The sequence below is a fragment of the Thermaerobacter subterraneus DSM 13965 genome (assembly GCF_000183545.2).
Classification (GTDB): domain Bacteria; phylum Bacillota; class Sulfobacillia; order Thermaerobacterales; family Thermaerobacteraceae; genus Thermaerobacter; species Thermaerobacter subterraneus.
Genome location: NZ_JH976535.1, coordinates 591,556 through 706,898, shown reverse-complemented (window position 1 = coordinate 706,898; position 115,343 = coordinate 591,556). Strand labels below are relative to the sequence as shown.

Below are 115,343 nucleotides of genomic sequence, written 5' to 3'. Positions count from 1 at the left end.
ACCCACGGACGAACCCGGCTGGCCGATGGCAGGACCGCGTCGGGATGGCCCCGAGCGGGTGCCGGAGGATCGGCCGGCCATAAACGGCGGGTCCCCGGCCGCACCGATGGGCGTCATCGACCGGGAGAAGGTACGGGACAAGCTCGAGTTCATTCGGAGGAACCTGGTGCACCTCGAGGCCCTCGCCCGGCGCGGACCCGCTGCCTTGCGCGACGACAAGATCGCCGAGGGCGCGGCCGTCCACATGCTACAGACCTCCATCGAGGCGATGATCGACGTGGCCAACCACGTGGTGGCCCGCCTGGGGCTTGGCGTTCCCAAGTCGTACCGCGAAGCCTTCGACCCGCCGGTGGAGGCCGGGCGCCTCCCCGCGGAGCACCGGTCCACCTTCCACCGGATGGTCCGCTTCCGCAATCGCGCGGTGCACCTGTACGACACGATCTCGCCCGAAGAGGTTCATGCGATCCTGGCCTGTCCCATGGGGGACTTCGACCTGTGTATCGGAGCCGTGGTCCGACGGTTCTTCTAATCCGGTTTCGCCGGTGCCGTCACCCGGGAACAGGACCGCCTGTAGCGAGCGGCTCCAATCGACCGGCTCAAGAAAGGGATCGGTAGGCCGGCGGGCGGCGTCCCGAGGCGGGTTCGCAATTCGATGGGGAAGCGGTCGATGGGCGTGAAGCCATGCAAGCCGAGGCAGGTCACCGCCAGGAGCCCCCCTCCGGCGCCGGTTCTTCCGCATCCCCCCGGACCGGCACCGCCTTCCCCTTTACCGGTTCTACGTCTACGGGCTCTTGGAAGCGGTGCAGTTCGACCAGCTCGTGTAGATGCTCTACCTCCTGGGCCGTGGGTTCACCCTGACGCAGGTATCCCTGGTGTACGTGGTCTAACTAGAAAGACCTCCGGACCGGGCGCTGCGGCAAGGCGGAGGCAGGGGCAGGAGGGACAGGCTGTTGCGGAGAGCGCGGGAGAACTGGTTCGACCGGAAGTGGAAGAACCGCCGGGCGCTGAGAGCGAGGGAGAGGCGCTCAGCGAAGTACCGAGCGCGCCTGGAACGAGAGGAGGGGGGTACGCCGGAGCCAGGTGGAGATGATGCGCCGTTGGCGGTTTCAGATGATGCGTCGATAGGCGTTGTTTGCGAGGTGCGCAGCGACATCCGTGTTGTGATGGCGGGTGAGCGGTGCTACGCGAACCTGACCCGCGTGCCGCTCGTGGTCGGCGACCGGGTTCGGTTTGTTGTCGAGGGGAACCATGCCGTCATACTCGAGGTGCTGCCCCGCAAGAGCAAACTGGTCCGGATGCGGGGGGATGCCACACGCCGCTCGGCCTTCAGCAAAGAGGAACACGTCCTGGCCGCGAACGTGGACGTGGCCGTGATCGTCGCCTCAGCTGCCGCGCCGCCCTTTCATCCGCGGCTGATCGACCGGTACCTCATCATGTGCCAGTATGGTGGCATCCGCCCCCTCATCTGCGTTAACAAGATCGATCTGGTGACTACCCGTCCGGATTTGAGCCTGTACACCGACATGGACATCCCCGTGGTCTACGTATCGGCGCTCACCGGGGCCGGCATGGAGAGGCTGAAGCAACACCTGCGCGGCAGGTGTTCGGTGCTCACGGGAAAGAGCGGCGTCGGCAAGTCCAGCATCTTCAATGCCTTGCTTCGTGAAAGCATCCAACGCGTGGGCGAGCTGACCCGCACGGGCCGGGGCAGGCACACGACTACCAGTTCATTGATGTACCGGTTGGATCACGACACCTTCATCATCGATACGCCGGGGATTCGCTCGCTGGGGCTGTGGGACATCGACCCGGATTCATTGCGGTTATATTTCCCCGACTTCTTGCCTTTCGCCACGGCGTGCAGGTACCGGGACTGCAGTCACACCCATGAGCCGGATTGTGCGGTTAAGGAGGCCGTCAGCCGTGGCGAGGTGGCCCCGGGACGTTACGAGAGTTACCGTCGCCTGATGAACGAGCTGGTAGGGAAGTGACTGGCGGTGAGGCAGCTTCCACCCCAGGCAACTCAGGCAAGCCGGATCCGTTACCGTTTGGCTCGTGACCTTGCGGCGCAATGCCCGGCGGAGCTGGCGCAGGAGATCGCCGCCACGGGCTCGACGTCCCGCGGCGTCGCCGGCGCGCGCTCAGATCTCGAGATCAACTTTTGGACCGACACGATTCCGGATGCGTTCCACGAGCGGCCTGCGTGGCTTGCCGGGCAGTTGACTTAGCTCCGCCGTCTTGATGGGGTTTCCGATGTCTACGTCGACGATACTCCAATCGCTGACGGGTCGGTGTCGGTCACGTTCGGGTTTCACGGTGTGTGGGTTGCGGCTGCGTGGCAAGGCATCCAGACCCAGAGTCAACTCGTGGCGGAGACGTTGCGCGGGGATGTCTTGGACCATGAGCGCTTGGTCGTCGCAGATGCCGTCTTTCATGCGCTTCCCTTGTGCACTGCCGGTGCGCTTGCGCGGTGGCAGCAGTCCCTCTCCGTTTACCCGAATGGGCTGCAGTCGCGGCTGATCCGTACAGCCGTCGAGGGCTGGGTGTATCCCCTCCACATAATCAGGCGCAGCCTGGACGAGATCCAGCAGCTGCGCGAATGTATCGCCATGGTTGCTGCGGAAGCCCGGGCCGACGGGGAGCGGAAACCCCTGTTCCTGCGGTTCTTCTGAATTCAGCCGCTCGGCTCGAGGGCGAAGGTCACCTCGACCTCGGCGCCGATCTCCCGCTGGCCGGGGCTGATGGGAGCGGCAGGTTCCTCTGCGGGTCCTGCCGAGTACACCACGAAAGAATCGCGGTAGTCATAGCGGGACGCGCGGCCACTCAGGCGCAAGTTCATCCGGAGTGGTGGACCGACCCGGACTCCCGCCGCCCGGGCGGCCGCCTCAGCCCGCTCCCGCGCGTGCCGGACGGCATGTTCAACGGCCTGCAGCTCCAGTTCCCGCACGTCGGAAATCTCAAACCCCCACAAGGTCGCCTCGCTGGCCCCCGCAGCCAGAGCCCGCCCGACCAGCTTGCCCGCCAGCTCGAAGTCCCGCACTCGGGCTTCCAGGACGTACCGGACCTCGTGTTCGATCAGGTGCCGGCGACCTTGGCGATCGGTGTGGTGACGGGTGTTGGTTTCGATGTCCACGGTCCGCAGGGCGTCGTCGGCGAGTCCCTCTTCCCGCAGGGCGGCGATGACCTGCTGCGCGGCATCGACCGCCGCCCGGTAGGCAGCCATGTGGTTCGTGGGATGCGTCCTGTAGACGTAGAACCGCAACACCGCCACGTCGGGCGTGACCGAGACCGTTCCGTATCCGGTGGCGAAGAGGGTGGGTTGGCGGGGTTCGGCATCCGGCGACACGACGGCTCCTCCTTGCACCCTGTGGTATGAACTGCCACGGAGAACCGGTTCGCCACGGGAACAGGACCGCCTGCAGCGACCGGATCTACCGGAAGTGATCGGCAGGCCGGCGGGCGGCGTCCAGAGATGGGCAGGCCCGGAAACCTGCACGCCTGCAATCGCCGCCGGAGCCAACCCTCGGAGCCAACCCTCCACGTTATCGAGGAGGCTTGCCATGTCCGTTCCTTGGAAGCAATCACTTCGTGGCACCCAGTACCGGGCGATGGCGCGGCAGGTTCCCGCAGGTCTGCGGCCAATTCCAATGTTGTTTGACGTTCGGCGTTGTTCGTATTCGGGTGGTGCGTAGATTCGCATTCGGCCGGTTCGTGATTCGAAGGGGAAGCGGTCGATGGACGTGGAGCCCTACCATCCGGGGCAGGTCACTGCCAAGGGCCCCCACCGGCGCCGGTTCTTCCGCATCCGCCCGGACCGGCACCGGCTCCCCCTTTACCGATTCTACGTCTACGGGCTCTTGGAAGCCGTGCAGTTCGACCAGTTCGTGTGGATGCTCTACCTGCTGGGCCACGGGTTCTCCCTGGCGCAGGTATCCCTGGTGTACGTGGTCTACCAGGCGACCATTTTCACCACCGAGGTGCCGTCGGGGTACCTGGCCGACCGCCTGGGACGCCGCACCTTCCTGGTGGCCGGGATGGCCTGCAAGGCGACAGCCGCCCTGCTCTTGCTCTATCCGGTGAACCTGGGGGTCGTGCTGGCGTCGGCAGCCCTGACGGGCCTGGCGCGGACCCTTCCTTCCGGGACGAACCTGGCCTATTTCCGGGAGGTGGCCGAGAAGGTGGCTGGGGCGGCGGCCGAGGCGGCTCAAAACCGGGACCCGGCCGAGTCGCCATCCCCGCCCGGAAGAACCGGCCCTGACGGCCATCCGCGCGAGGTTGCCGCCTTCGACCGGCTGCTGGCCACCTACGTCACCCTGACTGCCACGGGCACGCTGCTGGCCGGATGGGTCGGCGGCCTGGTCGCCGGTCGGTCCTTCCAATGGCTCTACGCCCTGGAAGCGGCGGTGGCGGCGACGGGGATGATCGTGGCGGCAGGACTCCCCCGCACGGGTGGGGGTTCCGGTCCCGTTCTCCACGGGGCGGGCGGGGCCGGGGTGAGGCGCGGCGACTTGCTGGCATCGCTCGCATCGCGATGGTCCCTGGCCCGGTCCACATGGACCGTCGCGAGCCGGCATTGGCAAACCTTGGCCCTGGTTGTCGTGGTCGCCCTGACCTGGGCGGGATCGGCCGCGGCCACCGAATATACCCAGCCCTTGCTCCTGGCCCTCGGCGCCAGTCCGGGTGCCGTCTCGACCCTTCTGGCCGGTGCCTCGCTGGTCACCATGGCCGGGGCCCGGCTGGCCGGGGCGTGGCGCGGGCCGCGGCGGGCCGTGTTCGTCCTGATTCCGTGGCTTTTGGCAGCCGGGGCCCTGCTGCGGGCCCTGGCTGCGGTGCCGAGCGTCGGTGCGCATCGCGTCGTCACGGGCCCCGCAGAACCGGACGGCGGATTGGCGCTCTTGAACCCAGCTCTGGCGTTGGCCGTGGGGGGCCTCGTGCTGCACCGCCTGGCGGGTGGAGCCAGCCAGGTGACCTTCAACGCGCGGTTACTGGAGGCGGCACCCGCCCACCTTCGGGGCACGGTGCTGTCCGCCGCCAACACGCTCTGGGCGGCGTTGTCGCTGACCTCCTTCCCCGTGTTGGGCTATGCAGGGGAGCGGTGGGGGCTGGGAGTCCTGTTCGGGATCCTGGCGGTGGTCCATGCCGTCACGGCGCTGGCGGCCGTCCGGGTTCGCACCCGATCGGACCGCGGAGTCAGTAGCTAGGCTGCCGGGCAAGGCCTGACCTGTGACGGTGACCGCCACCTTGCCCCCATCACGAGATTGGACGGGAGGAAGTTCGTCACCCAAGCCCCGGCGAAACCGACATCAAACCGATGTCGCACCGACCGTGACCGGTTCAAGCCCGCCCCTCCCGAGGCCGAGCAGTGCTCTCCTCATGGGCAGCCTCACCCATCATTCCGCGCTGTCAGATCCCGAGCCATGATCACGTACGGAGTGGTTCCGCTCGGGAAGCGGAAGTCCTTCAGCAAAGTTGTCCAGTTCATGCGCTCGTACAATCGACGGGCGGGGGTATCCGCATCCAGGGTGGAGAGTACCGCCTTTCGGTGCGGGATGCCGTCGAGAAGGGCGTTGTGCAGCAGTGTCCCGATTCCTTTCCTCTGGTATGCCGGCATGACGGCCAACTCGACAAACTCGAAGCAGCCTTCCAACCAGCGTACGACGCTCTCCTTGTCCAGGGCGCAAGCTACTGTGTCCCACCACCAGCCACCGGGGAGTCCACTGTACCCGTAGGCGAACCCCACTACCTTGTCACCGTCGGGTTCCAAAGCAACATAGCAGTGAAACCCCGGGCGTTCCAGGTGCGAAGCCAGTGAGGTGTTGAACCGCTCGAAGTGCTCCGGTCCTTCACAATAGGGCGGGGCAGAGAATGCCTCCCGATAGACCTTTAGGATGCCATCGCGGTAACGAGTGATCTTCGCCCGTTCAACCCGAACAATCTTCAAAGCGGTCGCCCCTTTCCTCCCCCATTCCGACCGACACGTAGTCGAATAAGTAAGTCAAAGAAAGTAAGTAAGCAGTGAGATGAGTGGAACGGCAGACTGGGGGCGACGTCGCGGGAGTGGGGGTCGCAGTCTCATCCGCGTTTCGTTGGAACCTGCAACTCGCCTTGAAGCAGCTCGAGCGCCTTCTCCGCATGACGGTTGGGCGGGATCCCCCGAAGCACCCCAAGGATCCGCCCGTCGGGCCCGATCACGAAGGTCACCCGGTCCACCAGGGGGACGAACCGGCCGATGACGGGTAGGTCCCGCCGCACCCCGTACGCGGCGGCCAGGCTCCGGTCGGGGTCCGCAAGGAGGCGGAACGGCAGGCGGTGCCGCTGGCGGAAGCCCTGGTGGGTTTGGGGCGGGTCCGGACTGACGCCCAGCACCACGGCCCCCAGGGCTTCCAGGTCGGCATGGCGGTCCCGGAAGTGGCAGGCTTCCGCCGTGCAGCCGGGTGTGTAGTCCTTGGGATAGAAGTACAAGACGACGGGCCTTCCGCGGAAGTCCGAGAGGCGAACCGAGCGGCCTGCATCGTCGACGGCGGTGAAGTCGGGGGCAGGGTCACCGGGACCGAGCATGGGGGCTCATCTCCTGGGATCCATCAGCGCTGAAGGACGCGTACTACGGCGGGGCACACCCTGGCCAGGTCCGATGACGGGCTCAGGCTCCGCCAGCCCGCGACCGCACCCCGTCCGGGCTCAGGACGTCCCGGTCGATCCAGCGGCCCACGAACCGGCGGCCACCGGCTCGCATGGCCAAGGGGCAGGCCTTATTCGACCTCGATTCGCCCCAGCTCGTGGTCCGACGCACCAATGCCCTCCTGGGCCTCATCGCGTCACGACATCGTCAGCACCGCGATGACGGCGTTCACCAGGACAAGGACGACGGCCGCGGCGACAAGCGCCAGGGGCGTCGCCACCACCCACCACAGGACGCCCCGGCCGCCGCGGTTCCCACCGGCCGAAAGCCGGGCGGCCGCGACCAGCCCAAGGACGGCCACCGCGAGCCAAAGGGTCACCCACAAGAGCGGTCCGCCCGGCGCGGCATACGATACAGACATCCATCCCCCACCGCCTTCGTTCGTGATCCGTACAACGCCCCTTGTCTTCTACGGCTCGCTGCTGCTTGCCCGTTTGCCAGTGGTCGGGTGAATCCGATCCCACCCATTTCCGCCGTCGGACCACGGCCCATCATGGCGTAAGGTCTCACCCCAGTGGCTGCGCCGACCTCCTCAGGAGCCCTGTCCCTCCAGCCTTCGCAACAACCCCTCGAGGTTCGCCCATCCGTACCCCCACTCCTCCAGGTCCACCCCGCCGATCGCAATGGTCCGGGTACGGACGCGAGTGCCACCCAGGGTCTCGTAGAAACGCCGGTAAGGGTTTTGGGCCAGCACCCACACCAGCATCGACCGATGACCGCGGGCCAGCAGTTCCCGGACGGCCGCCGCCACCAGCCGCCGGCCTACGCCGCGCCCCTGGTACTCCTCGAGCACGTAGATGGCGCCCAGCTCCCCGCGGAACTCGGGGTCCCCCGACCGCTCCGGGCCCGCGGCGGCGAAGCCCACCACCCGCTCCGCCGTTGCCACCGGGTCGTCTCCCTTCCGCGCCAAGGTCCGGGCCGCTCCCGCCGGGTGCTTCGCCACCGGCCGGCGCTCCACATCCAGCGGGACCCCTACTTGGTGCGCACCCGTCCTGCCCGCCCGGAATTCGTCGCCGGAGGCACCACTACCGGCCTCCCGGCCCGAGCCGCCCCCGTCGGCGGCCCCAGCATCGCCGCCAAGGGTTACCCCATCCACCGCCACCACCACGAAGGACGAACCGGCATCTCCCGCGTCGCGGGCGATGACGTCCTGCCACCACCGGGCCCGGGGTTCCTCCTCCATGGCATCCAGGTACGCGTCGGGGATCACCCCCCGGTAGGTGCTGCGCCACGTGGCCACCTGCACCCGGGCGATGCCGGCCGCATCGGCCGGCATCGCCCGGCGAATCTCGATGCCCATGATGTTGCCTGCCCCCGCGATGTTCCTGCCCCCGTGGTCCGGACCGCACCACGCCGAGGGTCTGTGGTGCAAACACCGTCGGCACTCGGTCCGTTACCGCGTCCCGTACTACCCTCTGCTTTCGCGCTTACGGACCGGGCTACGACCGGATCCGTAGATGACGTCGCACTGGTCGACCCTTATCGGCCTAGATCTGGCCCGTGATCACGGCCGAAACCAGCATCCACGCCAGGATAGCGACCAGCGGTACCGTCGCCAGGGCCGCGGCGGCCCGCACGTCCCCTTTCCTGCGGAGCACCAGCACCGCCACGATGGCCAGCACGATGCCCACCGGTGCCACGTACTGAAAGCGCGGCGTGGCGGCAAAGTAGACAAGGGGTCCGATGGCGAACAGCGCTGCCGCATAGACCCACCCTGCCCGACGGGTAACCAGCGCCGCCAGCCCGCACCCGATGGTCAGCACCCAGCCGGGAATCCCCAGCAGGGCGCCAAGCAGCAGAGTGTCCAACGCCTCCAGCGGCACCGGCCTCACCCCCTCCCGGCTGCCAGCATGCCTCATCCAGATCATACCTCCGCTGTGTCCGGCGGGCAACGCGCACGGCTACCTGCTCCGGCAGGGAGACGACGTTGCCCGCATTCTCCAGTGGGGCAACGAAAGCGGCGCGGGCGGCCGGATTCCGGCCCCGCCGGAATCCGGCCGCCCGCGCTCGAGCGTCCCGGTCGCGCCGCAGCCACCCTGACTTGCAAGGCCGGCGTGCCGGTTGTGCCGCCTTAGCCTTGACTCGTCTCGGCCCTTTTTGTCCCGCCTCGTCCGTTCCTCTTGTCCGCTTCCTTACGACCCGCGCGGATCGTAACCCACCACCGTCCAGATCCCCGACTCGTCCGGGCGGACCAGCCGCTCCAGGTACACCCGCGCCACCGGACCCACCCCGACCTCGACAATGGCCCGCCGGCCGTCGTTGTGCACGACGCGGATGTGCTCATCCACCAGGGCCGCGGGATCGCCCATCTGCTCGCCGAACTGGCCCAGCAGGAAGGCCCCCGCCACCTGCACGGGATCCAGCATCCACGGAAAATGGCCGCCGTCGACCTGTTGCTGGGAGTTGCGCTCGACCTCCATGTCGACGGAGACCTCGACCTGGGGGTCGAAGTTGCCACTGGCGGACCCACTGCCGGACGGCTGCCCGCCGGGATCGGGCAGCCGCAGGTCCGGCGCCAGGGCGCGGGCCAGTTCCACCCGCCGCGGCCCCTCGACGGTGATCTCGAGTGCCTGCTGGCGCCAGCGCAGCCGCTCGCCGAAGACCTCGAGCACGCCGTCCTGGCCGGCGGAGCCGAGGGCGGCGTTCGGCTGGGGCTCGAACGGGCCCTGGGCCGGTTCTTCCACGATCACCGTCTCACCGTAGTCCAGGACCACCCGGTCCCGAGCCGCCAGGATCCGACGGGGCGCCTCGTCCGGCAGCAGCGGCGTGAAGCCGGCGATGGCCGCCGCCTCCGCGGGCGTGTCCACCAGCTGCCCGGGGTTCTCCTCCTCCACGCGGTAGCCCGCCGGCACCTCGAAACGGAACCGGGACGGGTCGACGGGCGCGTTGGCCTCGAACCGGACGAAGGTGGTCTCGGTCTGGAGGCCGTTCTGCATCGCCGTCCGCAGGCGCAGGGGCAGGTGGGCCTCGGCGTCGACCCAGAGGTCGTAGGGCAGCCCGCCCGGCGGTTCGATGCGCAGCCGGATCGCCTCGCGCCCCGCAACCTGCTCGCGGCCCACCACCCGGTGGGGGTAGCGTAGGGCGGCGCGCGCCTCGTCCTCCAGGTCGAAGGGCCGCACGTCGGGCAGCGGGGGCAGCAGCGCCACCACCCGATCGGCGGGACGAACCTGCCACTTGCGCCGGCCGTCGTGCACCGTGACCACGCCCGTGTCGTCGCGCGTCACGTAGCGGTCGCCGTCGACCCAGATCTCGATCCGCCGCACCAGCCACGTCTCCCCGCCGGCGTTGGTCGCGCGCTTCTCAAGGACCCCGTGGTAGCTTTGGAGCTGTGCGATGGCCCGCTCCATGGCATGGACCACGTCGGTCTCCGCCGCTGGTCCGAGCCCCAGCTGCGCCCCGAGCCACCCGCCGAGACCGGCTGTCCCGGGCCAGGGGGCCAGCACCGTCGCCAGCGCGATCCCGGCTACCAGGGCCGCCGCGGCTATCCCCACCCGCCGCCGGTGGCTGCGCGTCCCACCGGCCTCCCGCCGTCGGACACGGGCGTGATCCCGTTGCCGGGCGTCCCAGGCGTGGCCGGCGCTGCCGGCCGCTTCCGGACGTCCTCCTGCGGACGAACCCGGCCACCCGGCGACGACCCGCGGCCTCCACCCCTCCGCCGGCTCCGGCACACCGCGGAGGCTCTTGAGCATGCGGGCCACCGCCAGCAGCTCCGCCTCCTCGGGCTCCGCGGGCGCCGGGGGACGCCGCTCCTCGTTCAGGGCGTCGATCATCCGGTCCAGCCGCTCCTCGCGGAGGGCCCGCAACCGACGCCGGTTCCAGTCGCGCCAGGAGGCCATCGGGCCCTTCCCTCCCATCAGCGGTCCACCTCCCGCAAAAGGTCCCGCAACGCCTTGAGAGCCCGGAACTGCAGACCGCGTACGGCGGCCTCGCTGCGCCGCATCTGGCGGGCGGTCTCGGCCCTCGACAGCCCCACGACGATGCGCCAGTGCAGCACCTCGCGATATGCGGGCGGCAGCCGCCGCAGCCGCTCCTCCAGCCAGAGGCGATCGACCACGGCCGCCGTATCCACGTCCGCGGTCCCGCCGCCGCGGCTTGGGACCCGGCCTTGCAGCAGGGCCTCCTCGAGGGGTACGGCCGCCCCGTCCCGCCGCTGCCGCCGCCAACGGTCGCGGATCAGATTGAGGGCGATGGTGCGGACCAGGGCGTCGGGCGGCGGGAACCCGCTCCGCGTCGCCTCCGCCGGCGTGGCTCCCTGAGCGCCGGAACCGGGCGCGGGGGCACCGAACGCGGTATCGGTATCACCGTGGGCACCGGAGCCGCCGGGGCCCGCGGCCCGGCCGCCCCCGAGCACGCGCAGCACGGTCTCCTGGGTCACGTCCTCGGCCTCCTCGCGGTTCTGGACCCGGGCACAGACGAACCGGTAGAGCCAGGGCCACGTCGCGTCATACCACCGCCGGATCGCGTCCTCGCCGGCGGGGGACGGCGACCCGGCGTTCGCTCCTTCGGCCATCGCGACACCCGCTTTCCCAACCGTGGCTCGGAGAGGCGCCTCCATCGGGGAAGAACGCAGCAGGGCGGGGGACGTCACGCGGCGGGGATGGGGGTCCTTCGCGGAAAGCGGCGTATGCCCAGGGTGCGCGTCGGGTCGCGATCGGGTCGCGCGCCGAGCGGCCGGTCTAGGGCTGGTAGAGACCGTCGCGGACCAGCTCGAGATAGCGTTCCCACTTCGCGACCCATCGGTCCAGATCCGCGTAGCCGAGGTCGGGACGCTGGCGGATGGCGGCGAAGATGCGCGGCATGAGGCCGTCGCCGAGCAGCATGAGCAGCTCGACTGCCTCTTGCACCGTCACCCCCGGCCGCAGGCGTCCCGTGTCGACGTCGTGGTAGAGCAGGTCCTGACTACGGGCCGCCGCCTCGGCCAGCCGCTGGCGGAACTCGGCGGACACGGCGGGGTCGACCATCGATCTTACGATCAGCCGGTAGGCGTCCGGGCGGTCCCGGTACACCTGGAGCTTGATCGCGCCCAGCCGGCGGAGCCGCTCGAACAGATCCCGGGGAAGGTCGGGCGCCGCCTCCTCGAGGGCGGCTTCGATGGGCTGGAGCGCGCGGTCCACGGCCGCCCGGTAGAGGTCGTCTTTGCTGCCGAAGTAGTAGAGCACCAGGCTCTTGGCCACGCCGGCGCGACGGGCGATGCGGCTGAGGGAGGCGCGCAGGTAGCCCCGGTCCGCGAACTCGGCCACCGCCGCGTCGAGGATGCGCTCGCGGGGGCTGCCATCGGCCGTCCTCCTCGGGCTAGCGCCCCTCGGGCCGGCGCCCCCCGCGCCCCCTTGGGCAGATGGGGCCGCCGTACCCCGGCGGCCCCTGCTTCCGAAACCATCAGGCCCCGCGCGGTGGTCGCCCGCGGGGGTGCCGCTGCTGGGCGTCCCGTCGTCGGCCATGGCTCGCCTCCATCCCCCTCGATCACGCGAAGTCCTTCCGCTCGAGGATCATCGTACCGGCCAGCGTGCCCGCCAGGAAGACCGCCACCAGGACGAGCAGGCCCGCCGCGTCGGGGTCGCCCGCCGCCGCCCGGTCGAGGGCGGCGTGGCGCTGCAGGCTGAGGTACCCGATGGGGTGCAGCCGGTCCGCCACCTGGCTCAGGGCGTGGAGGACGAAGGAGGCCAGTCCGACGCCGACGCCGGCGGAGATGGCCGTCTGGGCCCGGGGGAAGAAGGGCCCCAGGAGGAATCCGACGCCGCCACCGGCCAGCGTGGCGGCCAGACCCGCCAGGTGCGTCCACCGCTGGCGTCCGAGGTCGTAGGCGTCGCCCGCCACCGCCCAGCCCACCAGCGTGCTGACGGTAAAGATCGCCACCCACAGGATCACCACGCCCACGACGAAGGCGGCGATCTTGGCGACCGCCACCTGGCGGCGGGTCACGGGACGCGTGTAGAGGAACTCCACCGCCCCGAGGTCGGGCTCCCGGGCGACGCTGCCGCCCGCCTGCATCAGGCCGTAGATGGTGGCCAGCAGCACCAGGTAGCCCATGATGTACACGCCGTAGTAGCTGTTGACGTCGGCGATCATCGCCGGGGTGAAGCTGAACGCCTTCAGCAGGCTCTCGGGCATGGCCTTGAGCGCTTCCACCATCGCCGGGTCCTGGATGGAATCGAACAGTCCCAGGTAGAGGGCCACCACGCCAACCAGCACGGTGGTCCAGATCAGCAATCCCCCGCGTGCCAGCCGCAGTTCCATACGCGTCATGTGGATTGCGAGGCGCAGCCCGTCTCGGACGTTCATCGCCCCTGCCCTCCCACTTTGGGTCCCGTCCAGGGTCCCGCCAAGGATCCCGCCCGAAATCCCGCACAAAAAGCCCGTGCTGCGAGCAGGCTGCCACCCCATCGCAGCGCCCCTCCCAGCGCCCGCTCACGGCGCGCTATCATGGCGCCCCCTTACGGTTGGCCTCCCGACTCTCCCGGGACCCGGTACAGGGTGAGGAACACGTCCTCGATGCCGGGTTCGCCGATGGTCAGATCTTCAAGCTGCAGCGGGGCCAGGGCAGCCACCAGCTCCTGCACCGGCGCCCGAACCACCAGGCGGTACGTGCCGGGCTTGCCGGGCACCGGCTCGGGCCGCGGGTCGCCCAAGCGGGCCAGCAGCGCCTCCGGCAGCGGCGCACCCCCTGCCAGGCGCAGGGTCACGATCTTCATGTGCCGCCCGGGCAGATCGTCGACGGGCGCCACTTGCAGCAGGCGCCCGTCGCGGATCATCGCCACCCGGTGGCAGAGCCGGTCGACCTCGTCGAGGACGTGGGTGGAGAAGAAGATGGTCGTACCGGCCGCGTTCACCTCGCGCAGGATCTCGAACAGCTCCGCCCGGATCAGCGGGTCCAGGCCACTGGAGGGTTCGTCCAGGATGAGCAGCCGCGGCCGGTGCAGGAGGGCCTGGACGATGCCCAGCTTCTTGCGGTTGCCCAGGGAGTAGGTGCGGACGGGGCGGGAGAGATCGAGCTGCAGGCGCTCCACCAGCCGGGCCACCCACCGCCGGTCGACCCTCGGGTAGAACCCGGCGGCGTAGTCCAGCAGCTCCTGGCCCGTCATGTCGGGGTAGTAGGCGACCTCGCTGGGCAGGTAGCCCACCTCGGCCAGCCAGGCGCCGCCGCCCGGCGGCACCGGCCGCCCGAACACCCTCACGCTGCCTGACGTGGGACGAACCAGCCCGAGCAGCGTGCGGATGGTGGTCGTCTTCCCGGCGCCGTTGGGGCCGATGAAGCCGAAGATCTCGCCCTCTTCCACCTGCAGGTCCAGGTCCTCGACGCCGCGCGTCCTGCCGTAGTACTTGGTCAGCCCGCGGATGGCGATGGCGGCGGGCATGGGAAACCCTCCCTGCACCGGCGGGTTGGGCCACGGTTCTGGGGCACGTGGGGCCGGACTCCTGCGGCCTGTTTGACCGTACGGTCAATCCGGTGCGCCTCGACGATAGCACCACTTTGACCGCTTGGTCAATACGGTGGACTCAGCGTGGACTCAGCCGAGGTTCGTGCGATGGTGTCCGCATGACCTGGTCGTGGGCTCATTGGCGCCCGCTGGCTGAGGCCTCGCCGTGGTTGTCCCGCAACGGACCACCGGTCCCCGACGGTTTGGCGGTAGCGGCTCGCTGCAGTCCAATCACCATCGCTGCCTCGACAGCGGACCGGATAACGCATATGATGGGGGAACTCGCACCGGCCACCTACATTGGTCAGGCCGGCTCGGAGCGAGGGAGACGCGGTGCGGGAAGCACGCCGGGAGTCGAGCCCGCCAGGCCTGCGCTGCAGACGAAAGGACGCCGAGACATGCTGACGACGCCGGAACCACGGCGCCGCCCCTACCGATCCCCCGAGGGCATCCCGTCCTCTGCCGGATCCCACCCCGACGACGGAGATCCTCTCGCACCCGACGCAACGGCCGCGACTTCGCCCGAACCAACCCTCCAACCCCTGGGCGAGTACACGCGTACCTTGAAGCGGGTCTTGCCCCGGCACATCTTCCAGCCCGAGCCGTGGCGGATCCTCTGGTTGCTCCCGCTGCTGGCCGTCGCGGTGGCGGGCATCGTCGCGGTCGCCCGGTTCGACCTGCACTGGGGCATTGATCTCGCCCTGGCGGTGGTCATCGGCCAGGCTTTCGCGAGCCTAGGCCTGTTCGGCCACGAGGTGCTGCACGGCAGCGTGGTGCGCACGCCCTGGCTGCGCAACCTGGCCGGCCAGATCTGCCTCTGGCCCTTCGCCATCGGCCCGCGGCTCTGGCGGCGCTGGCACAACGTCGAGCATCACGGCCATACCCAGGAGCACGGCGAGGACCCCGACGCCATGCACACCCTGGAGGAGTTCCACGCCCGCCCGGCCCTGCAGTACGTCTACCGCATCGCGCCGCCGGTGCGGGCGGTGCTGACGCTGCTCTCCCTGAGCGTGTGGTTCTCGCTCCACTCCGTCCAGATGTTGCGGCGCTTCCTGCCCGAGATGCCCCGCCGGGAGCGGCCGGTGGTGGTGGCCCAGTTCCTCCTGCCGGTGGCGAGCTGGGTCGCCCTGGGCGCCTGGATGGGGTTCGGTGACTGGGTGTTCGCCTACCTGGTGCCGCTGCTGGTCGCCAACTTCACCGTCATGAGCTACATCGTGACCAATCACCTGCTGAGCCCGCTGACGCCGGTCAACGATCCCCTGGCCAACAGCCTTTCGGTCACGGTCCCAAGGTGGGTCGACGTCCTGCACTTCAACTTCTCGCACCACACGGAGCACCACGTGTTCCCCGGCCTCAGCAGCAAGTACGCGCCGCTGGTCAAGCAGTGGTGCAAGACCCTGTGGCCGGATCGCTACCACGAGATGCCGCACTGGCGCGCCCTGTGGCTGGTGTGCACGACGCCCCGGGTCTACGAGCGGCCGACGGCCCTGATCGACCCGGTGCGGCAGCAGGTATACCCGGTGCTCGGCCACGGGCTCGAGCGGTTGGCCGGGGCCGGAACAGGGAACCGCGCGCACTCCGTGCCCGCCCCACTGCCCGTGTTCGCCGGCTTGACGGATGGCACGCAGCTCTCTCCGCCCGCCGCCCCTGCGTCCGACACCGCTCCTCCGCAATCACCGGGGCCGTCTGCGGAACGGCCTGCGACGCGCACCGCAGATCGCCGCAACCGCCGTCGTGGCGGCGTGGCGCCCAGGACAACCACGCCGTGACCGTTACGGCCGCGGAGGGCGGGCGAAGGCTATGTGAACATTTGGACGGCATTCCTCCATGCCGGCGACCGGCATGGCAAGGCGAGGCGGGCCCGGGTTCCCGCGCACCGGTCCGCCGGCCGTGCGCGAGGCGTCGGCCCAGCGACGCGGAACCCGCCCGGGATCAATCGGGCAGCCGCAGGAGCCGCCGGGCTAGCTTCCGGGAATCGGTGAGCTCGCCCGGCAGGCGCAAGTAAAGGGCGACGTCCAGCACGACGAGAGCCAGCGCGAGGGCGAGGTAGCCCCACCCGACGCGGTCGCGGATCAGGAGGGGCTTGAGCAGGACGAAGGCGATGGCCAGCTGCAGCCTCACGACGAGGCCCAAGGCCGCCCACTGGACGAGGGCGAGCATCACCGTAAGCGGCATCAAGAGCCGTTGTCTCAAGGTCGTCCCAGGCACCTCCCGGGCCGCGCCTGCGACGGGTTGCGGCCCGCTTCCGTTGGTAGCAGGCGCTGAGGGTGGTGGCAGGGGAGGAACCGGCAACCGCTTGGCGACCGCCCTGCGCACGGGGCCGACCGCGCTACCCAGCGCAGCGCACCCGGGCGTAGGAGGCCATGGCCCCGCTCATGGGCCCATGGGCCATGGCAGGGCGGCCATGGGCCACCAGGACCCAAAGCGGGGAAGAGCACCAAGCTCCCCCACCCGGCTCCAGGGCGTGAACGCCCCCGAGGCAGGCGACCTTCCGCACCTTCGTCCCTGCGGGCCCCACCTTCACGCCCCTGGGGAACCCGCACCCGGTTCCTGGCGGGCGAGGCGGCTGGCGACTCCCCCTGCCGGCGCCTGCAGCCGCTCCCCGGCCTCCCGCAAGGCCGCAGCGGCCTCGTCCACCATGCGCCGCAGCAGCTCGGCCACCGTGGGGATGTCGCGGATCAGGCCCACCCCCTGGCCCGCCCAGACGAAGCCCTCGTCCAGCTTGCCCTCCAGGGCTGCCCGGGTGTTGGCCTTGCCGGAGATCAGGGGCAAGAGCTCGTCGAGCCCGGCCCCCCGGGCCTCGGCTTCGAGAATTCGCTCCGGCCATGGACCCCGCAGCACCCGGCCCGGCCGGCCCAGGCTGCGCTCGATAACCACCGTGTCGGTCTCCCGCGCCTCCACCAGCGCCTGTTTGTAGGCGGGATGGGCCGGGCACTCCACCGTGGCCACGAAGCGGGTTCCCATCTCGATGCCGTCGGCCCCCAGCACCAGGGCCGCCGCCAGCCCCCGGCCGTCGACGATCCCGCCGCTGGCCAGCACGGGGATCTGGACGCTCTCCACCACCCGCCGCACCAGCACCAGGGTGCCGATGTCGTCCCGGCCGATGTGGCCGCCCCCCTCGACCCCCACGGCGATCACGGCGTCGGCGCCAAGAGCCTCGGCCTTCTGGGCCTGCCGGACACCGGCCACCAGCACCATCTTGAGCACGGGGTGGCCCTCGAAGGCCTTGAACAGGGGTTCCGGGTTGCCGCCCGTCACGCTGATGACGGGAACCTGTTCCTCAATGGTGACCCGGACGAACTCCGACAGATCCCGGTGTCCGATGGCGAAGTTGACGCCAAAGGGCCGGTCGGTCCGCTCCCGGACGCGCCGGATCTCCTGGCGCAACACCTCGGGCGATTCCATGGTGGCGGCGGTAAGCTGGCCCAGGCCCCCTGCTGCGGAGACGGCGGCGCAGAGCTCGCTGCGGGCCAGATAGGCCAGTCCTCCCTGGACGATGGGCAACTCCACTCCAAAACGCTCGGTAAAGCGCGTCCGCAACGCTTTCACCCCTCCGGGCTGCCGATCCAGGGCCGGTGCGGGACCGGAGATCGGGTATCATGGCAATGGTTTCGTGGGCTGGCCCGGGACTCCTTGCCATGTCGGCATCGGCCCGCAGGGCTCGCAGCGGTATAACCGGTTGATAGTGTTGACTGCAAGGATTGTGGCAACAGGCCGCCCGCATCACCCCCAACGGCGCCATCGTGGGCGGCCCAATGGGTTCGGCACCGTCGTGGGCATGGCAACGGTGCGCACGAGAACCGGATGGTGCGGTGCAGCCTCGCCGCAACGGGTTCGACACAGGTGTGGCATCGCAACGGGCGCGCGCAGCGGGTTGCCCGTAGCAGGCTGCCGGCGGTCGTTGCCCGGTGGTCGTTGGCGGCGGGTTATCCGCAACGGGCCGCCGGCGGTCGTCGCCCGGCGGTTGCTGGCGGCGGGTTTTCCGCGAACGGTACGCCGCCGGTCGTTGACCGGCAGCCCTGGGCGGCGGGTTGCTCCCCGCCGGCTCAGCCCGGGCCAGGGAAGGAGGACTCCAAGGTGCAGGGCAACCCCGCATTGATCCGGCTGCTGCTAAACGAGATCCGGCGCCAGGGGGCGATTCCCTTCGCCCGCTACATGGACCTGGCCCTGCACCACCCGGAACACGGCTATTACGCCCAGGGCCGCCCGCTCATCGGCCGGGAAGGGGACTTCCTCACCGCCCCCTCCTTCCACCCGGCCTTCGGCCGCACCATCTGGCGCCAGGTCCGGGAGATGCTCCACATCCTTGGCTTTTCGCCCCGGCGGGGCCTGCCGGCCCGCCCCGCCCGCATCCTGGAGATCGGTGCCGGAGGCGGCCACCTGGCCCGCGACCTGCTGCTGGCGGCCCGGTCCGACGGCTACGGCCCCGGCCACTTGGAGTACGTGATCGTCGACGAGAGCAGCCCGCTGCAGGAGCGGCAGAGGGATCTCATCACCGCGGCCTGGCCCGAGGCGCCGGTCCGCTGGGTCCCCCGGGTCGAACAGGCCGGCCCGGTCCACGTGGTGCTGATGAACGAGCTGATGAGCGCCTTTCCCGTCCACCGCCTGGTGCGCAGGCCGGCGAGGCAGGCTGCCCCGGCCGCCTCTTCGCCTGCAGATACCGTGCTCCCAGCCGGCCGCCAAGCCGCGGCGGGCGCCACCGGCGGCCCAGCGGCCTCCAGCGGCGGCAACGGTGGTGCCAACGGCAGCTCACCGTTCGGGTCCGGTGCCGGAAGCGACCAGGCGCCGGACCGGTGGGGACCGGAACGCAGTGGTGATCACCGGCAGCCTTTCGAGTGGCGGGAGCTGTACGTCACGGTGCAGGGCGGCCGGTTCGTCCAGGTGGAAGGGCCGGTCAGCGAGCCCAGGGCCGTGGCCATCCTGCGGGAAGAGGGGATCGAGCCGCAGCCGGGCCAGATCGTCGACGTCAACGTGGGGGCGGGGGACATGCTGCGGGCCATTGCGGGCGTCCTGGCCCGGCGGGCTTTCGTCATCACCATCGACTACGGCGGCCCGGCGGAGGTGGTCTACAGCCCCCAGCGCCCCCGGGGCACCGTCCGTGGCTACTACCGCCAGCGACTGCTGGACGACCCTTTCGCCCGGCCTGGCGAGCAGGACATCACCGCCGACCTGGACTTCACCTACCTGCAGCGGTTGGGCCGGCGGCTGGGGCTGCGGGATCTGGGGCTGCTGCCCCAGGGGGCCTTCCTCCTGAACCTTGGCATTGAGGAAGAGGAGGCCCTGCCCCTGGCCCGGCGGGCCTGGCAGGGGGATCTGGAGGCCGACCAGGCGCTGCAGCGGGTCTACGCCCTGTACGCCCCGGAAGGACTGGGCGAGTCCTTCTGGGTGCTGGTCCAGGCCCGGGGCTTCCGCTGGCGGGCGCCCCGCCTGCAGGGGGTGCGGGTGCCGTGGCCGGAGCCGAAATCGCTGGCGGAACTGCTGGCTCTGGCGCGGGACCAGCGATAGTAACGGCCGCCAGAATGGCGGCCCTTAACGCCTAGCTGCGACGACCTCTTCGTGGCTTAAAGTCCACACAGATTGTACGCTCCAGTTACCGCTATGTCTCGTCAGGGCCGGAAGAGGTCCTCCTTAGCCCCCCTCCCTCCTCCCCGTGCTACAGCCTGTGTGGAACTGCCCCCTCTGGCAAGTGTGGGATCCGCTGCTTAGCCGGCGTTAGGGCGGCGCCATGCTAAGGCATAAGCACTCGGTGTCGGCCTTGCCTGCGCCGAGGCCCTACGCGCAACGGTGAAGTCCATGCCTCCGCAGTAAGTGTGGCGGAAGTACGCCTGCAGCTTCCGCCCTCTCGTCGGCGGGGGTGTGTTCGGTAAGACGCGCGGCCACCAGACCGACTCGCCGCAAATGGCGCACCGGAGCGTTTCGAAAGCATTGTCCTTCCGGAACGTGTCTCAACCTGCAATAGACATGGCGAACATTGTCGACCTGCGATTATCTCAGCTTCTTTCGTAATTTACACAGCTAATGTACACTCCTCTCGTTGCTATTCCGAGCATTTTTGCGATATATCGCGTAATTAAGCGAAACACTTAATATATTCCCAGTAAACCATACATGGACATCCTTAACGGGCGTTGATAATCGATGTCTGGCATATATAGGCAGTGGGTCGGGGCGGTAGAATGGTGGAGTGAGGTGAAGAGGATGGATATACGGATCGAACGGGTCGCCCTTGAGTTCCCTAATAAGCACGCACGTCGGTTGGACATGATTGAGGGAGTTCAAGTCCCTATTGGCGCATGCAGTAACAGTGGCAATGGTTGCACGGGTTCGTGCAGCCATTGCAGTAACGGGGGGTTCATGGAAACTAGCGACAACCTTATGCAAGCCTGAGAGTGGAGCCTGGACGAGCATCCAGGAAATACGTCCGCCCCGACGTGCCGGGAAGGGATTGGCTTGCCCATCCGCTCCCGGCCCTTCTTCTGTGGTGCCGGGAATCAGGGCTGCGGAATTGGGATGATTTCCTGTGGTATGAAGCCGTAGGACATGGTTGGTGCTTCTCCGGATGCAGGGGTACCACATTGCGGACCACCATAAAGGGGCGAGCACTTGGATTGGACTGGGCGCAGAAAGCACCAGTTCTTATCGCAATCGGAAGTATATTTTGGCGCTCGACGATAAAGTATGGTGAAAATGGATACCGTTTCGCTATCCTTGAAGTCGGTCATGTAAGTCAATTGATACACTTGGCCGCGGTATCTTTTGGGCTAGGAACCTGCCCCATTGGAGGATACAAAGAGCACGCGCTGAATTACTATCTTGGCCTCGACAGTGAGACAGAGTCGATTATTGCGGTAATCGCGATTGGTTATCCAGTTAGTAACCGCTAACCAAATTGGGTGGTGTCAAGGTGTTGATACGCCTAAACTCTGTTTCGAAATCATTTCGTTCTCGCAAGGTTCCGACGTCCCCACGCGAATGGGTGCGCTACCATATTCTCGGCCGCCACCTTCGAGTCACTGCCCTTGATAATGTTACATTTAATGTAAATCCAGGAGAGATTGTCATCTTGCTAGGGCCAAACGGAGCTGGGAAGACGACGACACTACGGCTAATTGCGGGGATTCTGGCCCCGGATTCCGGTGCGGTCAACGTGCTCGGTCACGTTCCGCATAAACGCGAGAGGACGCTACTCAAAAAAATTGGTTTTGTCATGGCCCACTGCAGTCAGTTAATATGGGACCTTCGACCGCTGGACTCATATGAACTGCATGCTGCAATGTATGATATCGACCGGCAAGCCTTTAAACGGCGCCTCGCTTTGTATTCAGACCTTCTCCAATTAGATGCCAGCATTTTGGACAGGCGTGTTCGGGAGCTATCTCTCGGTCAACGTATGCGCTGTGAATTGGTAATGCAGTTGCTTCACGAACCCAAAGCGTTGTTATTAGATGAACCAACTCAGGGGATCGACGTCTACGCCCAGAGGATTGTACGTGATGCATTTGTCCGGTATGCAAGGGAAACCTCGGCAGCCTTGCTGATTACAAGCCATGCCGTTGAAGACATAACCATTGCGGACAGGGTAGTTGTCCTATCCAAGGGTAAAGTTGTGTTTGATGGAAAGTTCAGCTCTTTGCTGGAATGGATTGATGATTCAACGGTGATTCGATTCCGCTTTGACGGGGAGATCCCGAACCTTCCACGCGTGATCCGCGGACATGCAGTGGAATACGATGAAAAGGACAGATGCATCATCCGGGTCCAAAAGCATCAGGTTCCCGAAGTTGTTGGTCATCTCTTAACGGTCGCTCGCATCAAGGAATTAAGCATTGAGAGACCCTCGGTAGCCGATGTTGTGAGTAAGTTATACAAACAATTATGACGTGATGCTGCCCTGTTGGCCGCTGTGGCTTGGTCCATGTAACACTTCGGTAGGTGAGGGTCGAGGCAAGTCGAAGAGGCCTCCCCCGGAGGCTGTCCCTGGATCGGGACGGCTTCCCCAGCGGTAGTCGGAGGGTGAGGCCTCATGATCAGCATACACGCTGTGCGGGAACTTTTCCTTCAGACGTTGGAGGAACTGGCGGAGCTCATCACCCAGGAACAGTCGTTTGGGGAACTGGAGGAAGCCGTGCAACGGCTCACGGGCCAGGTCACGCTTCGTGTCTTGGAGTTGGTGTTGGCGGGCATCGATGAGCGGCTGATGCGAGAGCGGGTCCTGGACACACCGCTGGGCGAGTTACGGGTGAAGCGACGCGACTACCGGGACCGGGCGACGGGTCAGGGTGTGTTCTTGCTGGATGAAGCCCTGGGCTTGGAATCCGGCGGCAGGCCACGGAGATGCCGTATCACCGGGCGGCGGCGGTGCTGGGGGAGCTGACGGCGGGGCAGGCGCCGGCGCGGGCGATGACGGTGTGGCGGGCGGCGCAGCGGGCGGGGCGCCGGCTGGAGGAGGCGGCGGAGCGGTTGCGCCGGTCCGTGTTCGTGGGGGGTCAGGTTCCTGAAGGCGGGCGCCGGAGCGCGCAGCTGCATGCCGAAGCGGACGAGGTCTATCTACGGGGCCGGGAGCAAGCGGAGCAGGCCTGTTACCTCGGAGGCGATGGGGCGCATTGGGTCAAGCAGGGGCTGCAGTATTTCCCCCGCGCGTGTTACCGGCTGGCTCCGTTCCATCGGCGGCGAGCGTTCCGGGAGGCGTTATCGCCCTCCGAGGAGGTTTACGGCCGGGTTTGCCGGGCCATCAAGGCGGGGGATTGGGCGGGCGTGGAGTCGGCGCTTCGCCAGGCGCTACGGGGGCGGCGCGGTCCGGCTCGGCAACGCTTGTTGCGGCTACGGGGCTACTTGCGGGAGAACTGGGACGGGATTGTGGCTTCTGGGGAAGCTCCGCGGCTGGGGACGATCGAAGCGGAAGTCTTTCACGTCCTTGCGCGACGGATGAAACGGCATGGTGCGCGTTGGAGTGATCGAGGCGCCGACCACCTGGCGCGGCTCTTGAGCGAGCGTTTTGATCCTCAATGCCGCGCGGTCCTTAGCGGCCGGCTCTTGCAGGTATCGCCCTCCGTACGGCGGGGGACACGCCAGGCCGTCCAGCGAGTGATTGGCCAGCTTGAGGAGGACCCAACCCGCTGGTTACGTGCCCGGATCCCGGCGCTCACCGGGCCACAGGCGGATAAACCCTGGGTTCAGGTGCTGCGTCACGTTACTCACGCCCGCGCACCGGTGGCTTGACAGCATATTCACCGCTGGGGACACCCACCGAAACGTGACAGGGATGGTGGCTTGCCACCGCGTAGAATTGGGGAGGCTAAAAGTGTTAAAGTATTGGATTTGTTATTCCCGAACGTCTGTGTCTGTCTTTTTACGTCTCCAATGGGCGTTTCGCGAGTCGGTCGTGTTCTGGCTCTTAAGCGACTTTCTTTCACCCGTGATCTACTTTCTTGTTTGGAGTCAAGTTGTTTCAGTTCCACACCAGCAACTGGCAACTTACTACGTAAGCGTCATTTTAACAAGGCAATTCGTGGAGGAATGGATAGTTTGGGCGATGGCACCCGAGATTGAGGCAGAGCGGTTTGATCCACAGATGATTAAGCCCGTGTCTCCTCTTATTCACTACTTTACGTCCAACGTGGCTCATAAGGTATTTAAGGCTCCTCTATTCATTCTATTGTTGTTGACGTTGGTGTGGATGCGCGGCCCGTCATCGCAGGCCCTAGTCGAGGCGGTCATATATGTATGGACGTGCGTTGTTGGTCTTGTGATTCTGCACCTACTGGGGTATACAATAGCAATACTTGGTTTTGTGGTGCGGCGGGTTACGCATATCTATACCGTCGTCGACGGGTTGCGTGTCCTATTTTCGGGCGAGTTTGCGCCAGTTATCTTTTTTCCGGATTTTCTTCAATCAGCTGCCCTTTTTTCACCGCATTGGTGGGCAATTGGGCTCCCGATCCAAATCATATCGGGCTCGACACCTTCGGCAGCACTACCGCTAGCCTTGGTCGTGCAGTTTGGCGTCGCGGTCATCATGGCGGTTGTCCAGACATGGGTTTCACGCTGGGCCCTGAATCGGTGGGCAGGATGAAGGAAGCTAGCGGGAATTACGCCTTGTAGGTTAGGGCTTGCAATGATGCGGGAGGTGTAGTGAGCCGTGAAAGTGATCGCGCACGCGATTAGAATTGGATTGTCACGTAGTATGGATGTGCCATCCGAAGTCTTGGTTGAGGTTGTCATGAGTGTTTTTTGGCTCATTTGGGGTGCAGCATTGGTTCGCATTATCTTCATCGACCGACATTATGTCGCGGGATGGACGTTGGACGAGGCCATGGTTATCTATGGCGTGTTCTATGCCTTGTTTGGGTGGTTTTTCTTTGCCCTGCGCTCGAGTATCGTTCAGTTGCCCGCTATTCTTCAACGCGACGAGTTCGACCAATATTTGCTTAAGCCGGTAGGCGCCCTTGTATATTTGATCGTTCATGGTTTGGAGGTCGTACGCGTCGTCGACATAGCGTTGGGCCTGGGTGTCGTAGCATATTGCTGGCTCCGGATCGGGGCGCCCAGCCCGTGGTACAGTTTGGTAATGTTTGTTGTGTCATTCTGCCTTAGCATTATAGTTTTGACCGCTGTGGTTGTGCTGTTTGCGTTGATTGGCTTTTGGGCCAGGAAGGCCGATCAGTTGATGCCTCTTGCCATTGGATTCATGCAGGCAGGGCGTTACCCTTCGGATGTCTATGGGGGACCGCCACATCTTTTGGTTGGAGCATTTCTTGCCTCCGCGTCACTGAGCAGTATACCTGCCCGAATGATTGTGGGAAGGGGAAGCTGGCTTTTAATAGGCGAATACGCCGCTATCGTGGCCACCATTGTTGCAGGCGTTGTCATCCTTTGGAGGCTGGGTATTGCCAGGTATTGTTCTGGACGATGACCGGCGGATCCCGTCTTTTTAGCCAGCCCCCAGCTCCCGCCGCAGCCCCTCCCAGTCCAAGAGGGGCAGGGAGCAGGTGAAGTTGCGGCAGACGTAGGCCACGGGGCGCCCGCCCACCGGGTCACGGCCTTGCCACACCGCCCGGCGCTCGGTGCCGGCACCGGGCGGCCGGACCGTCAAGAGGAGCCCCGGCAGGTAGAACCCGGCCAGCCGCCGGCGCCACTCCGCCAGCACGGGGGCGTCAGGATCACCCACCAGGGTCACCTCCGTATACCCCTCCAGCCGGTCGGCCTCGACCCACACCGTACGGGCCATGGCCAGGGGCTGCTCCGCCGCCAGGGCCCTTACCCGGTCGAGAAACCGGCCGGCCACGCGGCGGTAGCGCTCGTCACCGGTGATCACCGCCAGCCGCGCCAGGACCCCGGCCGCTGCGGCAGGGCCGGCCGGCACCGCCTGGTCGAAGAGCTCCACGGGCCGGGCCAGGGGGGTCTCGGCCTCCAGGGGCGCGTCGTAGAAGAGGCCGCTGTCCTCGTCCCAGAAGGTCTCGATCATGACCCCCGCCAGCCGGTCCGCCTCGTCCAGCCAGCGGGGGGCGCCGCCGGCGGCGTGCAGCGCCAGAAGCCCTTCGATGAGGAAGGCGTAATCCTGCAGGAACCCGGGCACCTCCAGGGCCCGGCCCCGGTAGGCGTGGAGCAGCCGCCCGTCGGGCCGGCGCAGGGCCCCCAGGACGAACTCGGCCGCCCGGCGGGCCGCCTCCGCGTAGCCGGGTTCGTCCAGCACCGGTGCGGCCTGGGCGAAGGCGGCGATCATCAGGCCGTTCCAACCGGCCAGGATCTTGTCGTCCCGGGCCGGCGGGGTACGGCGGCGCCGGGCTTCCAGCAGCCGCCGGCGGATGGACTCCAGCCGGCGGTCCAGCTCGGCAGGATCCAGGCCCAGGCTGCGGGCCAGGGCCGGGCGTTCCTCGTCGGCCACCGCCCGGTAGAGCACCGTGGTGCCGTCCTCGAAGTTGCCCTCCTCGGTCACGCCGAACCAGCGGGCCGCCAGGGCGACGTCGACCGAGGCGGCAGCGGCGGGCGCCGCCTCGGCGGGTTCCACCGGTCCCGTGGGGCTGTTCGCGAGCCCCGTGGCGGCGAGGGTGCTCCTGGCAGGCTCCCCTCCGGCGGGCCCCCTACGGGTCCCGGACGCGGCTGAACCCTCCAGGGCCTCCCGGAGCTGGGCGGGCGTCCAGACGTAGTAGGCTCCCTCGCGGCCGTCGCTGTCGGCATCCAGGGTGCTGATGAACCCGCCCTCGGGGGCCGTCATCTCCTCGCGGACGAAATCCAGGGTGCGCCGCGCCACCCCGGCGTAGAAGGGATCCCCCGTGATCCGGTAGGCGTCGAGGTACAGGGGGACCAGCTGGGCCTGGTCGTAGAGCATCTTCTCGAAGTGGGGGATCAGCCACGCCCGGTCCGTGGCGTAACGGTGGAACCCGCCCGCCAGGTGGTCGAACAGGCCCCCCAGGGCCATGGCCTGCAGGGTGTGCAGGGCCATGTCGAGGTAGCGCCGGGAGCCCGGGCCTGGCCCTTGGCCTCCCCCGGCCGGATCCCGGGCTGCCGGGGCGGCCGCCGGGCTCGCGCCGGAGCCAGCCTCTCGGCCCGCCCCGGCTGCACCCGCCTCGGCCGCCGGCGCCCGGCTGTCCCCGGTTCCCTCCTCAGTATGCCGTCCGGTCCCCGTCCCGGATCCGCCGGGTTGGTTCAAGCCGCTCCCGGCGCCGGCCCGCAGCAGCACCGCCACCGCCGTGGCATGGGGGAACTTGGGGGCCCGGCCGAAGCCACCGTACTGCGGGTCGTAGCTGCGGGCGATGCGGGCGGCGGCCTGCTCCAGCCACCGCCGTGCCGCCTCCCGGCCTGCAGCACCCTCAGGCGCCAGACCCAAGGCCACGCCGCCCGCCCCGGGCGCCCGAGTCCCGGCCCCGCCGCGCCCAGGGGCCACGCCCGCCTCCCAGGCCTCTTCCCCTTGCCCGGAGGCCTCGCCGGGCCCCGGGGCCGGAACCCCGCCGGCCTCCCCGGCGTCACCGGCGTCACCGGCGGCGGTCCCCTCCGGTCCCGGACCCCCGGGACGGCGGGCCGGCTCGGCCGTCCCCCGGTCCAGCAGGCCGGCACCGCTCACCGAACGGCGCAGCACCTCCGCCACCTGGCCGGCCACCCGCTCCACTTCGTCCCGGCGGTGGCGGTAAGCGTCCAGCACCGCCTCCAGCACCTTGGGGAACCCCGGCAGGCCGTGGCGGTCTTCCGGCGGGAAGTAGGTGCCGGCGAAGAAGGGCTTGAGGTCCGGCGTCAGGAACACCGTCAGCGGCCAGCCGCCCCCGGAACCCAGGATCTGCGCCGCCGTCTGGTAGACCTGGTCAAGGTCCGGCCGCTCCTCCCGGTCGACCTTCACGTTGACGAACCCGGCGTTCATCCGGGCCGCGATGGCCGGGTCTTCGAAGCATTCCCGCTCCATCACGTGGCACCAGTGGCAGGCCGCGTAGCCGATGCTGAGCAGGATGGGCCGGTCTTCCCGCCGCGCCCGCTCCAGCGCCTCCGGCCCCCAGGGGTACCAGTCGACGGGGTTGTAGGCGTGCTGCTGCAGGTAGGGTGAAGCCTGGTGGATCAGCCGATTGGGCCGGCGGCCGCTGCTCGCCATAAGGGGTGCCTCCCTTCGCCGGGTACCTCCCGGACGGCCGGTACCGGGGCGGGCCGTCACCGCCGTGGAGGTGGGCCGTCACGACCATACCGGTACCGTCATGCCGGCGCCTTGGTGCCGGCTACCGTCATACCGGGTGCCTGGGTGCCGGCGCCTTCATGCCCAGCCTTCATGCGATCCCTTCGGGCCGGTCCCTCAGCCCTTCATGCCGGGGCCTGAAACCCGCCGGCCTGCAACCCGCTGCGTTCATCCCGCAACGGATCCTGCCGCGACCGCCGCGACCTTCGTATTCCCATCCTAACATGCCGGCGGATGGGCGTCCTGGCACATGCCGGCGGATGGGGGATCGGAAGGGCCGGTCGGCCGCGCGGGACCTGCTCCTTTCCCTCACCTTCCCTGCACCGCACCCCCAGGGTCCCGGTCCTGGCACCGGTCTGGGCTTCCATGCCCCCTTGCCCCCGGCCACCGCCGCCCAGGGGCCGCACCCGATCTCCACCGGATGATCCCCCGATTCCCCTCCGGATACAGATGGGGCAGACCCCGGCGATATACTGGGACCGGAACCGGGTGCGGGGGACCGGCCGAGGGTGCGGGGACCCGTGCCGGACCACGGGGACCGGAGCCAGAACACGGGTGCCGCCACCCGCATGGCGCCCCGGCCGCGCCGGTACCGGCGCACCGGCCGCAGGTCCGGCGGGGACGAACCGGCCGCTCGGGCAGCTCCCGCGCCTGCACGCCGGGGCAAAGGGGGACCACCATGGACAGCCGCCGCCGTATCGCGCTCGTCGCCGGGTTGTTGCTCGTTGTGGCGGGTCTGGCCGCCGGTATCGCCGTCCTGAACCGGGACGAACCGGCCGCGCCGGGCCCGGGCGGAAGCCCGCCCAGTGGGCAGGCATCGCCGCCCGGCACCCCGGGCGCGGGCGCTCCGGGCGCCGGCACCCCGGGAGCCGGGCAGAACCCGCCGGGTTCGTCCGGGCAGGTACCGGCTCCCCCCGAAGAGCCTGTGGTAGCCCCCGGCACCCCGGCCCCCGACTTCACCCTGCGGGACCTGGAGGGCCGGCCGGTCAGCCTGTCGAATTTTCGGGGAAAGGTGGTCTTCCTCAATTTCTGGGCCAGCTGGTGCTACCCGTGCCGGCAGGAGATGCCGGAAATCCGCAAGCTGGTCGACCGGATGCCCGGCGACGTGGTAGTGCTGGGTGTCACCACCAGTGACCGGGCCAGCCCGCAGGAGATCAAGGCCTACGTGGAAGAGAACGGGTACGACTGGATCTTCGTCTACGACGAGGGCAGCCGGGTGGGGCGGCAATACCGCATCGTCTACCTGCCGACCAGCTACTTCATCGACCCGGATGGGGTGGTGCGGGCGCGGCACATCGGGCCTATGACGGCCGAGCAGATGGAACGGTACATCCAGCATGCCCGGGCGGGCGGCGATTCGTAGGCCCCCGGCCAAGACTGGGAACCCGCCCCAGGGCTCGCCCCAGAGCCTGGCCCCGGCCCACCGGCCTGCCCACCGGCCTGCCCGGCGGCCGGCACGGCGGCCCTGGCGGGAGCGGTTGGGCCGGCCTGCCCGGCGGTCGTGCGGATGCCGGCCCATGCGTTCACAGCATCCGGTGTGGGGACCCGCCCGTGGGCCGGCAGGCCGGATCACGAGGGTACCCGTGCAGGCGCCCGGGCAGGCTCCTGGTGCACAGGGGGAGAGGAGGAGGGGGGCCCATGGTCAACGGAGGCAGTGAATCCCGGAGCTGGGCGGTGGCCTGCCACCTGGCGGCCCTGGCCGGCATCTGGATTCCCCTAGGCAACCTGCTGGGCCCGCTGGTGGTCTGGCTGGTCAAGCGGAACGACGACCCCTTTGTCGACCAGCAGGGCAAGGAAGCCGTCAACTTTCAGCTCAGCGTCACCCTGTACTTCATCGCCCTGATTGCCCTGGGCATTCTAGCCCTGGTGCCCATGGGCATGGCCGACATCCTGGTGGGCCCCATGGGCGGCCCGGGCCCGCGGGCCCTCACCTTCCTCCTCTTCGTGCTGCTGGCTTTGCTGGCGGCGGCCGTGTCCCTGGGGTGGCTCGTGCTGGTGATCGTGGCCGCCGTCCGGGCCAGCAAGGGCGAGGCCTACCGCTATCCGCTGACCTTGCGGCTGGTAAGATAAGGGCCCGCCTCCGCCAGAGCCCGGGCGGGCTGGCCGGGGTCGGGCGCAGGGGGCATGTACCGCTCCAGCGCTTGCCGCCAGGATGCAGGAAGGGGTTCGGGACGACCCTCGCGCCCCACGTGGACGGCCACCACCCGGCCGCGCACCAGCTCCTCCCGGCCAGGCAGCCGCACCACCCGGTGGCCGAAGGTGAGGCTGGTCCGGCCCAGGGCTTCGATCCAGGTCTCCACCTCCAGCCGGTCGTCGAACCGGGCGGAGGCCCGGTAATCGCACTCGGCGTGGACCACCATCAGGGCGTGGACGCCGCCGCCGGGCTCCACCGCCGCTTCCTGCCCGCCTTCCGACTCGCTGGCGCTCCCCGCTCCCTGGGCCGTCGCTCCCTGCAACCCGGCCCCTTGCGCCTCCTGCAGCGCCTCCCGCAGCAGGTCGACCCGCCCGACCTCGAAGTAGACGAAGTAGTTCCCGTAATAGACCACCCCCTGCGCGTCCGTCTCCGCGAAACGGACCCGCAGGGGGGAACGCACCACGCGCCCGGCCTCCCCGGACGCAGGCCGGTCCAAAGGCCGATCGCCCAAGTCGATCCCTCGCCTCCGCCTCGCGTATAGCCACCAGCCTGGCACATCCCGCGCTGGTGCCGCACCGCCTTGCCCGGTCCCCCCGCCCCGCGAGGCACCAGGACCCCCAGGACGACCCCCGTTCTCCCCCGGGGCCATGGCACGACGGGTCTCCCGCTCCCCGCGGCGCACCCCGCCCCGAAGGTGCGGGCCGCCGGGGCGGGATCAGAACCCCAGCAGCATCCGCGCCCGCTCCGACATCATCTCGGGCCGCCAGGGCGGGCTCCAGACCAGCCGGACCCGGGCTTCCTTCACGCCCTCCAGCCGCTCGATGGCCTGCTTGGCCTGGCTGACGATCTGGTCGCCCAGGGGGCAGCCGATGGCCGTCAGGGTCATGTCGACCTCGACCACGCCGTCGTCGTCCACCTCGCACCGGTAGACCAGGCCCAGGTCGACCACGTTGAGCCCGATCTCCGGATCGATGACGTCGGTCAGAGCCTCGCGGACCTGTTCTTCCGTCACCTTCGCCATGGGATCACCTCCCGCTGCCGGGGGCCGAACCGGCTCCAGCGGAGGTAACCGGCCCAACCCCAGGCTCAACCTTAAGGATACCGCATCGCCTCACGGGCGGTCCCGTTCGTGTATCCTAGGGGAAGGTTGTAGGGGAAGTTTGCGGCATCCACCGTAGATTCCCGTACCGGCCGGCGCTCCGCGGCGCGCGGCCGCAGGAGGCGATGCACGTGCCTGCACCGACCGTTCCGGCAGAGACGCTGGCGTCGCTGGAAGAACGGGCGCGCCAGCTGCGCCGCCACGTCATCCGCATGATCGCCCGGGCGGGCTCGGGTCACCCGGGCGGCTCCTTGTCCGCTGCGGAGATCGTCACCGCGCTGTACTTCCATGTGATGCGCCATGACCCGGCCCGCCCCAGCTGGGACGATCGGGACCGGTTCGTCCTGAGCAAGGGGCACGGCGTGCCCATCGTGTACGCCGCCCTGGCGGAGGCGGGCTATTTCCCCGAGGCCTGGCTGGAGCGGCTGCGCCAGCTGGACAGCCCGCTGCAGGGACACCCTTCCCGGCGGGACTGCCCGGGGATCGAGGCCTCGACCGGTTCCCTGGGCCAGGGCCTCTCCATCGCCGCGGGAATGGCCCTGGCGGGCAAGCTGGACGGCAAGGACTACCGCGTGTTCGTGCTCCTGGGCGACGGGGAGATCCAGGAGGGCCAGGTCTGGGAGGCGGCCATGTTCGCGGCCCATCACCGCCTGGACAACCTGATCGCCATCCTCGACTACAACCGCTACCAGCTGGACGACGCGGTGGACGCCATCGTGCGCGTGGAGCCGCTGGCCGACAAGTGGCGCGCCTTCGGCTGGGACGTGGAGGAGATCGACGGCCACGACCTCGGCCAGGTGGTGCCGGCGCTGGAGCGAGCCCGGGCCGGCACCGGGCGCCCGGTGATGATCATCGCCCACACCGTCAAGGGTAAGGGCGTGTCCTTCATGGAGAACAACAACGAGTTCCACGGCCGGGCGCCGACCCCTGAGGAGACCGAAAAGGCTCTGGCGGAGCTGGGGGACGAACCGGCCGCGGCCCGTTGACGGCGCGAGCCCGCTGACGAGCGCGAGCCCGCGCCCCGCTGACGAGCGCGAGGAGGATCCTGCCATGTTCGGGCTTCCCACAGGCAAGCCAACCCGCCAGGCCTTCGGCGAGGCACTGGTGGAGCTGGGCCGCCGGCATCCCGAGCTGGTGGTGCTGGACGGCGACCTGTCCAAGTCGACCTACACCCGTTACTTCGCCCAGGAGTTTCCCGAGCGGTTCTTCAACGCCGGCATCGCTGAGGCCAACATGGTCGGCCTGGCGGCGGGGCTGGCGTCGTGCGGAAAGGTTCCCGTCTGTGCCAGCTTTGCGGCCTTTCTAATGTGCAAGGCCTTCGACCAGATGCGCATCGGCGTGAACTACGCGGGCCTCAACGTGAAGTTCGTCGGCAGCCACGGCGGCATCAGCATCGGCGAAGACGGCGTGTCCCAGATGGCCGTGGAGGACGTGGCCCTGGCCCAGGCGCTACCCGGCTTCGTGGTGCTGGTGCCCGCGGACGAGCACGCCACCCGCCGGGCGGTGGAAGCGGCCGTGGCGCACCCGGGCCCGGTGTACATCCGGGTGGGCCGGCCCAAGGCTCCCCTGGTCTACGACACCCGCCCCTGCGACTTCGCCATCGGGCGGGCCATCCGGGTGCGGGACGGCGGCGACCTGACCATCGCCGCCAACGGGCTGATGGTGGCGGCGGCCCTGGCCGCGGCCGAGCAGCTGGCCGCGGAGGGCATCGAAGCCCGGGTGCTGGACTTTGCCTCTGTCAAGCCGCTGGACCGGGACGCCGTGCGGGCGGCAGCGGAAGAGACAGGCGCCCTGGTGGTGGCGGAAGAGCACCTCAAGGCCGGCGGCCTGGGCAGCGCCATCGCCATGGCCCTGGCGGAGACGGTGCCGGTGCCGGCGGAGTTCGTCGCCCTGCAGGACACCTATGCCGAATCGGGCGCCCCGGAGGAGCTGATGCGCAAGTACGGGCTGACCCCGGAGGCCATCGCCGCCGCGGCCCGCCGGGTGCTGGAGCGCAAGCGGGCGGGGGTGGCGGGTGCGGCCCGCCGCTGAAGAGGGCACCCCTGCCGGTGAAGCGGGGACTCCGGCGCGGCAGCGCGTGCCGCCCGGCGCCGGTTGCGGATACCGCCTGTCGCTGGGGCGGGTGGCGCCCACCGCTGAAGCAGGTGCCACGCGCCACGGAGAGGAGCACCGGCCACCGCGGAGGGGAACCTCGCCCGCCGGGGTCGTCCCTGGGTGCACGGGGCCGGGACCGGCCGAAGGGCCTTGCCGCCTGCCGGTGCCCACCGGGACCCGGTCCCCTCCGCCGCGCCGGCCCCCTGCTCCCCAACCCCCTACTCCCCGGCCCCCGTTCCCTGGCCCGCTTCCCGGCCCGACTCCCCGGCGGCAGCTCCCAGCACCTCGGCCGCCAGGGAGCCGTCCCCTTCCAGCGTCAGGGTGGCCCCCCAGTAGTCCCGGCTGCCCCCGGGCACCGTCTGGTGGTTGAACACGAAGTAGTCCAGGTCGTGGATGATCCGGTGGGCCGTGCGGACCCGGCCGGGGTCCCGCCGGCGGTAGCCCTCCTCCAGCGCCAGGATGAAGGCCTGGAGGTCCTGGCCGGCGGTGGGCGGTTGCAACCGCGCTGCCACGTCCCGCAAGAGCTGCAGGCTCGCGCTTTCCAGCACCTGCTGGACGTCGTTCCACGCGGGGCTGTGGGCGTCCCGCAGCGCCGCCAGGTGCCCCCAGCCGGCGATCTGGTTCATCCGCTCGTGGACCCCGTGCACGTTGCCCTTCGCCCGCTCCAGTTCCTCGCCCGTCGACGCCGCCAGGTGGCGGCCGACCTGCTCCAGTTGCTGGGGATCGGGGGCTTCGGGTCGTCCCAGCCCCTCCAGGGTGGCCTGCCACCACTGGCTTCCTGCCGGCGTCAGGGACCAGGCCACCACACCCGCCGCCACCACCGCCACGGCCACGCCGGCCGCCAGCCGGCGCCACCCCTGCCGCACCTTTCCCCTCCTCCCGCATGGGACGCCGCCCCTGCCGGGAACCCCGGCAGGCATAAGTTACCAGTTCCATGGTACCCGGAAGGACGCGCCGGGGGAAGACCCGGCCACGCCCTACCCGGTTCGCCCTCACCGGGGCTGGGGCGGCCTCGGCGCCCCGGTGCGCAACCCCTTCGTCCGCCGCGGCGTGCAGCCCGCCCGGCCCCGGCTCAACGGGGCGGAGGGCCGGAAGGGTCCTGAGGCCGCGGCGCCTCCCGCAGCGCCCCGGTGATGACCCGCACGTTGTGGCGCATCATGTCCAGGTAGGTTTCGGCCCCGCTGCCCGGAGGGCCCACAGAGTCGGCGTAGAGCTGGCCGCCGATGGGCACGCCCGCCTGGGCGGCCAGTTCCTCCATGAGCTTGGGATTGATGGTCGACTCCACGAAGGCCGGCACGCCGTAACGCCGCAGGTGCCCCAGCAGGCGGGCCAGCTCGGCGGCCGCCGGTTCTTCCTCGGTGCTTATGCCCCACACGCTGTCCACGACCCGGACGCCGTAGCGGCGACCGAAGTAGCGGTAGGCGTCGTGGGTGGTCACCAGCAGGCGGCGATCCGGCGGGACGGCGGCCACTTGGCGGGCGATCCAGGCATCCAGCGCCCTCAGCTCTTCCTGGAGGGAGGCCGCTCGCTGCCGGTAGAACCCGGCCCCCGCCGGATCGGCAGCGCTCAGGGCCGCGCCAATGGCGTCCACGTAGCCCATGACCAGCACGGGATCCATCCAGAGGTGCGGATCGACCTTCGCCGGATCGCCCGGCCAGGGCAGCAGGACGGCGGGGGGAAGGGTTTCCGCCACCCGCACCACCAGAGGGCCGCCCGTCGGCGGGGCAGGGGCCACCGGGTCCGGGGATGCCGCCCGCGGGGCACCGGGCCAGGCCGACGCGGAGCCGGGCGCCACCGGGTCCGGGGGTCCCTCTGGGTCCGGAAGCCGGGTCGCCGGTGCAGGCCCGTCAAGGCCGGGCGGGGCGGGCGGCAGGCCGGAGCCTGTAGCCGTCCCTGGCGCCGAGCCGGTGGCGGGAGCCTGGGGCATCCCCTCCAGCAGCCGCTCGGCCCACAGGTCGATCCCGTGGCCGTTGAGCAGCACCACCCGGGCCCGGGCCAGGGCCAGGGCGTCCCGCGGCAAGGGCTCGTAGCTGTGGGGATCCTGGCCCGGGGCCAGCAGGCTATGGACCCGCACCCGCGGGCCGCCGATGCGGGCCGCCAGGTCGGCCAGGATGGTGGTGCTGGCCACCACCAGGGGCCGCGGGTCGCCGGGGCCCATCAGCTGGCGCCACCAGTACCGGCCGGCCGCCAGCACCGAGCCGGCGCTCAGGAGGAGCACCAGCACCACCACCAGGATCGCGGCCGGTAGGGGTTGGGAACGCCTCATGCCGGCTCCTCCTCACGCGGGCCGGGCCGCGTCAGGGTCCCGTCCGGTTCCAGGGGATGAACCCGCAGGGCTGCCGCGGCGGCGGCGTCCAGCCACTGCCCGTCGGGGCCGGAAGCCTCCCCCGGCGCTTCGCTCCGCCCCGCCCCTTGCTCCGCAGCCACCGGTGCGGCCGGCTCTGGCCGTGGGCCCCGGCGCCCGGCCGGTTCCTCCGCCGGTGGCCCCGGAACCCGAACCTGGGAGGCTTCTTCGCGGCGCACCCAGAGACCGTCCCGGGCGCGGCCGAGCACCTCCAGGCGGGTGCCCGGCACCAGTCCCGCCCGGCGCAGCCGGCCGAGGAGGTCCGGGTCCTCGTCGTCGACCCGGGCGACCACCGCCCGGGTCCCTGCCGGCAACTGGTCCAGGGCCACCGGCGGCGGGCCGGGCTCCGCCGGCACGTCGCCGGCGGGGGTGGGAATGGGTGCGCCGTGGGGGTCGCGGGCGGGATGGCCCAGAGCTTCGGCCATCTCTTCCGCCAGGTGGGGCGGAGTGGCGTGCTCGAGCTCGTGGGCCACCTGGTGAACGTCTTCCCAGGCCATGCCGGCCACGTCGGTCAGGTACCGCTCCCACAGCCGGTGGGTCCGGATCAGCCGGCGGGCTTCCCGCACCCCGGCTGCGGTGAGGCGCGCACCCAGGGCCGGTCCTTGCGCCCGGGGCCCACGGCGCTCCCGGAAGCCGGCCCCCGCAGGCTGCGGGCCGCCGCCTGCGCCGTCACCGGCCGGCTGCGGTGCCTGGGGTCCGGGGTCCCCGGCCTCGGGTTCCGGATCCCAGGCCGCCAGGCCCCGGGCCACCAGCCGGGCCAGGGCCGCCCGTACCTCCCGGCGGGTCAAGCCGGTCCAACCGGCCAGAACGTCCAGCGGCACGCCCCGCGGGGACGCGGCCGCGGCTGCAGCGGGTCCTGCCGCGGGTCCTGCCCCCCGGGCGACCGCCTCGCCGCCTTCCACCCCCAGCTCGTGCAGGGCCTTGAGAACGTCCTCGGCGGCCACCAGCCGGGCGGTCCGGCGCCGCTGCAGGAGCCGGGCCAGGAGCCCCTGCTCGGGAGCCAGCACCAGGGCCACCACGAAACCCGCCATGGCCACCAGCACCATGGCGGGTCCCGAGGCCACGTCCAGGTAGAAGGACAGGTAGAGGCCGGTCACCGCCGCCACCGTGCCCAGCACCACGGCCAGGCCGATCAGGGCCGGGAAGCGGCGCACCAGCAGGTAGGCGGTGGCCGGCGGGGTCACCAGCATGGCCAGGGCCAGCACCACCCCGACGGCCTGTAGCGCCGCCACCAGGGTCGCCGACACCAGCACCATCATCAGGTAGTGGAGGGCACGGACGGGCAGTCCCGCCACCTCCGCGGTGACGGGATCGAACGCCCACAACTGCAGCTCCTTGAAGAGGAGCGCCACCAGTCCGGCCGCCACCGCCGCCACCACGGCCATGAGCACCAGGTCGGCGCGGGAGACGCCCAGGACGTTGCCGAACAGGATGTGGAACACATCCACGCTGCTGCGGGCGCGGCTGAGGATGGCCAGCCCCAGGGCGAAGGCGCCGAGGAAGAGCAGGCCCGTGGCGGCGTCGGACTTGAGGCGGGTGTTCCGCTCGAGAAAGCCGATGCCGGCCGCCGTGAGCAGGGCGCTGGCCAGGGCGCCGGTAAAGTAAGGCCAGCCCAGCAGGTAGGCGACGGCCACGCCCGGCAGCACGGCGTGGGAGATGGCATCGCCCAGCAGCGACCAGCGGCGCACCAGGAGGAAGCTGCCCGTCACCGCTCCGGCCACGGCCACCAGCACCCCGGCGGCCAGGGCCCGGACCATGAAGGGATAGCGCAGCGGCTCCGCCAGGATGTCGAGCCATCCCGGATCGCCCGTCATGCCCGCACCCCTCCCGGTACCGGCAGGACCACCCGGTCCAGGTAGGTCAGCCGGCCGCCGTAGGTCTCCCGCAGCCGCTCGGCCGTCATGACCTCCGCCGGCGGGCCGAAGGCGATGACCCGGCCGTTGATCAGCGCCACCCGGTCGTAGTGGCCGATTCCCGAAAGATCGTGGTCGACCACCAGGATGGTCTTGCCCGCGTCCCGCAGCCGGCCCAGAAGCCGCCGCACCACCTCCTGGGTGGCGGCATCCACACCGGCATAGGGTTCGTCCAGCAGGATCAGGTCGGCATCCTGGGCCAGGGCCCGGGCGATAAAGACCCGCTGCTGCTGGCCGCCCGAAAGGGCCGCCAGGGGGCGCCGGGCGTAGGCCGCCATGCCGACCTCCTCCAGGGCCTCCGCCACCCGGCGGCGGTCCTCCGGCCCCGGGCGCCGCAACCAGCCCAGGCGGGGCACGCGCCCCATCATCACCACGTCGGACACGGTGGCCGGGAAATCCCAGTCGATCAGCTCCCGCTGGGGCACGTAGGCGATGCGGCGCCGCTGGCGCTCCACCGGCTGGCCGAAGACCCGCACCGTGCCGGCGGCGGGCCGCACCAGCCCCAAAATCGCCTTGAACAAGGTCGACTTGCCGGCCCCGTTCGGCCCCACCAAGGCGACCAGCAAGCCCGCCGGCACCGCCAGCCGCACGCCCCGCAGGACGGGCCGGTGGTCGTACGCCACATAGAGGTTGCGCACGGCCACGGCGGCCTCGCTCTCACCAGCCATGTTCCGTCCCCCCTGGGGGACCGGGCCGGTTCAGCCCGGCGCGATCCGGACAAACCGGCGCAGCCACACCCTGCTAGTTGTTAGCCAACAACATTTTTGCATAAATGCAAAACCAGGGTACAGAGCGGCGCCCCTTCCTCGGGCGGCAGTTCAGGCCCGGCGGCAGCTTCTCCACCGGGGAGGCGGAGTCCGGGCAGCGGTCCCCCTTGCAAGAGGTGGCCCGGCGGGACACAGCCCCGCGGCCTGGGCTACCATCGCCGTTCCTCGGGGCTCCATGGCCGGCGCCCGGCGCAAGAGGCTCCCTGCCCCGGGCCCGGCCTAACCCTCCGGGCGGCGGGCGCCCGGCCGGCCCGGGTGGGTGAGCCCGTTGCGGCCGGGTTCGCCCGCCGGCAAAGGCCGGGCCAGGCCGCGTACCGGGTGCGGGCCTTCCTCTTCGGGAGGCCGGGCGTTGGGCCGGGGCACCTCCACCACCGCGATCTCCATCCACCGCCCGTCCATCCAGGTGTTGGCGTAGATCAGGTCGGGCTGGCCGTCCGCCTCCAGCCGGGGGTAGAGGTGGAAGCGCAGCCCGGCTACGTCGGCTGCGTTGTAGAAGCCGGAATAGTACAGGATGTCCAGCACCTGCTCGGCCAGGGCCAGGGCCTCCCGCCGGTCGGGGCAGATCACGGTGCCGTCTTCGCGCAGGGTGGTTTCCATGAAGACCCGGGCCAGGTCGTCCAGGACCCGGGTGTCGTACGGGTGGTCTCGCCGCGGCCGGGAGTAGCCCTGGCGCAAGGGGCGCGGGCGAGCGGCTCGCCGATCGCCCTCCGGGGCCCCGGGCGAGCCGGACGGGCCGGCCGCTGCCGGCGTGCCGGGCGGTTCCGGCGCCCGGCCGGTACCGCCCGAGCGGGCCGGTGGCCGGGCCGGGGCAGGATGGCCGGGCCGGGCACCTCCGGGTCCGGCGCCGGGTCCGGAACCAGGTCCGGCGCTGCCGGGTCCGGTGCCGCCGGGAGCCGGGCCCTTCTCTTCCTGGGGATCGGACGGCCCGCCGGGGCCGGGCCGGTGATTGCGCTCCATGGCAGTCGCCTCGCTTGCTCTGACGGGCCGGCCACGATGGCGGGCTCGCCCGGCGATGGCCGGCTAGCGATTAATCATAGCACAGGAGCGCCCGGGCGGAGACAACGCCCACCCCATCCGGCACCCAGGCGGCCGGCCCGGCCGGCCGGCCACGACCCGCCAGGACCCGCAGCCGGGTGCCCGTCGCCGCCCCTGCTGGCCGGCCGCTCAGGGATCACAGGGCGCCCCCGGGGAAGACGGCCCCTTCGGGCAGTTCCTCCGCCCGGCCGGCCCTGCCCGCGGCCGCCGGCAGTCCCTCCGGTGAGAGCCCGGGACCGGCCGGGGCCGTGGGGCCGGCCGAGACCGTGGGGCCCGCCCGCTCCAGGGGCGCCGGATGCCGCACGGACAAGGCCGGCCGCACGGGAAGAACCGGCCGGGCCAGAATCCGCTGCAGGTACAGCGCGCCCGCATCCATGCCCTGGGCCCCCAGCAGGAGCAGGAGATCGCCTTCCCCCAGCAAGGAGACCGCCGCCGCCACCGCATCCCCCAGCCGGGTGAAGGTGCCGACCTGGGGGGGCTTGAGCCCGCCCGTCTCGAGCCCGGCCAGGCACGCCTCCCACTCCGCGGGCCGCACCATATCCCGGGCCGTGGTATCCCCCGCGCTGGCGGTCACCAGCACCGCTGCCCCGAGGCGGCGGGCCTCGCAGGCCAGTTGGAGGCCGTTGGCATAGTTGATGGCCGCACCCCGCCCTCCCCGCACGGCATAGACCACCACCGCCCGCCGGTGGGGGATCCGGGCGGCCACGGCGAAGCAGGCGGCCAGGCTGTCGGGCCGCCCGGCGGTATCGTCGATGACGGTGAAGGGGCGGCGCATCAGCACCTGGGTGCGGCGCCGGGGTGCGGCAAAACCCGGCAGGGCGCGGGCGACCGTGCCCGGATCCAGGCCCAGCCACAGGGCGGCTCCCACGGCCGCCACCACGTTGAGGGCATGGTGGGGGCCCAGGAGCTGAGTCTCCAGCCAGACGCCCGGCCGGCCCGGCCGGGGTCCCTCGGGGGCCACCCGAGCGCCGGCAGCCGGGGGCGCCCCGGCAGCCGGCACGGCCCTGAAGTGCCCATTCCCTTCGGGACGATCCCGGCCCAGCCGCAGGGCGGGCCCCGGCGGCCAGGCCGGCGGCAGTTCCAGATGCAACCGGTTCGTCCAGAGATCGGGGCCCACCCGGGCGGAGAGCGCCGCGGCGGGCGCAGCCACCTGCTCGGCCGCCAGCCGCAGGTGGCAGGCGGGGCCGCGCCCGAACAGGACCACCGGCGCCCGGGCATAGGGGCCGAGGCGCAGGGCGGCCTCGCCCTCGTGCATCAGCACGCCGCCGCCGGGCGGGATCATGGCGACGAAACGGCCCTTGGCGGCCGCGTAGTCCTCGTAGGTGGGGTGGTACTCCAGATGTTCCAGGGGAGCCAGGTTCGTCACCACGCCCAGGTCGAAGGCCACGTCATCCACCCGCCGCTGGTCGGCACCCTGGGACGAGACCTCCATCACCGCCACCCGGCAACCGGCATCGGCCATCACCCTGAGGTACCGGTGGAGGTCCAGCGGGTCCGGGGTGGTCAGGTTGCCCGGCCAGCAGTGCCCACCGGCGCGCACCTCCAGCGACCCGATGAGGCCGGCCGGGATCCCTGTGGCGCTCAGCAGGTGGTGGAGGAGAAGGGTGGTGGTCGTCTTGCCGGTGGTCCCGGTGACACCCACCACCACCAGCCGGCGGGACGGGTGACCGTAGCGGTTGGCCGCCAGGCGGGAGAGGGCCGAGCGGGCACAGGGAACCTGAAGCCAGCTGACCCCGGGAGGCAGCGGCTGCCCCGGGGGCTGCTGGGCCACCACCACCCGGGCCCCCCGGCGCAGCGCCTCGCCGGCAAAGGCGGCACCGTCGTGCCGGCGCCCGGGAATGGCCACGAACAGGTCGCCGGGTTCGACCCGGGCGGAGTGGGAGCGGATCTCGCCGACCCAAGGAGGCAGCGGCTCGCCGGACAGGGAAAACGACAGCCCCTGCAGCAGCGGAACGACATCCAGCGCCATGGTAATGGTTCAACCCCCCCCGTTTGGGGTTCCCCGATAGGCGTATGTCGCATGCCCCGGCCAGGTGTCAAGGAGGGGGGAAACGGTCAAAGGCTCGCCAGCCAGCTGATCAGGGCAGGGGCCAGCAAGGTGAGGATGAGGCCGTGGACGAAGGCCAGGGCCGTGGTGCCCGCATCCCGCGCCGCCGCGGCGATGACGGGCAGGGTGGTGTCCATGGTGGTGGCGCCTCCCGGCAGGACGGCCAGCCAGGACCGCCGGCCCGCCAGGCGCGCCAGGAAGGGCACCGCCACCACCGTCAAAAGCTCCCGCATCACGTTGGCCAGGAAGGCCAGGGCACCGGCGGCCGGTCCCCAGAGCTGGGCCACCAGCACCCCGGCCATGCTGTACCAGCCGAAGGCGGCCGCCACCGCCAGGGCCAGGGCAGGCGGCTCGCCGGTCAGCCGCCCCGCCAGCCAGCCCCCGGCCAGGCTCCCCGCCGCACCCAGCAAGGGCAACAGGAGGGCCTTGCCCCGGACGGCCCGGAGGCTCTCCCGGGTGGCCGGCCACTGCCGGCCGAACTCGTACCCGTAAAGGGCCATGAGGAGGAGCAAGGCGTACCCGGAGCCGGCGGCGGCCAGCCGCCCGGCAGCGGCCACCAGGGGGGCCGATCCTTCCGGCCCGCCGGCCACCCCTCCCGTCCCGCCGCTCGCCGGCGCCTCCACCGGCGCCTCCACCGGCGCCACCGGCGCCTCCACCGGCGCCTCCGGCGCCTCCAGCCCGCCGGCCATGGCCGCCGCTTCTCCGGCCACCGCCGCCCCCACGCTGCCTCCCGGCAGGCCGCCCAGCCAGTGGACGAACACGGCCCCCGCCAGCCAGCCGCCGGCCACCGCCAGGACGGCTGCGGCGCTGAGGCGCAGGGCTTCGCCGGACCGGCCAGGGCCCCCGGCGGCCGTGGCCGGGTCCCCCGCGGCGGGATCGTGGCGGGCCGGGTCCGGCCGGATCCTCGGGGTCTCCGGGCCGAGGCTTCCCCGGGGGACGGGATCCGAAGGGAGAAGGTGGGGTCCTGCCGTCCCGCCCGAGAGCGTGATCGGGCCCTGGCGGGTTCGTCCCGTCACCTCGCCGGCCCCGCCCGCGGCCCTGGATCCAAGCCGCCGGGTGATGGGGGTACCCTGCCACCAGGCCATGCGGATACGCCGGCACCAGGTGCCGGGGGCGCGCCGGCGCCTGGCGCTGGGGGCGCCCTGCCGAAAGGCCGTACGAGCACGCCATGCGGCCCCCAGGGCCGAGCCCAGCAGTCCCGCCAGCAGCGCCCCGCCCGCCGTGGCCACGGCAAAGGCGGCAGCCCGTGCGCCCAGCCGGGCCAAACCGGACCCTACCTGGGGATCCAGGCCCAGCCGCAGGCCCATGAGAAAGAGCAGCGCCCGCAGCGTCCACCGGGATGCCGCATCCCACCAGGCTGCCGGCAGCAGGCCACCCAGGCCGCTCAGCCCCGCGGCCATGCCGGCGGCCAGGGCCACCAGGACCGCGGTCACGGCCGGCCTCGCCCCTGGGCGGGGCCCGCTCCGGCGGTTTCCCCGGCACGGGCCCCGGGCCGGCGCGGTCGACCCGCCGGACCCCTGCTGGTGGCGGCCACAAGGCGGCCGGCCGCTCCGGTCGTGCCGCCGGCCCCGCCGCGGCCACCGCTGCCGGTGTCGCCGCGGGCGGCCCCACCGCGGGCGGCATCACCGCGCCGGCCGCTTTCCAGCACGCCCATGAGCCGCGCAAACCCCAGGGCGCCCAGCAGGACGGCGCCGGCCAGCGCCGCGGTGAACCCCAGCAGCCCGGCCACCGACCCGCCCGTGCGGCGCTGCCACAGGGCGGCGATCACTACAAACAGTCCCAGGGCCATCGCCCGGACCACGGGCTTCAATCGCTCGCGCAAGCTGGTTCCCCCGTTTCGCCCACCCGTTGACCTGTTCTCGTGCGGACCGGATACTGGAGATGGTAGCACCGTGGGGGTGCTGGCGCCACGCCGGCTGAGACGAGCCACCCGGCTCGAACCCCTCGAACCTGACGTGGGTAATGCCACCGGAGGGAACGGTGCGGTCCCGCTCCAACGAAGCCTCTGGATCGCTTCCTGGCGCCTGGGCCGCGTTCGTCCCGCGGCCCTTTTCGTTGCCGGCCGCACCTTGCCCTGCCGCGGCAGCCCCGCCAGCCCGTACCACCTGTGGGAAGGGAGCGATCCGCCATGCCCACCCCTGCCGAGCCCCGGCCCGGCGAGCCCCGTCCGGGGGCTCCCCGCCCGGATGGGCGCCCGGATGCGCCCCACCCGGGCACCCCGCCCCAGGTGCCGCCGCCCCGCGCCATGACCATCGCCGGTTCCGACAGCGGCGGCGGCGCCGGAATCCAGGCGGACCTCAAGACCTTCAACGCCCTCCGGGTCTTCGGTACATCGGCCATCACCGCCCTGACGGCTCAGAACACCGAGGGAGTGCGGGACGTCCACCTGGTGCCCCCCGGGATGGTGGCCGCCCAGATCGATGCCGTGCTGGACGACATCGGCACCGACGCCGCCAAGACGGGCATGCTGGGCACCACCGCCATCGTGGAGGCCGTGGCGGAGCGCATCGGCCACTGGCGGGACCGGCTGGGTCCCTTCCCCCTGGTGGTCGACCCGGTGATGATCGCCAAGAGCGGGGCCCCCCTCCTGGACGAACCGGCCCGGGAAGCGGTGCGGCGGCTGCTCCTGCCCCTGGCGACGGTGATCACGCCGAACCGCCACGAGGCGGAGGAACTGGCCGGCGTCCCCATCCGGACGCTGGACGACGCCCGCCGGGCGGCCCAGGTCCTCCACGGGCTGGGGCCGACCTGGGTGGTGGTCAAGGGCGGCCACGTGGCGGAAGATTCGGCCGACGCCGTGGACGTGGTCTACGACGGCCGCGACTGGCACCTCTTGCGGGCGCCCCGCATCGCCACCCGCTCGACCCACGGGACGGGCTGCACCTTCTCCGCCGCCATCACCGCCTACCTGGCCAGGGGGTACGGGGTGCTGGACGCCCTGCGAGCCGCCAAGATCTACATCACCGGGGCCATCCGCCATGCCCCCGCCATCGGGCGCGGCCACGGCCCGACCTGCTCCTTTTACCCCTGGGAGGCTGCGCCCGATGACCCGTTGGGTGACCCGTTGGGAGCGGCGGCCGGGGAGGGCGGCGCGCCGAACGGCGCGCCCGTGGACCAGGCCGCATCCGGGGCCGCGGGCCCTGAGGGCCGGCAGCTCGACGGAGGTGAAGAGGGATGACGGCACCTCAGCCCGGCGCGCCCCCCCACCGCACCCGGCGGCTGGTCCGGGCCGCGATGCTGATCGCCCTGGGCACCGTCCTGGCGGGCATGATCCGGGTCCCCGTCGGAGTGGCCACCGCCACGCCGGTGCAGCATGCCGTCAACGTGCTGGCCGCCGCCTGGTTCGGCCCCGCGGGCGCCGTGACCGTGGCCTTGCTCATCAGCCTGCTGCGCAACCTGCTGGGGCTGGGCACCCTGCTGGCCTTCCCGGGAAGCCTCTTCGGCGCCGCCCTGGCCGGGCTCGCCTACCGGGCCGCCCGGCGCCCCGCCGCGGCCATGGCGGGGGAGGTGGTGGGCACGGGCCTCTTGGGCGGCCTGGCCGCCTTCCCCGTGGCCCGGTGGCTGCTGGGCCAGGCCGAGGCGGCCTGGTTCTTCTACGTGGTGCCTTTTACCGTCAGCAGCCTGCTGGGCGCCCTGGTGGGCGGCCTGCTGCTGCGCTGGCTCCCCGCCCCGGCCCCGGAGGGCGACGGGGGGCCGGTTCCCGGCCCGGGCCCGGGGTCCAGCCAGAGCCCGCCCTCGTCCCGCAGGTGACCCCGCGCCTTCAGAGGGGCGGCAATCGCCCCCGCGGGGAACGCGCGGACCGGGCCGCCACCGGGGCCGTGCGTCGTGGCACCCCCCGACCCGCGGCAGGCCGGCATGCACCGGTACCACCGGGGCCCCGGATCCGTCGCTCGCCCCGGACCGGAGCCGGGCGACGTGACAAGGTTCCGCCCCGCCCGGGGCTCGTGGCCCACCCTGGCCCGCCGTGGGCCGGCATGACCGGGGCGCTGCCCGGTTCGCCATGAACCCGGCGGTTCGCCCGGACCCGCGCCGGGCCGGCATGAGCCGGCTCCGCCCGGCCCCTGGACGCGCGTCTCGCCCTGGCCTGGCAGGACGATCAGGCGTTCCACAGGCATTCCAGAGGAGGGATCCCCGTGACGAACATGGGCGCTCCCCAGCCGCCGGCTCCGGAAGCCTCCAACTCCTCCACCGGCCCGGCGCCCGCGAGCTGGGCGGCGGAAGCCGCCCGGGTCCTGGCCCGGATCCGCCACCGGCGACCGCTGGTCCACCACCTGACCAACTACGTGGTGATGAACTGGACGGCCAACATCACCCTGGCGCTGGGGGCATCCCCCTTGATGGCGCCGGAACCGGAGGAGTTCCCCGCCATTGCTGCGGCGGCGGAGGCCCTGGTCCTGAACATCGGCAGCCTGCGGGCAGGGGATGAAGCCGTCTTCAAGGCGGCGCAGGCGGAGGCCCTCCGCCACGGGCGCGCCGTGGTGGTCGACCCCGTGGGGGCCGGTTTCACCCCCTTGCGCACCCGGCTGGCCCTGGACCTGCTGGCCGGCGGCGCTACCGCCGTGCGCGGCAACGGCGGCGAGATCCTGGCCCTGGCCGGGGCGGGCACCGGCCGCACCCGGGGCGTGGACAGCGGCGCGGTGGAGGAAGGGGAGGTGCTGGAGGCGGCCCAGGCGCTGGCCCGGCGCTACCGCTGCGTGGTGGTGGCCAGCGGACCGGTGGACCTGGTCACCGACGGCCTCCAGGCCTGGCGGGTGGCCAACGGCCACCCCTGGCTGGCGGCGGTGACCGGCGGCGGGTGCGGGGCGACCACCGCGGTGGCGGTGTTCCTGGCGGGCTCGGTCGCACCCCTCAAGGATGCCACCCTGGCCATGGCCGTCTACGGCCTGGCCGCCCAGCGGGCGGCGGAGCGCACCTCGGGGCCGGGCTCGTTCCAGGCGGCCTTCCTGGACGAGCTGTACCGGCTGGGGGCGGGGGGCACAGGGGATGCCGAAGGGCTTTCCATTCTCCCGGGGCCGCCACACGGATCCCGGGAACGGTGAACCGCGCGGAGACGGCGGGAGGTGATCCCATGACGGAGGGTTCAAGGAACGGTAAGGACGGGTCCGGCCGGGGCGGCGCCCGCCTCCCGTTGCCCGCGGGCATCCCTGCCGGGGGTGCGGATCCCGCCCGCCCCGCAACCGGCCTGCTCAAGGTCTACTTCATCTACGACCTGGGCCTTGTGGGCACCGCCGACCCGGCCCCTCTGCTGGAGCCGGTGCTGGCGGCCGGGGTCCGGGCGGTGCAGTTCCGGGCCAAGGCGGCGGCCGACCGGGTGGCCTACGAACTGGCCGAGGCCGCCCGCCGGATCACGGCCCGCTACGGCGCCCTGCTGGTGGTCAACGACCGGCTGGACCTGGGGCTGGCGGTGGGTGCCGACGGCCTGCACGTGGGACAGGACGACCTGCCGGCGGAGGTGGTGCGCCGGCTCTGGCCCGAAGGCCTGCTGGGCGTTTCCGTCCGGAGCCCCGAGGAGGCGCGGGCGGCCGAGGCCGCCGGGGCGGACTACGTGGGCGCCGGGGCGCTCCGTTCCACCTCCACCAAGGACGATGCCCGCGTCATCGGCCTGAAGGGGTTGAAGGCGGTGGTGGCCGCCACCCGCCTGCCCGTGGTGGCCATCGGCGGCATCACCCTGGATGACCTCCCGGCCCTGCGCGGGGCCGGCCTGGCCGGGGTCGCCGTCGCCTCGGCCATCGCCCGGGCGGCCGACCCGGGCGGAGCGGCAGCCGCCTTCGTGCAGCGGTGGGACCGGTGAGTGCACCGCAGGTGCATGACGCCGTCCCCTTTTCTACGGCACGGCACCGGCTCCGGCCCGTCGTGCTACACTCCCTTTGTAGTGCTTGCCCGTCTGCTTGCCCGGCCGCGTGGTCCCGCCGGCCGCGGCCCGACCGGCCTCGGCCCAGCCGGCGGCGGCCACGGTCGAAAGGGGGGCCGGGCAAGCCAGCCCGACGACAGGAGTTGACCTGCCGTGTCCCACCGCCAGCCAAGCGGCCGGCGAAGCGCCGGTGCGGCCTCGGGCGCCGGTTCGTCCCGGCCGAACGCCGCCGGGGGCGGCCTGCCAGAGCCCGGTCATGGGGCCCAATCCGGTAGCGGCGGCCAGCCGAAGGCTCCGACCGGACCCACCCAGCCGGCGGGTCCCGGCACTGCCCGCGGCTCCTCCACGCCCGTCCGGCCCTCGACTCCCGCCGGTGCCGCCGGCCGGGCCGGTGCCGCCGGCCGCGAAGGCGTCGCCGATCCCCAGGGACAGCGCGTCCTGGGCGTCCTGCTGCTCGGCGTGTTCCTGGGGGCGCTGGACATCGCCATCGTCGGCCCGGCCCTGAGCGCCATCGGCCGGGACTTCGCCGTCAGCGAGCGGCAGCTCAGCTGGGTCTTCACCATCTACGTGCTGTGCAATCTGGTGGGGAATCCGCTGATGGCCCGGCTCTCCGACCTGCGGGGACGCCGGCCGGTCTACATGCTGGATGTGGCGCTCTTCGGCCTGGGTTCGGTGGTGGTGGCCGCCGCGCCCTCCTTCCCCGTCCTCCTGGCCGGGCGGGCGATCCAGGGTCTCGCCTCGGGCGGCATCTTCCCGGTGGCCAGCGCCACCATCGGCGAGACCTTCCCGCCGGAGCGCCGCGGCCGTGCCCTGGGCATGACGGGCGCCATGTTCGGCCTCGCCTTCCTGCTGGGGCCCGTGATCGGCGGCGTGCTGCTGCCCTTCGGCTGGCAGTGGCTGTTTCTGATCAACGTGCCCCTGGCCGCCCTGGTGCTGGCCTGGAGCCGGCGGGTCCTGCCGGCGCCGCGGCCGGCGGCTCGCACAGCCTTCGACTTCCCCGGCATGGTCCTGCTGGGGTCGGGCCTGGTGGCCCTGGCCCTGGCCATCAACCGCATCGACAGCCAGGCGGTGCTGGCCAGCCTGGCCTCGGCCCAGGTCTGGCCCCTGCTGGCGGCCGGGCTGGTGCTGCTGGTGGCCTTCCAGCGGGTCGAGGCCGCTTCGCCCGCGCCGCTGATCGACCCTGGGCTGCTGGCCAACCGCCAGCTGGCGGTGGCCAACGCCCTTTCCGGCCTGAGCGGTCTGCTCCAGGCGGGGCTGGTCTTCGTCCCCTCCCTGGCCGTGGCCGCCTTCGGGGTCGAACCGTCCACCGCCGCGTACCTGCTCGGGCCGGCGGTGCTGGCCAGTGCCGTAGGGGCGCCGCTGGTGGGCCGCCTGCTGGACCAGGCGGGCTCCCGGGTGGTCCTCACCGCCGGAACGGCCGTGCTGGCCGCCGGGCTCTTGCTGATCCCCGCGGTCACCCGCAGCATGGGCCTCTTCGTGGCGGACGGCGTCGTGGTGGGCCTCGGCCTGGCCAGCCTGACGGGCGCGCCCCTGCGGTATGTGGTCCTCAACGAAGCCGGGGCCGGCCACCGGGCGGCCGCCCAGTCCCTGCTCACCGTGGCCAGCAACATGGGCCAGATCGTGGGCAGCGCCGCCATGGGCGCCATCGTGGCCTCCCACGCCGGCGACGTGGCGGGATACGAGCAGGCGTACGTGGTCCTCGGCGTCCTGGCCGCCCTGGGCATCCTGGCGGCCCTTTCCTTGAAGAACCGGGAGGAAGAGCGCCGCACCGCGCTGAAGAACAGCCCCGCTTGAGGCAGGTGGCCCGAAGGCGCCGGCGTCCGACGCAGGGGGGCTCCGGGCACCGGCCGGAGTCGTAGTGCCGGCTGCGGCACCGCCGGATCCGCGCTGCCGGATGCGCAGCACCGGATCTGCGCTGCCGGATCCGTACGGCCGGATCGACACTACCGGATCCCCACTGCGCGATCCGCACGGCTGGCTCCGTCATGGAAGGGGCAGGCGATCCGGCCTTCCGGGGCGGCCTGTCCCCCCCGGCCCGGCGACCGGCAAGGAGGGTGGACGTGGCACGACGGCGGGTGCGGACCCCCATGAGGCGTCTGGCCGTCCTCTTCGCGGCGGCCCTGCTGGTGTTGGGCAGCGGGTGCGGTCCCCTGGCCGAATGGGCAGGCCTGGCGCCGTGGGGGAATCCTTCCGCCACGGATCCTGCCGGCCATGCCGCCGGCCCCCGGGGTAGCACCGGCGCCGGCCGGGTTCTTCCCGGCGAGGAGGACGAACCCGGCCCCGGAGACGGGCCGGCCGGCCTCCACTGGCAGCGGGCCAGCCTGGCCAGCGTGGGGGACGTGCTGATCCACAACACCCTGCTGGCGGCGGCCCGGCAAGGGGACGGGACCTACGATTTCGGGCCGGCCCTGGCGGCTGTGGCGCCGGCCTTGCGGGCCGCGGACCTGGCGGTGGGCAACCTGGAACAGCCCGTCACGGGCGCCGACCTGGGAGGCTACACGGGGTATCCCCGGTTCAACTCGCCCCCGGAACTGCTGGCGGCCCTGCGCCAGGCTGGCTTCGACGTCCTGACCAATGCCAACAACCACACCCTGGACCGTGGCCGGCGGGGGGTGGAGCGCACCTATGCCAACCTGGAGCGGTTCGGCTTCATCCATGCCGGCACCGCCCGCACCCCGGAGGAACGGGACCGCATCGCCATCGCCGAGGCGGGCGGCATCCGCATCGCCTTCCTGGCCTACACCTACGGCACCAACGGCATCCCCCTGCCGGCGCCCTATCTGGTCAATCTGATCGATCCCCGGCAGATCGCGGCGGACATCGCTCGGGCGCGGCGGGCGGGCGCCGACCTGGTGTCGGTCTCCCTGCATTTCGGCAACGAGTACGAGACCGAGCCCAACAGACAGCAGGAGGACATGGTCGATCAGGTCCTGGCGGCAGGCGCCGACATCGTGCTGGGCCACCATCCCCACGTGCTGCAGCGGGCCGAGCTGCGCCCGATGAAGCGGGCGGGGGACGAGGCGGCAGCGGAAGCGCCGCCACCGGGTGCCTCAGGACCACCGGAGCCGAGGCGGGAGGGGCCGGGGCGGGGGCCCGGTGAGCCCGGGGAGGAGGATCAACCCGGTTCCGCGGGTGGCGCCCCTGTGGCCGGCGCCCCTGCGGCCGGCGCCCCTGCAGCCGGTGCCCCCGGCGCAGGGGCCGCCGCTGCCGGGCCAGACCGTTCCTGCACCAGGCCCGGATCCGGGTCCGGGCAGCCTGCCGGGTACACCGGGTCCACCGGAGGCCGTCCCTGCCTTTATAAGGCGGTGCTGTTCTCCCAGGGCAACTTCCTGGCCGGGCAGATCGGGGAAGACCGCATGACCTCCGCCCTGTTCTGGCTCGACCTGGCCCGCGACCCCCTCACCGGCCGGGCAGGGGTCACGGGAATCCGTTACGTGCCCCTTTACATCCACAAGGGGAGGGTGGACGGGCGCTGGCTCTGGCGCCCCCTGCCGGCCCGGGAGGCGGCCGGCGATCCGGCCCGGTACCAGGTGCCCCAGGCCGATGTGCCCCTGCTGGAGCGGGCTTACCGGCGGGCCCTGGAGCGCCTGGAGGCACCGGGCGTCCGCTGGGTCCCCATGGAGGAGCTGGCACCCGCGCAGGGGCCGTGATCGAGGGCTCGTAGCTGCCTACCATTCCATCGTCATCTCTTATCAGCCGTAGGCGAATCTTGTGCCGCCGGGTCGCCGTTTCAAAGCCGCCCGGCCACGGCGACACCTGCCAGTGCGCCCAGCACGGCGATCAGGCCGGCAATGAACCATCCCGTTAGGCGGTCCAAGCGCTGTTCGAGGCGGTCGATGCGCTGTTCGATGCGGTCAGCCCGTTGCTCAATGTAGTTGTACAGGCGGTCCTGTTCCCGGCGGACATCGTCCAAGCGCTGGAGGATCAACCACGACGTGTCGGGGGTCGTAGGGGGCATGTCGGCGTCTTTGGACGCTGCCGTTTCGCGGTGCATGGTACCGCCTCCCAAACCACTGTGAGAAGAGCATAGCATAGCCACGACAGGCGAGGATGGGCCCATCAAACGCCGGGATCGGTTCTCCGATCCCCAACAGACCCCGCGCTGGCGCGTCTGGACGGAGCAGGTGACGCCCGTCCGCATGGAAGCGCTGGAACCCCCCGTCCCTCTACCCGTGAGGAATCGAGGGTGGCACGTCTGGAGCGATTAGCGGCGCATCGCCCCGTCGGTGTGCGGCAAGTTGGCGCACCGGCTCTAGGAGAGGTCCTCCGAGGACGCCCACGTGGCGACCGGCGACACGGAATCCGGCCGGCACCTCATCGTCGCAACCGTCGAACGTTGACGGCCCGGCCACGGGTGTAGGAACCCGGGGCCTCCCTCCGCCTCACCCGGCCGTCCCCGCGCTCTCCCCGGCCGGTTCGTCCCCCACGGCGTCGCCCGCTGCGGTCGCCAGCGCTCCAGCCAGCGGCCGGCGCGCTGCACCCGGCAGGGCCAGGCGGTTGCCGTCGGAGAGCCGGAACAGGTGAAGGCGCGACACCGGCAGCCGGACGCCCACCGCCTCCCCCTCGACCACGGCGGCGTCGGCGGGCACCAGGGCCTGCAGCCTCAAGCCGGTCCCGGCCGTGGGGCCGGCAGGACCGGAAGGGGCCACCCCGCCGGGGACGCGGCCGGCTTCCACCGTCACCAGCTTCTCGTGGCCCAGCAGCTCGATCATGGTCACCCGGCCGTCCAGGTGCCCGCGACCGGGCGCCACCAGCTGCACGTGCTGCGGGCGGATGCCGATGGCCACCTCGCCTTCCCGTGCCGTCGCCGGCAGCGGCAGGTACACGGGCAGGCCGTCCACCTGCAGCCGCGACCCGCTGACCCGCCCCTGCACCCAGTTCATGGGCGGGTGGCCGATGAAGGAGGCGGTAAAGCGGTTGGGCGGCGTCTGGTAGAGGTCGTAGGGGGTGCCCTGGGCGACGCAGCGGCCCCCGTTCATCAGCACCACCCAGTCGGCGATGCTCATCGCCTCGGTCTGGTCATGGGTGACCAGCACCGCCGTCACACCCAGTTCCCGCTGGATCCGCCGGATCTCGGCGCGCATGGCCTGCCGGAGCTGGGCATCCAGGTTGGAGAGGGGTTCATCCAGCAGGAGCAGGGCCGGCCGCTTGACCAGCGCCCGGGCCAGGGCCACCCGCTGCTGCTGGCCGCCGGAGAGCTGCTCCGGCCGCCGGTCCAGGAGGCTGCCCACCTGCACCAGCTCGGCCATCTCGTGGACCCGGCGGCGGATCTCCGGCTCGGGAAGCCGCTGCATCCGCAAGGGGAAGGCGATGTTCTCGAACACCGTCATGTGTGGGTAGAGGGCGTAGCTCTGGAAGACCATGCCCACGTTGCGCCGCTGGGGCGGCACGTCGTTGACCCGCACGCCGTCGAAGAAGATGTCACCCTCCGTAGGCCGCAGCACGCCGGCCAGCATGTACAGGGTGGTCGACTTGCCGCACCCGGACGGCCCCAGCAGCGCCACCAGCCGGCCGGGTTCCAGTTCCAGGGTCAGGCGGTCGACGGCCGTTACGGTGCCGAAGCGCTTGGTGACCCCTTCCAGCCGGATCCTCACCGCTTTACACCCCCCGTGTACAGCACCATCAGGTAGCGCTGGAGGAACAGGTAGACCAGCATCACCGGGATCATGTAGAACACGGCGACGGCGGTCACGGTGCCGTAGCGGGCCACGTCGGCCTGGGAGAGCAGCGCCCCCAGGTACACCGGCAGCGTCTGCACACCGGCGCCGGGCGCCAGCACGTAGGGCAGCAGGAACTCGCTCCACCCGGACAGGAAAGCAAAGACCGCCGATGCCATCAGGCCGGGGCGGATGATGGGCAGCACCACCCGCCACCAGGCGGCCAGGCGGCTGGCCCCGTCCAGCAGGGCCGCCATCTCGTGGTCCCAGGACACCTGGTCGTAGAAGCCCTTGAGCACCCACACGTGGAACGGCAGCTCCAGGGCGATCTTGGCCAGCACCACGCCCGCCAGGGTGTCATACAGGCCCAGTTGCCGGAGCAAGAGGAACAGCGCCACCAGCAGGGTGATCCCCGGGAAGGCGTGGAGCACGATCAGCATGGCCAGCCACAGCCGCCGGCCCGGCACGGCCAGGCGCGACAGGGCGTAGGCGGCCGTGCTGGCCAGCAGGACCTCGCCCAGGGCCACCAGAAGGGCAAAAAGCAGCGTGTTGATGGTCAGCTGCACCATGGACGGGCCGAAGGGGTCGGGCTGCCAAAGGAACGACCAGTTCTCCCAGGTCCACCCCAGCGGCCGGAACCCTTCCATCCCATCGCTCCAGGACGCCACCAGCAGCCACGCGTAGAGCAGCAGCACCGGCGCCGTCACCGGCACCAGCAGAAGCCACGCCCAGCGCGCCGGGCGCTGGGTCTCGCTCAGGCTGCCGAGCACGCCGCCACCTCCCTTCCCGCGACCGGTGCCGCGATCCGTTCACCTGGACACCTTGAGCCCCTCGCGCTCCAACCGCCACGACGCCCAGGGGCTGCCCAGGGGCTGCGCCGCGCTCCCCACGCCTCTTGCGCGTTCCCCACGCCTCTTGGCCGAGGCGCACCCGCCGGGTTCAGCTCACCTCGATCCGCGGCGGCTGGGTCAACTGGCGGAAGTTGAAGAAGCGCAGGTAGAGCACCGACGCCACCAGCCCGATGACCACCAGCACCGTGGCCAGGGCGGCACCCAGGCCGTACTGGGCGTTGCCGAAGTAATTGGACAGCGCCGTGTGGAAGGCGTAGAGGGCCCAGACCTCGGTGGTGTAGAAGCCCGGCCCGCCGTCGGTGGCCAGCAGGATGTACTCGTAGGACGCCAGCAGCGACAGGGTCTGGTACGCGGCGACGAACAGCGCCGGCCACCGCAGCTGGGGCAGCACCACCCGCCGCACCAGCGCCCAGGTGCCCGCGCCGTCCACCTGGGCCGCGACCAGCTGTTCCCGCGGGATGGCCTGGATGGCGGCGCTGAAGATGATCATCCCCATGGACGCCCCGACGAAGCCGTTGATGGCGATGACAACGGGCCATGGGTGCTCGTAGAGCCAGTTGCCGCCCGCCGGCAGGCCCAGCGCGCCCAGCACCTGGTTGATCACGCCGTAGGGCGGCTCCGCCGCGAAGTACTTCCACATGAGGACGTACACCACCGACGGCGTGATCCTGGGCAGCAGCCACACCGCCCGGAAGAACCCGCCCCAGCGCCGGGGCAGGAAGGCCGTGGCCAGCGCCAGCACCAGGGCAAGCCCCACGTTGAACAGCGTCAGGGTGGCGCCCACATACAGCAGCGTGTTGCGCAGCACCAGGCCCGCCACCGGGTCGGTGAGGATGCGCCGGTAGTTCGCCAGGCCGACCCAGCGGAAGCCCTCCAGGCCCGTGGCGACGCTGAGGTCGGTCAGGCTGAGGATCACCGTCAGCACCGCCGGGACCAGGAAGAACACGGCCACCACCAGGGCGAAGGGCAGGAGGAACCCTGCCCCCAGCCGCCACGGCGCCGCCGGCCGGGCGGCCGCGAGGACCTCGGCCGCCCGGCTCACCGGATGATCACCTCGTCCCGGAGCTGCGACTGCAGCTGCCGGACCACCGTGTCGACGGCCTGTTCGGGCGTCATCTGCCCGGCCACCACCGCCGACAGGCCGCGGTAGATGGCCTGGTCGTAGTTGCCGAACTGCTCGTGCAGCGGGACGAACCCGGCGTGCTCGACCATGTACGCGAGGTCACCCAGCAGCCGGTTCTCCTGGTACGCCGGCTGGTCCAGCTGCGACTTCATGATCGCCAGGTGGTTGCTCTCCACCGCGTGGCGCGTGTTGAACTCGGGATTCGTCGCCTCGAGGATCAGCCGCGCCGCCAGCTCGGGGTGCTGCGAGTACTTCGTCACCATGTACACCAGCGGGTGCGAGAGGGTGACCCCCGGCTTGCCCTGCTCGCCCGCCGGCAGCAGCGCGTAGCCCAGATCCTGGACGTCGGCGTCGCTCAGGCCGTACTGGTCCTGCCATTCGGCCACCTGCCAGGAGCCGCCGACCCAGAAGCCCACCTGCTTGCCGGTCACCGTCCGGTGCCAGATGGACCAGTCGGTCCCCAGCAGCGACGGCTTGAGCACGCCCAGCTCCCGCGCCCGGGCGAAGAACCGGTATTCCTTCAGGAGCGCCGCCTTGTCCAGCACCAGCTTGCCCGTGGCGGGATCCTGCATCTGGCCGCCGTAGGCCAGGTAGAACATGTAGAAGTCCACACCCGGCTGCGGCCGCGTCCAGAAGCCCTGCCCCGCCGGCACGATGCCCCGGTCCTGAAGCTGCCGGGCCACGGTGAGCAGGTCATCCAGGGTAAACTCGCCCTTCTCGATCTGTTCCGGCAACCGGGCGATCTGCTCGTCGGACCAGCCCAGCTGCTTCAGATGCGACTTCCAGAAGTAGAGGGGCCGCGCCTCGGTATCCTGCGGGATGCCCCAGATCTTCCCGTCCAGGGTCACCGACTCCCACAGCGTCGGGAACACGTCCTGGTACACCGGGCTATCCTTGACGTACTCGTCCAGCGGGATGATGTGCCCGGCCGCGGCCCACGGCGCCACGTCCTCGTGGCCGCTGAGGATGATGTCCGGCGCCTTCCCGGCCTCGGCCGCCAGGATGAAGCGCTGCTTGTACTCGTCCCAGGGCCGGTCCTCGTGGGTGCCTTCCAGCTGGACGCGAACGCTGGCGCCCTCCTGCTCCAGCTTCTCGTTCAGCCGGTCCACGGCTTCCCTGAGGTTGTCAAACCGCCAGTGCTCGGTGGGCTTGCCGATGGTCATGGCGCGCAGGGTGACGGTCTGGATGCCCTGCTCTCCGGACGAACCGGCCTCGCCCGTACCGCCGCCCGCCGCGCCCGGAGAGCTTCCCCCGCTGCCGCATCCGGCCAGCAGCACCAGGCTGAGGGCCAGCAGGGCCGCCAGCAGCCGGGCACCCGACCGGTTGCGGTCCTGGCGCCCCTGACGCCGCGGGCCACCCTCTAAGCCAGGCCTCCGCTCGCTACCGCTCCGGCGTTCCAGACAACGGTTCCACCAGCCAGCACGCACAGGACGGTCACCTCCCCTTGCTCGTCGCTCGCCGCGGACTCCTGCTGACGGCTCGCGGGGGAGCGGCATCCCGCAGGGTAAGGGCCAGGCCCCAGTCCCACCGCCTCACCCCGGCTTGACCGCCCGGGCACGCGGCCGGTCTGGGGCGGTTCCGCCCCCTCATGGCGGCACCTCCTCCCGGGGAGCCCGGAGGCGCCCCTGGCAGGGGCATCGCCTTCCCGCAGTGCCGCCGCCCCGCCGCACCACAAGCGCCGTCACCGCGGTCTTACCCGCCTGTTCCTCACCCGTTTGTGCTGGTCGCTTTTCTGAACGTGAACAGTGCTGGAAGGATGGCGAAGGTTGCCCCGCATGGCGCCGTACCGGGGCCGCCTGCTATTAGCAGGCTGCAGCAACGAGTGCTAACAAGCAATTGGAATATAGCCCTGGCTTGTGATCGATGTCAAGTTACGGCATATGAAGCCATTTATCCGGCCGCACCATCCATCTCTGGAATTCCCCGGTTGGACATGGGCGGGCCCCATGCCGCCCACGTCAGAGCCGGGCGAACCGCAGTGTAAAGCGGAGTGCCCAAGGAGCGGGGGCCGTGGCATCATGAGAGTAGCCGCCGCAACGAGGTGAGAAGTTTGGACCGGAGCCAGGACTGGTGGGACGAGGCTCTTGGAGACCTTGCCCATGCGGAAAGCGACCTGGAACGCGGCTTTTATAACTGGGCCTGCTTCTCAGCCCAACAGGCTGCCGAGAAGGCCGTAAAGGCTGTCTGCCAGCGATTCGGGGGCGAGGCCTGGGGACATTCGGTCTATGCCCTCCTCGAGGCGCTGGCGGAGCAGGTTGCCGTACCCGACGACCTTCGGGATCGGGCCCTCGAGCTCGATAAGGCGCATATTCCCACCCGGTACCCTGATGCTCATCCTGTTGGAGCGCCGAGGCGACTCTACACGGCTTCCGAAGCCAGGAGGATGCTGGATCATGCACGGGTCATCCTGGAATTCTGTGCGCGTTACCTTTCCGTCTCTGAGCCTTGAGGAGGTCGTACAGCGCATCAGGGACAGCCTTCCCCGGCTGGCGCAGCAACTGCCGCTCCAGCGGGTGGTCCTCTTCGGGTCCTATGCCCGGGGGCGGTTTACGGCCCGCAGCGACATCGACTTGCTGGTGGTCTACCACGCCCCTCCGGTGGCCGACGCCTTCCAGCGGGTACGGCGGGCCATCCCGCTGCGGGCCCTCGAGCCCCATGTCTACAGCGTCTCCGAGGCGCAGGCCGTCGCCGCCGTGCTGGAGCGGATGACCCGGGACGGGATCGTGCTGTTCGACAGCTGAAGGGATCGGCCTGCTATGGGGCCGGCGGGCCCCGGGGTGCGCCGGGCTGGGGCCGCCGGGTCCCCGGGGTGCGCCGGGTTCCACCGGCGCCAGGTTCAGGCGTCGCCCTCCCGTTGCCGGGCCAGCGGCGGCAGGCTCGACCGGGCGATGGTCTTGTCCAGCTCCTCGTAGCCGAAGTAGCGGATGGTCTCGTAGAGCCCGGCCCGGTCCTGCATCTCACCCAGGAGCTCGCGGGTCGAACCGGCCTGCCGCAGGTGCCGGTACAGCCGCTCCACGGCCCGCGCCGCCACCCGCAGGGAAGAGACCGGGAAGAGAATGATGTCGTAGCCCCACGCCGCCAGATCCGCCGCGCTGTAATACGGAGTCTTGCCGAACTCCGTCAGGTTGGCCAGGAGCGGCACGCCGGGCAGCGCCTCCCGCACGGCGCGGAATTCCTCCTCGGTGGTCAGGGCCTCGGGGAAGATGGCATCGGCCCCGGCCTCCACGTAGCGCCGGGCCCGGGCGATGGCGGCTTCCAGCCCCTCCACCCCGTGGGCGTCGGTGCGGGCGATGACGTAAAGGGACGGCGCCGTCTCCTTGAGGGCCCGGATCTTCTGCACCATCTCGTCGGCCGTGACCAGGCTCTTGCCGCTCAGGTGGCCGCACTTCTTGGGCATCTCCTGGTCTTCGATCTGGACCCCCGCCACCCGCGCCTCCACCATCTCCCGGCCCGTGCGGGCTACGTTCAGCACCCCGCCGAAGCCCGTGTCGATGTCCACGATCAGCGGCAGGTCCGCGGCGCGGACGATGTCCCGGGCCCGGTCGGCCACCTCCTGGCTGGTGACCAGGCCCAGGTCGGGCAGGCCGCGGCTGGCGGTATAGGCGGCCCCGGACAGGTAGACCGCCTCGAACCCGGCGCGCCGGGCCAGGAGCGCGGCCATGGCATCGTGGGCGCCCGGCAGCACAACCGGCCCCTTCCGCACCAGCTGGCGGAAACGCTCGGCCAGCTCGGGCTGGGGCGTTTCCTTCTGCAGCAACCAGGCCATGGGAATCCCTCCTCACAACCTCCCGGGCTCACGGGACGGACCGGCCCGCCCGGGCGGGTCGGTTCGTCCCGGACGGGCCGTAGCCGTCCCTGGCCGGCCCACCTTGCGCCGGAGGGCCGGGGAATCCGCCGTCCCCGAACGGCGCCCAAGGCGCCAAAGGTGCCACAGGCGCCGGCCTCCCGGGCCTTCAGGGCCGGTGCAGCTCGTCCATGAAGCGGTCCACGGGCATCTCCGGCAGGGCGGGGTCTTCGGCCAGCAGGTGGAACAGCCGCTCCGCCCGCTTGGCCGGGAAGACCTCCCGCAAGGCGCCCCGCACCTTCTCGTGCAGCCGCGGCAGGGCTTCGTCCCGCCGGCGCCGGTGGCCCAGGGGGTACTCCACCTCCACCTTTTCGGTGGCGGTACCGTCGCGGAAGAACACCTGCACGGCGTTGGCGATGGACCGCTTCTCGGGGTCCAGGTAGTCGCGGCTGTACCGCTCGTTCTCCACCACCACCATCTTCTCCCGCAGGGCGTCGATGCGGGGGTCGGAGGCGATGGGCTCCTCGTAGTGCTGGTAGGTCAGCTCGCCGTAGATCAGGGCCACGGCGGTCATGTACTGCAGGGAGTGGTCGCGGTCGGCCGGGTTCGTCAGCGGGCCCTTCTTGTCGATGATGCGGACGGCCGATTCCTGGGTCTCGATGACGATGCGCTCGATCTCGTCCAGCCGGTCCTTGACCTGGGGGTGCAGGCGCAGGCCCGCCTCCACCGCCGTCTGCCCGTGGAACTCGGCCGGGTAGGCGATCTTGAAGAGCACGTTCTCCATCACGTAGGACCCCAGGGGCCGCGCCAGGACCACCTTCTCGCCCCGGAAGACCACGTCTTCGAAGCCCCAGCGGGGGGCGCTCAGGGCGGTGGGGTAGCCCATCTCGCCCTTGACGGCGAAGAGCGCCAGCCGCACGGCCCGGCTCACCGCATCGGCTGCCGCCCAGGACTTGCGGGAGCCCGTGTTGGGGAAGTGGCGGTAGGTGCGCAGGGCGGCCCCGTCGATCCAGGCGTTGGAGAGGGCGTTGACCACCTCGTCGCGCCCGCCGCCCCACAGGGCGGTGGCCACCGCCGCCGACGCCACCTTGACGAAGTGCACGTGGTCGAAGCCGAAGCGGTTGAGGCTGTTCTCCAGCGAGAGCACGCCCTGGATCTCGTGGGCCTTGATGGCCATGGTCAGCACGTCGCGGACGGTGTAGGGCGCCTCGCCGCGGCTGCGCCGCACCCGGCTGACGTGATCCGCCACCGCCAGGATGGCGCCCAGGTTGTCCGACGGGTGCCCCCACTCCTTGGCCAGGAAGGTGTCGTTGTAGTCCAGCCAGCGGATCAGGGCGGTGATGTTGAAGGCGCCCTCCACGGGATCCAGCACGTAGGGCGTGCCCGGCACCTTGACCCCATGGGGCACGATGGTGCCCGGCACCGTGGGGCCCAGCAGCTTGGTGCACTCGGGATAGGCCAGGGCGTAGAAGGCCGCCGCCAGGGAGTCCATCAGCACCCAGCGGGCGGTGCGGTAGGCCAGCTCGCTGTCGATGGCCTGGTTCAGCACATAGTCGGCGATCTCCACCAGGACCCGGTCCGGTTCCTGGGGTTTCGTGGCCCCGCCGGCCGGGGCGCTTGCGTCGTGGCTTGCCATGGTGCCGTCCTGCGACCTCCCCTGCGATGATCGCCGCGGGATTCAGCTGCCATCGCCACGGCATTCAACCGTCGCCGGTATCGCCTTGGCGGCTCTCGCCATCGCCTTCACGGCCGTCGCCATGCCCGGGGCACCCATGGCGCATCGCCGCCACAGGCGCCGCCATGGCGGTCCGCCGCGGAATGGCCACGACCGCTCAGGCCTTGAGCCCCCGCGGCCCCAGATAGCGTACCCGCGGCCGGAAGAGCCGGTTCTCCGCGTGCTGCTCCACCACGTGGGCCACCAGGCCCGCCGTCCGCGCGGCGAAGAAGATGGGCGTGTACAGCTCGATGGGGATGCCGAGCACGTAGTAGATCGGCGCGGCGTAGTAGTCCAGGTTCGGATAGAGGCCCTTCTCCTCCCGCATGATGTCCTCGCCCCGCTGGCACATGGCCACCCAGCGGCGCCCTTCCTCGTCGCCGCGTTCGTCCACCAGCCGGGCCAGGGTCTGCTTGAGGATCCAGGCCCGCGGGTCGAACTTGCGCATGTAGACCCGGTGCCCGAAGCCCATGATGCGCTCCTTGCGGGCCAGCTTCTCGCGGATCAGCCGGTCGAGGCCCTCCACGTCCCCCGCTTCCAGCATCATGTGGGCCACGGCCTCATTGGCCCCGCCGTGCAGGGGACCCTTCAAGGACGCCACCGCCCCGGTCAGGGCGCCGTACACGTCGGACAGGGTCGAGGCGATGATCCGGGCCGTAAAGGTCGAATTGGGCATCTCGTGCTCGCTGTAGGCGATCAGGGCCTGGTCGAAGGCCCGGGCGCCGGCCGGGTCCGGCCGCCGGCCCGTGATCATGTACACGAAGTTCTCGGCGAAGCCCAGCTGGGGGTCGGGAAGGACCGGCTCCCCGCCCCGGGCGATCCGGGTCAGGTTGGCGACGATGGTCGAGACCTGGCCCACCAGCCGCACGCCCTTGGCCCGCTCCGCCTCGGGGTCCGGCGAGTCCGCCTCGGGGTCGAACCCGGCCAGGGCCGAGACGGCGGTGCGCAGCCGGTCCATGGCGTGCATCGACGCCGGCAACTTGGCGAGGATCTCCCACACGGCCTGGGGAACCTCGGCGGCCAGGAGCTGCCGCTCCAGCTCCTGGCGCTCTTGGTCGCCGGGCAGCCGCTCGTGGATCAGCAGGCCCAGCACGTCCACGTAGGTCTTCTGGGTGATGAGGTCGAGCAGGTTGTAACCGCGGACCACGATCTCCTCGTTCTCCACGTCCAGGTAGGAGATGCGGGTCTCGGCGGCGATCACGCCCTCAAGACCGGGGCGATACTCCTGGTTCTCCATGACGCCACCCCTTTTGATCTGGTGGGGGTCCGGCCGAGGGGTTGGATTTCCCTGTACATGCCGGGCGTGTCACCCCTCACGGTCCCCTTGCCGTTCCTGCTGCGTCCCTCTCATTCGTACCCGACGGGAGGGCCGACCTCCTGCCGGGTCGCCGGCGGGGAACCGGGCGGGTCGGGGCGGCGTCCAAGGGGCGACGGTGCACCCGGCAAGGTTGGCAGGGAGGCGGCCAGGGCCACCGCCCGGCGCCCGCCGGCCGGTGGCTCCTGGGCCCTGCGTGCACCGTCCAGCACAAGCCCGGGGGTGATCCTGTTGCAACTGCCCGAGTCGGGCCTGCTTTTGCTACCTGAACAACGCACCTCGGGGGTCAAGGTCGCCGGCCGCAGCGGACGCCACACCAGGCGCCGGCCCGCCCGCATCCCAGAGGGAGCAGCCGTTTTGTGCACCGTGGGACCGGGTTACAGCCGCCCTGTTGCCCGGATCGCTGGCCGGCCGGCCGTAAGGTGCCGTAAGGCTGGGTGGCTCCTGGGCTGGCTGATGGTGTTGGCGGCGGTGTTGTTGGGACTGCCCAGCGGCCTCGCCCATGCGTCCACCGGTGGAGCGGATCAGGGCAAGTCGCCCGAGCAGGCCTCCCCGCAGCGGGCCGGTTCCCCCGACGAGCCCGTATCCCACTTGGTGGCCCCCGACGACGTGCAGGCGGCTGAGGCGTACTTGCGCCAGCGGTTCGCCGACCGGTTCGGCGGCCTCTACCTGCAGGATGCCGGCAATGGCCAGTTCACCGTTGTTGTGGTGGTCACCCGACCCCTGGGGGCCGGCGGCGAGGAGGCCCTTCGCCAGCGCCTGGGCGGCAAGCCGCTGCGGTTCGTCGAGGGCCGATACACCCTGGCTGAACTCGAGCGGATCCAGGGGACGCTGACCCAGGCCATGCCCCGGCTGCAGGAGCAGGGAGTCCAGGTGGTCTGGAGCGGGGTCGACGTGCGGACCAACCGGGTCCGCCTGGGCGTCGCCAGCGACCTGGAACAAGCGCAGGCCGCCGTTCGGCATCTCCCCGGGGCGGAAGCCATCGTCGTGGTGGAGGCCGAGCCCGTGCAGCTCCTGGGTGCCGAGGGCGGCCCGGCCGTGACTCCGGCTCCCTCGCCGGCCGCTACCGTGGCGGACGGCGGGGCAGAACGGGACGCCGGTGCCGGCGGCGCCCCCGTCCGGCCCGGCGGGTGGTGGGCGGCTTTGCTCACGGCCCTCAGGCGTTGGTGGGCGGCCCTGGTCGCCGTGTTTCACTGATTCCGGTGCGGCCGCTCCAGCCGGTCTTGGACCAGGTGGAGCGGCCAGTCCACCGGCCAGAGGTCCACGGCGCCACCGGCTTGCAGGAGATCCCATAGGACAGGCACGTGCTCCAACCCGACGGTCACCAGCACCCGCCGCCGCAGGTGGCGGGTGCCGGCATGGGTGCCGGCACGAAGCACGGAAGCGCAAGCGTCCAGGATGTTTGCCGCCATGCGGAGGTTCCGCACTGACCAGGTACGAATCTCTTCCGTGGCGTCCAGCTGGAGTTGTAGCCGGTGCTTGGCCCGGATAAGGTCCATCACCCCCTGATCAAAGATGGCCCGCAGCCCCAGCTCGCGGCGCCCGATCCACTGGAGAAAGGTTTGGGTCACGTCCTGCCACGTCGCCTCCGCGGCGGTCTGCCAGGCCGCCGGCACCGGCGGGCCGGCCACAGAGGCCAAGGGCATGCCCCCGCCGCCCACCGGCCGCGGCTCCGGCTTCGGATCACCAGGGTCCGCCGGGCCGGCTCGTTCGCCCGAACCGGCGTCCGGTTCGTCGGGGTAATCATCGACGGGGTGAAAAGGGATTCCCCTCTCACGGCACAGGGGCAAGATGAGCTGCCGGTACTCCACAGGCCCGCAGTAACCGGGGCGCGTGCCGCCCGCGGTCCGTTGCCAGTCGATGGGCCGCACCTCGCCACAGATGGCATCCGGCCCGAACGCAAGGATGATGCGACGGATCACCGTGAAGTCGTAATGGGCAAAGGCCGGCTCCAGGTGTAGCCGGTGTAAGGTGGGAAGTAGCGCCACGGTGATCCGTGGCCCCGCGGTCGCGGTCGGTGTGTCAGGCACGGTGCCACCTCCACGTACGGTCGATCACGCGAAGCGGGAAGCTGGTTTCAATCTCGGCTGGGTCGACCGGCACCGCCGGCTCCTAAGTGTTCCTAAATGTTTCGGGTAACACGCGACACCAAAATCACGGGTTGTGGCGAGAGGACCAGGGTAGCCGTCGCAGAACCGTTACCCCAAGACCACCACATCCGCACCGCCGCAAGACATGGTCACGCTCCTTGCGTAACACCCATGGCTGGGGCCGGCATCTCGGGCATCTCGTGGATGGCCGTGGCTTCGGCCGGAGCCGGTGGGCCACGGGAACTGGGCCCTCGAGTGGGGTGCGTCACATGCCGAACCGCACCGTGCGGCTGATTTCGCGGCTGATTTCGTGGTCGGTGCTCGCCTTCCTCCTCTTCACAGCGGCCGGTTGCGCGCAATCGGCGACCACGGAACGCCCGCCGGCTTCTGCCGCGGCCACCGGCCCGAACCAGGGCCAAGCTGGCGACGCCGGCCCGACGTCCCTGGAGGAACCCGGACCCGCATCGCCAGAACCGGCCGGCGGGGGAGCCTCGTCCCCCGCCGGGGCCGACCTGATCTCGGTCGAGGCCTTCTTGCAGGCCAACAAGGGGATCATCGCCTTCGTCTCCCAGGGACTTTTGGATTGGGCGAGCGGGCTCAAGGAGCTCGGTATCTTGCCCATCAGCCTCGACGGCAGTCCTCTGGAACACGCCACCCCACCGGCGATTCACATCGACCCCGCTCTGACTCCGCCGAGGGACGAGCGTCACCTCCGCGTTGTCGCCACCCGGGTCACCACCCTGGGGGCGTACATCACCCGCATCCATCTCCATCCGGATTCCATCGACGTCGTCATCGTGCCGCAGGATGGGACGTTCCACGACATCGAGATCGACTTGAACCGGTACAAGAACGGCCAGCGCGTTCCTGTCCGCTTCATCGTCACCGGCCCATACCAGGAATTCGTGGTCGAAAAGGTGCCGGCACGGGAGTAGGCCACGCCGCCGGCACCTGGGCAACAGATCTGAAACCGCTACCTCACCGTCCAGCGCCTGATCCCTCACCGGTTCCGGTCCGCCGCCACCTCGTAGTGGATGTTGCGCGCCTCGAAGAAGTTGACGATCTCCGGCACGTCCACCTCGGTGGCCATCCACTTGGCCGGGTTGGGCGTGCCGAAGTGGGGGCCCAGGCCGAGTTCGTCCAGGCGCCTGTCGGTCACGTACTCGACGTAGGCGTTGAGATAGTCGGCGCTGACGCCCAGGATGGGCCGCGGCAGCAGAGCGCGGTTGTAATCCCGCTCCAGCTCCACCGCCCGCAGGATCAGCCCCTTGACTTCCCGGGCGAAGGCCGGCGTCATCAGCTCGGGGTGCTCTTCCAAGAGCGCGGTGATCAGGTGGATCCCGAAGGACAGGTGCAGGCTCTCGTCCTTGAGCACCCAATCGACCAGGGTCGCCAGGCCCTTGAGCAGGTTGCGACGCCGGAAGGTGTAGGCGAACAGGAACCCTCCGTAGAAGAACACGCCCTCCAGGACGATGTAGTAGCCGATCAGGTTGCGCAGAAACGCCTGCCGCCCCTCCAGGGTCGAGACGTCGGGCCGGACCAGCAGCTGCCGGGTGAGCTCCTGCTGGAACGCCTCCTTGGCGCGGATGGCCGGCACGTTTCGGTGGGCGGCGAAGACCCGCTCCCGGTCGACGGGCAGGGTCTTGAGCACGTACTCGAAAGCCATGGTGTGGTTGGCCTCTTCCCAGATCTGCCGCGCCAGGTAGAGGCGAATCTCGGGCGGCGTCAGCAGCGGGTAGATGGACATCACCAGGTTGTGGGTGACCAGGGACTCCATTGGGTTGAAGAAGCCGAGCAGCAGCTCGACCGCCCGCCGCTCGTCGTCCGTCAGGCGCAGCTCCCAGTCGCGCACGTCGTCGGCCAGGGGGATCTCCTCGGGGAACCAGGTGTTGCGCTTGCCCTGCTGGGCGTGGGCGTAGGCCCAGGGATACCGCAGCGGGAAGAGCTGGATGGGCTCCAGGGGGTCGCCGCCCAGCAGGCGGTCGCCGGGCTGGTGCGTAGCGGGTGCCACAGGAATCGCCTCCTTCTTGGCTGGCACTGGTTGGAGTGCATTGGCTTGGGCCGCATCATCCACCGGGATGGGTGCCCCGTCCCCGGCCGTCCGAAGTCGGGGCGGGGCGGGGCGCGGTGGGCCGGACCGGCGCGGCCCGCAGGCCCTGGCCCGCTTCCCGGTTCCTGGCCGGGTCACTGGCACGCTTCACAGATCAGGTCCGGGTCGTCGGGACGAACCCGGCATGCGGCCGGCGCCTCGGAGGTGCCGGCACGGTCGCCACCGGATCCCACCGGCAACCCTGCTCCGCCTCCGTCCCGCCCGGCCCCGGCCGGCGTCGCCGGGCCTTTCGGATGTGCGCCTGCCGGCGGCTGCAAGGCACCGGGCAGCACCGTGCCGCTGGGCGCCCCACCCTCCCCTTCGGGGTTCAGGAGCGCGGCCAGCCCCGCGCCGCCGTTCCACACCGCCCGGGAAGGCTGCGAGCCGGCCGCCCGAGCACCGGCTGCCGGGACGGCCCCGGACGGCCGTGCCCCGGCGGACGAACCGGCCGGAGCCGGTTCGTCCAGGTTCCAGCGCAGCTTGCGGCGGGCCTTGTTCACCCGCACCGTCGACGGCTCGGCGTACATCCGCGGCGCCATGAACAGGTAGTAGGTCGACTTCAGCCCGCGCCGCCACGCCTCCCGGTAGACCCGCTCCATGGCCCCCAGGTCCCGATCGGCCAGGAACAGGTTACGGCTGATGCCCATGTCGACCCACTTCTGGGCCCGGGCCGCAATCTCCAGGTAGGCCTCGGGCGGTACCTGGTAGGCGGTGGGGTAGCGGTGCCGGATGTCGGCGGGCAGCTCGGCGATGGGCTGGAGGTCGCCGCGTTCCTCCACGATGCGGTCCCGCACCTGCTCCCACAGCCCCCGCTGCCGCAGTTCCTCCACCAGCACCCGGTTGACCTCCAGGAACTTGCCCGAGAGGGTCTGCCGCGAGAAGACGTTGGAGTAGGGCGGGTCGAGGCTGGGAGTGGTGCCGGCGATCAGGCTGATGGTAGCGGTGGGCGCCACCGCCAGCACGGCGCCGTTGCGCATGCCCTGCCGGACGCGGGCCCGGACCCCCTCCCAGTCCAGCCGGGCGCTGCGATCCACGGTCACGGGCCGGCCGCGTTCCTCCTCCAGATCGGCCAGGGTATCCAGCGGCACCTTGCCCCGGGCCCAGCCGCTCTCGGCGAAGGAGGGGAAGCTGCCCCGCTCCCCGGCCAGCCGGTGGGAGGCCAGGATGGCATGGTAGCTGATGAACTCCAGCACCCGGTCGGCCAGATCGGCCGCCTCGGGGTCGGCGTAACCCAGCCCCAGGCGGTTGACCGCCTCGGCGAAGCCCATCACCCCGAGCCCCACGGGCCGGTGGCGCAAGTTGGAGCGCCGCGCCTTCTCGATGGGATACAGGTTGAGGTCGATCACGTTGTCCAGACCCCGCATGGCGACCGCCACCGTGGCGGCCAGGGCCTCCCAGTCGATGCCCGCCGGCCCCAGGTGCCGGGCCAGGTTGACGCTGGCCAGGTTGCAGACGGCGACCTCGTCGGCGGTGGTGGGGAGGAAGATCTCCGTGCAAAGGTTGCTGGAGTGGATCACCCCCGGCAGCAGGGAGCGCACGTTGCCCGCGTCCTTGAAGACCAGCCAGGGGTGGCTCGTCTCCTGCAGGGTGGCCAGGATCTCCCGGAAGAGCTGCCGGGCGTCCACCCGCTTCCAGGCCCGGGCGGGCAGCTCCCCGGCCTCGGCCTGGCGGATGCGGGCGGCGTAGGCGTCACGGAAAGCCGCGCCGAAGCGCTCGGGCAGCTCCGGCACATAGGCCGGGTCGAACAGGTACCAGGGCTCGCCCGCCTCCACCCGGCGCAGGAACTCGTCGGGGATCCAGAGGGCGGTGTTGACGCTGTGGGCCCGCAGGTAGGGGTCGCCGCTGTTGCGTTTGAGGTCGAGGAAGGCCTCGATCTCCAGGTGCCAGGGCTCGAGGTACACCGCCAGCGTCCCCCGCCGGCGGCCGCCCTGGTTCACCGCCTTGATCAGGGCGTCGTAGTAGTGGATGAACGGGATGACGCCCGACGACTCGCCGTTGATCCCCCGCACTGGCGATCCCGCCGCCCGCAGCCGCGTCACCGAGGCCCCGATGCCGCCCGCGTACTTGGCCAGCCGGCCGAAGTCGCCGGCCGCCTCCAGGATGTGGTCCATGGAGTCGTGGACGTCGGCCAGATAGCAAGAAGAGAGCTGGTGGTGGGGAGTGCCGGCGTTGAACAGGGTCGGCGTGCTGGGCAGGTAGCGGAAGGTGGACATGAACTCGTAGAAGCGCAGGGCCCAGTGCACGCGCCGGGCCGGTTCCTCCGCCAGGGCCAGGCCCATGGCGACCCGCATGAAGAGGTACTGGGGCGTCTCCAGCAGCCTGCGGCTCTCGGGCTCCCGCACCAGGTAGCGATCGGCCAGGGTGACCAGGCCGATGAAGGGCAGCGACTCGTCCCGCTCGGGGCGCAGGGCACCGGCCAGCTCGTCCAGGTCGAAAGCGAGCAAGCGCTCGTCCAGGGCGCCGCAGGCCACCCCGCGCCGGATGTAGGCGGGGAAGGCCGCCCGGTACCGCTCTGGGCCCGGCACCGGCTCGCCCAGCACCTGCCGGTACAGCTGGCGTAGCCGGGCCCGCACCGCCACCCGCTCGAACTCGGGATCGCGGTGCAGGTTCTGGGTGGCCGCCTGGACGAGGAGTTCCTCAAGGAAATCGCCGGTGCCCGCGGCACCCGTGGCGCTCGCAGCGCCGGCTGTACCGGCGGAAGCAGCAGCATCAGCGGCACCGGCGGCATCGGCGGCCGCATCGGCCAGCGCAGCAGCCGCCCCGTTGCCGGCCGGTGGGGCGCTCGGACCGGCGGGCGGTACGATCCAGGACAGGTCCTGGCGGAGGACGTGCTGCAGGCGATCCGCGTCAGGCAGGCCTGCGGTGAGCTCGCGGAGGATGGCGTCCACGGGGTTCCTCCCCTCTCCTCTGGCGGTTCCGCCCCCGGCCGGTGGCCGGCACGGAGGAGGAGAGGAACCGAACCCGGGCCGCGTTCCCCTGCCGCCCGCGGGCGCCCGGATGCAACAGGCGGCCCCGGAAGAACGCGGAGACACGCTCGGCCCGCCCTCACCCCTCCGCGGGGGCGGTACGGAAGCGCGATGTGGGTACTCGGGCTTCCGGCCGGCGGGGCCGGTTACCGTTGCGGGACAGCGCCGGACTTGCACCGGACTTCCCCCAGCGGGCTGCCGAGGGACCCCCGTGAGGTGGGCGATCCCTCGCATGGCGGCAGCCACGCCCTGCCCTGTCGGACAGGCACCGCGCTGTGGCCCAGCGGCCAAGGCACCAAGGGAGCCGAGGGCCACGTGGCCACGTGCCAGATATGGAAGTTTGTCCGAGGGGATCATACTACATGTTGTATTGGGCGGCAAAGCCGATGGGAGCCGGAGGGGACCCGCCTGCGCCCGGGACGCCACCCGCACGCCCCCGGGCGCGGGCGGGTTCCTCCGCACGGCCGGCGCCGCCCTTAGCGGCGGGTCGCCACCAGTTCGCTCAGGGCCAGGGGATCATCGGATTGGACGATGTCCACGCCCCACCCCGCCAGCTCCCGCAGGGTGCCCGGGTTGGAGCCGAAGCTGTGCACGGCGATCCGGGCCCGGTGCAGCAAGTCCACCTCCCGGGGCGCCAGGTGCTCGGCATCGACGCAGAGGACATCGGCGCCGGCCGACCGCACCACGCCCACGGGATCGATCAGCCGGGCCTGGCAGATGGCGCCCGTGAGGATGTCGGGCGCCATCTCCTTGCACCAGCGCAGCACGTGATGGTCGAAGGAGAGCAGCATCACCTGGTCCTGCATGTCACGCTGGCGAACCAGCTCCACCACCCGCTCGCAGAGCAGGGTGGCGTCCGCGCCGTAGGGCTTGAGCTCGATTTGCAGGTAGACCCGTCCCCGAGCCCAGTCCAGAACCTCCGCCAGGGTGGGCACCCGCTCACCCCGGTAGCGGGCGCCAAACCAGGCGCCGGCGTCGAGCCGGCTCAGTTCATCCCACCGCCGGTCGCGAACCCGCCCGGTGCCGTTGGTGGTTCGTCCCAGCTCGGCGTCGTGGAGGACCACCACTTCGCCGTCGGCCGTCAGCTGCACGTCGAGCTCGACCATGTCCACGCCGGCCGCCACCGCCTGCCGGAAGGCGGAGAGGGTGTTCTCCGGGGCCCGGGCTCGCCCGCCCCGGTGGGCACAGGTCAGCGGCCGCTGGCGCTCCAGCGCCTGATGCAAAGCCGGCAGCCCTCGTTCCATGGGGTGTCCGACCAGCCTCCGCGCAAATTCTGCGGGCCGGCGGTAGTCCGCCGGCCCGATGTCACGACGTGCCTGCTTCTTCCCTTGACCTTCCGATCCACGTTCGCAGTGTTGGGCCCCCTGCCGGAGAAAAGCCGCTCTCGTGTACCCAGTGTAGCGGGGGCAGGCGGCGCCGGGAACCCCCTAGTGCAAGGTGATCCGGCCCTCCACCCGGGCGTTGAAGGGCTGGGGCAGCTGCTCGACGTAGCGCACCAGGGCGTCGATGTCCACCGGCCCCACCACCCGGTCCTGGCCCTCGGTGAACACGCTGAAGTTGTCGCCCCCGGCGGCGAGGAAGCTGTTGGCCGTGATGGTGTAGCGGGCGTTCAGATCCAGGGGCTGCCCGCCGATGCGGATGTCCGCCGGGTCCACCCGGTCGCCCACCGGCCTGCGGGGATCCCAGCTGTAGTCCAGGCCCGACACCTGCAAGATGCGGGGATAGGGCTGGTTGAGCCACTGCTGCTCGAGCAGCCGCTCGATCTGGGCGCCGGTCAGGGTCATCTTCACCAGGTCGTTGCCGAAGGGCTGGACCTCGTAGAGCTCGCCCCAGGTCACCTCACCGGCGGCGATGTCGGCCCGGATGCCACCCGGGTTCATGAAGGCCACCTGGGTGCCCATGGCCCAGCGCTGGGCGTCGGCAATCAGGTTGCCCAGTTCCGACTCGCCCGCCGGCGTCTGCTGGCGGGTGATGTCGTCGGCGGCGGTGCCCACGACCCGGTTGATGATGGGCTCCACCTGCTCCTTCGCCCGGGCGACCAGGCGGGCGATCTGCTTGTCGGGCTCGGTGCCCGGCGGCACGTCGGCGTAGGTATCGACGATCCGTGCTCGCTTGTCGATCACGTCGCCCGTGGCCCCATCCAGCACCAGATCGACATCGGCGAAGGCAGTGCCGCTGGAATAGGCCTGGGTGACCAGCTTGCCGTCGATGATGCCCCAGTAGCCCCGGTGGGTGTGGCCCGAAAGGACCACGTCCACCTCATCGTCCATGGCCTCGACGATGGGCACGATGGCGCCTGAGATGGGCCCGCCGCGGCGGTCGCCATCGCCGCCCTGGTGCAGCAGCACGATGATGGTCTCGACGCGCTGCCGCTTCAGCTCGGCCACGTAGCGGTTGACGCTCTCCGCCTCATCCAGGAAGCGCACGCCCGCCACGCCCGTCGGGGTCACGATGGTGGGCGTCTCCTTCAACGTGACGCCGATGAAGCCCACCGGAATGCCCCGCACCCGCACGATGGCGTAGGGCGGGAAGAGGGGCTCCCCCGTCTTGGCGTCGACCACGTTGGCGGTCAGGTACTGGAACTTGGCTCCTTCAAAGCAACCCGTGACGGGGTGGCAGCCGCCCTCCTGCAGCCGCCTGAGCTCCGCCACCCCCTCATCGAACTCGTGGTTGCCGACGGCGCTGACCAGGAGGTGCATTCGGTTCAGGGCCTCGATGGTCGGTTCGTCCTGGAGCAGGGCCGAGACCGGCGGGCTGGCCCCCACCAGGTCGCCGACCCCCACCCGCAGGGTGGTGAACCCGTCCTTCTTGGCCTCCTCCTCCCAGCGGTCCCAGTAGGCCGCCAGCACCGCGGCGCCGCCGATGGGCCGCCCGCCCAGGGTACGGGACTGCAGCGCCCCGTGGAAGTCGTTGATGGCCAGCAGCTGCAGGCGCACGGTGCGGCTCCCCGCGCCCTCCGCCGAGGTGACGGCGGGAGAGACCAGCAAGAGCACCAAGACCACCGGCAGCAACCATGCCGGCAGCCGGCCCACCCGGCGCACGCCGGCACGGATCCACCTCTTCATGCGCCGCATGCGCGCAACCCCCTTCGCACCGGTTCTCAACCTGGTTGCCTGGCCGCGTCACCGGTCAACCCCGCTCGCGGGAACGAGCCCTCATCAACGACCTCACGGGGGAACGGGTGGACAGGCTCGCCAGCGCTCCCTCCAGGGAGCGGGCGCATCTCCAGCCCGGCCCCCGGAAGCGGGTGAACAATCCGTACCGGTCGATCAAGAGCGTCCGCACCCCCATCTCCAGGACGGGCAGGATGTCATTGAGCAGGTTGTCGCCGATGGCCACCATGGCGCTGCGCGGGATTCCCGTCTGCCGCTCCAGCAGGGGGATGATCCGGCGCCAACCCCGCGGTTTCTCCGCTTCACTGAAGCGATAGGTGAAGGCTTGCTCCAGCCCCAGGTGCCGCAGCATGTTTTCCGCGTGCTCACGGCCCGCGTTGGTGACCAGGACACGAACGGGCTCTTCCCCCCGGCCAAAGAAGACGTGCCGGTGATAGGACTCGGGCGGTGGCAGGGTGACCCGTGACCGCGTCTCGGCCATGGCCGCCACACAGTCCTCCATGGTCAGGCCACCGCGCAGGGCGGCGGCGGTGATCAGGGTCCAGGCGTCGCCGAGGGTTAGGTAGCGGTCCCCCGCGCCCACGTGCCCGCCGGGCCGGGCGGGTTGCCACGGCCGGCGCACCGCGCCGTCCCAGGAGAAGGCGCTGCCCAGTGCCAGCAACGGGTGCCCCAGCAGGGTGTCGGTTTCGCGATCGAAAATCATGCCCAGCCGGAGGCGGCGGTTGAGCGGGGCCAGCGGAAAGGCGTCCCTCAGGAAGGGGCTTCGCTTCTGCACGGGCAGGCGTGCGGCCAGGGCACGGGCGTAAGCGGTGGTATAGAGAAGGTCGTCATACAGGGTGCCGTCCAGGTCGAAGATCACCAGCCGGACCTTGTCGCCATCCCCCCGCGCGGTGGCCAGCGGGGACGGGGGCCTGGTTCGACGCCCTTCAGCCCTCGCGGTCGTCCTGCGGTTCCTCGCCGTGATCTGGGCGATGGTGGCCACGTTCACCAGCGCCATGTTGCCCGCGGCCTGCCGCCTACCTCGGGCCAAGGCCTGCAGTGCGGGTTGTTCTTGTTCGACCCGGCTATGCGCCATGCCACTCGCCGCTCCTTTCGCCGGTCGCCGGGGAGAGCCGTGGGGGAGCCTGCCGCGACCGGGGGTCTTCCCCGTTCCCCGTCCTGTTTCAGGGTAGCGCGGCGAGCGTCCGCTCAGGTTAAAGGCACTTCGAGGCTTCGCTAAGGCTTTGTGAACGTTGCTCGTGTAGGCGCCGCTCGCTTGCGGGCGCTTCCTGCCCCTCCTGCCCTGGGCGGCGCCCACGGCCTAGCAGCCCGTGTGAATAACGCTGCATCAGCCAGGCGATCGGGCAGTATTTTTCGGCTGACATGAGCCTGTTTCACGAACCCAGGTATTTCCGCAGGACTGCAGCCCCGGGAGGTTAAGTGAAGGCATCGGTTGGAATTCGCCATCGCCTGAGGTGTTCCTATGGCCTACAACTTCCGCCCGGTGAACCGTGACCAACTGTACCTGCTCCCACCGAGCCTTCGCGACTGGCTGCCTGAGGATCATCTGGCCTGGTTTCTGATCGACGCCGTCGAGCAGATGGACCTGCGGGCCTTTTACGAGAAGTACCGCGCCGACGGTTGGGGCGGAGAGAGTGACGACCCAACCCTGATGGTGACGCTCCTGCTGTACGCCTACTGCGTCGGCGAGCGGTCGAGCCGGCGGATCGAGCGGTTGTGCCTCGAGGACGTGGCCTTCCGGGTGATCACCGCCAACCAGAAGCCGGATCACGTGACCATCGCCCGCTTCCGCCAGCGCCATGCACGGGAGCTGGCCGCGCTGTTCACCCAGGTGCTGCGGCTGTGCCGTGAGGCGGGGCTGGGGAAGGTCGGCGTGGTGGCACTGGACGGGACGAAAGTCAAGGCCAACGCCTCGCTGGCGGCCAACCGCACCTACGATGCGATTCGCCAGGAAGTGGAGAAGATGCTCCGGGAAGCGGAGGCCACGGACCGGGAAGAAGATGAGCGGTACGGCTCCGGGCGTCGTGGGGACGCGTTGCCGGAGGAGCTGCGCCACCGTGCGAGCCGGCTGGAGCGGCTGAAGGCATGCAAGCGGCGGCTGGAGGACGAGGCGGCCCGGGAAGCGGCCCGGCAGCAGGCCCGCATCGAGGAGCGGAAAGCCCAGGAGCAGGCGACCGGCAAGAAGCGGCGGGGGCGGAAGCCGAAGGCGCCGGATGCCTCGGTGGATCCGGCAGCCAAGGCCAACATCACGGATCCGGACAGCCGGATCATGAAGACCCGGCAGGGCTTTGTGCAAGGGTACAACGCCCAGGCGGTGGTCACGGAGGACCAACTCATCGTGGCCGCGGCGGTGACGCAGGACGCCAACGACGTGGGCCAACTCCACCCGATGCTCCAGCAGGCGCAAGCCAACCTGCGGGCAGCGGGCGTGGACAAGCCCATCCGGGCCGTCGTCGCCGACGCGGGGTACTGGAGCGAGGCGAACGTGAAGCAGGCACCGGCGGATGGGCCGGAACTGTTCCTGGCGACGAGTAAAGAGTGGAAGCAGCGCCAAGCCTGGAAGGACACACCCCCTCCGCGAGGCCGCATCCCCAAGGGGCTGAGCCTGCGGGAGCGGATGGAACGCAAGCTGCGGACCCGGCGAGGACAGGCGATCTACGCCAAGCGCAGCCAGACCGTGAAGCCGGTGTTCGGGCAGATCAAGACCGTGCGAGGCGCCGACCGGTTCCTCCGTCGGGGTCTGGCGGCGTGTGACAGCGAGTGGAAGCTACTTTGCTTGACCCACAACTTGCTGAAGCTCTGGCGGAGGGTCAGGGAGCGATCCGCCACCTTGCCCTTTGGATGTACGGAGGCGGGCTTGGCGTAGAAGGGTAACGACCGGGCCCCCGGCCTACCCCGTCCTGACCGTCAGCCCACGGGACATGGCCGAATCGACCCGGTACGTTCCCCCAGTTCTGATCTCGTCAGGGTCAGTGAAACAGGCTCTAAGGCGGCGCAAGTTTGCCTCGGGGACAGGGGATTTCTTTCCACCAACATCACGGTTCGGGATCTTCTCCTCAATCATGGTGATCATCATCACATCTTCCCGAGGAAGTACCTGCAGCAGCTCGGGCTGAGCCGGGGCCGCTACAACCAGATCGCCAACTTCGTCATCGCCCAGAGTGAGATTAATATTGCCATCGGCGATACCCCGCCCCACATCTACTTCAAGGAGTTGTCGAACCAGGTCAACGGCGGCCCCAAGAAGTACGGTGGCATCACAGATCCCGAGACACTGAGGACGAATCTTGAGGAAAATTGCATCCCCCTGGCCGTGCTGGAGGGCGATGTACCGGATTATGATTCGTTCCTGGCTGAGCGTCGCCGCTTGATGGCGCTCCGGATCAAGCGATGGTTTGAGAGACTATAGGGCAACCATTCCCGCCCCTTTCACGGAAGGGCCAGGTCCATCTTCCGCGGCTGGCGACTGCCGCCCGAGTTGGCCACAGCGGAAAAGCGGCTGAAGGCGATTCAGGCGGCCAAGGCCCGGCTGGAGCAGCAAGCCCGAGCCGACGCCGAAGCCAGGGAAGCGGCGCGGGAAGCGGAATGGTCGTTCCCAGTGATGGACTTTGCCCGGTTTAGGGGACGGACACCCCGATACCTGGGACGTAAGCCCCAGTGAGGGTGATCCCCATACCAGCCAGAGTGGTACAATGCAAAACGAAGCCGCGCATCAATTCGCAGTTCGATTGTGGAGCCGACGCTTGCGGCTGACGGAGTAGGTCACCGCCCGGCCCCCGGCACGATGGGGTCGGGCGTTGCTTTCCGGGCTGTCGGATGGGAGAGGAGAATCCCGGTGGCCGGGGGCGTTCTGCATCTGGTAACGGATCGCAAGGCCGCGCCCGACCTCGTCGCCGTCGTCCAGGCAGCGGTGGCGGGTGGGGTGCAATGGGTCCAGTTGCGCGACAAGACGGCCGCCGCTCTGGACTTGTTCCACCTGGCCCAGAGGCTGGCGCCGGTTTGCCGGGCCGCGGGCGCCGGCCTGCTCATCAACGACCGCATGGATGTGGCGGTGGCAGCCGGGTGTGACGGGGTCCACCTGGCCCGGAAGAGCCTGCCGGTGGCTGCCGCCCGGCGCATCCTGCCCGTCCCCATGCTGCTCGGCGCCTCCGTGCATTCGCTTGCGGAAGCCCAGGAGGCGGTGCAGCAGGGAGCCGATTACGTCACCTTCGGCTCGGTGTACCCCACCCGTTCCCACCCCGGCCAGCAGCCGGCGGGTCTGGATGAACTGGCGCGCGTGGTGGATGCCGTCCCCGTCCCCGTGTTGGCCATCGGCGGCATCACGCCGGACAACGTCGAGGCGGTGCTCGCCACCGGGGTCGCGGGCATCGCCGTGATCTCCGCCATCCAGGGCGACCCCGACCCGGCGGCGGCCGCGGCGCGGCTGCGGGAGCGTATGGAAGCCTCGGCCCACCGGCCGCGCCACCCATTCCCCAGACCTCGGTGCATTGCGATCTCGGACCAGGAGACCCCGCTGCGACTCCGGGAAGGAGGACGAGGATGATGGCCGTCTCCGATGTGCCGACGGTGACGGTGCTGGTCAACGGGAAGCCGGTGGCCGTGTCCGGTCGTCCTGCGGGCGACGGCCCCACGTTGGTCGACCTGCTGGCCCAGATGGGCTACTCCGCCGATGCCCCCGTCGCGGTGGCCGTCGACGGCCGGGTCGTCCCGAGGCGCCAGTGGGCCGAGTTCGTCTTGCGGGAGACCCACCGGGTGCAGGTGGTCAAGGCCATGGCCGGGGGCGCCCCGGCCCCCGACGCGCCCGCAGGCCCGCAAGGGCCGGTACCTGCGGATGGACCGCTGCACCGCCGGCCGACGAGCCCGGGCCCGGAGCCCGCAGCGCCGGAGGCGCCCGCACCCTCGGACGGGCCGCAGGCCGGTTCGTCCGCCACGGATCCCCTGGTCATCGCCGGGCGCACCTTCCGGTCCCGGCTCTTCCTCGGCACCGGCAAGTACGCCGATCCCGCCACCATGGTCGCCGCCCTGGAGCGCTCGGGCACGGAGATGGTCACCGTCGCCATGCGGCTGATCGACCCGGACGACCCGGCCGGCGGCGACATCCTCGCCCACATCGACCGCAGCCGCTACCACCTGCTGCCCAACACCGCCGGGGCGACGACGGCGGAGCAGGCCATCGGCATCGCCCACCTGGCGCGGGAGGCACTGGGCACCAACTGGATCAAGCTCGAGGTCATCGGCGATCCCCGCACGTTGCTGCCCGACCTGCAAGGCACGCTGGAGGCGACGCGCCGGCTGGTGCGGGATGGATTCGTCGTCCTGCCGTACTGCACCGCCGATCTGGTGACCTGTCTGCGGCTGGAGGACGCCGGGGCCGCCGCGGTGATGCCCCTGGCGGCGCCCATCGGCACGGGGCAGGGGATGCAGGACTGGGTCGGCATCCAGCGCGTGATCGAGCGGGTCTCGGTGCCGGTGATCGTCGACGCCGGGCTGGGCGTCCCGTCGGATGCGGCCATCGCCATGGAGATGGGGGCCAGTGCCGTGCTGGTCAACACGGCCATCGCCCGGGCGAAGAACCCGCCGCTCATGGCCGAGGCCTTCCGGTGGGGTGTCATCGCCGGGCGGCAGGCCTTCCTGGCCGGCCGCATGCCGCCGCAGCGGGAAGCCAGCGCCTCGAGCCCGGTGCGAGGAGTGCCGCAGCTGCAAGGCATCGCCGCCCCGGGTGGGAGCGGGTAAGGCGCCGAGGAGCGATCACCCATGCCCAGCGGGACTGCATCGCCCACCCCATCGCCCATCACCGACCACGGCGGGTCTGGCCCGTATGACGTGGCGATCGCCGGCGCCGGGGTCGTCGGCCTGGCCGCGGCCTTCGAGCTGGCCAGGCACGGCGCGCGGGTGGTCGTCGTCGAGGCCGATCGCCCTGGCAGCGGCGCCTCGACCGTCGCTGCAGGGATGCTGGCGCCCGGGCACGAGGCCCACGCCGACCCGCTGCTGCGGGAACTCGGTCTGCACAGCCACCGGCTGTGGCCGTCCTTCGCCAAGGCGGTGGAGCGCGTCTCCGGCCTGACGACCGGCTACGTGGGACGCGGGATCGCCGTCCTGGCCACGGACCCCGGGGAGGCGGACGAACTGGCGGCCCGGGCCTCGGAACGGGCGGTTCCACCGCCGGACCGACCGGACCCCTCCTCGCAGGGAGCCGGAACCCCGGGACCCGGTGCAGGGGCTCCGGGGACGGGGGCTTCAGGTCCCGCGATCCGCCGCGCCGAGCAGACGGGGCTGGCCCCCGCCGACCCCGCACCGCATCGTGCGGGGAGCGGCGTCGAGCTCTCGGACGCCGGCTGCGGCGTCGAACTGTCGGATGGGGGCTTTCGCGATCCGGTGTGGCTTGCCCGCGAGGACCTCCCGGCCCACCTGGCCGTCTTCCCCGGGGCCTGCGGCGCCCTGTTCTTCCCCGAAGGGGGCCACGTGGACCCGGTGGCGACCGTCCGCGCCCTCGCAGCCGCCTTGGCCGCCTCGGGCGTGACCCTGCTCCCCGGCACCCGCGTCCACGGCTGGCGGGACGAACCGGCCCCGGGCGGCCGCCGCCTGGTGGCCGCCCTGACCACGGCCGGCGAGATCCGCGCCAGCTGGTTCGTCCTGGCGGGTGGGGTCTACAACGCCACCCTGGCTGCCCAGGCCGGCTTTTCCCTGCCGGTGGTGCCGGTCAAGGGGCAGATCCTGGCGGTGGAGCCGCCGGCACCTGTGGCTGCGTTCGTCCGCGGGCAGGTGCCGGTGTTCGGTGGGAGCGTATACCTCGTGCCCCGACGCGACGGGCGTCTGTTGATCGGCGCCACGGAGGAACCGGAAGCGGGCTATGACACGGGCATCACCCTGGGGGCCGTCGGCCGGCTTGCGACGGCGGCGCAACGCCTCCTGCCGGAGCTGGCCGGGGCCCGGTGGCTGGAGGCCCGGGCGGGGCTGCGGCCGGGGACGCCGGACAAGCGGCCGATCATCGGCCGGGCGCCGGGGTTCGTCAACGCCCTGGTCGCGGCGGGTCACTACCGCAACGGGATCCTGCTGGCGCCCCTGACGGCCCGGATCGTCGCGGTGCTCTGCGCCGGCAAGGCCTCCGGCCGTTCCGCGCTCCCCGGGAGCGGGGAGGCCGTCATCCCGGCCCACTGGCTGGAGGCGTTGCGACCCGAGCGGTTCGCCCAGGCGCCTCCCACGGCATCTTGACAGGGGCCCCCTGGCGTCCGGCGGCCGGTCGCCCCCCGGCTGATGCCCGGACCGCGTTAGACGAACCGGCTCGCTCAGAAGAACCGCGTCATACATTCCATCGTGCCGCCGCCGCTCAGCCCGTCGCGGACGTGGTGGGATCACGAGGTCACCGGCTTCAACCGTCCGGCGAACCGCTGGCGGAACTTGCGCACCTTGGGGTCGATGACCACCCGGCAGTACGGGTAATCCGGGTTCTTCCAATAGAACCGGCGGTGATACTCCTCGGCCGGGTAGAACGCCGTGAACGGCACGACCTCCGTGACGATGGGATCCTTCCAGCGACCGCTGGCCTCGAGTTCGCGGATCGTCGCCTCCGCCACCGCCTTCTACTCCGGCGAGTGGTACAGGATGATGGACCGGTACTGGGGCAGACGTCATGCCCCTGGCGGTTGGGCGTGGTCGGGTCGTGGATCGCGAAGAGCAGATCGCGGTAGCTGATCACCTCCGGATCGAAGGTGATCTGGACGACCTCGGCATGGCCCGTCGCACCCGTGCAGACCTGCTCGTACGTGGGGTTCGGCACGTGGCCGCCGGCGTAGCCGGGTTCGACCCGGACGACCCCCTCGAGCTCCGCGAAGATGGGCTCGAGGCACCAGAAGCAGCCGCCTCCCAGCGTGGCGGTCTCCCAGCGGCGCCCGCTGGGCGCCGGGTCCGTGGATCTTGTAGTTCTCGATTCCGCCGTGACGTCGTCTGGCGGCACGGTCTTCGCGGGTTCACCGGGTTCTGCGGTCGGCCGTCGACGATCGGAGCGTTGCCCGTCCATCGCCTCCATCCCTCCAAGCCCCCTCTTCGGCGTATGGCTGGCCGAATTCCGTCCGGAAGAACGTTTCGCGGCAGGAGGCGCCGGCCCTCGTTCTATCTTGCTTGTTCCACCACGCTTCGTTGCGGGGCGCAACCGGTCGACCTCGTGCGGGACGGACGGCGGGTGGTCGGCCGGGTGGTGGTCTGGGCTAGAGTTGGGGCTGGGCCCCGGCGTCGCGGCCTGGGTGCGCCGTCCGGCCCCGCCGCGACGCGACCGGGGCGACGCGGTCGGAGACGATCGAGAAAGGGGGATCCATCGTGGCCAAGGTGTTGATCCTCACCGGCGATGCCGTCGAAGCCCTGGAAGTGTACTATCCGCTGTACCGGTTGAAGGAAGCCGGCCACGAGGTCCAGGTGGCAGCCCCCACTAAGAAGACGCTGCGGACCGTCGTCCACGACTTCGAGCCAGGTTGGGAGACCTTCACCGAGAAGCAGGGCTACAAGCTCGAGGCGGACCTGGCCTTCGCCGACGTCAAGCCGGAGGAGTACGACGGCTTGATCCTGCCCGGCGGCCGGGCGCCGGAGTACATCCGGCTCAACGAGCACATCCCGCGCATCGTCGGCCACTTCTTCGAGGCCAACAAGCCCGTGGGCGCCATCTGCCACGCGGCGCTGATCTTCTCGCGGGTGCGGGACCACCTCAAGGGGCGGCAGCTCACGGCCTACACGGCCTGCCGGCCGGACGTCGAGTCGCTGGGCGCCACCTATGTGACCGAGCCGCTCCACGTCGACGGGAACCTGGTTTCCGCCCACGCCTGGCCGGATCTTCCGGGCTTCATGCGCGAGTTCCTGCGGCGGCTCGACGAGTACCTGAAGCGGTGAGGCAGATCGCGCTGAGGCGCGAGGGGGAGCCGCGAGCAGCACGTCGCCTGCGGAGCGGGTACGCGGTCGGTCGATGCAGCGCATGGGAGGCCCCACCCGAGCCGGGTGGGGCCTCCTGTGCTCGGCTCAAGGCTGCGGTCGCCGTCGACCCCTAGAGCACGGCCAGCTCCTCGTCCTTGGGATCCGTGATGAACATGTGTCCTGGCGCATGGGTGATCATGAACTCCGGCTTGGCGCTCATCGCCACGGCCTGGGGGGTGACCCCGCATGCCCAGAAGACGGGGACCTCCCCCGGCCTGATCGTCACCGGGTCCCCGAAGTCGGGCTTCGCCAGGTCACGGATCCCCAGCGCCTCTGGGTCCCCGATGTGAACCGGTGCCCCGTGGACTGCCGGGAAACGTGACGTCACCTGCACCGCCCGCACCACCTGCTCCTGGGGGATGGGGCGCATGCTCACCACCATCGGCCCGTGAAAGACACCTGCCGGCGTACACGGACGGTTCGTGACGAACATGGGGACATTGCATCCTTCTTCGATGTGACGGACGGGGATGCCGGCTTCGAGCAGAGCCGCCTCGAACGTGAAGCTGCAACCGAGAAGGAATCCGACGAGATCGTCCCGCCAGTAGTCGCGGATGTCCGTCACCTCGGCCTTCAATACCCCGTTCTCCCAGATGCGATAGCGGGGAACGTCGGTTCGCAGGTCGGCCTCCGGTGCCACCATGCGCGGAACCGGTGAGCCGACGTCTGTCACGTCGAGCAGCGGACACGGTTTGGGATTGCGAAAGCAAAAGAGCAGAAAGTCGAAGGCGTATTTCTGGGGTAGGATCACCACGTTGGCCTGCGCGTAGCCGGGCGCCAGGCCCGGGGTCGGCCCCGTGTACTGCCCGCGGCGGATGACCTCTCGCAGTTCGGGCAGGGACAGATGGCGAACGTCCACTCCTGATCCGCCCCCTCCTCGGCCAGGACACCCTGCGCTCGTGCCTCACCCGTGGCCACCACCGTCATGCTGGTATGTCGATCCGCCTTCACCCGCCGACCACCTGCGCCAGCGGCACGACCTCCACGCCCGCCTCTTCGAGCGCCCGCCGGATCCGGGCGACGAAGGCGATCGCCTCGGGGTTGTCTCCGTGTACGCAGATGCTGTCCGCCCGGATGGGGACCTCCTCCCCCGTGATCGCCGTGACCTTGCCCTCGGTCACCATCCGCACGGCGCGGGGGATGGCGATCTCCGGATCGTGGATCATCGCATCCGGTCGCGAACGGGGAACCAGCGTGCCATCGGCATTGTAGGCACGGTCAGCGAAGACCTCCTGGGCCACCTTCAACCCGACCTCCTCGGCCGCCCTGACCATGGCCGAACCGGCCAGGGCGAGCAAGATGGAGTCCGGTGCCGCGGCCTTGACGCCCTCGGCGATGGCCCGGGCGAGCCGGAGGTCCCTCGCCGCCATGTTGTACAGCGCACCGTGGGCCTTGACGTGTTGCAGCGGGCGACCCGCGGCGCGGGCGAAGGCGGTGAGCGCCCCGACCTGGTAGATGACGAGGTTCTTCACCTCTTCCGGCGTGAGCTCCATGCTGCGGCGACCGAACCCCTGCAGGTCGGGATGCCCCGGATGCGCCCCGATGCCCACGCCGTTCTCCGCCGCCATCGCGACGGTCCGGGCCATCACCATGGGGTCGCCGGCGTGAAACCCGCAGGCGATGTTGGCCGAGGTGACGTGGCGCAAGACCTCGGCATCCAACCCCAGCCGGTAGACGCCGAAGCTCTCGCCAAGGTCCGCATTGAGGTCGACCCGCGGTACCATGTCCGTCCCTCCCCCTCGGTAAGCCGTGGCCCCGGAAAACGTGCCCTGGCGAAGTCGGAGACGAACGAATCAGAAGCAAGGGCCGCTGAAGGCGCAACCGGCGCTGACACGGCCACTCAAGAACGCGGCCACCTCACGCGAGGCGCTGCGCCAGGCGCCGCAGCCCCTCCTCCCGCTCCCGGTAGAGCCGGACCGCCTCGTCGCGGCTCACCGCCGCGAACCGTACCCTGTCCCCCGGCTTGGCCTGGGCGATGCGCGGGATGTCGACGCTGATCACCGTGGCGATCTTCGGGTAGCCACCCGTCGTCTGGCGGTCGGCCAGCATCACGATGGGCCGCCCGTGTCCCGGCACCTGCACCGCGCCGAGCGGAATCCCGTCGGAGATGATGTCCGCCGGCCCGGCATGTTCGATCGTCGGCCCGTCGAGGCGACAGCCCATGCGGTCCGCCTCCACCGTGACCACGTACTCGGCGCTCAAGAACGTCGCGACCCCGGCCGGCGTGAAGTGGTCGTCTTGCGGCCCGAGCACCACCCGCAGGGTGATGGGGCTTCCATAACGGGGGACGAACTCGTCCGGGACGCGCCGGCCGGCGATCTGGCGGGCGACCTCCCCCGGCGACGCATCCGAACCACCGGCGTCCCCCGACCGGCCACGGACGGCCGCCCGTGGCCGGCGGGTCGTCGCCGGTTCGTCCGCACGGAAGAGGCCCCCCGCCTTGAGGACATCCCCGGCCTTGAGGGCTCGACCGCCGATCCCGCCGATCCCGCCCCGCAGATAGGTCGAGCGGCTCCCCATGACCGGCGGCACGTCGATGCCGCCCGCCACGGCCAGGTAGGCCCGGCACCCCTGCTTCACGCCGCGGAAGCGGATCTCGTCGCCCGGTTCCACCGCCACCGCCTCCCAGAGCGGGAGCGGCTGGCCGTTCCGCGTCGCCCCCAGGTCGGCGCCCGTGACGGCGATGACCGTCGGGGCCAGCACCCGGAGGGTCGGGCCGAGCAGGGTGATCTCGAGGCCCGCCGCGTTCTCGTCGTTGCCGACCAGGAGGTTGGCGACGCGGAGGGCGTACTCGTCCACCGCCCCCGCCACGGGCACGCCGAAGGCCTGGTAGCCGTGCCGGCCCCGGTCCTGCACCGTGGTGAGCAGTCCCGGTGCGACGACCTCGAAGACCTCCGCCATCCGCGATGCCCACCTCCACCCGGGTCCGGTTTCTCGCCCCTGCCGCCGCCCAACTTTCTCGACCCTCCCGCCGCCCAACCGCCCTGACCGCCGCCGGGCCTCCACGCTGTGCCGCCTCCGATGGGCCGGGACACGGCGATGGGACGGGACTCGCCGATGGGTCGGGGCTCAATGTTCGGCAACCCTGGGCATGACCTCCACGCGATAGGTGCCGGTCGCCACCTGGGCGGCAATGGCCTCGTACTCCTCCCGTGTCACCGCTTTGAAGCGGACGTAGTTGCCCGGGGCCAGGAGCACCGGCGGTTGCCGGTAGGGGTCGTAGAGCTTGATCGGCGTCTGCCCGATGATCCGCCAGCCGCCTGGGCTCTCGACGGGGTAGACCCCGGTCTGCTTGCCGGCGATGCCCACGGACCCCGCAGGGATCTTCGTGCGCGGCGATTCCAGGCGCGGCGCGGCGATCCGCTCGTCCATCCCGCCCAAATAGGGGAAGCCCGGCGTGAAGCCCAACATGTAGATCAGGTAGTCCCGGCCGGTGTGGATGCGGATCACCTCGTCCGCGGAAAGCCCCGTGTGCTCGCAGACGAAGGGAAGGTCGGGGCCGAATTCGCCCCCGTAGCAGACGGGGATCACGGTCACGGTGGGCGCTGGGAGCTGCAACGCCTCCCGGTTGCGGACGAGATCCAGCAGCCCCTGCTCCAGCGCCGCGGGCGCCACCTGCATCGGATCGAAGTACACCAGGACCGAGCGGTAGGTCGGAACCACCTCCATGACCCCCGGGATCGGACGAACCTGCAAGGCTTGCGTCAACGCTCGCACACGGGCGTGGATGGCGGGCGAGATCTCGTTGCCGAATTCGACCACGAGCGCCCGGTCCCCGGCGGGCAGGAAGCGGACGGGGCGGTCGAATCCCTCGACTTCGTGTTGGTGCACGGCGGGCTCGACTTCTCGGCGACCGGATGGTCCGGACTGGCGAACGGAATCCCCCGACCCGCCGGCTCGGTCAGGCTGGCTGGACGGGTTCGGGTCGAACCGGGGTGCCTGGAACCCGGCTGGCTGGTCCATGGACGCTCCCCCATCGGTTCCATGGTTCTGGTTCGACCATGCTGGCATGGCGGCCGTCACCGCCCGCCGCGATCGGAACTGCAACCATCCCACCCCGCCGGAGGCTGGGAGGCTGATGCCGTCGCCCACCCAATACCGAAGCGGAAGGGCGCTGGTCGCGGCCCACAGGCGATGACGGGGAGCCTGCGAACATCGGCTACTACCATGATCCCACCGGCGGCGGATCCCGCAAGTGCGGCCACGACGACCGGGGTGTCACGTCACCAAGTGGGCAGCCCTCACGCATCCGTACCGTCCCTGCGTCGCCCAAGGAGCTCGAGTGTCACCCTACCAACTGGGCAAGCGTCACCGCCGCCAGAGGGCAGCCATGCCCTGGAGGGACTGGATGCCCGCGTACACCGCCAACGCCACCACGATGATCCCGAAGGCGGTCATCCAGGCCGGATGCCGGTAGTCGCCCGCGATGTCCCTGCGGCGGCACGCCAGGAGCACGGTGCCCAGGGTGATCGGGAGGATCAGGCCGTTGAGGGATCCGGCCAGGATGAGCAGCGCCACCGGCCTCTCCACGGTGACGAAGAGCAGCGTCGACGCGGCGATGAAGCCGATGATCCACTTGGCGTGGTGCCTCTCGATGGACGGGTGCAGCGTCCGCAAGAACGAGACCGACGTATACGACGCCCCGACCACGGAGGTGACGGCCGCGGCCCAGAGGACCACACCAAAGATCTTGTAACCCAGCATGCCGGCGCCGATCTGGAACGCGGAAGCCGGCGGATTCTGGGGGTCGAGCCTGGCCCCGGCCGCAACGACACCGAACACGGCGAGGAAGAGGAGCACGCGCATGAGGGAGGCCGTCAAGATCCCCGTGACCGAACTCCGCGTGACCTCCTGCAGGTGCTCAGGACCGCGGATGCCCGCATCCAGCATCCGGTGCGCTCCGGCGAAGGTGATGTACCCGCCCACCGTCCCCCCCAAGAGCGTGAGGATGGGGAGGAACGGAACGTGCGTAGGTGCGACCGCGCGCAGGAGCGCTTCGCCCAGCGGCGGCTTGGTGACGACGGCTACATAGAGGGTCAGAACCAGCATGACGACCCCGAGGATCTTGGCGAAGTTGTCCATCGCCCGGCCCATCTCCTTGGACAGGAAGACGTAGAAGGCGATGAGCGCCGAGGCGATGGCTCCCCACTTCACGTCGAGGCCAAAGAGGACGTTGAGCCCCAGCGCCGCGCCGCCGACGTTGCCCACATTGAAGGCCAGCCCACCGAGGGCCACGATGAGCGCGATGAAGTAGCCCAGCCCCGGCAGCACCTTGTTCGCCAGGTCCTGCCCGCGCAACCCCGACACCGTGATGATGCGCCACACGTTGAGCTGGGCGCCGATGTCGAGGATCACCGACGCGAGGATCACGAAGGCGAAGTTGGCCCTGAACTGCTCGGTGAAGACCGCGGTCTGGGTGAGGAACCCGGGACCGATGGCGGAGGTCGCCATGAGGAACGCGGCCCCGAGGAAGACCCCGGCCGCGGTGCGGGGTGGGGATGGCTGATTTGGAGGGGCGGGTGCGGGCATGGGTGTTCCTCCTCGTCCTCTTCCTGGTCGTGACTTGCACTTCTGTCCACGGTCGTAGGCGTTCACTCCTGGATCGCGGCGAGTCGTTGCGACCCCCCACCGGCAAGGGCCTCTTTCATTGTTCGCCAATCGGCCCTTGCCTGAGGGTGCGGCACCTCACCCGGAAGATCAGCGGGAGGGTGCTACGCTCTCGGCGAAAGGGCCACCACCCGAACCTGCGGGCGCAGGGAGGCGTAGGCATCGGCCTCGAACCGGCCGGCCACCGGCGACGTCACGGTGGCCGCTGCGACGGCCACGGCATGGGCGAGGCATTCCGGCCACGCCCAGCCACGGAGCGCGCCGTCCACGAGCCCAGCCACCAGCGCGTCCCCAGCGCCCACCGGGTTCCCGCGCACCACCGGTCCCTGCGCCCACCATGTCCCAGCGGGCGTCGCGGCCACCACGCCGCCGGCCCCCATGGAGATCACCGCCGCGGCCGGCCCCGCACGCTGCAGGGCCTCCGCGGCTCTCCTGACCTCTTGCAGCCGGGGCGATGCTCCGCCGACCCCACCGGCGTCTCCCAGGATCTCCTCCACGGAGGGTAAGGGTTGGTCGGCGGCGCGGTCGCAAGGGGCCGGCGGGGCGCTGGGGGGCGCAGCGGGTGTTCCCTCGCCGTTCAGGGGCCTAGGCTCGGGCGGTAACGGCGGCCTACCCTCGGGCTGTACCCGCGGTTCGGAACTGGCGGCACGGCGCCGCCATCTGCCGGGGACGACGGCGCCCCTGCCGGTCCGGGCCATGAGTGCTTCACCTTTACCAAGTTCACCCGCCATGAGCTCTTCCAGTTCACGCAGGTTGGGCTTGATCATGTCGGGAGCCGCAACGAGCCCGTGCCGCAAGGCCTCGCCACTGGTATCCAGGACGGTGCGCAGGCCGGCCGAACGGGCCAGACGGATCAGGCATGCGTAGGCGTCTCCAGGCAAACCCGGCGGAAGGCTTCCCGACAAGACGACGGCCGCGAACTCGTCCCGCCGCACCCACTCCGCAAACGAGCGCACGAATTCCTCCCATGCTCCCGGGGAGATCTCGGGCCCGGGCTCGTTGAACTCGGTCGACTGGGCGACATCCTGCTCGAAGACGGCGAGGCAGCGCCGGGTCTCCCCTTCCACCCAGACCCAGCGGGTTTCCAACCCCGCTTGCGCAAGCTCTTCGGCCAGACGTTGGCCCGTGGCGCCCGCGGCAAAACCGGCCACCGCCACGGGCGCGCCCAGCCCCTGTAAGACCCGGGCGACATTGACCGCCTTGCCGCCGGCCCGCATGTGCACCCGGCGCACGCGATGCGTGGTGCCGCGGCGGAGGAGATCGACCTCGTAGGTGATGTCGAGGGCGGGGTTCAGGCAGATCGCCAGCACTCGCCCCCCGCCCCCTGCGCACCGGTTCACCGGCACGACTCGCACCTGCCTCCCGGTGGCATTCGTTCACGCCCGCCCCTGGGACCCGCAGAGGCGAATCTTCCGCGCTGCCTCGTCCTGCAGCGCCTTGAGCGCCGGCGCGAGCAGCCTGCGCGGATCCGTCTCATGGTTGCCCGACAGAGCGGCCCGCAGTGCGCCAGCCCATGCGTGCTTGAGCTCGGTCGCGAAGTTGACCTTGGCCACCCCCCACGCGATGGCGGCTTGCAACATCTCGGCCGTCAGACCCGAGCCCCCGTGCAAGACCAGGGGTACCGGCACCCGGGCGCGAATGGCCGCCAACCGCTCGAGATCGAGTCGCGGTGCCTCCCGGTAGACCCCGTGCACGGTGCCGACCGCGACCGCCAGGCTGTCCACGCCAGTGCGCGCCACGAACTCCTCCGCCTGCTCGGGAAGAGTGAACTCATACCCCTCCGGCGCACCGGCCACACCTGTGTTTGCCGGATCCCCCGCCCGCGGCACGTATCCCAATTCCCCTTCGACCGCCACCCCGGCAGCGTGGGCGGCCTCGGCCACCTTGGCCGTAAAGGACACGTTGTCCTCGAAGGGGAGCGAAGAACCGTCCGCCATCACGGAGGTGAACCCGTGACGCAATGCCCCGAGCACGAGCTTGTAATCGCGTGCGTGGTCGAGGTGCAGGACCACAGGCACCCGGCACCGGCGGGCCGATGCCCGCACGACCGCCTCGATGGCGTCGAAGCCGAGGAAGGCGATCGTCCCCGCCGAGGCCTGGAGGATCAGGGGTGACCGCTCGGCCTCCGCCACCTCCAGCAAGGCCGGGACCATATCGAGACTGTGGAAGTTCAGGCCGGGCACGGCGTATCCCTCCGCCGCTGCCCGCCGCAAGACCTCGCGCGCATCCACCAGGGGCATGAGACTCCCCACCCTCCGGATCGCGTCTGCCGACGCTCAGACCCGAACGACACGCCCACAAGAGGGCCGCCCATGTCTCAAGTACCAGGGTCGCCTCCATCTCATCCTTTGAGGGCTCCCGCCAGCAAACCCCTTACGAAGTACCGACCCAGAAGAACGTACACGAGCAAGGTGGGTAGGGCGGCAAGAAATGCAGCCGCCATCTGAACATTCCACTGGACGATCTGACTTCCGGAGAGGTTCTGTAACGCGACCATCACGGGCTGCCGGTCCGGCCCCGTGATAGCCACTGCAAATAGAAAATCGTTCCACGCGGATGTAAACTGCCAAATCGCAACCACCACCGCAGCCGGTGCTGACAAGGGCACGATGATGTGCCGGTATTGCCGCAACACACCTGCACCGTCCAGCAAGGCAGCCTCCGTAATCTCGTTGGGTATGCTAGCATAAAAATTTCGAAATATAAGGGTCGTTATCGGTATACCGTAGACGACATGTACGATGACCAGACCGGTCAGTGTGTTGTACAAGCCCATCGCCTGAAGTGTCGTAATTAGCGGAATAAGAACACTTTGGTATGGGATAAACATTCCGACAAGCAAGATGGTAAACAACGCCTGTGCACCACGAAACCTCCACCTCGCCAAGACGTATCCGTTGATCGACCCTATCAGGACCGAGACCACGGTTGCCGGCACAACCACTTTGAAGGTATTAAGGAAGTGAGGGCCAAGCTTTGCATACGCTATACGAAAGCTGTCCAAATTCGGATTATGCGGTAGATTCCACATCTGGTCGAGCGATGCTTCCGCCGCCGTCTTCAGCGAGGTCAAGATCATAACGCACACGGGAGTTAGGGTAACCAAGGAAAACAAGACCAGGCCAATGTACATCAATACGCGCCTAGCCACTCATTTCACCCCGCCGCTCCCGCCATATCAGGTACGGGATGAAGATCGCCATCGTCAGTAGGAGCATGATCATGGAAATCGCCGCGCCTTGAGCAAACCGGTTGCCGCGGAATGTCGTTTCGAACATGTATACGCTTGGCATGTCCGTGACATAGGCGGCGCCGGACCCCGTCATCGCGTAGATCAAGTCGAACACCTTCAAGGACACGTGACCGAGAACGATGGTCACGGTGACGGCTGCCGGCCACAGCAACGGTAGGACGATGTGCCGGTAAAGTCGCCACCCGGTAGCCCCATCGATCTGGCCCGCCTCACGGACTTCATCGGGGATACCCTGGAGGGCGGCAAGGAAGATGGCCATGGCAAACCCGGACATCTGCCAGACGGCCGCCAGGACGACGGCAATCATGGCGAGAGGTACGCCCAACGGCACTTGCCCCCAAGACCATAAACCTGGCAGCACGCGAGTATCTACATACCACAGCGGAACCGCCGAGATACCTATCTTTTTGATCAAGAGGTTTATACCAGTAGTCGGGTTTAGCAACCATTGCCACACAACCCCGGTGACCACAAAGGACAGTGACATAGGGAATAGAAACAGGTTTCGGAAGAAGGCCTCACCGCGCGGGCGCTGGTCTAACAAGAGAGCGAGGACCAAACCGACCACCAGGCAAGCAGCGGTGAAAATGACCGTGAACACAATGGTATTGCGAATATCAGCCCGGAATCGGAAGTCCTCGAAGAGCGCCCTGTAATTCTCCAGGCCTATAAAGGACAGGTCACGGACGAAAGTATTCCAGCGTGATAGGGATACGTAGCCCGTCCAGCCGATGAAGCCGTAGACGAAAACGCCAACCGCGAGAAGAGACGGCAAGAGTAACACAATAGGCAAAACCCGATCAGCATGAAGGCTGGACTTCAAGACGATCGACCCCCAACGGGGCCCGGGGCCGGGGCAAGATCACGCCCCGGCCCCACCCCCGCATCGGACTGTGCCGACATCGGCCCTACTGAACCTACCCAGGCACGTTACTGATCCAGGTACTGCTTGGCCGCGGATGCGAGCCCCTGCAAGGCGGTATCGACGTCTCCTGTCGTTGCGAAGACACGGATCACCTGAGTCGCCTGCTCCACGAAAGCAGGAGGTGCGGCGCTGCCATGAGCCAGGCTGGGAACTAGCTCGTTGGTCTTGAAGTCCTCCATGGTTGACTTCCCATAAGCGTCATACTTGCTGGGGTCCGCGTCGAGACGAGCAGGAATCGACCCTTTCAGCGGGTTAAAGGTGTCTTGCCCTTCCACGGAACCCAGAAGCTTCAACCACTTAATGGTCGCGTCGCGGTGTTTGATACCAACCGGCAAGCCGAAGGTGTCGGAGACCACCATAAAGCTGCCTTCCGTATTGGGTGTGGGGGCCCATCCGAAGTCTTCTTCAGGCTTCAACTTGAGGTCGACGGTGTAATACCCCTTGACCCAGTCCCCCATCACGTTCATCGCTGCCTGGCCATCCGCCACCAATTTCGCGGCGTCCTGCCAGTTCCTGGCGGCGTGATCCACGTTGACGTACTGCAGCATGCGGCCCAGGATCTCCAGGGACTGCCGAACTTCAGGACCGTTCCACGGCTTTGACCCCGTGAACAGCGCCTTGTAGCCCTCCGGGCCGGCAACACCCAGTAGGATGTCCTCCCAGAGATGCAACAGTGTCCACGGCTCCTTGTCGCCGAGGGCGAGGGGCGTGACGCCCTTCGACTTCAACGCATCGGCCACCTGGAAGAACTCATCGAACGTCTTGGGCGGTTTCAAGCCGTGCTGATCGAAGACCTTTGCGTTGTACCAGAGAACGTTGCCACGATGGATATTGACGGGCACGGAATAGATCTGGCCGTCCTTGCTCAACATATCGATGAGATCCTTCGGGAACTTGTCCCGCCACCCTTCCTCGTCATACAGGAAGTTCAGTGGTTCCATCTTGCCGGCGGCAACCCATGTGTCCAGCAACTCGCGCCCGGCGTGAACTTGGAAGGTATCGGGCGGATTGCCCGCCTGCATCCGGCTTGCGAGGACCGCCTTCGCATTGGTGCCCGCCCCTCCCGCAACGGCGGCGTTGATGACGTCGATGCCGGGGTTCTGCTTCTTGAACAAGTCGATCAACGCCAGCAAGCCTGCTTCTTCGCCGGCTCCCGTCCACCAGCTGAAGATCTCAACGGCTTGCTCACTGGTGGTCCCAGCTTGCTGGTTTCCTTGCTGTGCCTGCCTTTCGGCCGCGGGCTGTGCCGGCTGCTGGCCGCAGCCCGCCAGTATGAGAGCGGCCACGAGTGTTACCACCATCGTGCGCCACTGACGCACTTTGCTCCCCTCCCGCGTCATGGCTTGGTCGCTTCCCACAGGCTACTACCGGAAACTTCTCCAAGACGAGCACTGTACGCGCTCATTGCGGACTCCGGCAGGATGCTGGGTCCCTTGCCCGCACCCGCCGCGGCAGACGCCCGCACGACACCGCCGGACACCTCCCCTCTCGTCGCGGCCTTGAGCCTTGCTGATCGCCGCTACCGCGCCTCATCGTTCCCGGATAAAACCACCTTGCCAACCCGCGAGCCATGCGGCGCCAAGGATTCCCGCATCGTCGCCCAGCGCAGCTGGTACCAGCCGCACCCTGACGCGATGGACGGGCATGACGCGCTGGGAGACTTCACGCAGCAAGGGGTCCCAAAAGGCCTCGCCCGCCCGTGACAATCCCCCACCGATCACAACCCGTTCCGGGGCCACCAGGTTCACCGCAGCGGCGAGTCCTTGAGCGAGGGCGTGCGCCGCTTGCTCCAAGATCTCCCGGGCCCGAGGTTCACCGGCGCGGGCCGCCTCGGCTACGTCGGCTGCCGATGGTGGCCCCCCACCTTCCCGTGACAGGCCGGCCTGTGTTGCTGCACGTTCGACGGCGGATGCGGAAGCATACTGCTCGATGCAACCGCGATTGCCGCAACCGCATGGAGGGCCGTCGGGGTCAAGGACGAGGTGGCCGATCTCGCCAGCGGCATCGTCGTTACCGTAGTACGGCTTCCCGTCCAGAATGAGGGCAGCGCCTACGCCGGTGCCCAGGGTGACACAAAGGAGATCGGTGGCGTCGCGCCCAGCGCCGAATCGCCACTCGCCATACATGACGACGCGCACGTCATTGTCGATCCACACCGGGACTCCTTCCGGTAAACGGGCCTGCAAAAGGTCGGCAAAGGGGACGTCACGCCAGCCAAAGTTTGGAGCAAGCCGTGCCATCCCGTCTCGCCTGCGCACCGGACCAGTGACGCCCGCCCCGACGCCGAGAAGGTGCTCCCGCTCGACCCCAACCCGCGCCAGACCTCGTTCAATGAGCCGGGCGATGAGATCGGCAATCGTGTCAGGCCCACGACGCCGCGGTGTGGGCAGAACGTCCCTCCATAGTACCCTGCCGTCGGTGGACACCAAGCCGACGCGCAAGTTGGTGCCACCCACATCCACACCCGCAAGCACACCGTCGCCTTTCGTCATGATCGGGATAGCACCGCCTTGAAGTGCTCGATCATGGGAACGGGCGTGGGATCGATCCCGCGCAGGAGGGCGAGGTACAGGCTCACGTAGTCCCCGAGGTGGACGAGAGAGAACAACCGGGCCAGCCGTCCCCTGCCACGGGCCTGTACGACCCGAACCCCTCCCGCGCGCTCCCGCAGCACCTCGACGGTAGCGGCGACACGCTGTTGCAACACTCGGGGCGCCTGGTCATCGGTCAAAAGAATGAAGAAGAAGCGACCAAACAACTCCCGCTCCATCTCCCACCCGACGGCCTCGTCGTGATGGGCGTCTGGAAGCAGGTTGGCGAAAGCCATGACCTTAGCGTTCTCACCGAATTGCCGCTTCCACCGCTCCGCAACAGCACCTGTATTCGGATTCAAGCCGTAGACGACGGGAATGTGACCGCGCAACGCGAGGGCGAGCTGCTTTGCCTCGTTATCCGTAACCGGCATGGCCGTCCCCCACCGGCGAGCCCCTTCGGCGAGAACCGCGTAGAGCTCTCCCAGCTGCTCCGCAAGCTCGACACCTGTGTTGCCCGCCAACCCCAACTTATGAAAAACCCCGAGAAGGGCCATAAAAAGGTAACCGATGGCCATGCGGGGCGGCGTACCCCCCGGCACATGGATCACCGGGTGGCCATAGCTCCGCGCACGCGCCGCCAGCTCGCCACCGGCGGTGATGACGACGGCCGAAACACCGGATGCGGCGGCCTGTTCGTAGGCCTGCAGCGTCTCCTGGGTATTGCCTGAGTAGCTCACGGCCACAACGAGGGTGGTGCGCCGTAGGTATGCAGGCGGTTGGTAGGCTTGGCAGATCTCGATAGGCACCTCGGAGCGATCGTAAAGATAGGTTCGCAGCAGGGTCGCCGCAGTGGCGGACCCGCCGCCGGTACCGAGAATGAGTACGTGGTCCGGCATAGGGATGCCTGCCAGGTCCGCCTGCTCCACTCGGCCCCACGCCTCCCGGAACTGTCGCGTATAGTCATCCACCAAGGAAAGGGCACCTGCTCGATCCAGCCGTCTGAGAGCGTCGAGATCATCGAGGTCCACGGGCATCCCTGGCACCAGGCCAACCTCCTCGTTCCGATGCAGCTCCTGGGCTGGGGACTGCCAGGCCAGGGCGACGGTCTTGCCCGGCTTGCCCGGCACGCTGGCATGGCATTCGACGTAAGGGGAGCCGATTCCTTTCGGAATCGATCATATCCTTTCATGTGTTAGCAGGATATGCGGACACCTTGAACAAAACCGAAGGCTACTGGGAGCGGATTCTTTACGAGTTCGCGACACTTCCGCTCCAGTGCGTAGCCATCAGCTGTACTGGACGATGCGGCGGGGTCCGATTGGTAACGAAACATGATAGAGTCGAGGACGAGACCGCCAGGAGGATCGGAGCGTCATGCCCACCAGCAGCAAGAGCCAGGCGATCCTGGAGCACGTGCGACGCGTTCGCTTCGCCACGGTGGCGGAGCTCAGCGCCTCCCTCGGTGTGTCAGCTGTGACCGTGCGCAGGTACCTGGCACAACTGGAAGAACAGGGCCTTCTGACCAGGACTCGAGGCGGAGCCATCGCCATCGGTGATCTCCTGGAGGAACCGGCACTCACGGCCAAGGAAGGGCGCCAGGCCGAAGAGAAGCAGAGGATTGCGGCCGCTGCCGTCAGCATGATCAACGACGGCGACGTGATCGCCCTCAATGCTGGGTCGACGACGGCGGCCATCGCGCGCCTGCTTACCACTCGCCGGGAAATCACCGTAGTGACCAATTCCCTCCCGGTCATCCGCACGCTGGCCGGCAATCCGGACATTCGCATGCTGATCGTGGGCGGGCAATTGAGAAACCGTTCGCTGGCCCTGGTAGGGCCCCTGGCCCTGCAAAACCTGGCCGATCTGTTTGTGGACAAGGCGTTTCTCGGAGTGGACGGCATCAGCGTCGAGCATGGCATCACCACGCCGAACCTGGACGAGGCTGTGGTCAACCGCACCATGCTGCGCCGGGCGCGCAAGGTGATCGTCGTCGCCGACCACACCAAGTTCGGCAGAGTCTCTCTCTCCCGGATCAGCAGCATCGAGGAGGTGCATACCGTCATCACCGACCAGCTCGCGCCCGCCGATGCCGTCGCCTGTCTTCGGCAATTAGGTAAGGAAGTGGTACTCACGTGACGTGTCAGGCAGAGACGGGCACGGTCGGAAGTTCACAATGCCCCCTTCCACCACGAAACCGACGTGGGAGAAGAACGGGTCCCGAGACTGTCCAGGATCCCGGTCGGTGTGCCGCAATGGGCGGGGGAGTACCCTCCGTCGGGCGAAGGACAATCTTCGCCTTACCAGTTACGAGTTACGAGTCGCCGTACGAGTTACGAGAGCGTTGGATCCGGGAACGAAATGTTTAGCCACGGGAAGGGGTCGTCGTGTAAATCTCAACCCATCCACGAAACCGCGACGACTCCCAAGAGCTGTCGCCCAACAAATCCTTTTGTTTAGCCGGCCATGCCGGTCGAGCTCACGGCGCCTCGTCGCCGCTTGACGACAGCACTCAAGCCAAGTAGAAGACCGAAGAAAACGATCACAGCCCCAGCAAGGGTTCCAGGTGAATGCCCGAACACCTTTCCCGCGCCCCCTATCAGGATCCCTACCCACTGAAAGTCGGAGTCTCCGAACGTGGTGTTGGCGAACCCCAAGTCACCCAATGTCGGCAGCAACAGAGCGGCTCCCACGGTGATCAAGATTCCGTTGGCAAAGGCGCCCACGACACATCCCCAACGTCCTCCGGTTGCATTGCCGAATACGCCGGCGGTACCACCAACGAAAAAGTGTGGCACGAGACCGGGCACGATGACGGGGAGCCCGATGGCCGCCAATCCGAGCATGGCCAAGATGCCTCCAACGAAGCTTGCAATGAACCCGACCAGTACCGCGGTAGGAGCATAGGGAAAGGTGACGGGGCAGTCTAGGGCCGGACGAGCTTCCGGAACGATACGTGCCGAAATCCCTTGAAAGGCAGGAACGATTTCGGAGATAATGAGACGAACGCCCTGCAGTATGATAGCTACACCAGCAGTAAAGGTGAGGGCCTGCATCAAAGCGAATGCCCAGACACTCTGGTCGCCCGCAAGTTCCACTGCCTTATTCCCCGCGGCCAAAACCGCTATGACGAAAACGGCCAGCATGACGACTGCAGTGGCCACTAGGGAATCACGGAAGAAGGACAGTGAAGACGGAAGGCGGTACTGCTCGATCGAGTCTTCTGCCCTACCCACCCTTGACCCAATGAAGCCTGCTAACCAATAACCTAGGGTGCCGAAGTGCCCCAGGGCAATGGCCTGGCCACCGGTCACGCGCGACATGTATGCATCGGCCATGGCAGGCATCACGACCATGAGAACCCCCAGCACGAACGAACCCACCAGGACGAGCGCGGCACCCTTCAAACCGACGGTACCGAGAACAGCAGACAGCAAAGCAGCCATGAAGAAAGTGTGATGCCCGGTCAGAAACACATACTTGAGCGGCGTAAGTCGTGCTATGATCAGGTTCGCAATGAGGCCGAAAACCATGATCAGGGCGGTTTCACTGCCTAGCGTACTCTGGGCAATAGCGACAATGGCTTCATTATTGGGTACGACCCCACGAACGCCGAACCCGGCCTCAAGTAGAGGAGAGAGTTTATCGAGACTACTCACTAGTGTGTTGGCACCGGCACCCAAGATAACAAAGCCGAGGACGGCCTTGGCCGTCCCAGTGATGATGTCACCTACCGGCTTGCGTTGCACGGTCAACCCCACGAGTGCTATTAGGCCCACGAGGACGGCGGGTTGACTCAGCACGTCCTTGACGAACTGGCCGAGAATCGCCATGGATCACCCATCCTTCCCCACAACCGCTTGGATCTTCGACCGGATTTCCTCACGATCGAGGTAGTTCATGACCGTGACAATAGGTACGTCATCTCGGCGCAAGACCTCTGCGAGCTGGCTAGACGTCACTATTAGATCCGCTGGTGTTGACCTGGCAGATGTGATGTCGGAAACCTCCACCGAAGCTTGGATACCAAGTTCTTTAAGGACGGACTCCACGTGAATCCGCAAGATCAAGCTGCTGCCAAGGCCCATGCCGCAAACGGTCAGAACGCGCACTTACATTCCCCCTGCAACACCTAATGTATGCCCGTTTCGCCACTACAGGATCCATAACGATTATTTCGATTGGAGCGGTTATGCATCAACGTAGTACAACGTAGTAATAGTTTAGTTATACACCCTCGAAGCATGCACATTACCGATGTAGTCTCGTCTCACACCCTCTCCGTGCGGTCCTCGACACCCGTCAACGCTCGCCAGGCTTCGTCAGGCGTCTTGGCCTCCCGTACCCGGCGCAGCGTCTCCGCCTTCGCAAGCTGTTCCGCAAGCTGGGCCATGGCCATGACGTGGGCGTCGTGGTCCACGGCGGCCAAGGGGATCACCAGGTCCACCGGATCGTTGGCACCATGACCGAACGCGACCGGAACGTCGAGCCGGACGAACGCCAGCCCGGTGCGGGACACCCCGTCCTCCGGCCGGGCATGGGGCATGGCGATGCCCGGAGCGATCACCATGTACGGCCCCAGGCTCTCGACGGTCCGGATCATGGCCTCGACGTATCGGGGCATCGCGATGCCCCCGGCGACCAGCAGACGCCCCGCTTCCATGACGGCCTGCCGCCAGTCGCCGGCCCGGACCCCCAGACGGACCAGCTGGGGAGCCAGGAGGTCCTTCAGTTCCAATTTCGTTCAACTCCCTCCCTCGGCCGTCCGTGAGTAGCAGCTCGTTTCGATCACACTCTTAGGTCCCCATTGGTTCGCTCTGGACGGACGAGATCCTTTCGAACTTCAATCACAAGGGCCGGAACACAGTGCACGTGGTTGCGCCCCCGATGGCATCTGGCACCAACCCCTAATCCGCTGAGCGCACGGGCCCGTGACCGCATCTAACGGTGGGACTCGTGACGGCTCGGGAAGAACGCCGTCATCCCCCCGTAGTAGGAAGGCGCGGCGGGGCGGGGTAGACGTGGCACCTGCCTCGTTGGCTGAATGCGCCGCTGTTCGCGGCACTGACACAACGGCTTGTCAGCGTGCCCCGTTCGGCGGGAACTGCGGGATGTCGATGAGACCAAAGAAGTCGATGAGACCGAAGAACTCGAAGTACACCGCGGCATCCACCATCATGAGGAAACCGACCGCCCCGAGCATCCAGCTTAGGCCCTCACGAGCGTTGAGTGAGATCCACCGGCCGAGCCGCTCGTAGTACGGCTTCAGATGCCGATCCGTCGCGCGATAGGCCAGCATCAGCGTGATGGGCGGCATCACGAACATCACGTTGTAAAGGAGGAGGATCGGCAACCACTGGGTCACCGGTAGCTCGGCGCGCGTCATGAGTCCAATGGTTCCGAGGTACGGTCGCGGTGACCAGCTCCGCCACCGTCACCGATACACCCAGCGCGAATGTCAAGGCCGGTTGAATTTTGTCGGCATGATCGAAGTGCAAGCCCCCAGCGGGCGGCAGGACAAGCGTGGCCGCCTCGGTAAGGGTGGGTGCAGATCCGTAGGCGGCCCCTTGGCGGGCGCAGGCAGGAGGGCGGCCGCGGTGGGTCGTGGGCCTTGAGCTCGGAATTTTGTCTGGTCGGCCCCCTCCTGCGAACCGCCTACATGGGCGCGGCTCTGGCCGATAGCCCGGACAGGTGAGTGCGCTGCGATCGCCGTCTGCGCCCCCAGAGCCCGTGAGAGGGGGAACAACGCCGTGCCACGGTATTTCGGGCTCGACCTCCATAAACGGTACGTCCACGGCTACGAATGGCAGGTCGACCAACATAAGGGAAGGCATTTCCGGTTCCCCAATACCGAAGCCGGGTGGGCGACCTTCGTCCAGCAACTGCATGCCGATGACGAGGTGGCCCTGGAGGTCACCGGAAATGCCTTTGCCGTACACGACCTGCTTTCGCCCCATGCCGGCAAGGTCCTGCTGACCAACCCCCTGGAGCTCAAGCGCTTGGGGCCGGGCCGGCACACGGATCGCAAGGATGCCGAACGCCGCGCCAAGACGCTGGCCCTGGGGATGATGCCGGCCGTGTGGGTGCCACCGCCGGCGGTGCGCGAGGTTCGGTACCTTTTGCAATACCGGGACCGGTTGGTCCGGAACCGGCGGCGGTATCGGACGCAGGCCAAGTCGGTCCTCCAGCGCCACGGGCTCCCCATCCCCTGGAAGGTCGACCCGCGGCAGTGGCTGGATCGGGACGAGGTGAACCGGCTGCCGCAGGCCGAACGCGTCATCCTCCTGAGCGCGATCCGGCAGCTGGAGGCGGTGGACGCCGATCTTCACGCCGTGGAGGCGGAGATTGCGCGGCAGGTGGCCGACCAGCCGGGCGTTCAGCTCTTGCTGACGATCACCGGGGTGGGGCTCATCACCGCGGTCACGATCTGGGCGTACCTCGGGGATCCAACCCGCTTTCGTACGGCCAAGCAGGTGACGCGGTACGCCGGCCTGGACGCATCGGTCCACCAATCGGGTGAGCAGGACCACCGGGGGCGGATCAGCCGGAACGGAAGCAAGCTGTTGCGCACCGCGCTGGTCGAGGCCGCTCACGCGGTGGCGCGTCACGATCAGGGCCCCTTCGGTGAGTTCTTCCACCGAAAGCAGCAGCAAATCGGGCATCATAAGGCGGTCGTGGCCTTGGCTCGGAAGCTCCTCATCGTCGCCTGGCGCATGCTTCTTACAGGCCAGCCCTACCGAGCCGCGAAGCCCACGCTTGTCGCCCAAAAGCAACGGCGTCTGGTTGAGGTCGCCCAAGCCGTGACCGACTGGGACGCGGTCGCCGAGGCCCTTTGGCCGGACAGCCTCGAGGATCGCCACCGTCGGCGAAGAGTGGCTTGATCGCTGGGGGCTTGACTTCGAACACACTCCTGTTGGACGTCAAGCCGGAACGGGTGTTTGCCTCCATTCCTCTGGCGTGGAGTTTTCATCCGGATGGCCCTCCGGGGCAACAGCGTACGGAAAGCCTAGCTCCGTGGCGATGATCGCTTCCCCATCGCGGGCCTGGGAAGCTCGACGGCGGATCATCCGGAGCTTGCGCTGGGTGGCCAAAGGCCTCTCACCACGATAAGGCTCGCCCGTGAGCATCATTCGCCAGGCGGTGTCACGGCCGGTGCAAAAATGACCCAGTAGGGTCGGATGAATTTTGACCCACCCCGCCGAACCGAGTCCCATTCCCTTCCCAGGAATGGAGGCCGGTTCATGCCGAAAGGTGGGTCGTTGATGGATATTCTGCGGCTGAAGGCTGAAGGCCTGTCCGTTCGGGAAATTGCCCGCCGTACGGGGTTGTCCCGGAATACGGTGCGGAAGTACCTGCGCCAACCTGCGCCACCCCGGTACAAGCCGCGGCCGCCCAAGGCGTCGAAGTTGGATCCGTTTAAGCCGTACCTCGAGCAACGAATGGCCCAAGGGGTTTTCAATGCCAATCGTCTCCTGCAGGAGCTCCGGGCCCAGGGTTATACCGGCGGAAAGACGATTCTCAAGGAGTTCCTTCGGCCCCATCGCCCGCCCCGGGTCCCACGCGCCGTGGTGCGCTTCGAGCTCCCGCCGGGGACCCAGGCGCAGGTCGACTGGGGGGAGTTCGCCTACACCGACCTCCAGGGACGACGGCGGAAGGTTTACGGGTTTGTCATGGTCCTCAGTTACTCGCGGGCGATGTACGTGGAGTTTGGGGAACAGCAGGACCTGAGCACCCTCTTACGATGTCACCTCCACGCCTTCACGGCCTTGGGGGGTGTCCCGAAGGAGATCCTCTACGACAACATGAAGACCGTCGTCCTTCGCCGCCATGGTGCGGAGGTGGATTACCACCCAAGACCCAAGGATGCTTGACTTTGCGTTGCTTGCCGGGTTTGCCCCTCGGGTGTGCCGGCCGTATCGGGCCCAGACCAAGGGCCGGGTGGAGCGAGCCATCGGCTATCTCAAGAGGCACTTCTGGCCCGCTGTGCAGTTCACCGACCTGGCCGATCTCAACCGGCAGGTGCGGGCGTGGGTGGCCGAGGTCGCGAATCGCCGCATCCACGGGACCACCGGGCAGCGCCCCGCCGATCGGCTGGTGGAAGAGCAGGCCCATCTGGCGCCCCTTCGGCCCTTGGCGGCTTTCACGTCGCTCCTGCACGAAGAACGCCGGGTGAGTCGGGATGGCTACGTCCAGTATGCGGGCAGCCGCTACGGTGTGCCCTGGCGTTATAGCGGCCGGTACGTCACGGTGTTCGCGACCGAAACGGAGGTCGAGATCCGCGACGGGGACCGGGTGATTGCCCGGCACCCTCGGGCCTTGCTGCCCGGACTGACGATCCCCCTTCCTGAGCAGTACCACGGCCTTGCTTTGGGTGGGACCCAACGTCCCGAGCCGCCCCAAGGCCAGCAGGTCGTCGGCCCGGCGGTGGAGCGCCGCTCGCTCCAGGTCTACGAAGACCTTCTTCTGGCAGGTGAACGCCGGTGATCACGGTGGACAAGGCCCGCCAGCACCTGCTGGCCCTGGGGCTGAAGGATGCGGCGGAGGTCCTGGAAGCGCGTCTGGAACGCGCCGCGAAGCAGGACGTAACCTATGCCGACTTCCTTGTGGATCTGCTGGAAACCGAACTCGCGGTCCGGCGCCGGCGTTACCTGGACACACGGACGAAGCTGGCGCGGCTCCCGTTCCGGAAAACGCTGGAGGACTTCGACTTCGAGGCCCAACCCTCCATCGACCCCCGCCAGATTCGGGAGCTGGCCACGCTCCGCTTTTTGGGCAACGCCGAGAATGTGATCTTTCTGGGACCACCGGGCGTCGGCAAAACCCATTTGGCCGTGTCGCTCGGTTTAGCCGCCATCGACCGGGGATATGGCGTCTACTTCACGCCGATGCACCGCCTCATTGAGGATCTACGCAACGCCTACGAGGAGCGCCGGCTCGAACGACGGATGCGGATCTACCTGGCGCCCAAGCTCCTGATCATCGACGAACTGGGCCATCTGCCCCTCGACAAGGTGGGCGCCACGGTGTTCTTCCAACTCGTCGCGGCCCGATATGAGCGCGGCAGCATCGTCCTCACATCGAACCAGACCTTCGCCGACTGGGGGGAGGTGTTCGGTGACCCGGTCATCGCCACGGCCATCCTCGACCGGTTGCTGCATCACAGTCACGTGATCAACATCCGGGGCGAGAGCTACCGACTCCGGGAGAAGCGCCGTTCGGGTGTCCTTCGCAGTGCGGTCGAACCACAGCAGGATGAGTGAACCAGATTGCCAAGTTCCGGTGGGTCACTTTTCAACCGGCTGAAGTGGGTCAAAATTCAACCGGCCTTGACACATTTAAGGGCGCCCCAACCAGGATCTTGGGTTTCTTACGGGGACGGTATGCCATTGATTGACACCCATTGATGTACTACGGCACTCTGGTGTAGGTGGGGACCAAGGGGTTGGGACTGGCGCGGGCCCGTGTGTCCGGCCAGAGGAGGCGCTGCCGTTTTACATGGGCATGCGGTGGCCCCTTGACACCAAGAGGCCGAGCTTCTCGAAGCGCCACACCTTCCTAGGGTCAGTATGCACCGAGGGTCCCCCGCACCTCTGGGTGCATGCCGAACGAAAATTGGCCAGGAAGTATGCTAGGAAAGGCAGAGCGATCTTGAGTTATGGAAGCTGAAATTGCAAGGAAGCGAGAAATCTGCCCAACCTACCTACTCGCAGACGATCCGAGCGCGGAGGACGCTTTGGGCGGAGGTCACGAGTTAACAGCGCGGGCGTTGGTGGATCTTGTCCTGAACTCAAGTGGCGGAAAGGCGGTGGCCCTACTCGGGGGATGGGGCAGCGGGAAGTCCACCGTGGTCAGGCTCTTCCAGCAGGCAGTAGAACGGAACTCGGATAAGGTGCGGGTTTTTGTCTTCGACGCGTGGAGCCACGAGGGCGACCCGCTTCGGCGGTCGTTTCTCGAGCGGCTCGCAGCCTTCCTCGCGGAGACTGGCTGGGTTAAGGGAAAGGCCCTGGAGCAGATCAACAACCAAATGGACGAGCTGGCTTGCCGGAAGGAGAGCGTTTATTCTCAGACCTCTCCGGTCATGACCCGTGAGGGCTATTGGATCGGGTTCTTTCTCACCCTGGGGATCCCCCTGGGTACGGCCCTACTGAGCAGCCAGCCGATATACCAAGCTCCTCTCTGGTTTTCCGTCCTTGGCGTCGCGGCCCTTCTTTCACCGTTCTTCGTTGCCTTATACTTCATGATCCGTGGTCTCAGGGCTGAGGGGAGATTTGAGTTCCCAAGCCTGGTTGGTCAGAACCGCACCGAAACCAGGACTTCCACCCTTCGCACCCCCGAGCCTACCTCCGTGGAGTTCGAGGCAAGGTTCAAGGACATTCTGGACAGAGCCGTGACCGATGACCGACGCCTAGTCATCGTCGTGGATAACCTGGACCGCCTCCCCGCGGAACAGGCCCGTTCCGTCTGGGCCACGATGCGCACCTTCTTTGATGTTCGTGGGGCTGCCTGGAGCGAAAAGATCTGGCTCATCGTGCCCTTCGACCCCTCGGCCATTTGCCACCTCTGGGGAAATGTGCAGAGCGACGGAGAAAATCTCACGGAGGTCTTTATATCCAAGTTCTTTCAGACCAGGCTTCATGTTCCCCCGCCGGTACTGTCGGACTGGAAATCCTTCCTCTTCAAGCGCCTCCGCGAGGCCTTTCCCCGACACCACCAGGAGGAGTTGTATGCGGTCTACAGGGTCTACAGGAACCTTGTCCTTAGGGGCGATGGCCAGCCGGCTCCCCGAGAGCTTAAGCAGTTCGTGAACCTGGTGGGAAGTCAGCACCGCATCTGGCAGGACGCGATTCCCCTGCCCATGCAGGCTCTGTATGTGGCTCTTAAGGAGGAGCTCGCCAAAAACCCACGCGTGGCCCTCTCCAAGAGGGAGGCGGAGGTTAAAAAGCTCTTCCCCGAAGAGGAGAAGTGGAAGGATTATCTGCTGGCCCAGCACTTTAACGTCGAGCCGAACAAGGCCCTCCAGGTTCTCTTCTTAGAGGAGATCCGGAAGGGCCTCGAGGCCCCGGGGAGCCCCGTCCTCAGGGAGACTGCCCGGCAGGTCCGGCCGGAGGCCTTGGGTACCTTGGTCCTCGAGGCCTTGGAGGAGGCGGGGGAGTGGGCAGAGAAGGCCCCCGAGCTTCTTGCTAAGGCGGCGCTTGCCATCAAGGAGGTAGGGGGCCTTCTGCCGGAGGAGGATCAGAGACAGGCCCTGGGCCTCCTCCGCTCAAGGGCCACCTCGGCCGGGGGGTGGAAGATGGGGGACGATGAGGTGGTCCAGGGTCTAATGGTGCTCGTTGCCTCGGCCCCGGGCGCGGAAGAGCGGTGCAGGCTTATCGGGGTCATCCTGCGAGGGGCGGAGGCTCCTTCCGGAAACGAGGTTATCAAGGATGCTGCCAAGGGCTTGGCGGATTTCCTAGACCGGGTCAAGCGGGAACTCGACCTGGGTGTACCCGAAGATTTCCGGTTCCCGGTCCAGGAACCCGCCGACTGGATCCTTGTCCTCAGTGCCCTGGACTTCTGGGAGCTAGAGGACGAGGTACAGAAGGCCTTTACACCCCGGAAGCCGCCGGAAGTGCTTGGCGAGCTGGTCGCCCGCGTTGGGCGAGGGGAGTTTAGGATGACCGAGGCGCTGGCAACCCGCGCCCTGTCCTACATCGATCAGGGGTGGGACTGGAAGGGTCTGGTCAACAGCCTCCGGGGCCGCCTGGCCACAGGCAACCGCTACACCGATGAGGAGGTCCGGGCTGCAATCTACGCCCTGCTCCAATTGGAGCCCATCAGCGAGGAGGCCAGGAATGCCCTGAGAGACCTGGCCACCAGTTGGTTTCTTTTGCACCACCTGGCCTATGCGAATGACGGGAAGACCCTAGGGACCCTCCTCTTGCCCCTCCTGATCTATAATCCCACCGGCCAATCGCAGCCCCTAGGAGGGGGAGCGAGCCAGGGGGCCCAGAGATACGCCGGCTTTCTCCAAAACCCCAAAGGGGTCGATCTCCAGGGCATGGCTGAACTTTTGGCAGAGCTCTCGGAATCTAGGGAAACCGACTTCTCCGTTCAGAGCGTCATTAAGGCTGTCAAAAGGAATCCCCAAGCAAAAGAACTTGTGGCCACCCTCCTCGACCACCTCAAGGAGGCCTACCCTGAGGTGTTCTCCCCGGAGATCCTGCTGGAACATGGCAAGGATCTTTCTGAGCTCCTGGGGGAGGAGGCCTTCGAAGCGATGTGCCGGAGGCGGCAGGATGAAATCGTCGAAGCGGCCCAGTCAAGGGGGTTTGCCCTGAACCTCCTCCCTGCTTACCGCAGAATCCTCAGGGCGGCCGCGGACGGCCCGGCGGAGGCGTTTATACATTTCTTAGGCGAAGGGCTGAAGGGGCTGCAAAAGAGTGACTGGTCACACCTGCTGAAAGAGGGTTGTGGCTCGGACGCACTGGCCCGCCTCCGAGAGCTTCGGGGACGGGGCTTCCCGGTTGAACTGGACCACAGGCTCGCTGACGCCCTTGAGGAGGGTGCGACGGCCCTCCTTGAGGATGAAGCGGCGTACGACCCGACGGCCATTCGGGCCTATCTAGAGTTCCTGACCGCAGACGCGCGGAAAAACCTTTCCGCGCGGATGGCCCGGAGCGTCTCGAGGCTTCTCGTAGAGTACAGGGACTGGGGCGCGGAGAAGTTCCTAGGAGCCGTCGGAGAGGTGGTCGTGGAGGGCGCTGAGGAAGTGGGTGTCGAGGACCTGAAGCATCTGCTGGTGACCTGGCTTCCGAACGCCCTTACGCGGTTTTCCCAGACGGAGCTTGAGTGGTTCGCCAAGCTGCTTGAAAAGCGCAGGGCTCTTGTCACAGGTTTAGAGAAATCGATCCGGGTGGAAGCCCTCAATCGGGTGCAGGATGCGCAAACGACCGTTGGGGACGAGAGGCCCCGGGAAGCACTCAAGGGGATAGCGAGTGTTCTCCGGGAGGAAGAGGCGGAGGATTGATGAAAGCTCCTGGGTTGGCATCGGCTTGAGTAAGCCGGTGCTGAGGCTTCTGAAGTACATCGGATGTTCGCAAAAGCACCGCGTGGAAGAACCCTTACAACCCGTGCGAGGAAGCTAGAGTCCCGGGTAGTGGTGGAAAAGTTCGCGGCCGGACCGGCCGGCCCTGGTGACCCATGCACCGGTGACCACTGACTTTAGGGTGGACTTCTCGAACTTTTCCGCAAACACCAAGGCGAGCCGGAGCGCGACGCCTTGCGCGAAGGCCTTCGTTGGCTCGCTCATCTGTGCTGAACTCGACGAGCGGATGGAGAAGGCAGGTCCCATGAGCCTGTTTCACTGATCCTGACGAGATCAGAACTGGGGGAACGTACCGGGTCGATTCGGCCATGTCCCGTGGGCTGACGGTCAGGACGGGGTAGGCCGGCGGCGAGCTTCCGTCAATAGGTGTGTAAATGCGCTCAGGCGGCGACCCCCCTCTCCGCGACCTCGATGCCGTCTTCGTACCGCGCCCCGGCGTAGACCTTGGCCAGCAACTCCGGGGCGCTTAGCCGCCGGAAGCGGGTCTGGGCCACCATCAGCATCTTCCAGATCACCGCCGTGGCCCGCTCCACCTTCTTGAACCGCTTGGCCGCGTCCGTACGCAGCCGCAGCGCGGCGAAGGGGGATTCCACCACGTTTGTGGTCCGCAGGTGGCGCCAGTGCTCCTTGGGGTACCGGTAAAACGTCACCATGCGCTCCCAGTCCCGCCCCATCGTCTCCGCCGCCTTCCCGTAGCCGTGCCGGTGACACCAGGCTTCGAACGCCTTGCGCTTCCGTTCCGCCTCCGCCCGGGTCGGGGCGTAGGCGATGGCCCGGAGCATGGGCTTGGCCACGGCCTGCTGCCGGCGCGGCAGCTGCTCCAGCACGTTGAGCACCTTGTGGTTCCAGCAGCGCTGCTCCTCCGCTTCCGGCCAGACGTTGCGCAGCGCGCCCCAGATCCCTAGGTGCCCATCCCCGATCACCAGCCGCGGCGCGTTCACGGTCCCGCAGGTCCCGCAGCACCTCCGACCAGCTCGCCACCGACTCCCGGTAGCCCGGCACAACCGCCACCACCTCCTTGCGGCCGTCCACGAGGCCCGCCACGGCCACGAGCAGCGCCGCCCGCTCCCGCTCCAACCCCGCCTTCACGTACACCCCGTCCACCCACAGGTAGACCACCTGCAGCTCATCCAGCCGCCGCGTCCGCCAGGCCTCCCACTCCGCCTGCCACCGCTCCTTCAGGCGCGCCACCGTCCGGGCGGAAAGCGGCGCCTCTTCACCGAGCAGCCCCCGCAGGGCCAGGTCGAAGTCCCCCTCGGCCAGCCCGTGCAGGTACAGCTCCGGCAACAGCTCCGAGACCTCCTTCGTGCGCCGAACGAACAGAGGCAGGATCCGGCTCTCGAACCGCTCCTCGAGGCCCCGCACCCGGGGACGCCGCAGGGTCAGGGTGCCCATGGGGGTTGTCAGCTTCCGCGGCTTGCCGTACCCGTTCCGGTACCCGGCCGGTGCATCGACGGCGGCACGCCGCTGGTAGCGGACCCGGCCCAAAAGCTCGGTCACCTCGGCCTCCAGCGCCTCCTGGATCAGCGCCTGGATCGCGTTCCGCAGCCACTCGTGCAGTCCTTCCCAGGTGGGGCTTGACGTCAGGTTCCCCGACGTGGTCCGCTGGTGCATGGCGGTGGCTCTCCTCCCTCCGGGCTTCCAAGCCCTCGTTGTTCACCAAGAGGAGGGTACACCGCCTTCGCCATTTACACACCTTTTGAGGGTACCTCCCGGCGGCCCGGTCGTTACCCTTCTACGCCAACGCGGCCGCCATCCAACCAAAGGGTGAGGATGCGGACCCCTTCGTTACCTTCCGCCAGAGCTTCAGCAAGTTATGGGTCAGGCAGAGCAGCTTCCACTCGCTGTCACACGCCGCCAGACCCCGACGGAGGAACCGGTCGGCGCCTCGCACGGTCTTGATCTGCCCGAACACCGGCTCCACGGTCTGGCTGCGCTTGGCGTAGATCGCCTGTCCTCGCCGGGTCCGCAGCTTGCGTTCCATCCGCTCCCGCAGGCTCAGCCCCTTGGGGATGCGGCCTCGCGGAGGGGGTGTGTCCTTCCAGGCTTGGCGCTGCTTCCACTCTTTACTCGTCGCCAGGAACAGTTCCGGCCCATCCGCCGGTGCCTGCTTCACGTTCGCCTCGCTCCAGGACCCCGCGTCGGCGACGACGGCCCGGATGGGCTTGTCCACGCCCGCGGCCCGCAGGTTGGCTTGCGCCTGCTGGAGCATCGGGTGCAGTTGGCCCACGTCGTTGGCGTCCTGCGTCACCGCCGCGGCCACGATGAGCTGGTCTTCGGTCACCACCGCCTGGGCGTTGTACCCTTGCACAAAGCCCTGCCGGGTCTTCATGATCCGGCTGTCCGGATCCGTGATGTTGGCCTTCGCCGCCGGATCCACCGAGGGATCCGGCGCCTTCGGCTTGCGCCCCCGCCGCTTCTTGCCGGTCGCCTGCTCCTGGGCTTTCCGCTCCTCGATGCGGGCCTGCTGCCGGGCCGCTTCCCGGGCCGCCTCGTCCTCCAGCCGCCGCTTGCATGCCTTCAGCCGCTCCAGCCGGCTCTGGCGGGAGCGCAGTTCCTCCGGCAACTCATCCCCACGACGCCCGGAGCCGTACCGCTCATCTTCTTCCCGGTCCGTGGCCTCCGCCTCCCGGAGCATCTTCTCCACTTCCTGGCGAATCGCATCGTAGGTTCGGTTGGCCGCCAGCGAGGCGTTGGCCTTGACTTTCGTCCCGTCCAGTGCCACCACGCCGACCTTCCCCAGCCCCGCCTCGCGGCACAGCCGCAGCACTTGCGTGAACAGCGCGGCCAGCTCCCGTGCATGGCGCTGGCGGAAGCGGGCAATGGTCACGTGATCCGGCTTCTGGTTGGCGGTGATCACCCGGAAGGCCACGTCCTCGAGGCACAGTCGCTCGATCCGCCGGCTGGACCGCTCGCCGACGCAGTAGGCGTACAGCAGGAGCGTCACCATCATGGCGGGGTCGTAGCTCTCCCCGCCCCATCCGTCGGCGCGGTACTTGCTTCGAAACGCCCGCAGGTCCATCTGCTCGACGGCGTCGATCAGAAACCAGGCCAGGTGGTCCTCGGGCAGCCCGTCGCGAAGGCTCGGTGGGAGCAGGTACAGTTGGTCACGGTTCACCGGGCGAAAGTTGTAGGCCATAGGGACACCTCGGGCGATGGCGAATGCGAACCAATGGCCTCACTTAAACCCACGTGGGTGCAATCCTGTGGAAATACCTGGGTTCGTGAAACAGGCTCCTCTAAGTCGGCGTTGACAGATGAACTGACAGCGGGCGGTGGAGTGGCACCGGCGTTGGCTCATGCGTGAACCCACCGCCCAGACCCACTCCCGGCGCTCGTGAACACCGAGCAAGTAGCCGGCCCGTGTCCTCGGCGCGTAGGCTGGTGAGGGTCCTTGGCGGAATCGCCAGGCAGAAGGGATCGACGAGAAACGGAAACTGCCGGCCGGTCGGGACGTGCCCTCCCATGATCAGCGCGCCGACCTCGACGCCCTGTACGCCCTACTATCCCGAGTCTTGCTACGAATCGCCGGACCCACGCGCATAAACCTGGAACCTCATTCTTTTCCGGACGTACCTCCTCCCCTAAACCAGGTCTTCTGGACACCCCCCATCTCACCTCCGCAACGCCCAGGACAACCTCCCTACCCCTGCCCATGGAGCACGAAACTCCAACTAAGAGCACCCACTACACAAGACGGCTCTTAACCACCCCCAGCTCCTACTGAGTGTCTTGTCCGGTTCTCGCCAACGGTCTACCGCATGAAAGTGTAGGCCAGCATGTCTAACCCTACATCATTCGTTCTCATCATTTTCATCGTCATCGACGGGCACGATGTATTCCATATCTCCCCGTCCATCGATAAGGTCGCTAAATCGCAGCATGGCCTGTCGAAGCAGGTTGTTGGCTTCTCTTTGCAACTGCCGCGCTCTCAGTATATCGGCAATAATCTCGGTCTGCGACCGACGATCCGGTGGAAAGCAAATTTCAAGTGCCTCGAAATCTGATGTTTGAGTGCGCCGTCGATTACTGTGGCCCGTAGTAATTGCCCGAAACGCCCGTTGATAGTATCTAGTACGCAAGAGCGTTGAAAGGAATTCTGGATCCAATCTCTCGTCAATGATTTCGTATATCGGAAACTCTTTCGTCACAAGTGCCCCATCAAACTCTTCGGGAACCACTGCAATACATCCCTTCCAAAGATCAATAGCCGAGAAAACTACGTCTCCTTTCCGTGCGCGATACCATACGGAAGAGCTATCTTCAAAATACATGCCCAGCCATTCCGGAGGATTATTACCCTTTCCCGCCTCTCGCGCGCGAATTTCACCCGTTTGGGAAATGGTCATAACGACTACAGGCTCATAGGGCGAATCCTGAGGACGGACTATTTCCTCGCGTCGTCGCATGACCTCCGCTACACGACGTCGAATCCACCCCTTTGGTGTAATCGTCCGTTCTTCGCGCTTAAATAGATGGTACTTGGGATCGAGCCTGTGGCTCTCATGCGCGCGCCAGATGTCTACAATGCTTGCCGCCATACAATCAGGTAACCGATGTCCGTCATACGAATCCGGCTTCGAACGAAATCGCCGATATTCGCCAAGTATTGTCCCAGATTGATCTTCATTGAGTATCCCATATTCGCAACTACGATATAGATCGTTGCGCTCGGAAGGGACACCTGTAGCCGTATATCCTATGTAATTGGCCTCAGCAAGGAACACAGGATAGTTTAGGGCCTCCAACGCGGCGATTAACGCCTCTTCCTCATTCTTACCGGCCTCTCGGGCCGCATCATACGCATTTTTAAAGGCAACACGCTCATGCGGCTCAAACTTCCTAAAAAAGAGGATCGACGTCTTGTTCTGTGCACCTGACTTACGAAAAGCATAGTCTGGCAAGGATACAATGGCTTCAATTACACCGTTCATAACAAGGAAACGTCTCACCTGTGGACAATTCGAGTGATCGCCAGGGTTATTCAGAATACCGTCGGGAATAATTAGGCCAAGCCTGCCTCCGTCAGCCAAGAACTGAATAGCGCGTTCCAAAATAACGTGTTCTGAGGGCACCTGAGTGCGTCCCTCAGCAACGTGGAAATTTGATAACGAATTTTGTCCAAGGAGATCCTCGTCTCCCTCCTTCACTGTATCCCCAAAAGGGGGATTACCAACAACTCGAGTAAATCGGCCTGCTGTCGGCGGGTTCAGACGCGGTAGATTGAAGATTGAATCTAAACAGCTGCGGTCTCCTTCAATGTTCGTGTGGCCATCGTGGTGAAGAAGGAGATTGATCTTGCAAATGCGCGCTAGCACCGGATGTATCTCAATGCCATATACCTTATGTAAGGCAAAGTCAATCTTGAGGCGTTCCAAGTCGGATCTACCCGCAAAGTCCTTATCAATTTTGTGCCAGACCTGCAAAAGGACCTCAAGAAGAAATCCACCGCTTCCGGCAGTGGGATCGATAACGTAATCCCTATGGTCGATGTCGAGCATCGCCACAATGAAACGAGCTAACTGGCGCATCGTAAAGTATTGTCCGAGCTCTCCTCGGAAAATTGAACCGAAGAAGCTCTCAAAGGCCTTGCCAATGCTATCCACGTGCGTAGCTGTAATGCTAATGTCTTGGAGCACACGAACAACTTCAACAATCTTACGATCAGAAAGCTCAATACGGACGCCTTCCGGAAAGATCGTGGGATCTGCTTGACACGCATCTTCGAATAGCTTGTGGATACGGCTGGCAACAGCTGCAGATGTCTCGTTCGTGCCAACTTGGAACTTACGAGGCTCTCCGTTCGGTGTAGTACGTTCATCCTGAACCTTCGCAAAAAGAAGCTTGCTCCATTCATCAAAAGCGGTGAGGGGATCACGTTTGCCACCGGCCCATATTATTGAATGAGCCCGTCGAATTCTGGTCTCGAGACTCCCTGGATCCACTGGCCTAATGTCTACCGTAGAACCCGCAATGTACGTGTACTTAGGCACGCGACCGTATTGATCCGGAACAGCGTCACGCGACCCCTTTAGATTGTCATTACGCTCAGTTGGTGGATAATTAGCAATATCATAGAAGAATGACTCCGTATATTCATCGTATAATCCCAGGGGTGCACGGAGAGAATTGGCGTTACCGAAAAGCTGTTCTATTCCCTGCCGTCGCCCCGCAGGACCTTGCCCAGCAGCTTTTGTTTCAACTACCAGGTAAGGAATACGACAGCGGTCATCCTCGAAAACCACAATGTCGGCGTGGTCTTCTGGTACACGGCGAGGAACAGCAACTTCTGTTCGGATGCGGTTAGCAGGATAACCCTTTTCAATGATCAACCAGGCAATGGCGTGACACCGGACCCATTCTTCAGGGTCAAACCAATTATACTCTTTCTTTTGGTTGAGATGATAAGTGATTCGGTTATTGGAGAATTTAATGAAACCTCGCGCCACAGCTTCACGAACCAACGGGTGGGCTTCGATCTGTTGTGCCGTAAGACTGTGCTTCAGGTTCGTCATACTTGAACCTCCATAGATTGTGTCATAGGAGGTAGTGACATATTCGGTGAGAGTCGGGCCTGTCCGCCGCATCGTATGACGATTTGCAGTGACACCTCGTTATCGAGTATTGGCACCAGGATATAGCCTGGTTAGGAAAAACAAACCAATCCCGGCGGACGTTCTCGATGGAGCAACCTGAGGAAAGGAGTACCGAGCCGTCGCGCTCCTCGATAGCCCACATTGCTTCCAGTTACTGTTGGCGCAATCGCTAGCTGACCCAACACCCCAATGACCTCAGGCTGCATCCGCAGGCGCGCCTGTGCCATCCCGTCAACCACCACCGGCTCTGTAAGGATACCATGATGGCGTACGTGCTGGAGTTGCGGACCCATGGCCCCGAGGGAGTGTTTCTCATTCCCTGAATTATACCTCTGGCTGTAGAGCCTGTTTCACGAACCCAGGTATTTCCACAGGATTGCACCCACGTGGGTTTAAGTGAGGCCATTGGTTCGCATTCGCCATCGCCCGAGGTGTCCCTATGGCCTACAACTTTCGCCCGGTGAACCGTGACCAACTGTACCTGCTCCCACCGAGCCTTCGCGACGGGCTGCCCGAGGACCACCTGGCCTGGTTTCTGATCGACGCCGTCGAGCAGATGGACCTGCGGGCCTTTTACGAGAAGTACCGCGCCGACGGTTGGGGCGGAGAGAGTTACGACCCAACCCTGATGGTGACGCTCCTGCTGTACGCCTACTGCGTCGGCGAGCGGTCGAGCCGGCGGATCGAGCGGTTGTGCCTCGAGGACGTGGCCTTCCGGGTGATCACCGCCAACCAGAAGCCGGATCACGTGACCATCGCCCGCTTCCGCCAGCGCCATGCACGGGAGCTGGCCGCGCTGTTCACCCAGGTGCTGCGGCTGTGCCGGGAGGCGGGGCTGGGGAAGGTGGGCGTGGTGGCACTGGACGGGACGAAAGTCAAGGCCAACGCCTCGCTGGCGGCCAACCGCACCTACGATGCGATTCGCCAGGAAGTGGAGAAGATGCTCCGGGAAGCGGAGGCCACGGACCGGGAAGAAGATGAGCGGTACGGCCCCGGGCGCCGTGGGGATGAGTTGCCGGAGGAACTGCGCTCCCGCCAGAGCCGGCTGGAGCGGCTGAAGGCATGCAAGCGGCGGCTGGAGGACGAGGCGGCCCGGGAAGCGGCCCGGCAGCAGGCCCGCATCGAGGAGCGGAAAGCCCAGGAGCAGGCGACCGGCAAGAAGCGGCAGGGGCGGAAGCCGAAGGCGCCGGATGCCTCGGTGGATCCGGCAGCCAAGGCCAACATCACGGATCCGGACAGCCGGATCCTCAAGACCCGGCAGGGCTTTGTGCAAGGGTACAACGCCCAGGCGGTGGTCACGGAGACCAACTCATCGTGGCCGCGGCGGTGACGCAGGACGCCAACGACGTGGGCCAACTGCACCCGATGCTCCAGCAGGCGCAAGCCAACCTGCGGGCCGCGGGCGTGGACGAGCCCATCCGGGCTGTCGTGGCCGACGCGGGGTACTGGAGCGAGGCGAACGTGAAGCAGGCACCGGCGGATGGGCCGGAACTGTTCCTGGCGACGAGTAAAGAGTGGAAGCAGCGCCAAGCCTGGAAGGACACACCCCCTCCGCGAGGCCGCATCCCCAAGGGGCTGAGCCTGCGGGAGCGGATGGAACGCAAGCTGCGGACCCGGCGAGGGCAGGCGATCTACGCCAAGCGCAGCCAGACCGTGGAGCCGGTGTTCGGGCAGATCAAGGCCGTGCGAGGCGCCGACCGGTTCCTCCGTCGGGGTCTGGCGGCGTGTGACAGCGAGTGGAAGCTGCTTTGCTTGACCCACAACTTGCTGAAGCTCTGGCGGAGGGTCAGGGAGCGATCCGCCACCTTGCCCTTTGAATGTACGGTGGCGGGCTTGGCGTAGAAGGGTCACGATCGGGCCGCCGGCCTACACAGTCCTGACCGTCAGCCCATGTGACATGAGCGAATCGACCCGGTACGTTCCCACTAGGCCCGATCTCTCAGGGTCGGTGCAACAGGCTCTTATACCTCGCCACAGTGGTGGACGGCTTCTCCCGCGCCGTGGTGGGCTGGGCCATGGGCGACCGGCCCGTGGCGGATCTCGTGGTCGACGCCGTCACCATGGCGGTGCGGCGTCGCCGGCCGGGGCCCGGCCTGATCCACCACTCCGACCACGGAGCACAGTACACCTCGTTGGCGTTCACCCGTCGCTTGGAGGCCCTCGGCATCGCCGGGTCGATGGGTTCGGTGGGCGATGCACTGGACAACGCCGTGGCCGAGAGTTTCTACGCGACGCTGCAGACAGAACTCCTCGACCGGCAAACCTGGGCGAGCCGGGATCAGCTGCGCATGGCGATCTTCGAGTACGTCGAAGGGTTCTATAACCGGCGGCGCCGTCACTCGGCACTTGGCTACCTCTCGCCCGACGAATACGAGCAGTCCTGTGATGGCGTAGGATGCGGTTGAGCAAAGGAAAGACCTCCTGGTACGGTAGGGGCGTCAGAACCAACCACCACGTACCAGGAGGTCAGGGAACCCGATGCAGATGCCGCAGCGAGCCAAGAAACTGGCCCTGGTCCGGGGCGAGCGCACGCTGGTTGTGGGCGTGGACATCGCCAAGCGGAAGCACTGGGCCTGTGTGGTGGACGGATTCACGGAATTGCCCGTGAGCGGTCCGTTCCCGTTCCAGAATAGCAGGGATGGCTTCAACCGTCTA

Annotated in this window: 97 protein-coding genes, 5 pseudogenes and 2 riboswitches (2 of these 104 only partly in view); of the genes and pseudogenes, 41 read left to right on the top strand and 61 right to left on the bottom strand. The window is 68.5% G+C overall.

Annotation, left to right across the window (positions count from 1 at the left end; translation table 11 throughout):
* From hepT to THESUDRAFT_RS03040, 4 genes are all read left to right on the top strand, one after another.
* Positions 1-529, top strand: the end of a protein-coding gene (hepT, locus tag THESUDRAFT_RS12095) for a type VII toxin-antitoxin system HepT family RNase toxin (RefSeq protein ID WP_006903253.1). It extends 539 nt beyond the left edge of the window; 529 of the gene's 1,068 nt are visible here — the last part of the coding sequence; its start codon lies beyond the left edge, outside the window; the stop codon is at positions 527-529.
* A gap of 610 nt (positions 530-1,139) precedes the next feature.
* Positions 1,140-1,991 (top strand): ribosome small subunit-dependent GTPase A, encoded by an 852-nt coding sequence (gene rsgA / locus THESUDRAFT_RS03050; protein ID WP_156821696.1) that lies wholly within the window; start codon positions 1,140-1,142, stop codon positions 1,989-1,991.
* A gap of 6 nt (positions 1,992-1,997) precedes the next feature.
* The gene (locus THESUDRAFT_RS03045; RefSeq protein ID WP_040826216.1) at positions 1,998-2,228 is read left to right on the top strand and encodes a hypothetical protein; all 231 of its coding nucleotides are present in this window, start codon (positions 1,998-2,000) and stop codon (positions 2,226-2,228) included.
* Positions 2,229-2,393: 165 nt separating this feature from the next.
* Positions 2,394-2,672, top strand: coding sequence for a hypothetical protein (locus tag THESUDRAFT_RS03040; RefSeq protein WP_156821695.1), 279 nt, complete (start codon positions 2,394-2,396; stop codon positions 2,670-2,672).
* Between the two features lie 2 nt (positions 2,673-2,674).
* On the opposite strand, the gene THESUDRAFT_RS03035 is transcribed toward THESUDRAFT_RS03040, so the two are convergent.
* Positions 2,675-3,346, bottom strand: coding sequence for an SIMPL domain-containing protein (locus THESUDRAFT_RS03035; RefSeq protein WP_006903250.1), 672 nt, complete (start codon positions 3,344-3,346; stop codon positions 2,675-2,677).
* A gap of 388 nt (positions 3,347-3,734) precedes the next feature.
* Here THESUDRAFT_RS03035 and THESUDRAFT_RS14900 point away from each other — a divergent pair, with 388 nt between their 5' ends.
* Positions 3,735-5,201, top strand: coding sequence for an MFS transporter (locus THESUDRAFT_RS14900; protein ID WP_006903249.1), 1,467 nt, complete (start codon positions 3,735-3,737; stop codon positions 5,199-5,201).
* 182 nt (positions 5,202-5,383) lie between these two features.
* Here the strand turns inward: THESUDRAFT_RS14900 and THESUDRAFT_RS12685 are convergent, their stop codons facing one another.
* The 11 genes from THESUDRAFT_RS12685 to THESUDRAFT_RS02980 all read right to left on the bottom strand — a co-directional run bounded on the left by THESUDRAFT_RS12685 (position 5,384) and on the right by THESUDRAFT_RS02980 (position 14,031).
* Positions 5,384-5,941 carry a GNAT family N-acetyltransferase gene (locus THESUDRAFT_RS12685; RefSeq protein ID WP_006903248.1) on the bottom strand — a complete coding sequence of 186 codons (558 nt, stop codon included), beginning with the start codon at positions 5,939-5,941 and terminating at the stop codon, positions 5,384-5,386.
* Between the two features lie 131 nt (positions 5,942-6,072).
* Positions 6,073-6,558 (bottom strand): peroxiredoxin, encoded by a 486-nt coding sequence (locus tag THESUDRAFT_RS03020; protein WP_006903247.1) that lies wholly within the window; start codon positions 6,556-6,558, stop codon positions 6,073-6,075.
* Positions 6,559-6,640: 82 nt separating this feature from the next.
* Positions 6,641-6,790 (bottom strand): hypothetical protein, encoded by a 150-nt coding sequence (locus THESUDRAFT_RS13825; RefSeq protein ID WP_006903246.1) that lies wholly within the window; start codon positions 6,788-6,790, stop codon positions 6,641-6,643.
* Between the two features lie 25 nt (positions 6,791-6,815).
* Positions 6,816-7,040: a hypothetical protein gene (locus THESUDRAFT_RS03015; protein WP_006903245.1), complete on the bottom strand. Its 225-nt coding sequence runs from the start codon at positions 7,038-7,040 to the stop codon at positions 6,816-6,818.
* 171 nt (positions 7,041-7,211) lie between these two features.
* Complete coding sequence (locus THESUDRAFT_RS03010) at positions 7,212-7,979, bottom strand: GNAT family N-acetyltransferase (protein ID WP_006903244.1); 768 nt, start codon at positions 7,977-7,979, stop codon at positions 7,212-7,214.
* 187 nt (positions 7,980-8,166) lie between these two features.
* On the bottom strand, positions 8,167-8,538 hold the full coding sequence (locus THESUDRAFT_RS03005; protein ID WP_006903243.1) for a hypothetical protein: 372 nt from the start codon (positions 8,536-8,538) through the stop codon (positions 8,167-8,169).
* 273 nt (positions 8,539-8,811) lie between these two features.
* Entirely contained in the window at positions 8,812-10,515 is a 1,704-nt protein-coding gene (locus THESUDRAFT_RS03000) for a sigma-E factor regulatory protein RseB domain-containing protein (protein WP_006903242.1), read from the bottom strand.
* A 17-nt stretch (positions 10,516-10,532) separates the two neighbouring features.
* Complete coding sequence (locus THESUDRAFT_RS02995) at positions 10,533-11,189, bottom strand: RNA polymerase sigma factor (protein ID WP_006903241.1); 657 nt, start codon at positions 11,187-11,189, stop codon at positions 10,533-10,535.
* A 166-nt stretch (positions 11,190-11,355) separates the two neighbouring features.
* Entirely contained in the window at positions 11,356-12,117 is a 762-nt protein-coding gene (locus THESUDRAFT_RS02990; RefSeq protein ID WP_006903240.1) for a TetR/AcrR family transcriptional regulator, read from the bottom strand.
* 22 nt (positions 12,118-12,139) lie between these two features.
* On the bottom strand, positions 12,140-12,958 hold the full coding sequence (locus tag THESUDRAFT_RS02985; protein ID WP_006903239.1) for an ABC transporter permease subunit: 819 nt from the start codon (positions 12,956-12,958) through the stop codon (positions 12,140-12,142).
* Between the two features lie 152 nt (positions 12,959-13,110).
* Positions 13,111-14,031, bottom strand: coding sequence for an ABC transporter ATP-binding protein (locus THESUDRAFT_RS02980; protein ID WP_006903238.1), 921 nt, complete (start codon positions 14,029-14,031; stop codon positions 13,111-13,113).
* A gap of 626 nt (positions 14,032-14,657) precedes the next feature.
* Between THESUDRAFT_RS02980 and THESUDRAFT_RS02975 the strand changes: the two genes are divergently transcribed.
* Entirely contained in the window at positions 14,658-15,863 is a 1,206-nt protein-coding gene (locus THESUDRAFT_RS02975; RefSeq protein WP_242823219.1) for a fatty acid desaturase family protein, read from the top strand.
* A gap of 163 nt (positions 15,864-16,026) precedes the next feature.
* Here the strand turns inward: THESUDRAFT_RS02975 and THESUDRAFT_RS02970 are convergent, their stop codons facing one another.
* Positions 16,027-16,287: a hypothetical protein gene (locus tag THESUDRAFT_RS02970; RefSeq protein ID WP_006903236.1), complete on the bottom strand. Its 261-nt coding sequence runs from the start codon at positions 16,285-16,287 to the stop codon at positions 16,027-16,029.
* Between the two features lie 327 nt (positions 16,288-16,614).
* On the bottom strand, positions 16,615-17,643 hold the full coding sequence (locus tag THESUDRAFT_RS02965; RefSeq protein WP_242823218.1) for an NAD(P)H-dependent flavin oxidoreductase: 1,029 nt from the start codon (positions 17,641-17,643) through the stop codon (positions 16,615-16,617).
* A 528-nt stretch (positions 17,644-18,171) separates the two neighbouring features.
* On the opposite strand from THESUDRAFT_RS02965, the gene THESUDRAFT_RS02960 reads away from it, so the two are divergent.
* The 7 genes from THESUDRAFT_RS02960 to THESUDRAFT_RS12670 all read left to right on the top strand — a co-directional run bounded on the left by THESUDRAFT_RS02960 (position 18,172) and on the right by THESUDRAFT_RS12670 (position 25,006).
* The gene (locus tag THESUDRAFT_RS02960; protein WP_006903234.1) at positions 18,172-19,599 is read left to right on the top strand and encodes a class I SAM-dependent methyltransferase; all 1,428 of its coding nucleotides are present in this window, start codon (positions 18,172-18,174) and stop codon (positions 19,597-19,599) included.
* 884 nt (positions 19,600-20,483) lie between these two features.
* A complete protein-coding gene (locus tag THESUDRAFT_RS15235) occupies positions 20,484-20,978 on the top strand; it encodes a nitroreductase family protein (protein ID WP_423219083.1) in 495 nt (164 codons plus the stop codon).
* Positions 20,979-20,998: 20 nt separating this feature from the next.
* The gene (locus THESUDRAFT_RS12675; RefSeq protein WP_207635413.1) at positions 20,999-21,973 is read left to right on the top strand and encodes an ABC transporter ATP-binding protein; all 975 of its coding nucleotides are present in this window, start codon (positions 20,999-21,001) and stop codon (positions 21,971-21,973) included.
* 144 nt (positions 21,974-22,117) lie between these two features.
* A complete protein-coding gene (locus tag THESUDRAFT_RS02955; RefSeq protein ID WP_040826212.1) occupies positions 22,118-22,468 on the top strand; it encodes a UPF0236 family transposase-like protein in 351 nt (116 codons plus the stop codon).
* The gene (locus THESUDRAFT_RS15230) at positions 22,429-23,313 is read left to right on the top strand and encodes a UPF0236 family transposase-like protein (RefSeq protein ID WP_040826210.1); all 885 of its coding nucleotides are present in this window, start codon (positions 22,429-22,431) and stop codon (positions 23,311-23,313) included. The genes THESUDRAFT_RS02955 and THESUDRAFT_RS15230 overlap by 40 nt, the downstream gene beginning before the upstream one ends.
* Before the next feature lie 82 nt (positions 23,314-23,395).
* On the top strand, positions 23,396-24,166 hold the full coding sequence (locus tag THESUDRAFT_RS13225; protein WP_169328695.1) for an ABC-2 family transporter protein: 771 nt from the start codon (positions 23,396-23,398) through the stop codon (positions 24,164-24,166).
* A 66-nt stretch (positions 24,167-24,232) separates the two neighbouring features.
* Entirely contained in the window at positions 24,233-25,006 is a 774-nt protein-coding gene (locus tag THESUDRAFT_RS12670; protein WP_006903231.1) for an ABC-2 family transporter protein, read from the top strand.
* An 18-nt stretch (positions 25,007-25,024) separates the two neighbouring features.
* On the opposite strand, the gene THESUDRAFT_RS14145 is transcribed toward THESUDRAFT_RS12670, so the two are convergent.
* Positions 25,025-27,670: a DUF255 domain-containing protein gene (locus THESUDRAFT_RS14145; RefSeq protein ID WP_006903230.1), complete on the bottom strand. Its 2,646-nt coding sequence runs from the start codon at positions 27,668-27,670 to the stop codon at positions 25,025-25,027.
* 757 nt (positions 27,671-28,427) lie between these two features.
* Here THESUDRAFT_RS14145 and THESUDRAFT_RS14895 point away from each other — a divergent pair.
* Both THESUDRAFT_RS14895 and THESUDRAFT_RS02935 read left to right on the top strand, forming a co-directional pair.
* Positions 28,428-29,111, top strand: coding sequence for a TlpA family protein disulfide reductase (locus THESUDRAFT_RS14895; RefSeq protein WP_006903229.1), 684 nt, complete (start codon positions 28,428-28,430; stop codon positions 29,109-29,111).
* 275 nt (positions 29,112-29,386) lie between these two features.
* The gene (locus THESUDRAFT_RS02935) at positions 29,387-29,818 is read left to right on the top strand and encodes a DUF4870 domain-containing protein (RefSeq protein ID WP_006903228.1); all 432 of its coding nucleotides are present in this window, start codon (positions 29,387-29,389) and stop codon (positions 29,816-29,818) included.
* Here the strand turns inward: THESUDRAFT_RS02935 and THESUDRAFT_RS02930 are convergent.
* Positions 29,788-30,345, bottom strand: a complete 558-nt coding sequence (locus THESUDRAFT_RS02930) for an acyl-CoA thioesterase (protein WP_006903227.1) — start codon at positions 30,343-30,345, stop codon at positions 29,788-29,790. The two genes, THESUDRAFT_RS02935 and THESUDRAFT_RS02930, sit on opposite strands and share 31 nt — an antisense overlap.
* A gap of 252 nt (positions 30,346-30,597) precedes the next feature.
* Positions 30,598-30,903 carry a metal-sulfur cluster assembly factor gene (locus THESUDRAFT_RS02925; protein ID WP_006903226.1) on the bottom strand — a complete coding sequence of 102 codons (306 nt, stop codon included), beginning with the start codon at positions 30,901-30,903 and terminating at the stop codon, positions 30,598-30,600.
* Positions 30,904-31,112: 209 nt separating this feature from the next.
* Here THESUDRAFT_RS02925 and THESUDRAFT_RS02920 point away from each other — a divergent pair, with 209 nt between their 5' ends.
* Together THESUDRAFT_RS02920 and THESUDRAFT_RS02915 are read left to right on the top strand one after the other, a co-directional pair.
* Entirely contained in the window at positions 31,113-31,967 is an 855-nt protein-coding gene (locus THESUDRAFT_RS02920) for a transketolase (protein ID WP_006903225.1), read from the top strand.
* A gap of 64 nt (positions 31,968-32,031) precedes the next feature.
* Positions 32,032-33,012, top strand: a complete 981-nt coding sequence (locus THESUDRAFT_RS02915) for a transketolase family protein (RefSeq protein ID WP_006903224.1) — start codon at positions 32,032-32,034, stop codon at positions 33,010-33,012.
* Positions 33,013-33,293: 281 nt separating this feature from the next.
* Here the strand turns inward: THESUDRAFT_RS02915 and THESUDRAFT_RS02910 are convergent, their stop codons facing one another.
* From THESUDRAFT_RS02910 to THESUDRAFT_RS02875, 8 genes are all read right to left on the bottom strand, one after another.
* On the bottom strand, positions 33,294-33,941 hold the full coding sequence (locus THESUDRAFT_RS02910) for a hypothetical protein (RefSeq protein ID WP_006903222.1): 648 nt from the start codon (positions 33,939-33,941) through the stop codon (positions 33,294-33,296).
* A 206-nt stretch (positions 33,942-34,147) separates the two neighbouring features.
* Entirely contained in the window at positions 34,148-35,341 is a 1,194-nt protein-coding gene (locus THESUDRAFT_RS02905; RefSeq protein ID WP_006903221.1) for a metal ABC transporter solute-binding protein, Zn/Mn family, read from the bottom strand.
* Positions 35,338-37,233 (bottom strand): metal ABC transporter permease, encoded by a 1,896-nt coding sequence (locus THESUDRAFT_RS12085; RefSeq protein ID WP_006903220.1) that lies wholly within the window; start codon positions 37,231-37,233, stop codon positions 35,338-35,340. The genes THESUDRAFT_RS02905 and THESUDRAFT_RS12085 overlap by 4 nt, the downstream gene beginning before the upstream one ends.
* Entirely contained in the window at positions 37,230-38,000 is a 771-nt protein-coding gene (locus THESUDRAFT_RS02895; protein WP_006903219.1) for a metal ABC transporter ATP-binding protein, read from the bottom strand. The genes THESUDRAFT_RS12085 and THESUDRAFT_RS02895 overlap by 4 nt, the downstream gene beginning before the upstream one ends.
* Positions 38,001-38,318: 318 nt before the next feature.
* Positions 38,319-39,056 (bottom strand): hypothetical protein, encoded by a 738-nt coding sequence (locus tag THESUDRAFT_RS13215; RefSeq protein ID WP_006903218.1) that lies wholly within the window; start codon positions 39,054-39,056, stop codon positions 38,319-38,321.
* Positions 39,057-39,270: 214 nt separating this feature from the next.
* Positions 39,271-41,103 (bottom strand): Mur ligase family protein, encoded by a 1,833-nt coding sequence (locus THESUDRAFT_RS14890; protein ID WP_006903217.1) that lies wholly within the window; start codon positions 41,101-41,103, stop codon positions 39,271-39,273.
* Between the two features lie 86 nt (positions 41,104-41,189).
* Positions 41,190-42,614: a LysO family transporter gene (locus THESUDRAFT_RS14130; protein WP_006903216.1), complete on the bottom strand. Its 1,425-nt coding sequence runs from the start codon at positions 42,612-42,614 to the stop codon at positions 41,190-41,192.
* A complete protein-coding gene (locus tag THESUDRAFT_RS02875) occupies positions 42,611-43,003 on the bottom strand; it encodes a hypothetical protein (RefSeq protein WP_006903215.1) in 393 nt (130 codons plus the stop codon). The genes THESUDRAFT_RS14130 and THESUDRAFT_RS02875 overlap by 4 nt, the downstream gene beginning before the upstream one ends.
* Before the next feature lie 62 nt (positions 43,004-43,065).
* Positions 43,066-43,175, top strand: a riboswitch (TPP riboswitch).
* A 134-nt stretch (positions 43,176-43,309) separates the two neighbouring features.
* On the opposite strand from THESUDRAFT_RS02875, the gene thiD reads away from it, so the two are divergent.
* The 6 genes from thiD (at position 43,310) to THESUDRAFT_RS02845 (ending at position 50,682) form a co-directional block, all read left to right on the top strand.
* The gene (thiD, locus tag THESUDRAFT_RS02870) at positions 43,310-44,359 is read left to right on the top strand and encodes a bifunctional hydroxymethylpyrimidine kinase/phosphomethylpyrimidine kinase (RefSeq protein ID WP_006903214.1); all 1,050 of its coding nucleotides are present in this window, start codon (positions 43,310-43,312) and stop codon (positions 44,357-44,359) included.
* Positions 44,356-44,931, top strand: coding sequence for an energy coupling factor transporter S component ThiW (gene thiW, locus THESUDRAFT_RS02865; protein ID WP_006903213.1), 576 nt, complete (start codon positions 44,356-44,358; stop codon positions 44,929-44,931). Before thiD ends, thiW begins: the two co-directional genes overlap by 4 nt.
* Positions 44,932-45,323: 392 nt before the next feature.
* Entirely contained in the window at positions 45,324-46,220 is an 897-nt protein-coding gene (gene thiM, locus THESUDRAFT_RS02860; protein ID WP_083855413.1) for a hydroxyethylthiazole kinase, read from the top strand.
* Positions 46,221-46,249: 29 nt separating this feature from the next.
* Complete coding sequence (gene thiE, locus THESUDRAFT_RS02855; protein WP_006903211.1) at positions 46,250-46,972, top strand: thiamine phosphate synthase; 723 nt, start codon at positions 46,250-46,252, stop codon at positions 46,970-46,972.
* 213 nt (positions 46,973-47,185) lie between these two features.
* On the top strand, positions 47,186-48,826 hold the full coding sequence (locus THESUDRAFT_RS02850; RefSeq protein WP_006903210.1) for an MFS transporter: 1,641 nt from the start codon (positions 47,186-47,188) through the stop codon (positions 48,824-48,826).
* A gap of 266 nt (positions 48,827-49,092) precedes the next feature.
* Complete coding sequence (locus THESUDRAFT_RS02845; RefSeq protein WP_006903209.1) at positions 49,093-50,682, top strand: CapA family protein; 1,590 nt, start codon at positions 49,093-49,095, stop codon at positions 50,680-50,682.
* A gap of 80 nt (positions 50,683-50,762) precedes the next feature.
* Here THESUDRAFT_RS02845 and THESUDRAFT_RS02840 read toward each other — a convergent pair whose 3' ends face one another.
* From THESUDRAFT_RS02840 to THESUDRAFT_RS02820, 5 genes are all read right to left on the bottom strand, one after another.
* Positions 50,763-51,026, bottom strand: a complete 264-nt coding sequence (locus tag THESUDRAFT_RS02840; protein ID WP_006903208.1) for a hypothetical protein — start codon at positions 51,024-51,026, stop codon at positions 50,763-50,765.
* Between the two features lie 388 nt (positions 51,027-51,414).
* Positions 51,415-52,626, bottom strand: a complete 1,212-nt coding sequence (locus THESUDRAFT_RS02835; RefSeq protein ID WP_006903207.1) for an ABC transporter ATP-binding protein — start codon at positions 52,624-52,626, stop codon at positions 51,415-51,417.
* Positions 52,623-53,459, bottom strand: a complete 837-nt coding sequence (locus tag THESUDRAFT_RS02830) for a carbohydrate ABC transporter permease (RefSeq protein WP_006903206.1) — start codon at positions 53,457-53,459, stop codon at positions 52,623-52,625. Before THESUDRAFT_RS02830 ends, THESUDRAFT_RS02835 begins: the two co-directional genes overlap by 4 nt.
* 169 nt (positions 53,460-53,628) lie before the next feature.
* Positions 53,629-54,582 (bottom strand): carbohydrate ABC transporter permease, encoded by a 954-nt coding sequence (locus THESUDRAFT_RS02825; RefSeq protein ID WP_006903205.1) that lies wholly within the window; start codon positions 54,580-54,582, stop codon positions 53,629-53,631.
* Entirely contained in the window at positions 54,579-56,090 is a 1,512-nt protein-coding gene (locus tag THESUDRAFT_RS02820; RefSeq protein ID WP_006903204.1) for a sugar ABC transporter substrate-binding protein, read from the bottom strand. Before THESUDRAFT_RS02820 ends, THESUDRAFT_RS02825 begins: the two co-directional genes overlap by 4 nt.
* Positions 56,091-56,653: 563 nt before the next feature.
* Here THESUDRAFT_RS02820 and THESUDRAFT_RS15225 point away from each other — a divergent pair.
* Entirely contained in the window at positions 56,654-57,112 is a 459-nt protein-coding gene (locus tag THESUDRAFT_RS15225) for a HEPN domain-containing protein (protein WP_423219082.1), read from the top strand.
* Positions 57,057-57,404 (top strand): nucleotidyltransferase family protein, encoded by a 348-nt coding sequence (locus THESUDRAFT_RS02815; RefSeq protein WP_006903202.1) that lies wholly within the window; start codon positions 57,057-57,059, stop codon positions 57,402-57,404. The genes THESUDRAFT_RS15225 and THESUDRAFT_RS02815 overlap by 56 nt, the downstream gene beginning before the upstream one ends.
* A gap of 95 nt (positions 57,405-57,499) precedes the next feature.
* Here the strand turns inward: THESUDRAFT_RS02815 and prpB are convergent, their stop codons facing one another.
* From prpB to mmgD, 3 genes are all read right to left on the bottom strand, one after another.
* Complete coding sequence (prpB, locus tag THESUDRAFT_RS02810) at positions 57,500-58,429, bottom strand: methylisocitrate lyase (RefSeq protein ID WP_006903201.1); 930 nt, start codon at positions 58,427-58,429, stop codon at positions 57,500-57,502.
* Positions 58,430-58,616: 187 nt separating this feature from the next.
* Complete coding sequence (locus THESUDRAFT_RS02805) at positions 58,617-60,083, bottom strand: bifunctional 2-methylcitrate dehydratase/aconitate hydratase (RefSeq protein WP_006903200.1); 1,467 nt, start codon at positions 60,081-60,083, stop codon at positions 58,617-58,619.
* Between the two features lie 196 nt (positions 60,084-60,279).
* Positions 60,280-61,398 (bottom strand): citrate synthase, encoded by a 1,119-nt coding sequence (mmgD, locus tag THESUDRAFT_RS02800; protein WP_006903199.1) that lies wholly within the window; start codon positions 61,396-61,398, stop codon positions 60,280-60,282.
* A gap of 549 nt (positions 61,399-61,947) precedes the next feature.
* Between mmgD and THESUDRAFT_RS02795 the strand changes: the two genes are divergently transcribed.
* Positions 61,948-62,673: a hypothetical protein gene (locus THESUDRAFT_RS02795; RefSeq protein WP_423219081.1), complete on the top strand. Its 726-nt coding sequence runs from the start codon at positions 61,948-61,950 to the stop codon at positions 62,671-62,673.
* On the opposite strand, the gene THESUDRAFT_RS02790 is transcribed toward THESUDRAFT_RS02795, so the two are convergent.
* Entirely contained in the window at positions 62,667-63,506 is an 840-nt protein-coding gene (locus THESUDRAFT_RS02790; RefSeq protein WP_006903197.1) for a hypothetical protein, read from the bottom strand. The genes THESUDRAFT_RS02795 and THESUDRAFT_RS02790 overlap by 7 nt on opposite strands.
* A gap of 329 nt (positions 63,507-63,835) precedes the next feature.
* Here THESUDRAFT_RS02790 and THESUDRAFT_RS02785 point away from each other — a divergent pair, with 329 nt between their 5' ends.
* Entirely contained in the window at positions 63,836-64,501 is a 666-nt protein-coding gene (locus THESUDRAFT_RS02785) for a hypothetical protein (RefSeq protein ID WP_006903196.1), read from the top strand.
* 65 nt (positions 64,502-64,566) lie between these two features.
* On the opposite strand, the gene THESUDRAFT_RS02780 is transcribed toward THESUDRAFT_RS02785, so the two are convergent.
* The 5 genes from THESUDRAFT_RS02780 to THESUDRAFT_RS02760 all read right to left on the bottom strand — a co-directional run bounded on the left by THESUDRAFT_RS02780 (position 64,567) and on the right by THESUDRAFT_RS02760 (position 72,731).
* Complete coding sequence (locus THESUDRAFT_RS02780; protein ID WP_006903195.1) at positions 64,567-65,577, bottom strand: ribonucleotide-diphosphate reductase subunit beta; 1,011 nt, start codon at positions 65,575-65,577, stop codon at positions 64,567-64,569.
* A 173-nt stretch (positions 65,578-65,750) separates the two neighbouring features.
* Positions 65,751-68,543 (bottom strand): ribonucleoside-diphosphate reductase subunit alpha, encoded by a 2,793-nt coding sequence (locus tag THESUDRAFT_RS02775; protein WP_006903194.1) that lies wholly within the window; start codon positions 68,541-68,543, stop codon positions 65,751-65,753.
* Positions 68,544-68,736: 193 nt separating this feature from the next.
* A riboswitch (cobalamin riboswitch) is annotated at positions 68,737-68,809 on the bottom strand.
* A gap of 288 nt (positions 68,810-69,097) precedes the next feature.
* On the bottom strand, positions 69,098-69,865 hold the full coding sequence (locus tag THESUDRAFT_RS02770) for a glycerophosphodiester phosphodiesterase (RefSeq protein WP_051009233.1): 768 nt from the start codon (positions 69,863-69,865) through the stop codon (positions 69,098-69,100).
* A 183-nt stretch (positions 69,866-70,048) separates the two neighbouring features.
* On the bottom strand, positions 70,049-71,695 hold the full coding sequence (locus THESUDRAFT_RS02765) for a bifunctional metallophosphatase/5'-nucleotidase (RefSeq protein ID WP_006903192.1): 1,647 nt from the start codon (positions 71,693-71,695) through the stop codon (positions 70,049-70,051).
* Between the two features lie 55 nt (positions 71,696-71,750).
* Entirely contained in the window at positions 71,751-72,731 is a 981-nt protein-coding gene (locus THESUDRAFT_RS02760; RefSeq protein WP_242823216.1) for an HAD family hydrolase, read from the bottom strand.
* Positions 72,732-73,196: 465 nt separating this feature from the next.
* Here THESUDRAFT_RS02760 and THESUDRAFT_RS02755 point away from each other — a divergent pair, with 465 nt between their 5' ends.
* From THESUDRAFT_RS02755 to THESUDRAFT_RS12080, 4 genes are all read left to right on the top strand, one after another.
* A complete protein-coding gene (locus THESUDRAFT_RS02755; protein WP_006903190.1) occupies positions 73,197-74,600 on the top strand; it encodes a transposase in 1,404 nt (467 codons plus the stop codon).
* A gap of 969 nt (positions 74,601-75,569) precedes the next feature.
* Entirely contained in the window at positions 75,570-76,277 is a 708-nt protein-coding gene (thiE, locus tag THESUDRAFT_RS02750) for a thiamine phosphate synthase (protein WP_006903189.1), read from the top strand.
* Entirely contained in the window at positions 76,274-77,467 is a 1,194-nt protein-coding gene (thiS, locus tag THESUDRAFT_RS02745; protein WP_278199594.1) for a sulfur carrier protein ThiS, read from the top strand. The genes thiE (THESUDRAFT_RS02750) and thiS overlap by 4 nt, the downstream gene beginning before the upstream one ends.
* A 21-nt stretch (positions 77,468-77,488) precedes the next feature.
* Positions 77,489-78,946: an NAD(P)/FAD-dependent oxidoreductase gene (locus THESUDRAFT_RS12080; RefSeq protein ID WP_006903187.1), complete on the top strand. Its 1,458-nt coding sequence runs from the start codon at positions 77,489-77,491 to the stop codon at positions 78,944-78,946.
* A gap of 140 nt (positions 78,947-79,086) precedes the next feature.
* On the opposite strand, the gene THESUDRAFT_RS14885 is transcribed toward THESUDRAFT_RS12080, so the two are convergent.
* The gene (locus THESUDRAFT_RS14885) at positions 79,087-79,308 is read right to left on the bottom strand and encodes a peptide-methionine (S)-S-oxide reductase (protein ID WP_278199593.1); all 222 of its coding nucleotides are present in this window, start codon (positions 79,306-79,308) and stop codon (positions 79,087-79,089) included.
* 110 nt (positions 79,309-79,418) lie between these two features.
* Positions 79,419-79,751 (bottom strand): annotated as a pseudogene (locus THESUDRAFT_RS15220) (peptide-methionine (S)-S-oxide reductase); the annotation flags it as partial.
* Between the two features lie 296 nt (positions 79,752-80,047).
* Here THESUDRAFT_RS15220 and THESUDRAFT_RS02730 point away from each other — a divergent pair.
* Positions 80,048-80,611 (top strand): DJ-1/PfpI family protein, encoded by a 564-nt coding sequence (locus THESUDRAFT_RS02730; protein WP_006903186.1) that lies wholly within the window; start codon positions 80,048-80,050, stop codon positions 80,609-80,611.
* A gap of 151 nt (positions 80,612-80,762) precedes the next feature.
* Here the strand turns inward: THESUDRAFT_RS02730 and THESUDRAFT_RS02725 are convergent, their stop codons facing one another.
* The 12 genes from THESUDRAFT_RS02725 to THESUDRAFT_RS02670 form a co-directional block, all read right to left on the bottom strand.
* Positions 80,763-81,551, bottom strand: a complete 789-nt coding sequence (locus THESUDRAFT_RS02725) for a putative hydro-lyase (RefSeq protein ID WP_006903185.1) — start codon at positions 81,549-81,551, stop codon at positions 80,763-80,765.
* An 88-nt stretch (positions 81,552-81,639) separates the two neighbouring features.
* Positions 81,640-82,416, bottom strand: coding sequence for a LamB/YcsF family protein (locus THESUDRAFT_RS02720; RefSeq protein WP_006903184.1), 777 nt, complete (start codon positions 82,414-82,416; stop codon positions 81,640-81,642).
* Positions 82,417-82,549: 133 nt separating this feature from the next.
* The gene (locus THESUDRAFT_RS02715) at positions 82,550-83,593 is read right to left on the bottom strand and encodes a 5-oxoprolinase subunit C family protein (protein ID WP_006903183.1); all 1,044 of its coding nucleotides are present in this window, start codon (positions 83,591-83,593) and stop codon (positions 82,550-82,552) included.
* A 168-nt stretch (positions 83,594-83,761) separates the two neighbouring features.
* The gene (gene pxpB / locus THESUDRAFT_RS02710; RefSeq protein WP_242823215.1) at positions 83,762-84,523 is read right to left on the bottom strand and encodes a 5-oxoprolinase subunit PxpB; all 762 of its coding nucleotides are present in this window, start codon (positions 84,521-84,523) and stop codon (positions 83,762-83,764) included.
* Positions 84,524-85,000: 477 nt separating this feature from the next.
* Positions 85,001-86,221 carry an NRAMP family divalent metal transporter gene (locus tag THESUDRAFT_RS02705; protein WP_006903181.1) on the bottom strand — a complete coding sequence of 407 codons (1,221 nt, stop codon included), beginning with the start codon at positions 86,219-86,221 and terminating at the stop codon, positions 85,001-85,003.
* A gap of 182 nt (positions 86,222-86,403) precedes the next feature.
* Positions 86,404-87,609 carry a 1-phosphofructokinase family hexose kinase gene (locus THESUDRAFT_RS12075; protein ID WP_242823214.1) on the bottom strand — a complete coding sequence of 402 codons (1,206 nt, stop codon included), beginning with the start codon at positions 87,607-87,609 and terminating at the stop codon, positions 86,404-86,406.
* Positions 87,610-87,675: 66 nt separating this feature from the next.
* The gene (locus THESUDRAFT_RS02695) at positions 87,676-88,539 is read right to left on the bottom strand and encodes a class II fructose-bisphosphate aldolase (RefSeq protein ID WP_006903179.1); all 864 of its coding nucleotides are present in this window, start codon (positions 88,537-88,539) and stop codon (positions 87,676-87,678) included.
* A 101-nt stretch (positions 88,540-88,640) separates the two neighbouring features.
* Complete coding sequence (locus THESUDRAFT_RS02690; protein WP_006903178.1) at positions 88,641-89,432, bottom strand: carbohydrate ABC transporter permease; 792 nt, start codon at positions 89,430-89,432, stop codon at positions 88,641-88,643.
* 10 nt (positions 89,433-89,442) lie between these two features.
* On the bottom strand, positions 89,443-90,375 hold the full coding sequence (locus THESUDRAFT_RS02685) for a carbohydrate ABC transporter permease (protein WP_006903177.1): 933 nt from the start codon (positions 90,373-90,375) through the stop codon (positions 89,443-89,445).
* 107 nt (positions 90,376-90,482) lie between these two features.
* Positions 90,483-91,796 (bottom strand): ABC transporter substrate-binding protein, encoded by a 1,314-nt coding sequence (locus THESUDRAFT_RS02680; protein WP_242823213.1) that lies wholly within the window; start codon positions 91,794-91,796, stop codon positions 90,483-90,485.
* Between the two features lie 210 nt (positions 91,797-92,006).
* Entirely contained in the window at positions 92,007-92,969 is a 963-nt protein-coding gene (locus THESUDRAFT_RS12655; RefSeq protein ID WP_006903175.1) for an ROK family protein, read from the bottom strand.
* A complete protein-coding gene (locus tag THESUDRAFT_RS02670) occupies positions 92,966-94,045 on the bottom strand; it encodes a bifunctional phosphoglucose/phosphomannose isomerase (RefSeq protein WP_040826731.1) in 1,080 nt (359 codons plus the stop codon). The genes THESUDRAFT_RS12655 and THESUDRAFT_RS02670 overlap by 4 nt, the downstream gene beginning before the upstream one ends.
* A gap of 340 nt (positions 94,046-94,385) precedes the next feature.
* On the opposite strand from THESUDRAFT_RS02670, the gene THESUDRAFT_RS02665 reads away from it, so the two are divergent.
* Positions 94,386-95,147: a DeoR/GlpR family DNA-binding transcription regulator gene (locus tag THESUDRAFT_RS02665; protein ID WP_006903173.1), complete on the top strand. Its 762-nt coding sequence runs from the start codon at positions 94,386-94,388 to the stop codon at positions 95,145-95,147.
* Positions 95,148-95,464: 317 nt separating this feature from the next.
* On the opposite strand, the gene THESUDRAFT_RS02660 is transcribed toward THESUDRAFT_RS02665, so the two are convergent.
* The 4 genes and pseudogenes from THESUDRAFT_RS02660 to THESUDRAFT_RS02650 form a co-directional block, all read right to left on the bottom strand.
* Entirely contained in the window at positions 95,465-96,841 is a 1,377-nt protein-coding gene (locus THESUDRAFT_RS02660; RefSeq protein WP_006903172.1) for a PTS ascorbate transporter subunit IIC, read from the bottom strand.
* 3 nt (positions 96,842-96,844) lie between these two features.
* Complete coding sequence (locus tag THESUDRAFT_RS12650) at positions 96,845-97,120, bottom strand: PTS sugar transporter subunit IIB (protein ID WP_006903171.1); 276 nt, start codon at positions 97,118-97,120, stop codon at positions 96,845-96,847.
* 158 nt (positions 97,121-97,278) lie between these two features.
* The gene (locus tag THESUDRAFT_RS02655) at positions 97,279-97,746 is read right to left on the bottom strand and encodes a PTS sugar transporter subunit IIA (RefSeq protein ID WP_006903170.1); all 468 of its coding nucleotides are present in this window, start codon (positions 97,744-97,746) and stop codon (positions 97,279-97,281) included.
* Positions 97,747-98,088: 342 nt separating this feature from the next.
* Positions 98,089-98,406, bottom strand: a pseudogene (locus THESUDRAFT_RS02650) (hypothetical protein); the annotation flags it as partial.
* Between the two features lie 352 nt (positions 98,407-98,758).
* Here THESUDRAFT_RS02650 and THESUDRAFT_RS02645 point away from each other — a divergent pair.
* The 5 genes from THESUDRAFT_RS02645 to THESUDRAFT_RS02630 all read left to right on the top strand — a co-directional run bounded on the left by THESUDRAFT_RS02645 (position 98,759) and on the right by THESUDRAFT_RS02630 (position 106,014).
* The gene (locus tag THESUDRAFT_RS02645; RefSeq protein WP_006903169.1) at positions 98,759-99,889 is read left to right on the top strand and encodes an IS110 family RNA-guided transposase; all 1,131 of its coding nucleotides are present in this window, start codon (positions 98,759-98,761) and stop codon (positions 99,887-99,889) included.
* A 297-nt stretch (positions 99,890-100,186) separates the two neighbouring features.
* Positions 100,187-100,879 carry an IS21 family transposase gene (gene istA / locus THESUDRAFT_RS13205; protein ID WP_156821689.1) on the top strand — a complete coding sequence of 231 codons (693 nt, stop codon included), beginning with the start codon at positions 100,187-100,189 and terminating at the stop codon, positions 100,877-100,879.
* 7 nt (positions 100,880-100,886) lie between these two features.
* Positions 100,887-101,492, top strand: a complete 606-nt coding sequence (locus THESUDRAFT_RS13200) for a Mu transposase domain-containing protein (RefSeq protein WP_051009231.1) — start codon at positions 100,887-100,889, stop codon at positions 101,490-101,492.
* 5 nt (positions 101,493-101,497) lie between these two features.
* On the top strand, positions 101,498-102,268 hold the full coding sequence (istB, locus tag THESUDRAFT_RS02635) for an IS21-like element helper ATPase IstB (protein ID WP_278199625.1): 771 nt from the start codon (positions 101,498-101,500) through the stop codon (positions 102,266-102,268).
* 395 nt (positions 102,269-102,663) lie between these two features.
* Positions 102,664-106,014, top strand: coding sequence for a P-loop NTPase fold protein (locus THESUDRAFT_RS02630; RefSeq protein WP_083855320.1), 3,351 nt, complete (start codon positions 102,664-102,666; stop codon positions 106,012-106,014).
* A 458-nt stretch (positions 106,015-106,472) separates the two neighbouring features.
* Here THESUDRAFT_RS02630 and THESUDRAFT_RS13815 read toward each other — a convergent pair whose 3' ends face one another.
* The 4 genes and pseudogenes from THESUDRAFT_RS13815 to THESUDRAFT_RS12635 all read right to left on the bottom strand — a co-directional run bounded on the left by THESUDRAFT_RS13815 (position 106,473) and on the right by THESUDRAFT_RS12635 (position 112,607).
* Positions 106,473-107,033 (bottom strand): IS256 family transposase, encoded by a 561-nt coding sequence (locus tag THESUDRAFT_RS13815; protein WP_051009230.1) that lies wholly within the window; start codon positions 107,031-107,033, stop codon positions 106,473-106,475.
* A gap of 58 nt (positions 107,034-107,091) precedes the next feature.
* Positions 107,092-107,706: pseudogene (locus tag THESUDRAFT_RS15215) on the bottom strand (transposase); the annotation flags it as partial.
* Between the two features lie 121 nt (positions 107,707-107,827).
* Positions 107,828-109,231 (bottom strand): transposase, encoded by a 1,404-nt coding sequence (locus THESUDRAFT_RS02620; protein ID WP_006903166.1) that lies wholly within the window; start codon positions 109,229-109,231, stop codon positions 107,828-107,830.
* Between the two features lie 655 nt (positions 109,232-109,886).
* A complete protein-coding gene (locus THESUDRAFT_RS12635) occupies positions 109,887-112,607 on the bottom strand; it encodes an N-6 DNA methylase (RefSeq protein ID WP_006903165.1) in 2,721 nt (906 codons plus the stop codon).
* Between the two features lie 520 nt (positions 112,608-113,127).
* Here THESUDRAFT_RS12635 and THESUDRAFT_RS15210 point away from each other — a divergent pair.
* From THESUDRAFT_RS15210 to THESUDRAFT_RS12630, 3 genes and pseudogenes are all read left to right on the top strand, one after another.
* Positions 113,128-114,530 (top strand): annotated as a pseudogene (locus THESUDRAFT_RS15210) (transposase).
* A 92-nt stretch (positions 114,531-114,622) separates the two neighbouring features.
* Positions 114,623-115,093 (top strand): IS3 family transposase, encoded by a 471-nt coding sequence (locus THESUDRAFT_RS02610; protein WP_083855319.1) that lies wholly within the window; start codon positions 114,623-114,625, stop codon positions 115,091-115,093.
* A gap of 73 nt (positions 115,094-115,166) precedes the next feature.
* A pseudogene (locus THESUDRAFT_RS12630) lies at positions 115,167-115,343 on the top strand (IS110 family RNA-guided transposase); it runs 1,074 nt beyond the window's last position.

Coding starts and splice junctions, on each gene's coding strand:
- THESUDRAFT_RS03010 (WP_006903244.1), bottom strand. CDS start 7,979: ATGGGCATCGAGATTCGCCGGGCGATGCCGGCCGATGCGGCCGGCATC.
- THESUDRAFT_RS02670 (WP_040826731.1), bottom strand. CDS start 94,045: ATGCCCGTGGACCTCGATGATCTCGACGCTCTCAGACGGCTGGATCGA.
- THESUDRAFT_RS02980 (WP_006903238.1), bottom strand. CDS start 14,031: ATGCCCGCCGCCATCGCCATCCGCGGGCTGACCAAGTACTACGGCAGG.
- THESUDRAFT_RS02765 (WP_006903192.1), bottom strand. CDS start 71,695: ATGCGGCGCATGAAGAGGTGGATCCGTGCCGGCGTGCGCCGGGTGGGC.
- THESUDRAFT_RS02720 (WP_006903184.1), bottom strand. CDS start 82,416: ATGGTACCGCGGGTCGACCTCAATGCGGACCTTGGCGAGAGCTTCGGC.
- THESUDRAFT_RS03020 (WP_006903247.1), bottom strand. CDS start 6,558: ATGCTCGGTCCCGGTGACCCTGCCCCCGACTTCACCGCCGTCGACGAT.
- THESUDRAFT_RS14145 (WP_006903230.1), bottom strand. CDS start 27,670: ATGGCGAGCAGCGGCCGCCGGCCCAATCGGCTGATCCACCAGGCTTCA.
- THESUDRAFT_RS02955 (WP_040826212.1), top strand. CDS start 22,118: ATGATCAGCATACACGCTGTGCGGGAACTTTTCCTTCAGACGTTGGAG.
- istA (WP_156821689.1), top strand. CDS start 100,187: ATGAATTTTGACCCACCCCGCCGAACCGAGTCCCATTCCCTTCCCAGG.
- THESUDRAFT_RS02770 (WP_051009233.1), bottom strand. CDS start 69,865: ATGGAACGAGGGCTGCCGGCTTTGCATCAGGCGCTGGAGCGCCAGCGG.
- THESUDRAFT_RS02915 (WP_006903224.1), top strand. CDS start 32,032: ATGTTCGGGCTTCCCACAGGCAAGCCAACCCGCCAGGCCTTCGGCGAG.
- THESUDRAFT_RS02785 (WP_006903196.1), top strand. CDS start 63,836: ATGCCGAACCGCACCGTGCGGCTGATTTCGCGGCTGATTTCGTGGTCG.
- thiS (WP_278199594.1), top strand. CDS start 76,274: ATGATGGCCGTCTCCGATGTGCCGACGGTGACGGTGCTGGTCAACGGG.
- THESUDRAFT_RS03005 (WP_006903243.1), bottom strand. CDS start 8,538: ATGAGGCATGCTGGCAGCCGGGAGGGGGTGAGGCCGGTGCCGCTGGAG.
- THESUDRAFT_RS02995 (WP_006903241.1), bottom strand. CDS start 11,189: ATGGCCGAAGGAGCGAACGCCGGGTCGCCGTCCCCCGCCGGCGAGGAC.
- THESUDRAFT_RS02755 (WP_006903190.1), top strand. CDS start 73,197: ATGGCCTACAACTTCCGCCCGGTGAACCGTGACCAACTGTACCTGCTC.
- thiE (WP_006903211.1), top strand. CDS start 46,250: ATGACGGAGGGTTCAAGGAACGGTAAGGACGGGTCCGGCCGGGGCGGC.
- THESUDRAFT_RS02660 (WP_006903172.1), bottom strand. CDS start 96,841: ATGGCGATTCTCGGCCAGTTCGTCAAGGACGTGCTGAGTCAACCCGCC.
- thiW (WP_006903213.1), top strand. CDS start 44,356: ATGACGGCACCTCAGCCCGGCGCGCCCCCCCACCGCACCCGGCGGCTG.
- THESUDRAFT_RS13215 (WP_006903218.1), bottom strand. CDS start 39,056: ATGGAGCGCAATCACCGGCCCGGCCCCGGCGGGCCGTCCGATCCCCAG.
- thiM (WP_083855413.1), top strand. CDS start 45,324: ATGGGCGCTCCCCAGCCGCCGGCTCCGGAAGCCTCCAACTCCTCCACC.
- THESUDRAFT_RS03015 (WP_006903245.1), bottom strand. CDS start 7,040: ATGTCTGTATCGTATGCCGCGCCGGGCGGACCGCTCTTGTGGGTGACC.
- THESUDRAFT_RS02715 (WP_006903183.1), bottom strand. CDS start 83,593: ATGGCGGAGGTCTTCGAGGTCGTCGCACCGGGACTGCTCACCACGGTG.
- THESUDRAFT_RS02985 (WP_006903239.1), bottom strand. CDS start 12,958: ATGAACGTCCGAGACGGGCTGCGCCTCGCAATCCACATGACGCGTATG.
- prpB (WP_006903201.1), bottom strand. CDS start 58,429: ATGGCCTGGTTGCTGCAGAAGGAAACGCCCCAGCCCGAGCTGGCCGAG.
- THESUDRAFT_RS02620 (WP_006903166.1), bottom strand. CDS start 109,231: ATGGCCTACAACTTTCGCCCGGTGAACCGTGACCAACTGTACCTGCTC.
- THESUDRAFT_RS02925 (WP_006903226.1), bottom strand. CDS start 30,903: ATGGCGAAGGTGACGGAAGAACAGGTCCGCGAGGCTCTGACCGACGTC.
- THESUDRAFT_RS02840 (WP_006903208.1), bottom strand. CDS start 51,026: ATGCACCGCGAAACGGCAGCGTCCAAAGACGCCGACATGCCCCCTACG.
- THESUDRAFT_RS12655 (WP_006903175.1), bottom strand. CDS start 92,969: ATGACGAAAGGCGACGGTGTGCTTGCGGGTGTGGATGTGGGTGGCACC.
- THESUDRAFT_RS02990 (WP_006903240.1), bottom strand. CDS start 12,117: ATGGCCGACGACGGGACGCCCAGCAGCGGCACCCCCGCGGGCGACCAC.
- THESUDRAFT_RS02705 (WP_006903181.1), bottom strand. CDS start 86,221: ATGCCCGCACCCGCCCCTCCAAATCAGCCATCCCCACCCCGCACCGCG.
- THESUDRAFT_RS02895 (WP_006903219.1), bottom strand. CDS start 38,000: ATGGCTGGTGAGAGCGAGGCCGCCGTGGCCGTGCGCAACCTCTATGTG.
- THESUDRAFT_RS02630 (WP_083855320.1), top strand. CDS start 102,664: ATGGAAGCTGAAATTGCAAGGAAGCGAGAAATCTGCCCAACCTACCTA.
- THESUDRAFT_RS02665 (WP_006903173.1), top strand. CDS start 94,386: ATGCCCACCAGCAGCAAGAGCCAGGCGATCCTGGAGCACGTGCGACGC.
- THESUDRAFT_RS02690 (WP_006903178.1), bottom strand. CDS start 89,432: ATGTACATTGGCCTGGTCTTGTTTTCCTTGGTTACCCTAACTCCCGTG.
- THESUDRAFT_RS02760 (WP_242823216.1), bottom strand. CDS start 72,731: ATGGCGCTGGTGAACGTGGCCACCATCGCCCAGATCACGGCGAGGAAC.
- THESUDRAFT_RS12080 (WP_006903187.1), top strand. CDS start 77,489: ATGCCCAGCGGGACTGCATCGCCCACCCCATCGCCCATCACCGACCAC.
- THESUDRAFT_RS15230 (WP_040826210.1), top strand. CDS start 22,429: ATGCCGTATCACCGGGCGGCGGCGGTGCTGGGGGAGCTGACGGCGGGG.
- thiD (WP_006903214.1), top strand. CDS start 43,310: ATGCCCACCCCTGCCGAGCCCCGGCCCGGCGAGCCCCGTCCGGGGGCT.
- THESUDRAFT_RS14895 (WP_006903229.1), top strand. CDS start 28,428: ATGGACAGCCGCCGCCGTATCGCGCTCGTCGCCGGGTTGTTGCTCGTT.
- THESUDRAFT_RS02695 (WP_006903179.1), bottom strand. CDS start 88,539: ATGCCCCTGGTGGATGCGCGCGAGGTCTTGCGGCGGGCAGCGGCGGAG.
- THESUDRAFT_RS02805 (WP_006903200.1), bottom strand. CDS start 60,083: ATGGCAAGCCACGACGCAAGCGCCCCGGCCGGCGGGGCCACGAAACCC.
- THESUDRAFT_RS02935 (WP_006903228.1), top strand. CDS start 29,387: ATGGTCAACGGAGGCAGTGAATCCCGGAGCTGGGCGGTGGCCTGCCAC.
- THESUDRAFT_RS02905 (WP_006903221.1), bottom strand. CDS start 35,341: ATGAGGCGTTCCCAACCCCTACCGGCCGCGATCCTGGTGGTGGTGCTG.
- THESUDRAFT_RS12085 (WP_006903220.1), bottom strand. CDS start 37,233: ATGACGGGCGATCCGGGATGGCTCGACATCCTGGCGGAGCCGCTGCGC.
- THESUDRAFT_RS12635 (WP_006903165.1), bottom strand. CDS start 112,607: ATGACGAACCTGAAGCACAGTCTTACGGCACAACAGATCGAAGCCCAC.
- THESUDRAFT_RS14890 (WP_006903217.1), bottom strand. CDS start 41,103: ATGGCGCTGGATGTCGTTCCGCTGCTGCAGGGGCTGTCGTTTTCCCTG.
- THESUDRAFT_RS02815 (WP_006903202.1), top strand. CDS start 57,057: ATGCACGGGTCATCCTGGAATTCTGTGCGCGTTACCTTTCCGTCTCTG.
- THESUDRAFT_RS14900 (WP_006903249.1), top strand. CDS start 3,735: ATGGACGTGGAGCCCTACCATCCGGGGCAGGTCACTGCCAAGGGCCCC.
- THESUDRAFT_RS03000 (WP_006903242.1), bottom strand. CDS start 10,515: ATGGCCTCCTGGCGCGACTGGAACCGGCGTCGGTTGCGGGCCCTCCGC.
- mmgD (WP_006903199.1), bottom strand. CDS start 61,398: ATGGAGAACCAGGAGTATCGCCCCGGTCTTGAGGGCGTGATCGCCGCC.